Origin of the sequence: Pontibacter sp. HSC-14F20, from assembly GCF_019599265.1 — a bacterium.
Classification (GTDB): domain Bacteria; phylum Bacteroidota; class Bacteroidia; order Cytophagales; family Hymenobacteraceae; genus Pontibacter.
Window position 1 is genome coordinate 230,685 of record NZ_JAHZTC010000001.1, and the last position, 115,343, is coordinate 346,027.

Genomic DNA, 115,343 nt, shown 5'->3' on the forward strand with positions numbered 1-115,343 from the left:
AGCGCTATACCTCATACAAAAAGAAAGGCTTTTCGTAACCCGACTTCTGCAGAACCGGCTTCGAGACATTGAATACTTTTACACCAGTGCTGGTTTCGCCCTCTAGTGTCCCTACGTGCGCATGCCCATGAAAAGCAGCTAGTACGTTGCGGCGATTAAGGGGCTCTTCGAGTCGGGAGCAGCCCAAGAAGGCGTGAATAGCTTCGGGTTCGCCCTCGATGGTAGCCTGGATAGGAGCGTAGTGCAGCAGTACGATTTTTTTCATTTCGCTGTGCTGGCTGTCAATCTGCGACAGGGCAGCATCCAGTTTCAGGGCTTCCGTTACGGTTTCTTGCACAAAATCTTTATTGAGTTGCTCGCCAAACATGCCCAGCATATACCTGTCGAAGCCGCCCCCAAAACCTTTCACACCGGCAAAGCCCACATGTCCGATCACTGTAAAGTCGCCGTCGAGCAGCTGCAGGTTAGTTTTGGCAAAAATCTTGCGCAGTTTCTTTACCTGGTTCTGGTCATAGTCATGGTTTCCGAGCACGGCCAGCACAGGTATAGAGCAGGCTCTGAGTTCCTCGGCCAGCACCTCGGCTTCACTTTCGCGACCGGTATCGGTCAGGTCGCCGCACAGCAGCAGTACATCTGCCTCTTCGGATACCTGCCTGAAAAAGTCGGTCCATTTGCCGGCATCCTGTTCATGCACATGTATATCGCCCACAGCTGCTATGCGCAGCTTTTTATGTTCAGTATTTGCGTCTTGCATCGTGTTTCATTTTATTGAATGTAATACTACGTGCAGGGAACGCTTCAGGATAGGGTATAGTGCTATCCCTTGCCTTAAAAAGAAACAGCCCCCATGCTCAATGGCGCGGGGGCTGAGTAGGCTAACAAGTACTATTTACCTAATTTCCGGTTCTGTTAATCTCATCGAGATTGATGTTACGCTTCTTCGCTTCAAAGTCCTTTCCTTTGGCGAAGTTGTAGCGCAGGTTAATACGAATGCTCTGCGTGCCCTGGTACTGGTCAATAGCGTTGAGGTTACCATCCTGCATAGTTTTCACTTTCAGCATGCGGGTTTGAAAAATGTCAGTTGCGTTAAGAGCCAGTGTCAGGCGGTCGTCCATAAAAGTGCGCTTCAGACCGGCATCAAGCCACCACTGGCTGTTTATCTCGTACAGGCCATACACAGCTGGTCCCTGGAATCCGGCATTCAGCTCCATGCGGATATTTTTTGGCAGCTGAATATTCTGGTTAGACTGCACATAGAACAACACCTGGTCGTTGACAACATCCTGCGCATTCACTTCTTTGGTATAGCGCTGGTAGGCGAGGGTAGCCGTGTTGTTCATTTCCCATTTACCTGAAAGCTGCACAGGCGCTACCAACGTGGTATACAGGTTCTTGTAACTTTCAATGTTGCGCTGGCTGAACACAGTGGTGTTGTCTTCGCTGTTATAAGTCGGTACTTCGCCGATAAAGTCTGTGGTGACAGAGTAGCCGGCCATCAGGTTGTAGCGCTCCTTCAGGGTCTGCGTGATCTCAAACGAGTTGGTATACTGTGGCTTCAGGTTGGGGTAACCTTGCGACCAGGTATAAGGATCGAGGTAGAAAATGAACGGATTCAGCTGACCATAATATGGACGGTTGATGCGGCGGCTATACTTGTAGCTCACCTGGTAGTTGTCGCTCACTTTCTGCTGCAGGAACAGGCTTGGGAACAGATCCAGGTAATTTCGCTTGGTGATATCATTCAGCGTGATGGAGTTACCCTCAGAAGAAGTATGCTCAGCACGAAGACCGGCCATGATCTTCCAGGTATCGCTTAGTTTAGTAGAGTAGTTGGCGTAACCTGCAAAGATGTTCTCTGTGTACACAAAATGGCTGGTGCGGCGTGGGTCCAACACCTCTCTGCCGTCTGTTACTTCATAAAAAAGCAGCTCGTTGTCTGATACCACATGGCTGGCTTTAGCGCCCAGCTCCATTTTACCTTTCTTGCCCAGTTTCTTGCCGAAGTCCAGTTTGCCAGCCAGGATGTCGTAGCCGGTCGGGTTAAAGCTGGTAAGGTACTCCTGGCTTACCAATTCGTTGGTACCCAGCACATACTGCCTGTTCTTGAATACAAAATCTGTTTCGTCTATGATGCGGGCATAATCCACATCAGCCGAAAGGGTAGTGCCGAGCGTGTCGAGTTTGCCATTGTAGTGCAGGTTGAAAGTACCATTGCGGTAAGTGCTCTCGTGTTCGTTGGTGGCGGAAATCTGGCGGCTATCCGCTGCAACCGGGCGGCGCAGATCAGACTCTGTATTGAAGATGCCTTCGTTGGAGTTGTAGAACAGATTGCTCATAAAACCCACGCTGTGGCGCTCATTGATCTCGTAATCTGTGCCCAGGCGCAAAGTCGGGTTGATGCGCTCACGCTCCTCTATACCTACCTGATCGAAGAAGCTGCGGCCGACCGGATCATTGAAGATACGCTCCATCTCCATGTCGCGAAAGTTTCTGCGGCGTGAAAAATCCAGGCCCGCCGTTGTGTTCCACTTTCCGCTTTTGTGGTTCAGGTCAAAACCAGAGTTGTAAGAGCTCATGCGGTTGTACTGGTAGCCAACGTATACATTGCCGTTCATGCCATAAGCCTCGTTCTTTTTCAGGTTGATATTGATGATGCCGGAAGCGCCCTCCGCATCGTAGCGGGCAGAAGGGTTAGTGATAATTTCCAGATCTTTCAGGTTTTCAGCTGACATACCCTGCAGCAGGTTCTGCAACTGCTTCCCGGAAAGGTATGACTGCTTGCCATTGATCATCACCTGCACGCCTGGCTTCCCATTCAAGGTAATGTTGCCATCCTGGTCAATCCAAACGCCCGGCGATTTCTCCAGTACTTCGTAGGCTGTGCTGCCTTGTGCCAGACCGGTGCCTTCCACGCTAACCACCATCTTTTCAGCATCGTTGGTAATGGTAGGGCGCATGGTCTGGATCGTTACCTCCTTCAGGGTTTTTACATCTGGTTTTACCTGCAGTTTGCCAAAGTCGCGGCTGAATTCAGGTCCCGTTACTTCAAAGACTTCCGTGATCAATGGAAGGTAGCCCAGACCGCTCAATTTCAATTTGTAGCTTCCTTTTGCAGGTGTTTTGATGCGAAAAGAACCATCCATCTCGGCAATGGCACCTGTCACAACCGCATCAGAAGCCGATGAGAGCACAGCAACATTCACAAAGCCCAGGCCTTCACCTTTTTCATCCAGCACTTTACCAGTCAGCCAGGCTTCCTGCTGGGCTAAGGTGTTGTGAGACAGCGTAGTAAAGATTGTGAAAACAATTAAATAGAATAACTTTTTCATAGTATTATTTTGTTAGCATGTAGTGTAATAGGATGATACAAAGCTAGTGTATAGTACTTTGTTATGCAAGGTACTGTTTACAATATTATATGAATCGCCTTAAAATGTCCGTTAACAGCTTCTAAATTCCGACGAACGTAGCGCTGGATTCTGAAATTCCGATGAAAGTAGGGGGCGGGAGTCTCTGCTTCCAGAACTGCCATAGCTGATAGATGGCTGCTAGTAACCCAAGGTTGCTTTGGCTACTGTCTATTTTTGCAGAAGGGTAATAAAAAAAGCCTCCTGTCAGCCAGCGGAGGCAAACAGGAGGCGAATATGAAATAAGGACGTTATACCTTACTTGCTATACCTTAGTTGAGCTTTGGGCAGATACATTCGCATTGTTGCGGGTGTTTCCTTTTAATGAGGCGCAGCATATAGCGAAAAATAAAGTATCGTTCCCGCTTACGTTCCTCCCGACTCAGTGACTTGCGGTAATCCAATGTTTCAATAAAGCTGGCAGTATCCTGGTATAGAAGGTAACTGTATACCTTGAGGAAACATTTTTTAACGCTGCTTTCTTTCACCTCCGTGCCAGTCTCATCAATCAGAGCATTTCTTAAATTTTCCATTCCTTGCCGCCTATGTATTAAAACAATACTATTAATAACTACATGTTTTTCAGGATATAATCTTAAAGCTACCCTTTATACCTGATGTGTAAAATGATCCTTGTCACTTTTAACGTAAAGGTGCCCTGAATATTAGTGAGTATACAAATTGTAAGGTAAAACAAGGGTGGTAAGTTCCGTTAACATTGAAATACAGTTAGTTGGGATATAAAAATTATAAATTTCACTTAATACTGACAACAGCCTCCGTATTTATACGTTATATAACTATATCATTAAATAATAGACTGTTACACAGATATGAAATCACCGCCCTATTTTCAGGTAAGCTACAATCGAGAACTTGGCCTACTATCGAGCCAATGGTTGCGGGTTGGAAACAGTACGGAGTATCGCCAGGCGCTTATCAATATCTGCAGACAGTTGCAGAAGTACAACGCATGTGGCTGGCTTGTGGATTTCAGTCGCATGGCAACGCCGAACATGAGCGACCAGAACTGGACGATCGAACTACTAGGTCACAGCCTGCCACAGACCAGACTTCGTAAGCTAGCGCTGGTTTTACCCGACGATCTTTTTCTGGAGGTTGTTGTGGAGAAAGTAAGCAATAGTCTACTCAGCATGTCCGGTAACCAGGTGCAGATCGCTCAATTCGACGATCCAGACACCGCCCAGCAGTGGCTTATTTGTTGCAGTGATCCCAACGAGGGTTTATTCCGGGATGCTTCATAAGATATTCCGCCTGTCGCCTAATACGAAGGATAATACACTGGCTCTCGGAGTTTGAGGACTGCTTTGATTTATTGCAGCCGTTTTTAGCTATTTTATTAAATTATTTGAAAAAAATCAGGATAAACATGAAGAATCCCTGAACTTTTCTTTCATAGTTCATGTAATAAACTTGCTATTAATTTATAATTCTTTGCACAACACAAGACTATGAAAGAACTTGAGAGAATTCAGCAGGCGCTTCGGCACAGCAACACCCTTGTATTAAAAGATCGTGAGAAGACAGTTGAATGTTCTTTTATCCGGGAGGGCCTTGTCTACGAAAATTTTCAGCTTGAAAACAATGTGCTGGCCTCAGCACTGCAGGAAACAAGCGTGAACGGCATCGTGGAAGGTTTAAACTTTGAGCGGCTTAAAAACAGGTATGAGTGGTTTGCGCTGCGCGTTAAATCCAGAATGCTACTGGACACTTTAAAATAATCTATTCCCGTAGTTATAGAAAAAGCCCTTCGCTACTTGCAAGCGAAGGGCTTTTTTATGTTCAGGAATCTGGTAACCTATACCTGGCCGATGCAGTACGCTGCTCTATGAATCTATCGCTTGCATTTGGCGTTCACATGCTCCTGCACATAGCAGTACCGCTTGCGGTAGCAGCTTTGTTTTACAGGGAGCAATTTACAAGGGCATCCTTGCTTATACTGGCAGGCCTAATTATCGATGCAGACCACTTGCTTGTGCGACCTATACTTGATCCCATGCGCTGTAGCGTAGGTTTTCATTTATTGCATCAATACTGGCTTATACCTGTTTATGTCCTGCTCGCGCTTATACCTAAAACAAGACTGGTTGGCATCGGACTCGTCATCCATATCGCGCTCGACTGGATGCATTGTCATATTTAGTTAAGCACTTCTTCGTTGCTGCCGCACTTCAGCATGCTGCTTCCGAAGTAAGGGTTGCGGATTTCTGAGTTGGTGCTTACCCAGTACGCGCCCTGGTTGTTGTTTACCATCGGGCAATGCTGGTAGTATACCTTCTGGTCGGTGGCGTCGAATGCTTTGGTCAGCGAGAACACAGCTTCTGACAGGTCTTCCAGTTGGTTGCGCTGCTCGCCCAGGTCGTTGGTGGCGGCGATGGCTGCAGCAGACTGACGTACTTTTTCAACCTGCTCCTCGGCAAATGTCTTCTGCTCCGGTACCTGCAGGGTAGCTACAGGCATTGCGTTGGCAGAGTTGAGTACGGCACTGGCTGCTTCTTTCGCTGTTGCTGCGTCAGACTCTACCATGGCATCTTTCAAGGCGATGTACTCGTCCAGCAGCTGGGCCAGGTTACGTTTCATAGGCTCTGCTACCGAATCGAAGGAAGGTGTTTCTACTACCACGGTGCCGGCTGCCGGCATATTGTCGCCGTTTGCCATGTCGTCGTGATGTTCGTGGGCATGCTCTTCTGTGGCATCAGCATGCTGCTGTGTGTTGTCGGATGAGCAAGAAGCGAAGGCAAACATAGCCACCAGCGCTGCAAATAATGTTGTCTTTTTCATAATGTTATATCAGAAAATAGTGGGGTTGGTTTCAAACATTTAACTAATCGGATAGCCCTGTCGGGCATGTCTTTTTGCAAAGTTAAGCTTTTTGGTGAAACGACGGTAAAGCGGCCGCGCTCGCCTATTTTCTGCTTTTGCGTATCTTTGAACAAATCAAGTTTTTACTATGGTCACGATCTATCATAACAACAGATGCAGCAAGAGCCGCCAGACACTGGAGTTGCTGCGTGAAAAAGGAGTGGAGTTGCAGGTAGTGGAGTACCTGAAAGACACCCCTTCTGCACAGGAATTACAAGCCGTGCTCCAGAAGCTGGGCTTAAAACCGGAGGAGCTTTTGCGCAAAGGCGAACAGGTATACAAGGAGAATTTTGCCGGCAAAAGCTATACCGACGAAGAGTGGTTGCAGATTATGGTCGAGCATCCAGTCCTGATCGAACGCCCGATTGTGGTCAAAGGCGACAAAGCGGCCATCGGTCGTCCTCCTGAAAAAGTGCTTGATATATTGTAACTCAGGTATGAGCAGGTATAAGGTATAGACCGGTATAGCCGCTATACCTGTCTATACCTGTTTTAGAATGGATAGCCGATGGCAATGTTGAGCACCATACCTTGTTTACCCGGTTCAGGCTTGAACCTGAATTTAAAGTCGTCGAGGACGAAGCGGTCGCCTTCGGGCAGATAGGGTACGCGCACCGGTATACCTAAGTCGAAGCGAATCACGAAGAACTCAATATCTACCCGCAGGCCAAAGCCTGTACCTACTGCCAGTTCCTTAAACAGATTGCCTGCTTTAAACTTTGGCTTCTCCAATACTCCTGTGTCTGTGTAGGTCTCTTCGAGCAGCCAGATATTCCCGGCATCTACAAACAGCGCTCCTCTAAAAAACCCGAAAATAGGGAAACGATACTCTACATTGCTTTCAAGCTTGATGTCGCCTGTCTGGTCAAAAAAGGAAAAGGCCAGATCTCCTGCGTCGTACGTGCCCGGCCCTATACTGCGTGCCCGGAAAGCCCTGATGCTGTTCGGGCCGCCAATTGAGAATTGCTTCACGTAAGGCAGGGTGCGTGAGTTCCCATAAGGGAAGCCCACTCCAGCGATCAAACGGGTTGCCAGCTGGCTCTTCTCTGAAAAATTAAGGTAGTATCGGAAGTCGTTATCAATGCGGGTGTATTGCGAGTACGGCTGGTTAAAAATGGTGCGCGGTGGCACAGGCGGTTCGGAAGCATCATCGCGTTTTTCGCTGCCCAGCAGCGACTGCACCGCACTCACCAGGTTGCCCGACACATCCAGGGTAGTAGCGTTAAAAAACTGATGGGTTTTATTCTCCAGCGCCAATGTGCTCAAGGTATGCTGATAAATAGAACCGATGATGAACTGTTCTTCAAAACTGCTACGTAAAAAAGGATTTTCATCAAGTAGAGCGCTAAACTCTTCTGTCTGTTTTCCCAGGCGTACATATTGCAGGTTTATTGGTGTGAAGTCATGCGTAATCGTCTGCCTAGGTCGCCAGTTATACCCGTAGGAGGCATTAAAGGAGTTCATCTGAAAAAACTGTACCCGGTTCAGGAAATTATAGCCCAGCGCAATACGCGTTTTTGGCACAAAGGCAGACCGAAGATTGGGCAGGTTGAAAGGAGCCACCAGTCTTGGGAAGGTAAGGCTGGTCTGTACCCCAAGCTCGTAGGAGCTAAGCCCGACCGGGTTCTCATCGGGTGACTCGCCGCTGACGTTCCGCTGGCCCCCCACCTGATTTTCAAAGCGACCGGTCAGGTCCAGAGTAAACACCTCTGACCCTTTAAAAGCATTGCGGTTTCGGAATGAGACAGTAATACCGGGCCCTGCCAGGTTATTGGATTTGCTCACCATCTGCGCTTCCGCCCGAAGCGATTTTTTTAAGTCGGGTGTCATGAAGATAAACGCATCCAGCCGGTCCTCTTTCAGGGTATCCCGCTCATACTGCAGGTTCACAAACTTATAGGCACTCAAACCAGACAACCTGCTGACAGTGAGAAGGTGGTTGCGACGGCTATACACGCTGTCTTTCGCCACAAAAAGCCCCGGCACAATATGCTTCGCCCGTACATAGTTTTCGTTCGGAATGTAGTTGTAACCTTCAAAGCGCAGCGTATCACTCACGGACAAACTGTCGTTCAGCACATAGTTTGCGTTGATAAAGATGTCGTCGATTTTGTAAGGGCGCAGGGAATGGGCCGGCAAATCATGTTTCAGGCGAAGGAGTACATCCACTTCTCTATTGCCCACCGCAGTGTCGGCACTGAAAATAAGCATATTGGGCGCAAAAAAGAAGTAACCTCTGTTTTTGAGAACCTGGTCTATGCGGGCTCTCTCGGCAATCATTTTGTCCAGATCGTAAGGTTCTCCCTGCTTGAGCAGCGAGTTGGCTTGCGTCTGACTGATCTCGGTATGTATGGGCAGGGAGTCGCTGGCGGTATAGTTGATCTTGCGTATGCGGTAAGGCTCGTGCACAGTGGCAGTCCAATCGATCGTGGCTTTCTTCTTTTTGATGGTAGTATCACTCTGCACAGTATTATAGAAATAGCCCCGGTTGTGCAGGCGCGATTGCATCACTTCGTTGATGCTGGCGGTGTCCACTTCAGACAAGAGCACAGGAGGCTCACCGAGCTTACTCTGTATCCAGTTTTTGAGGCCTTTCTCTTTCTCGGTATAAAATGTATTGTAGATCCAGAGCTTGGGGCGCATACCTAATATAGAGGCGTTGGGCTTGGGGCGCACCGTGTTGCTCAGTTCGGTTTCCAGCTCGGTGCCGCGCTTGCTGCTGTCCTTCTCGTCGTTTACTTTCACATTAAAACCTGCAAACAGGGCATCGCCTTCCGGAACGGTTTTCGTGCTGCTGCAACCGGGCAGTACCCAGCTCAGCGCCAGACATAATACAAACAGGGAATAGCGTAACGCTGTGGTCATAGGGGACTTATTCTTGTTCTTCTTTTACGACTTCTTCTACTTTTTCTTCAGCTTCCTGCTCTTCCTTACGCTTTTCTTTCTGATTAAACTTGATGGCTTCCTCCAAGCGTCGCGCTTCTTTGCGGGCCTCCCGACTTTCCAGACTGCGGAACAGGTCAGAGAAATTGTCATAGTCGCGCACAAAAATCAGGGCAAGGCCGGTGGCCCGCACGTCACCTTCCAGGAAGCCCTCGTACTGGTTGCGCTGGAAGCCGCGCACACGCAGTCTGCCGTCTTTTGTTAATGAGTACTCTACCGATACGTCTCCTCCAAAACCGCTCATGTTGCGCTGCTGTTCGTTCTGTCCTTCCAGCCCAATATCGGTACCGACACGCACGGTCAGGCGATCATCCAGAAACTGCTGGCGCATGGCCACGTTCAGGTCGGTGCGTCCTTGGGCTGAGCCGGAGGAGTAATCTTCATAGGAACTCACGCCTAATTCCAGTCCGAGACCGCCGGCATAACGATTGGTCAGCTGATTAAGCTGGTCTGTCATCACCTGGCTTAAACTGTTGCGTGCCGTAGATCCCAGTCCGCCACCACCTGAGCTAGACAAAGGATCCTGTGCCAGAAAACGACCCAGTACCAGCAAAGAGAACACCTGCTTGTTGAGCTCGGAATCATCTTGGCGCAGCGCAGCCAGGCGGCTCTCTACAGTGCCATCCAATGCGCCGCGACGTTGCTCTTCCAGCTGAATATCAAATCCGATCTCCGGCTTGAGCAATTCGCCATTCAGGTTCACAAACACCTCGAAAGGCAATTGGGTACGGTAGCGGTTCAGCGCAGCCTGTTCCATATCAACCTGGTCAACCACCAGTTCCATAGGGGCTGCCTGAAGACTGTAAATAGCTGAAATCTGCATGTTGGCCTGCATCGGGTCGCCGGTCCAGTTGATGTAACTGCCTTTAGCGATGTCGAGTTGCCGTGACACCAGATCATAAAAGTCCATGCTATACCTGCCTTCCGTGATCACGTAGCGGCCACTCATGCTGATCTGTCCGCTTGGCGTGATGCCGATAAAAAGTGGCGAAGCACTACCGCGCACGACCAGGTTATCGCCCGTGGTCGGGTCTATCACAATAGTTACGGTGGTGGCATCGGTCACATTAATCTGCGCATCGACATTAGCACCCACAAAACCAGCTGACGTGCTTTCCTCCACTACTCTTGCAAGTATGGCGTTGAGCGAATCGTTGAGCGTGACATATTCCACTACCCCATCTCGCTCAGCGGCTGCCACATTATCGGCAGGTATAACGGTGGTAAAGGTGGAACCGTCCAGCACTGTTACAAATACCTCGATATTCGGTTCCAGCATACTGCCCGTTATGTTGGCTTTCATGGCCATCTGCACGGTGCCGTAAAACAGGTCGTTGTCGTTGGCGGTTGAGTTCATGGCCAGGAAGCGTTCTGTTCGGGCGCGCAGGTCGAAGGTATAGTCGGTGTAGTTCTGGGTCAGGATGTTGCCGTTGATGTCGAGTGTATTGCCCAGCGAGTCGGTGAGTGTGAAGTCTCGCATGCTGATGCCCTGCTCCGTGAACTCCATGCGTTCGTTTTGCAAGGTATAGAGTGAGTTGAGCATTGTCAGGTTAAACTGCGCCTGGTTGAAATCCAGTCCACCCCGGATGGCGGGCTGTGCAAGAGTGCCCGTGATGCGCAGTTTGCCATTGGCGTTGCCAGCCAGGTCGTCTACCATGCCTTGGGTAAAGCCGCCAAACGAGGCCAGGTTCAGGTTGGCAATGTTGGCATCGAGGTTGAGCAGGCTCGTTTCAGCCTGCATTGCATACGTACCATTCACCAGCACTTCGTTGCCATTGCCGGTAAGCGCCAGGTTCAGGTTGTAACGGTTGGCGCCTGCTGTGTTTGCTTTCAGGGCGATGTCGCCAATCGGTATACCTGTGTAGGCAAAGTCTGATAAGGTGAGGTCGGCGGTAAAAGCCGGGTTACCTGCCAGCAGGTCCGTCAAAGTAGCCGTTCCGTTCAGCACTCCTGTCATCACGCTATCCTGCTGCTGAAATGACTCCATGATATAACCGATCTCAAAGTTGCCAAACTCCACTTGCAGCGGTGCATTCGGGCTCACAGGGCCGGTGCTGTTAAGAAGCAGGTAATTGCCGTTGCGCTCCAGCCGGATATTTTGTGCATAAAGCAGATTGGTGTCGAATTGCAGATAATTGTCCTGTGGTACCGACCAGGGCTCCCCGTTGATGACGAGTTGCTCCGGATTGAAAGCAAAGCGGTATCCAGGTCCCAGACTATTGAGCATACCACCTATCACAAACTGCTCCACGCTGTCAGTATCAGCCATAGCCAGTCGCAACGACAAATCATTGTCGCGGGCTGCTCCGTTCATACTCACATTGTTGAGCAACAGGGAAGGAGAGCGAATCTCACGCACGCCCAGATTGTAAGCCATTTGCTCCCGGTTTCCGCGTACCTGCAGCGCCACATCCTGGATGTTATACTCAGTATAAGTCATCTTACCTATGTTTGCATCCATGGCAAACTCCTGCGTTTCGCCATTGTAAGAAGCCGTGATCGGACCATTTACCTGCAGTTCTCCCAAATCCGGTACAAAAGAGGCGATGATATCCGGACGGCGCACCTGCATTGTCACATCAAAGTCACCCAGGTTGAGATTAGCCGGGAAAGGCGGATCGGGTTGCAGGTCGAAATAGGCGGAGAAGTGTTTGGCCAGCGCTGTTGGTAATTCTCCCAGGTCGTTGGCAAAACGCATATCGGCATCGAGTATGCTGGAGTTGAGTGCGATGGCTGTGCCGGGCATTTTCTGGGTCAGCGTAAGCTGCAGCGAGTCGATCGGGTAGGAGACGCCTTGCAGGCGCACCCGTACATCATCGCCTTCCAAAGTACCGCTGATATCACTGGCATCCTTACCGGCAAAACGACCGCGCAGCTGACCTCTCACTCCCAGGTCCTCTTCATAAAAATTGAGTGCTTTCAGATCTACGCCTTTCAGGTCCAGGTCAAACACATATTCACCCCGCTCGGCATTGCGCATGTTGAAGTCGCCTTTGAGGTCGAAGTTCAGGTTTTCGTCGCGGGCCTTGGCTGACACAAGGTATAAGTTGCGGTCGATGCGGGCGACTACGTCCACATTGTTGTAAGCGTAGTTGTTGTAATTGGCTTCCTTAATGCGGGCCTTTACATTTGCGCGCATGGTTTCGGGACTGAGGCCTGTGCCCTGGGCTGTTGCTTCAAAAGCGACCCGGCCTACGCCATAGTCTTCCGTAAAAAGCTGCTTCAGATCAAAGCCTGATGTTCTGACTATCGCCTTGAACGGCTCAGCGCCAGCTGGTCCCTCGTCCATGTCAACCACAGCGTTCAGTGTGCCAAAGGAGCTTTTGATCGCTGCATTCAGATCGAAGTTGGTGAGGGTGCCGCTATACTTGCCTGTCATGCTCAGGTTATTCGGGATCCTGATTTCCGGAGGTATAGTACCGGGAGGAGCCAGTGCCAGTATGTCGGTGCGGGTCGTAGCCACACGGTTGAGGTTGAGGTTCATGGCCAAACGGTCAGGGTCCATGGCGTTGCGCACATTACCGCTCACGTTCACGGCAGTACCCTGCAAACCTGCCACCTGCAGCTGCAGTATATTAATGTTGTCGAGCCTACCCTGCGCACGCCCGTCGAGGCGAAGGGTGGAGTTAGCGATTTTCCGGAACGAAGGATTGTCAGCAAGGTCAGGTGCAAAATACAGAGCGTCCTTCATGCCAATGCGGCTGTTGTCGATGTCAAGGTCCAGCTGCACGGCGTCCAGGTTATCAGTCAAATCAGCCCAGGAGGTATAGCGCAGGGCCAGGTCTTTGCTGATGCGGCTGTTGCCCGTTTGCAGGTCGAGGTTGGCCAACCGGGCGTGCGTAGAGTCGAGTGTGATGTCAGATTGAAAATTGTTCACGCGGAAGCCGCTCTGCTCCTCAAGTTTGAGTTGGTTGAGTTGCATGCCCATCTGGTTCAGGCTATACCTCACATCTTCAGCATCCATCTCGATGTTGGTAAAGCGCAAGTGGTTGTAGTCCATTCCGCGAGCCTGTTGCGCCGCGTCGGCGTTGTCCATACCTGCTTCCAGTCCGCTGACGTTGAGCTTACCCAGGTTTACGACCCACTTCACCGGCTGACCCTGTGTCTTTTCTACCGATTCGTCCAGCTTACGCACAGTTTCAGCCGGGTTCACAGCCAGCGAGTCGGTCGGTTTCATTTTCTCCTGCACATAGAGTACTTTGGAATTGTGCAGATCGAAGCTGCGCAGGTCGATGCGGGCATTCGGCAGGTCAATATCATCTACGATTAGTTCTGAGTTCCCCAGCTTCAACTCGATGCGTTGGTCTGCAGGTATACTGACGTAGTTCAGCGCAAAATTCTCTACTTCCACGCCACTCATCCCGAAGTCAAAAGTAACTGGCTCAGGCTCGGTTTCTGGTGGCAGTTTGGACTGCACATAGCTTATACCTGTATTGCGCAGCTTTATTTCATCCAGCCGGTAAATTTCCTCTTCCAGGTTCAGTTCTTCCATGGTGGTGGTCAGCTGTCCCACTCTTGCCCTGATGTGGTTGCCGCCCGCCTCGTCGTTGAAGTTGACAAACACGTTTTCGAGGTTGATCAAGCCCAGATCCAGCTGCATCGCTGCAGCTGTGTCGGCAGGTTGGGCTGTTGTGGTATCGGTCGCGAAGGCCTCCGTCAGAAAATCGAAGTTGGAGGTAGAGTCAGGGCGGATGTGCAGGTTGAGGGTAGCCTGCTGCAGGTCTATTTTGCTGATATTGATGCCGCCACTGAGGAGCGACCATATACTGAGGTCCAACCCGAGGCGCTGACTATACCAGAGCGTATCCTGCTGCTGGTCCTCCATGTATACATCTTCGAGTACAATGGCATTGCGCCAGTCCGTTTTAAACCGCCCGATCTCTACCCGTGTATCGAGCATGCCGGCCAGGTATGAGGCTCCTTTCTGCGCAGCAAAATTTTGCACTTTCGGGATCTGCAGGGCTATGATAATGAGCAATAGCAGACCTACTACGATGGCAAGGAACCATAGTATTACCTTGGCAATGGTCTTTCCGATATGTTTAGCTGATGCGATAGGTGTCGTATTTATTGTTTGACTTTACGCAGGATTGCTAACAAGGATAGAATTTTTTACTATTGGAAATCGTATACCTGTTTGTTCACTGCCCTTGCTGAACTGCGCCACCCTTCTATTGTTAAGAACCCATGCGCCCTGAAACTGCAATTATTTAGTGGAGGCTAAGGTGTAATTACTTGGTTGAGGTCTACAATGTATGATGTGGGAATAAGTATGGCAGCAAGGGTGTTTACAGGAAGTTATGTGCGAGATAACTATCCAAGTAAACTGCCCCTACTGCCACAGTGTGAAAGTAGTAAAAAATGGCGTAAAGCGCACGGGCAGGCAGAACTTCCTCTGCCGGGACTGCCGAAAGCAGTTCCAGCACACGTATCAGAAAGCGGGCTGCAGGCCCGAGGCAAAGCGCCTGGTGCTGCAAATGCTTGTCAGAAACGCAGGCATCCGCGACATTGAAGAGGTAACGGGCGTGCACCGGCAGACCGTGCTCCGGTGGCTCAACCAGAAGGCCGACAGCCTGCAGGTCAGTCCCCGGCAAGGGCACTACGACTCGGTACAGGTAGACGAGGTGTGGACCTTTGTCAAAAGACGGAAGAAGTGCAAAAGGTGGCTCTTCTACGCTTACGCGCCCGAAACAGACGAGGTGCTGGCCTGGAGCTGGGGCAATCGCAGCGAGCATACGGTCCGCAGGCTCTACCGGCAGCTGGAGCAGCTTAGAATAGGCCATTTCTGCACCGACGACTGGCCTGCTTTCACCAAAGTGCTGCCTAAAGACAGGCACATGATAGGTAAAGCATACACCAAAAACATCGAGGGGGTCAACCTGTGCCTGAGAACAAGAAACAGAAGACTGAACAGAAAAACGGCCTGCTTCTCCAAAAAAGAGCAAAACCATGAAAATGCTATGAAACTAATATTCTATTACCGCAACCATCATACATTGTAGACCACGACCAATTACTTAATAGCCAAACAACTAGTGTTGCGAGGAGTACTTAAGACAGTCTTTTATTATACTTTGATCATGGCACAGGAAGCTATACCTAGGGGCTTTAAGGAAATGTTGGATTTCGGATTGGTAGAAGCTTTGTTGGGCCGACGGTCCCGCCGATTCTTCAGAGGAGCTGAGATACCGGATGGGGTTTTTGCCTACAAATCTGAACATGCCCCCATGCCCCTTTCTGAGCTGGAGAAGTTACTTGTCGTAACAGCTTGTGCCGGCAACACGGGTTGGCACAACATGATCTACCGGGCGCAGCGGTATGTACCACACCTGTCTAATTATGCCGCCGCTGCAGGAGGGCGCACTTTCCCTTCTGCAGCAGGCTTCCATACCTCCATGACCTTTTTTACAGACGATACAGGCGTGTATGTGGTCAACAACCGCGATGCGCCCGCCTCTGCTGATCGCAAAGAAGATGGCTCACTGGAGCTGGATGATGTGGTGCAGGCCATGCAGCAGCATATTACCAAATTGCAGGACGGCCGATTAAAGCTTCCCTCTGCAGTTCCATTTGTGGAGGCGCACAATACCTGGGTAAGTAACAAGCCGGGCACACTGCTGGTGATTCCGGTGGCTGATCTGGCGCAGCACGTGCTGTTAGCGCTCTGTTATATGTTGCAGAATGGCCTTGTGCTGTATGATGATATCAACAAACGCCCCATACCAGGTATAGCTCGTTTCAAGTCCCTGGTAGAGCCGGATAGTACCTGGCCGATCACTTATGTAGAGCAATTGTGCATGGCTGAGGTTACCGTGGAAATATCGACTTCCTGCTACGCGGGTTCGCTGATGTTGCAGGCTATGGGGCTAGGCGGGTGGTTATACGATGGCATCGATCCGTTTAGTGTGCTGGGGGCGAGTGGGGTAGCAGGTGCAGAAGGACTGGGGTTTCGCTACGATACAGATGAGCGTTGGCCTTATCCCAACCCGACCGGACTGGCAGGGGTGATGGAAGCTTACTGTCCGCCGCATTATCCTGATATGCGTGCTGCTGTGGAAGCAGTGTGTGAAAGAAAGTTCGGTAAGGGAGGCCCCTTTCATCCGGCAACTCCCGGCCCCTGGAAAGATGCCGCTGATGTACGGAGCGCTGCCCAGGTACATGATGCAGACTTCAGGGAGTGTGTGGCACTGCAGGCACAATACGTGTACGATACTTTCGGTAAATTCCCCGGCACGGTGCCTTCGGTCTTCATTTGTCCTTACTTACAGGCTCACCACCTCGATCTGGACTTTTATGATAAGTTTTATCAGCCGGGTGCCTATTTGTATACGCATGCCCACCATATGAAGCAGTGGCACCCGTAGCTTCTACAAAAAATTAGCTATATAAGCTTTGATCAGGCCATCATCACGTTGTAGCGGCTATACACGCCCATCAGTTCGCCCATTGCTAGCACATGCGGGCCCATTACGCGGAGCAAGGCCTGCCGGCCGGTACCCTCTTTTATATTGAGCATCACATCCAGCGCGTATACCCTGAAGTAATAATGATGCAAACCCTGGGGCGGGCAGGGGCCACCGTAATGCAGTTTTCCAAAATCGTTGGTTCCCTGTATACCTGGCACAACGCCTTCATCGATCAGATTAGTGGGAGGGATGTTCCAGACCAGCCAGTGTGTCCAGATGCCCCGCGGCGCATCCGGATCCTCTATGATCACCACCACACTTTCTGTATACTTAGGCAGGTTTCTGATTTCCAGCGGTGGACTGATGTTCTCGCCATCACAGGTATAGCGGTTCGGAATCCGCTCACCCTGCGAAAAGGCGGGACTTGTAAGGTATAGCTTTCCTTGTGTTCTCGGCTGCATAACGTTTCAATTCCAGTGTAGTGTAAGTATGACTGTCATTCAGGTGGGTGGAAAGGAAAAAGGTAGCACAAATGTGGGTTTTATATTTATATAATAACTTTGTTTTTTTATAAAGGTTGAGTTTTTAAATAAATAAAAGTATATATTTACTAATAATCTTATTAATTGTAGATGTTTATACCGTAAAAGCCTCTTAAAACAATGTGAATAAATATTTTTTACATCTTTTTTCTATAAATAATTGATTATTAGCCGGAACCTATTAACTTTCGTATATAAGGCAATCCGGATAAAAAAGCATGAGGTTATGGAGATATTTATCATCTTAACAGTACTGTCGATTTATGCAGTAGGCTACCTGTTGTACTACATGTATGGCAAAGAGGAGCAGAAATACCGAAAGTACGACCGCTATCAAAAGTATGACCGCTATCAGGTATAGGGTCAACCAATACTGTTTGTGTTTTCAGTTCGCGGGCGCTGACCGCGAACTGTTACGCCATGAAAAAAGGTGCTGAACTATATTCAGCACCTTTTTTCATGGCGTAAATCAAATGGGAAATTTTGAGCTTATCTGGCAGTGCTCAACTGCAGGTAATTAACCAGGTCATCTATTGAGTAAACCGGTACTTCGTCCGGAATCACGACATTATACCTCTTCTCTACTGCCAGTATAATATCTACCACATCAACTATATCCAATCCATTTTCCCAAAGGCCTTTGGGACCGGAAAGTTTATGGGGGGCGATTGTTTTTAATCTGCTTACCAGATTAAGTACCTCACTGTACAAGGTAGTTCTAGGATCTGCCATATGCTTAAAATAAAAGGTAGTGTTTCCTGTTCTCCTCCTGCCTTTAGTTCTGGCAGGAGGAGAGAGGATTTTAAATTAGATCTTAGTGCGCATACTCGTGCGCCATTTTCCTTTCTTCGAGTGCTTTGGTTTCGTGCTCCAGTTCTTCCAATATTTTCTCTTCCAGCACGATCACAGTTTTCTTGTCCCAGCCGAACTTTGCCAGGATGCGGTCAAAACCGTAGTAGATGATCGGCACCACGATCAGAGTCAGGAACATAGATGAGCTCAGACCACCGATCAAAGCCCAGGCCAGACCGTTCTTGGTCGCGGCCACGGAGCCACCTGCCAGTGCGATCGGCAACATACCAATCACCATCGCAAGCGTCGTCATCAGGATCGGACGGAAACGGATACGAACTGCTTCGGTCAGGGCTGCTTTCACCTCCACGCCTTCATCTTTCAGCTTGTTGGTAAAGTCAACCACCATAATCGCGTTTTTCGCTACCAGACCAATCATCATAATGATACCCAGGATCGAGAAGATACTCAGTGCCTGTTGTGCCAGCGCAAGTGCCAGTAAGGCACCAATGATCGCCAGCGGTATAGAGAACAGTACTACCAGTGGGTATACATAAGAGTCGTACAGGGCCACCATGATCAGGTATACAAAGATGATAGAGGCCAGCAAGGCGATACCCAGCGTACCAAAACCTTCGCTCTGGTTTTTCATGTCGCCACCAAACTCGTAGCTCACACCTTTTGGCGCTTCTACTGCCGCGAGTTTCTCCTGAATCTCTGCACCGATCGAACCAGACGGACGACCGATTACCTGCGAGTTCACGTTCACGGAAGTTACACGGTTGTAGCGCTCCAGCTGCGAAGGACCTGTTGACTGACGGATATCAGCAAACTGACCCAGACGCACCAGTTGGCCCGTATTGTTCACAAAAGACAGGTTAGCAATATCTGTCACGCTGCGGCGGTCAAACTCGTCGAGGCGGATGTTGATGTCATAGTCTTCAGTACCGGAGCGGAATGTCACGTCGGAGTTACCACTAAAGGCCAGCTGCATGCTTGCACCTACGTTCTCCAGCGACAGGCCTACGTTGGCCATCTTATCACGGTCCACAACTACTTCAATTTCCGGGTTACCACCTTCCACTGACATCTCGACGTCGGCCGTACCAGACACACCTTCTACCACGCGCATTACCTGCTGCGAGAAATTCATCACACTGTCCAGGTTAGAACCTGAAATAATCAGCTGGATTGGCGCTTGTGAGTTACCAACCAGACCTACCGGCACCGGTGTCACTTCCACGTTCGGAAGTTTGCTCTCGATGTCAGCTTTGGCCTGACGGCTAAACTGGTCGGTGCTGAACGTACGCTCCTTCACGTCAATCAACGTCACTGATACTTCCGATTTATAAGCTGTGTTCTGACCCTGCTGTGCTGAAGAAGTAGTACCAACTGTGGTAAACACTTTCGATACTTCCGGGAAAGACTCCAGGTATTGCTCTACCTGGCGTGTTGCAAAGTTGGTCTGCTCTACGGTTGAGTTCTTTGGTAACTCCAGCTGCAAGCTTACTTCACCACGGTCACCGGCAGGTATAAAGGCCGAACCGATAAAGCCGAGTGGCACGAGTGCAAACGAAGCAACCAGCAAGATTATGGTTACGGACAGCGTAATAAACTTGTGGTTAAAAGCCCACTGCAGTGCTGACGTAAAGCCGTCAATAATGCGGTCCAGCACGCGCTCAAAAGCCAGAATGAAGCGACCGAAAATGTTTTTATCAGAAATATGCTCTAAACGTGAGAAACGGCTGGCCAATAGCGGAATCAGGGTGAAGGCTACGAACAATGAGATCATCGTTGAAACGGCCACTACCACGGCAAATTGACGCAGAATGTCTGATACCAGACCCGAAGAAAGGGCGATAGGTATAAACACCACCGAAATTACGAGCGTGATAGATGTAACAGTCGCCATGATTTCACGAATACCGTCGTAAGCAGCTTGTGCCGGCTTTTTGCCCATTTCCATGTGGCGGTGAATGTTCTCAATTACCACAATGGCGTCATCCACCAGGATACCTACTACAAGCGAAAGCGCCAGCAGCGACATCAGGTTAAGCGAATAACCAAACAGGTACATGAAAATAAAGGTTGCCACCAGGGAGGCAGGTATAGAGATCATTACGATCACCGCATTTCGGAACGAGTGCAGGAACAGCAACATCACAACTGCCACCAGGATCACCGCAATCATCAAGTCATGGAGTACCGAGTCGGCTGCCTCCAGTGTAAAGTCAGAGGAGTCGTTGGCGATGTTGAAGTTCAATCCTACATCAGCGTATGAGAGCTCCAGATCAGCCAAGGCTTCTTTTGTCAGACGGCTTACCTCTACAGCGTTGGCATCTGACTGCTTCTGAATCGTGATACCCACGGAAGGGTTGCTGTTTACGCGGGTTAATACTTCAATATCTTTCTGCGTATCCTGTACTTCTGCTACGTCGCCCAGGCGCACAATACCGTTCGCATCTTCACGCACGATTAGGCTTCGCAGTTGGTCCAGCGACTCGAACTTACCAGCCAGACGAATCTGGGTTTGTCCGCTTTCCTGCTTGATCTTACCCGTAGGGAAGTCGAGGTTGGAGTTGCGGATCTTCTGCTGTACCTGCAGGATAGAGAGGTTATAAGCCTCCAGTTTGTTGGCGTCGATGTTCACTTTGATCTCGCGCTCCTGGCCACCCAGAATTTTGATGGCAGCCATACCTGGTATGCGCGATAGCTCTGGCTTGATCTTTTTATCGATCAGGTCATAGAACTCGGTTGGCGACATATTGGCCGTGGCACCCATCTTGATGATCGGGAGGTCGTCGAGGTCAAACTTGTTAAGCGTGGGCGACTCGGCATCATCCGGCAGATTGGCCAGAATGGTGTTGATCTTTCGCTGCGCATCCTGCAGGGCCAGGTCCACGTTGGTGCCCTGGTTCAGTTCCACTACAATAATAGAGAAACTCTCCAGAGAAGTACTACGCATTGTCTTCACGTTCTCGAGTGCCGATAAGGCCTCCTCGATCTCTTTGGTCACCGAGTTCTCTACCTCGTTAGGAGAGGCACCCGGATAAATGGTAGAGATGGTCAGTACCGGTGGGTTGAACTTCGGAAGAAGCTCGTAGTTCAGCGACATGTAGCTCGCAACACCCAGCAGTGTGAGGACCGTGAAGACCACCACCACCAGGGTTGAGCGCTGTATGGATATTTTGGTTATGTTCATTTCTTAATATTCTTGAGAAAGAAGATTTTCTGTTATTTCAGCACGTTAACTTTCATGCCTTCACGCAGGTTGATCTGGCCGCTGCGAACTACCTGCTCGCCTGGCTTCACACCATCCAGAATTTCTACCTGGTCCTGCGTTACCACGCCTACACGTACCGGGCGCTGGCTGGCCTGTCCGTCTTTCACCACATACACAATTGGGTTCTGGATGCTACCCACTATCGCTTCACGTGGCAACAGCATGGCGTCACGCTGGTCGGCTACGTCGAAGAAAGCGGTGCCATACATACCGGCACGCAGGTTGTTGTTAGCGGCATTTTTCACTTCCACTTCCACATCAAACTTCAGGGTAGGGTCAGCCTGGGCGGCAATAGCCGTTACCACGCCTTCATACTCCTGGCCTGAACCTGCATCGGCTTTCACTTTCACTTTGTCGCCTTTGTTGATCAGCAGTACTTCGCTTTCAGAAGCTTTCACTTTCAGTTTCAGCTTGTCCACGTTCACAATGTCGTACAGCTTCGTGCCTGCATTCAGGTATGAGCCTATTTCTACATAGATTTCGTTTATCTCGCCACTGATAGGGGCTGTGATACGTGTTTTGGTCAGGCGCTGACGGGCAGCTACCAATTGGCCTGCCGTAGCTTTTGCATTCAGGCGGGCATCTTCCAGCTGACGCTTGGTGATGGCATCTCCTGCAGCCAGGTTCTCGAAACGCTCAAGGTCACGCTTGGCTTTTTCGGCATTGGTTTGGGCTGTAGCAAGGTCGGCAGCCATGGTGTTGCTTTCTACCTGTACCAGCAGTTCGCCCGCTTTCACTTTATCGCCTTTGCGCTTGAGCACGCTTTTGATCTGACCTTGTGTTTCAGATAGCAGCGTTAGGCTCTGGATCGGAGCGAAGTTGCCTTGCGCCGTAAAAGACTTGTCGAGTTTGGCGGAAGCTACTTCGGTAATGGTGACAGGTATAGCATCGCTCTTGATGGAGGCTACGGCAGCGTTGGCAGCCATTTGCTCTTTGTTGCTCATCAGCTTAAAGCCTATAGCGCCCAAAATCACGATTACGACTACGATATAAATCAGCTTTTTCATTTTGTTCTTTGTGATGCTTATTTAATTAATGTGTTTAGGTCGCCGGTAGCTTTCAGGTAGCCAAGTTGGGCCAGCTGGTACTTCAGCATTTCGTTATTCAGATTTGTTTTGGCTTCGCGCAGACTCACTTCAGCTTCCAGTAGGTCAGTCAGCGGAGAGATGCCTTCTTTGTACAGGTCATTCGTGGTGTCGTATACCTCCTGGGCCAGGGCCACATTCTGCTCCTGCGCCGCTATGGACGACGAGCTGTTCTGCAGCTGGCTGATCGAGTTCTCAAGCGCCACTTCCAGGTTCTTGGTCAGTTTCTGGCGATCCGCCTCCAGCGACTTTAGGGTATATTCGGTCTGCTTGATCTGGGAATGTTTTTTCAATCCATCAAAGATCGGGATGTTGAGCTGCAAACCGACGATACCAGTACTAAACCAGGGCTGACTAGAGTCAAAGAAGTTAAACTCTTTGCGCATGGCATTGTACTGGAGGGTTCCGGTAGCAGACAGGGTAGGGTAGTAGCCGGACTTGATGTTCTGCATTTGCAAATCTGTCAGTTCGGTCTGCTTGTTGAGTAACTCCAGTTGCGTTTGTCCCTGCACCAGGTCTTTGCTACTGTTAAATGCGGCAGCACCTGTATCGAGCGTAATGGTAGCGTCTGTCAGGGCTATACCTTCTTCCAGTGGCATACCCATAAAGAACTTCAGCACGTTCATTTGCTGGTCAAGCGCGCTGGTTAGCGTTTGTAGCTGTGTCTCGAGGTTTGTTTTGTTTACCTTGATGCGGTTCACGTCCACTTTTCGGGCCAGGTCGTTTTCGTACTGCAACTGCAGGATCTTGCCTAATTGGTCCAGTCGGGCCAGGTTAGCGTTGATGATCTCGAACTGCTCTTTTGTCTGCAAAATCTGGAAATAAGAAGAGCTCACGTTGTACATTACTTCTTCTTCGGTCATGACCTTGCGCAGGCGGTAGAGGTCCTCGCTGCTTTTGGCTGCCTTAAGTCCTACAAAATAAGACTGGTTAAACAGCAATTGCGACAGCTGTATACCTGCTGAAGCATTGTATTTGGTACCGAACTGCACCGGGATCATCTCGTCTGGCTTGCCCTCAAATACGTTCGGGATCACCTGCACCGGGATGGCCGGATACATATTAAAGTTACCGAAGCCATTTACCTGCGGCAAACCAGTGCTCTTGGCCTCTTTTACCATGTATTTGGCGCTCAGTTGGTCATACGAAGCCTTTTGCATGTCTTCGTTATGCTCCAGCGCGTACGTGATGGCCTCCTGCAGACTCAGCGTCTGTACATCGGGCTTTTCCTGCGCCACAACCGGCTTCACGAAAAGCATGGCCAATCCGACTACTAAATATTTGATTTTCACGTTTTTAGTTTATTGTGTTTAGATATAATTAGTAAGTTCTGAAAATAATGAACTGTAAGAATAAAAAAATTATTTCCGGGTCATCTCCCACTCATCAATCAGGTCGGGCAACTTGTTTTTCATATAATCCAAGAAGCTGATGAAGTCATTCAGCTTAGTGTCGTAGATTGGGTTTTCGCGCTTTCTGACTTCCATTACACGTTTCAGTAATCCGTTCAGGTGGCTCAGATCTTCCATTTTCTTTGAAAACAGGTCACGCCAGTTAGATGACTTGATGCGGAAGTAGCGCTTACGGTCGCCCGGGAATGTGGTATACTCGATGTGCCCGGTGTTGAGCAGCATGTTCAAGGCGTTGCTGGTAGCGCTTTTGCTGATGTTTAGTGTTTCACTAATATCATCAAAAGTGAGTTCCGCGCGGTCAGAAACAAGCAGCAGCCCCATTACCCGTGCCACAGCAGGCTGAAAGCCGTTGTTCTCCTGATAAATGCCAAATTCCTCGATCAGGCTAAGCTGTTGTTCGCTAAGAGTCATATTATACCTTTCTTTTAAAGAATTAACGATACAAAGGTAATAGTTAGTTTCATTAGTTCATAATTTGCAGAACTAAATTTTTGCTATAATCTGAACATTCAGTTTGCTCCTTATTCCAGCATGCGTCTCAAATAGTTGATTTGGCCGAGGTGATAGTTTAAATGACCGTAAAGGTGTATCATGAAAAAGCTGACGGTCATTTCATAACCAAGCACCTGCTGCGGATAGGTTTCCTGTAGTTCGTTTTCGGTGAGGCGCCCGAATGTATGGGAGACAATGCGCTTTACCTCGGCAATTTTTTCAAGCAATTCCTTCCTGGCAATATTCCGGAGGTTAAATTCTGCATCCCGGTTCCGGACATAGCCACTCTGGCCCAGTATAGCTCCGATATAGGTATTAAGATTCCCCACCAGGTGCAGGCAGAGGTTTCCGGCAGAATTACTTATTTGCCCTTTCGTTTTCCATAAGTTTTCCTCCTCTTCGAATGCCAGAATCTCGTTTGAGAGCCTTTCCAGTTCCCGATCAAACAAATGGCGTAGTTCAGTTGACATTTGCTGCATGTTCAATTTCTTTATACTTTTTCATTTATCACAACTCCAGCCTGCCTTCATAAACCAGCACAGTCAGTGGGGGCAGTTGCAACGAGTGGTTTGCCTTTGCTTTCCCAGGTATAACCTCTTTGCGGTTCTTTTTCCGGACCTGCCATTCGGTCGCTGTAGAGTCAAGTATGAGCTGCCAGTCAGGAGACCAATCGGGTAAGGGACAGGGCAGGGAGGTTTCGGAGAAGTTGAAGAGACAAATAAGGTGCTGCAGGCCGTCTTCGGTTTGGCGGTGCAGCAGCAGTCCCTGAGAACCCATTACGTGTGCCCGTGTGCAGTTTTTGCTGAACTCCTGCAGTACAGGATGTGAGCGTCGCAGGCTTATGAGTGTGCGGTGCCAGTCCAGCAGCAGCCGGTTTTTGCCTTCCCGTCGCTTTTCCCAGCTTAATTTTGAATTCTCAAAGGTCTCCTCTGCCTGCGGATCGGGCGGTTGCACTTCCCATTTGTAACTGGCGAACTCTTTTCTTCGGCCTTCGCGCACAGCGTGTATCAGCTCTTTGTCTGAATGGCTCACGAAATAGAAGAAAGGACTTTCCTCTGCGTACTCTTCACCCATGAAAAGTAAGGGCACGTAAGGTGATAGTAGTAGGGCAGCGGCGGCCAGTTTCAGCCTGTCAGTATTTATCAGCACCGAAAGTCGTTCTCCTTTGGCCCGGTTGCCCGCCTGATCGTGATTGAGGTTAAATACGATGAACTGATCGCCGGCTATACCTGCAGAGGAGGCACCATGCCGTCTTTTCCGGAAACTAACGTACTCGCCGCTGTGCACGAAACCATCGTTATAGGCCTTGGCCAGTTGTTCCATCTTTCCGAAATCAACATAACGTTCCTGTCCTTTACTGTCGAGCAGCACATACAGGGCATGGTGAAAATCATCAAGCCATTGTGCTTCGAAGCCGTAGCCGCCAACTTCCGGGTTCTTGACAACTCGTGGACTGTTGTAGTCACTTTCGGCTGTCAGGTATAGCCGGCGGCCCAGGCGCTGTTCCAGTTTTCTTACTTTCCGGTGGATCAGTTCCCAGATGTGTACTGCTCCGTTGTCGATCACGGCATGAATGGCGTCGAAGCGCAATCCGTCCAGGTGATAGTGCTCAAACCAATAAAGTGGGTTATCCGAGATATAGGCTCGCACCCCATCCGACCAGGCTCCGTCAAAATTAATGGCATCTCCCCAGGGCGAGTTGTACTGATCTGTAAAATAAGGCCCGAACTGTGACAGGTAATTTCCTTCCGGCCCCAAATGGTTATACACCACATCCAGAAAAACAGCGATTCCTCTGGCGTGGCAGGCATTGACCAGAAGTTTCAGGCCCTCCGGACCACCGTAAGAGTTTTGTACAGCGTACGGGTATACGCCGTCGTAACCCCAGTTGCGATGGCCCGGAAAAGCGGCCACCGGCATCAACTCAATGGCATTTAAACCTGTCTCGACCAGTTCTTCCAGACGCGGAATGATAGCCGCAAAAGTGCCTTCGGGTGTGAAGGTACCGACATGCAGTTCGTACAGAACAAGGTCCTGAAAGGGGAGACCGCGCCAGCTGCCGTCCTGCCAGGTATAGGCGGCATGGTCGATTACTGCGGACGATTCGTGTACGCCATCAGGCTGGTGAAAGGAGGCAGGGTCAGGATAATCCTGCTCTCCGTCGGGCATATAAAAGTAGCGGGTGCCGGGGTAAGTAGTCTCAACTTCCAGGGTATAGAAACCTTCGCTATCTGACTGCATTTGTAGTTTGCGCTCCTCAGGGTATATCAGGTGCAGCACCATCTGCTTCTTCTCAGGAGCCCACACTGTGAAGCGACACCTGCCATTGCCCAGGTAAAAGGCACCCGCTTTTTTCATAGCTTCAGCTGTAGGTATAAGATTTTATTTCAAGGCGTCCACAGTTGGTTCAGGCAGTCTGCTATACCTGACTTAGGCTTGATTTAGCCGGATGATCATCCCTTCGTCCCCGCTCAGGCTGACGTGCTTGCCAACCACTCCGCCTTCACGTTCCGGCAGTGTGTCGATTACGATGGTACCCTCGAAACTGAAATGCTCTGGCGCAAAATGACAGGGTCTGTGGCTCAGGTTGAGCAGAATCAGAAAGCGTTGATCCGGGGTATAGCGTAGGTAGGCCAAAAGCGGACCATTCGCTACCACAGGTCTGTAGTCCCCGATGTGCAGGGCCGGCTCTTCCTGACGCAGTTTGATCAGGCGTTTGTAAAGTGCGTAGATCGAGAATTCGTCTTCCTGCTGCGCTTTCACATTTACACGGCGATAGTCTTCGGGCAGTCGCAACCAGGGTTTGCTTTGGCTGAAGCCTGCGTATTCGCTTTTGTCCCACTGCATGGGGGTGCGTTGCGGGTCACGGCTCAGGTTAAGGCCGGGCATGTTGAGCCCCTGCGGATCCTGAATTTCGTCCGGAGGTATAGGCACGTCGCGCATCCCGATCTCATCGCCATAATAGATGGTAGGTGTTCCGCGCAGCGTGAGCAACAGCATGGCCGCCACCCTGGCCTGCGCCTTGCCCACCCGACTCGTGATCCGGGGCTGATCATGGTTGCCCAGCACCCAGTTCGGCCAGCCGCCATCTGGCAAAGCACCTTCGTATTGATTTATGTTAGAGGAAATCTCCGAGGCATCCCAGTCAATGGAGAGCAGCAGAAAGTTGAAAGGCAGGTGCGCCCCGTTCTTGTCCGAGCCGTAATACGTCATCAGTTTGTGGATAGGCAGGTATATCTCGCCGATCATCATGCGTTCGTCGTAGTTGTCGAGTACCTGGCGCATTTTGTGCACAATATCGTGTACCTCAGGCTGGTCGGTGGAGTAGGCCGGAATCAGTTTTTCGTAAGTGGCCTGGTGCGGTTTGTAATTCGGATTAACGGGATTATCACGCAGCTGGTCGTCTTTGATCATGTGCCACATCACGTCTACCCTGAAACCGTCTACGCCTTTGTCGAGCCAGAAGCGCATCACATCCAGCATGGCCTTTTGCACCTCCGGGTTGCGCCAGTTCAGGTCGGGCTGCTCTTTCAGGAAAGCGTGGTAATAATACTGTTGCGTGTTTTCGTCCCACTCCCAGGCGCTGCCGCCGAACACGCTGAGCCAGTTATTTGGCTCGGAGCCGTCTTCATGGGCATCTTTCCAGATGTACCAGTCCCGCTTCGGACTGTCTTTGGATGAGCCCGATTCTTTAAACCAGGGGTGCTCGTCGGAGGTATGGTTGGGCACCAGGTCCAGGATCAGCTTCATGCCCCGGTCGTGCACGGCCTGCAGCAGTTTATCAAAATCGGCCATGGTGCCAAACAGCGGATGAATGTCGCAGTAATCGGAAATGTCGTAGCCAAAATCGGCCATGGGAGAGGAGAAGATAGGAGAGATCCAGATCGCCTTTATACCTAGTGTTTTGATGTGGTCGAGTCGTTGGATGATGCCCTGCAGGTCACCCACGCCATCGCAGTTACTGTCCTTGTAAGAGCGTGGATAGATCTGGTAAATAACTCCTTCCTGCCACCACAGGTATTTTTGCTGCGCGTCTTTCATAGTCTGTTGGTTTGGTCTGCAAATCGGCCTCGGGCCGGTCGTGTTTTAATGACTCATGTACGGGAAATTCTGGGGAGGGTATGGTTTAGCCGGCTCACTTACCCGTCATTATAAAAAAGACACAGGAATTATTCCTGTGCCAGAAGGGGGGCAGCTTTTACCGGGAATGTAGGAGAAGCATCTAACGTCCTTCCGGTATCTAGCCACAAGCAAGGATGGACAAATCATCTTTTAAGTATACTTGTAAACTCAACCACACCTTTGTGGCTGCGTTATAAATAGCTCATAAAGATAGGTATGGAGCGCAGCTTTTCATCGTTCTTCACGGGGCTTGGTCTGATCGGTATCCTGACAGGTATGGTGCTGTTGGTGTTCGTTGTGTGGAGCGTGATCTGGGCCTTTCATGATGCCCGGCGCCGGGGAAAGTCTCCCTGGCTGGTGGCGCTGATGGTTTTACTCATGGTGTGGCCGGTTGGTTTGGTACTGTGGTTAATGCTCCGGCCACTAAAAAAAGAGCAGCAGGTATAAGCTACTCCCAGCGCACGATGTGGTCGTATTCTTTGTGGCGCTTTACAAAAGCTTCCACCACTGGGCAGGAAGGTACAATCTGGCATTTGCAAGCCACGGCGTGCTCCAGTCCTTCTTTAACCAGTCTGTCGGCTATACCCTGGCCACGGTGTTGCTCAGGTACATAGGTATGGTCAAAGTCCATGTGGCCGTTATTGGTGATGGTATAGGTGAGCTCGGCCTCACCGCCTTCAAGCGTAATATAAAACCGGGTGTCTTCTTCGTCGTGAATGATTTCCATGGGAATAGGTAAGTGGTTCGAAACAGGTATATGGCTCCAGGGTGGAAGGCGTTAAACACGACACCTCAGTGTAAAGCTTTATGCTATAATTTGCAAATAAATTTCAGGAACTGCAAGTAGCAGAAAGCAATCAACGACTCATCATAATTTATCCTCCTTAAAATAAGGTCACTGATTTCTGCAGGTATACCTGTACTTAAGCAGCAAAGCCGCTCTGTCGCAGGACAAAACGACTTTGCTGTTTACAATTATATAGGTTTCAAGCTTATAAGACAGTCAATTTTTTGGTGATCATTCCCCGTTCTGTCTGAATCTGCAGGAAGTACAGACCGGCTTTTGCAGTCGGCAGGTTAATCTCCACAGCTTCCGGTCTCGGTCCGGTGATGTGCGTCTGGTACAGGCGCTTGCCAGGCGCATCGTATACCTCCAACCTATGCACATCGAAATCGGCATGGCGCAGGCTAACAGTAAATTGACCATTGTTCGGATTCGGGTAGACGGTGATCGCTTCGGCCGGCCCCAGTTCCTCTATCACAAAGTCGGAAGAACTCTTTGCCAGGCCGCCATAGCCGGTTATGGTCACTTTGCCGGTGCTGGCCCCACGCGGCACACGTACCTTATACCTGTTCTCAGCGCTCTCCAGTACCAATGCCTCCTGCCCGTTAAATGTGATTATATCTTGCTGTCCCATGACGCCGAAGTGTTCACCTGTGATCTCCACTACGGTGCCCACCGCGCCTTTGGCAGGCTGCATGGCCGTGAATTTCGGACCCGGAATCACTTCGAACGTACTCACAGAGAGCGTCTTTCCGCCGGGTGTTTCCACTAATATAAAACCTGACTCGGCCTGCTCCGGCACACGCACCACGAGCTGCTGGGGACCAGCCTCCATTACCCCGGCCTGCACTGTACCGAAGTATACCTGGTTGCGTGATTTGTCTGTGGCAAAATTCTCGCCGGTGATGGTGATGCTCGCGCCCACTATGTCGGTCTGCTTGCTCTGGCCCGTGATAACCGGAGTATACCACACGGTATAGGCTGAACTGCTCAGGGCCTCGCCACCCTTGGTACTGATCTGGAATATACCTGTCGTGGCATCTGCCGGCACGCGCACTGTTAGGGTGCTGCCGGTATGGCTTAAGATCTCGCAGGTAAGGCTGCCGAGTTTTATATTCTCGATCAAATCGGTCTGCAGGTGCTCGCCCGTAAGCGTTACTGTTTGGCCCACCCTACCTTCCAGCGGACTAAAAGAGCTCAGCAGCGGGGGCTGGTATACCTGGAATTTATCCGTGGAGGTCACACCCCCGTCAGGTGTAATGACCTTGATTTTGTCTGTGAAGGCCCCTTTTGGAACGATCACTTTCAGCTCGGTGGTTGAGGCGCTTACCACGGTGGCCGCCTTGCCGTTCAGGTATACCTTATTGTCAGCCGGCGTAGAAGCAAATCGCTGTCCGCTGATGATGATCTCAGCTCCCTGCTTGCCAGCAGCCGGGGAAAAGCCCGCTATACCTGGCGTGGCCAGCACATCCTCCAAATTCACCCGCACGCTTTCGTTGATCACCGGCGGCATGTCGTAAATGCGGTTTTGGGTGACGTTGGTGCGGATCGGGGAGTTGAAATCAAAGAAGATATCGGCAAAGTTCTCCACCAGCGCCTTTTCCGGCAGGTCGGCTTTTGGCTTAATGCTGAACTGGATATAACCGTGACTGCCAGGCTCATCAGCGGTAGAGTCAGGCAGCATGATGTTGTCGAAGGTCCAGGTGAGGACGGGACGGCCTTTGCCGCTTACTTCCAGACGGCCCGGGTGGGAGGTAGCACCTACTTGCAGTGTGCTCAAATCCAACTGCTCGGAGAGGGTGTCCACCACCACGATGCGGTAGGCTACGGCGGTACCTGTATTCTGGAAGCGTATTTTGTACTTGAGGGCGGAGCCAGTTGGGGTGTAGTGCTCTTCTGTGCGGCCTACCGGTGTCACCAGCTTGTCGTTCGGGTCATAGGAATCGGTGATCAGCATGCATTCCATAGCCTTCTCCGACTCTTCATCATCTGTGGGCAGCAGGTTCACCTTGCCAGTGCTCACGGAGCTAGCCTCATCGCCCGGACAACCCTCGATGGTGACGCTAACAGCCGTGTTGTCGCCGTTGCCGGCGGGCTGTTTTGTCTCCAGTCGCCAGGTATAGCCCATGGAGGGCACCCAGAGTACCAAGCTGTCACCGGAGGCCAGCCGGAACTGCTCCTGCGAAGCCAGCAGACCGTCGGCATACTTGCGGAATAGCTGCGGTGCATCCATGTCAGCAGTGCCGGTATTACGCACCACGAAGCGGATCATACCTGTCTCGGCGTTGCAGCGGCCGGTGATAGAAACCGTCGGTGTTGGCTTCGCAGGCTTGTTATTGGAGGGCGTGATCCAGGCACGGGTGCAGACGGTGAGGCCGCGCACCGATTCGTCGCCGCAGGTCACGATGTCCTGAATGGTGATAGTGCTGCTTTGGCCGGCTGCGAGATCGCCAATAGAAAATTCGTACGTGCCGTCCGGCAGGCGGGTGTAAGGCTTATCGGCTGAGAGCAGCTCTACCTCCTTGGGCAGCTGCAGGTATACCTTGGCGTCTTCGGCAGGAGCGAACCCGGAGTTAGTATACTTAACGGTTGTGGTGCTTTCAAAGCAGCGACGACGATGGTCTGAAGAAACGCTGACGGAGAGGTAAGGGGTGAGGGTGACGCGGTTGCCAAGGTGTAGCATTTGGGTTTGCCCAAGGGATGCAAAGCTCACTTGTTGGGCATCGGCCTGGCAGGCCGTAATATTTCTAGATGCTTGCTCTGCAGGCAAAATTTCTTTTACATGATATTTTCCGGCGCCAACAGGTAAAGTATAGTAGCCATTCTGGTCTGAAATCGAATAGTATGGGCCAGGAGTGGCTTCCACTAAAATTCCAGGAAGCGGGCTGTCGTCTTCGTCGAAAATGCAGTTACTGTTCCTGTCGTTAAATACAATACCAGTTATATTATTCGTTTCAGGCAAGGTAATTGGCTCATTATTCGTAAAGCTCGCCACCGTATTGTTTGGGCTTAGAACGATGATACGGGAACCTGATTTGTTTACCGAAAAAGAATTTTGGAGAATGTGAAAGATATAGGAGTAGTTTCTTGAACTCGCAACCAAGGCTTTTGTTAGGGCGTCGTATTTATAAATGTGTCCCCATTCAGAAAGATACATGTTGTTTTGCCCGTCAAAATCCATATCAAAGGCTGTAAATCCATTCGGGTAAGCGTTTGGAGGGAGAAAATCCCCCAAGAACTCACCAGTAAGCGTAAATTTCTTGGACTTCCGGATAAATAAAATGTATAGGGCCCCCTCTTTATCAATACTGAATTTAAGCCGGCTGTTAAATACCCCTTCCTTAAAGCTAATAGGTGCGCCAGTTTCGTTGTTGATGTATGATTGCCTTTTTATAAAACGTCCCTCAGGACTGTACTGGTACAGATAAATTTCATCAGAAACATAGACATTACCCTGAGGATCCATTTTAAGATACATAGGATTTGCTAAAGCTGTAGGGCTCCCTGTGCCTGTACCGGAAGCAGGCGCAAACCTGGAGATAAACACACCGTTTGGAGTAAACTTTTGAACGCTTCCTGCAATATCTTTCGAAAGGACATAAAGGTTGCCCGCCTGGTCAAGTTCCATACTTGTAATTTGGCTTGTAAACTTTCCATTGCCAGAGCCCTTGCCTCCAAACGAGAACAATAGGTTGCCTTCCGGGTCATACTTCTGGATGATACTATTGCTGAATGCAACAAAGTAATTGCCGACCTGGTCAGATTTGATGGCGTATGGGTATAGTTTATCGGCGCTATTGCTTCTAAAATTTCCAAAGTCTAATAGGAATTCGCCTTCCGGGGAAAACTTTTGAACACGGCTATCATTATCCCTGTCGGCTACATAGATATTGCCTTCCTTGTCTAGCGTCAGGCTCAATCTGGAGCCGGTAAACTGACCGTTCCCGGTTCCTTTTGACCCGAAGTTCATATGCCAATACCCGGTAGTATCTAACTTGATAACCTGGTGAGAAGAAAGCTCGGTTATATAGACATACCCTTCCGCATCCAAGGCGATATCATCAGGATAAATTGCCCAGCCACTACCGAAATCACTGAGGTAATTGCCGGACTTATCAAATATCTGAATGCGAGCATTATAAGGATCAGTTACGTACAGATTTTCTTCCTTATCGAGGGCAAGGCCGCCAGGCATGTTAAATTGACCGGGCAGTTCTCCAAAACTACCGATCACGGAAAGCAAATTTCCTTGCTGATCGAATTTTTGAATACGATGGTTTTCAGTGTCCGCTACGATGATCGTGCCATCTTTAGCTACGACTAAGGAAGTTGGATTATTTAATTGGCCAGGTAGGCTGCCCTCTTCTCCAAAGCTGAGCAGTATCTCGTTGTCAGGACTGATCTTATGGATGCGGCTGCCAAAACTGATCGTGTACATATTTCCTTCGCTGTCCAGGCTGGTTGCCATGTGCGAGTTAGTGTCATGATACCGGCCAGTCAGATGGTACTCATTCAGCATTGTGCCGGAGAGGTTGAAAACACGTGTGCTATAATTATCAGCAAGGTATAATTTATTGTCTGGCCCTAAAGCGATATCGTAGGGAAAGGAAACAGTGTTTCCAATTACGGAACCAAGCTTATAATCCTGAGAGAGTGCAGTCGATATAGAAAAAAACAGAAAAGTTAGTAAAAGTAAAGTTGTTCTCATAGGCAAAAGTGGAAAATCGTATGGTGCTGTAAATGTAAAGATTAAAGTACAATTATATACCTGTTGAAACACTATCACAACAGGATTTTAGTAAAAAACAACCTATGTTATACCAGCAAGGCTTAACTTTGCGATCCTATTATCGTTATCACACTGATCCAATAAAACATGCCCCATACCTACACCGGAAAAGTAATGTGGTCGCACCTGGATGCGAACATGCACATGCGCCATTCTGCCTATGCTGATTTTGCGGCCCAGGCCCGTATCGAAGCGCTTGACGAACTCGGACTGGATCTCAAAACTTTCCAGCGCCTGCACCTCGGCCCAATTTTGTTTAAAGAGGAAACTACTTACCTGCGGGAGATTGGCATAAATGAGAAAATCACTATCCTGACAGAACTGACTGCGGGGCGCAAAGACGGCTCGCGCTGGGCACTCCAGCACGAGATCTACAAAGCCAATGGTGTAAAAGCGGCCGTGATTAAAGTGGAAGGTGCCTGGATTGATGTTTTGAAAAGAAAGCTGGCAGCACTGCCGGAGGAACTGGCGCAGCATTTCATGGAGCTGCCGCGCAGTGCCGATTATGTAGAACTGGAAGGCTAAGGCCTATACCTGATCGTGCTCAACTACAGGTATAGCAGAGGAGCCCTTATGCAGTTCTAGTTTATTGTCAAAGTCTTCTCTGTCATTCCGACGAAAGGTGAAATCTGTTTCTCTAATGGGTATACCGCAGAGTTCTCCCGCTGGTCGGAATGACAGCGGATGGCCCAGGTATTTAGCACCAGATATCAGGGCTTGTCAGTTGATTCGTCCATTTTCTTCTTCGCCTCCACGCACCAGAGCAGTTCGCGCAGGAAGTGGTTGGCTCGTTTGTCGGTGGCTTCTTTGTCAGCGGCGTCGCCTTCTTCGTCGTAGTTGTCCTGCACCTTGGGTACGGGAAACATGGCGGGCACGGTCCAGGCGCGCATTTTCCAGAGCGAGAATTGCAGCGACGTGATGACCTGTGTACCACCAAATGCTCCTCCTGAAACAGTTGAGATAGCCACTGGCTTGCGGTGCCACTCGTCGTAGAGCAGGTCCACCACGTTTTTGAGACTAGCCGGATAGCCGCCGTTATACTCCGGTGTCACAATAACAACACCATCTGCTTTCACAATCTTTTCCCGGAAATCCTGCATGGCCGCCGTGGGCTCCTCCAGCCGACTGTAGCGCTCATGAAACAAAGGAAAGTCATAAGCCTTTAGATCCACGATTTCGGTTGTGGCCAATTGGTGCGCTTCGAGATACTTTTGCAGGTATAGCGCTACGCGGTGACTCTTGCGGCCGGTGCGCACACTCGAAGAAATAAGGGTGATGTGGGGCATGGGGTGGTTTTTTGGGTTTGGGCCTGACTACCCGACAATAAGCTAGCTGTCAAAGGTATATTTATTTTATGTGATCCGCTACTACGTCGTCTTTACCGGAAGTTCTTTGTATTGAAGGTATAGAATCCTTCGTCAGGAAAACTTATTTTTCCAATTCGTTTAGCAGGTCCTGCAGGTCGAGCGGCTGGGTATACATGGTCGTGTTGCCTTCCTCATCGCGCGGCCAGTTTTCCCGTGGCCGGTCCCAGTACAGCTCAACGCCATTGCCGTCTGGGTCCGATAGGTATAGCGCTTCCGAAACGCCGTGATCGGATGCACCGTCGAGACGATAGTTGGCCTCTCTGATACGCTTCAGGATAGCAGCCAGGTCTTTACGGCTAGGGTAGAGGATGGCGGTATGGAAGAGGCCGGTGCTGCGTGGCGGGGGCGGGGTGCCTCCTTTGCTGTACCAGGTGTTCAGCCCGATGTGATGGTGATAGCCGCCCGCTGAGACAAATGCTGCCTCCGGACCGTACATCATCACTAGTTCAAAGCCCAGCAGGTCGCGGTAAAAAGCCAGCGCACGATCCAGGTCGGCTACTTTCAGGTGCACGTGCCCAATGCGGGTCTGTGCCGGTACGGTATATTTTTCTGTTGCCATGCGATGAACGTTCTATACCTGTACTTTACAGGTATAGTAGCGCTTACGTATACAATTCTTATTTGTGTTTAAACCAGCAGGGGCGGCTATGCAAATAATGCGTGCCGCCCCTGCTGAGCTGAAATTGTAATGGCTCTAGCAGCAGCCGCTACCCGGCGCGCAACAGGCCAGATTTTCGATTGGTTTGCTTCCGTATACCGTGATGCTGTAGATACCGGTGCTGCTCTCTCTGAAAGCCTTTATACCTGGGGCATCCAGGTATTCCTGCAGAATTTCGTCCGGCACATGAATCGCCTTCTCTTTCTGCACAGTAATGTTTTCAAAACCAAGGTCCCGGATGATCTGCAGATAGACGTCTTTCTGGATCGCGCCTGACACGCAGCCGGCGTACATCTCGCTGGCCTGCACAATGCCCTCCGGCAGTTCGCCTACCAGCACCACATCCGAAATACTGAAGTGTCCGCCCGGTTTTAGCACGCGGAAAGTTTCGGCAAAAGCTTTACGCTTGTCCGGCACTAGGTTGAGCACACAGTTACTGATCACCACATCAGCACGATTCGCTGCAATCGGGAGGTCTTCGATCTCACCCTGGCGAAATTCCACGTTATTGAAGCTTAACTTTTCGGCATTTTCGCGGGCTTTGGCGATCATGGCCTCCGTCATATCCACGCCAATCACCTTGCCGCTTTCACCTGCCAGCGCACGGGCCACAAAGCAATCGTTACCGGCGCCGGAGCCCAGGTCCACAACTGTATCACCTTTCCTGATCTGGGCAAACTCGGTAGGTACGCCGCAGCCCAAACCAAGGTCTGCATCCGGGTTGTAACCTTCCAGTTCAGTGTAGTTATCTGCAAATATGGCATAGTCAACAGTTCCACAGCCGGTAGCCCCGCAACAGGAGGCTTCGTTCTGCTCTTTGCTCTGCAACGCGATCTCGCTATACTTGTCGCGCACTATTTTCTTGAGTTCTTCTGCCTTGTTCATCTTTCTGTTTTTCTTAATTTATCGGTAAATTACGATCAATTCAGTTAAATTTTTTTAGCAGCAACTACTATCGCAGGAGGTATAGCTTTGAAACAAGAAGCCCAGCGTTTCCTGTGCCTGTTTCCATACCTGTTCGTTGATGCAGTAGCATACTTTTTTGCCGTCAATGTCCCCCTGAATCAGGCCTGCTTCTTTCAGTTCTTTCAGGTGCTGCGACACCGTAGACTGCGACAGGGGAAGCTCATCCACGATGTCACCACAAATGCAGGCTTTGCGCTCCAGCAATACACGCAAGATAGCAATGCGTGCCGGATGTCCCAAAGCTTTGGCAAAGCGGGCGATCAGGATTTCTTCTTCTGCAAATTGGGCTGTCTTGGATTGTCCCATGGTTAGATTTTATAATCGTAAAATTACGATTAAAGGTTGCGATTTCAAATGGAAAGAGCAGATTTTTTTTGCTGATACAGCCTATACCGGATTCGGACGATAAATGGCTTTCCACTGCCAGCCATCCTGGTAGAGGAGGTAGGTCAATGTTTCGCGTCGCTTTTTGTAGGTTTCGGTGGAATTAAATTCGTTTAAGCGGTCTGTTTTAAGTGGTATTCCCGCTTCGATCAGGGCATCCCAATTTATTTCCGGAAAAGAATATGGCTCCTGCTCTTCGTTTTTGTGGTGCCGCTCCAGCACATACAGGTAGTAATCCTGTGCTCCCCTGATGGTGAGCAAATCAGCATCGGAAGGCCTGGCCTCGTCCTGCACACCAAACTTTAGAAAGTTGATGGCCTCGTCGAAGATCGTCAGGTTTAGGATGACCGACTGCCGCTGTTCAACGCTGTGGAAGTAATGGATGATCGGGTAGGCTTTGTGGTTCTGGCTGTGCTGTGTGATCATGTCGGCTAGGTCTGCATCATGCTTAAGCAGCCGGTCAAAGTTCTCGCCGTTCCAACTATTCAGCAGCACCTGCTGGGGCGAGTTGCCGAGGCTGTTCAGGAACACGCTCAGTTTCACCTGCAGGATAACCGCCGACAGCACCGGCATAATATAAGTGATGGAAATAGTAATGAAAGCAAGTCCGCTGAAGGCAAGCAGGTTGGCAACGATGTCCCATACATAAGAGCCAGGCTTGTAGTCGCCGTTACCCATGGTGGATAAGGTATAGCCCGCGAAGTAGAGCTTTTCCCAGGCGGTGGCGATCTGGTCCGTGTTGCTGTTTAGGATGGAGGCTGGGTCGGAGAGGAGGAGCAGAAAAGACCCCAGCCACATACCCGCCACCCAGCTGAGGATGATAAGGACCAGCAGCATGTGACCGACCCGTTCGAGCATTTTCTTTTTACCATCATAGCCTGCCAGTTTCAGACAAAGATGCCAGATGGTTTCCGAAACAAAATTGGTCAGCCGTCCGCCCCCCTCAAAGGACAGGGTGGTGGTGATCAGGTCTCGCATGACAAACAGGATGATGGCTATACCTGCAAGTGCGTAGAGTATCTGCATAAATATAAGAGAGGATGCGCAAAAATTACCTGTTTGTACTTTCTAAGGCACCACAGGGTTCTGTAAAATGCGCAAGCTGTACGGCTGATTCAGAAGGCAGACCTAGCGGTTCATTTCCTCTCGCATCCGGTTCATGTGCGTGGAATCGATCATGCCCTGTCGTTGCATGCGTTGCATCATACTGCTCATCATACCTGGATGCTGGAGCATCAGGCGTGTCATTTCGTTGCAGGCAACAGTGTCGGAGTCACACAGGGTCATCATCTGTTTCATGTGCTGCTGCATTTGCTGACGGTGAAGCGATACCATACCAGACGTGTCACCGATGTTGCCCTGCATCATACCTCCGCGCATCATGCCGGCGCCCATGTTCTGGTCCCGCATCTGGGCCATCAGCTCGTTGCGCATCTGCTCATCTTCCAAAATAGTGCTGTATACCTGTTGGCGTTCACTTTCGTCGCGGAGCATCTCCTGCACATTTTCTGACTGCTGGCAGCTGCTTGTGACCAGCAGCAGGATGGCCAGGAGGGGGAGGAAAAAGTGTTTGCTGATTTTCATGTCTCGTTGATTATGCACTATGGACTGGCTGGATTAAGCTCGCAGCTTTTTCGCCATTTCTGGTGTAATTGCTTCTGAGTAGGCTCCGTAGGCATCTAATAATACGCCTTTTACACCGTAGGTCGAAGAGATGGCATATACCACCGAGTTATCATCCGGATTGCTCATACCCTCAAAGCGGTGTACTTCATCAATATTAAACTCCTCGGGCTTCAGTTGCATCGGTTTAGTGGTACAGACAATGCAGTTTTCTTTCAGATTGAAATCCTCGGTATAGCCTCTTTGCTTGAGTCCGTTCAAGGCACCGGATAGTGTATCGTAGCTGTAATGGGTCATGGCGTTTTTCCTTTTAAGGTGCTGGTGTATTGCTTTCTACTGTATGTGCTGTGTTTTCGTTTTATGTGAGCTGTTTCCAGAACTGCGGTGGTGCTGGCGTGGCCAAGATACACTGCTCAACTGGAATAGAAAAAGGACAGGCTTATACCTGTCCTTTTTCGTGACTGAGTTTTTAGGTAGTCTTTACTGCCGCGGGGTAATCTTCCAGAGTTCGCCGTTTTCCTGGTCCGTCACCAGGTATAGCGCTCCGTCAGGTCCCTGGCGTACGTCACGTACACGCTGTTTGCGGTCGCCGAGCAGGTGCTCCTCGCCCGTTACGCGGTTGTTTTCGATGCGCAGGCGCACCAGTACCTGCGAACGGAGGCCTCCTACAAACAGGTTATCCTTCCACTCCGGAAAGGCGCTGCCTGTATAGAACTGCGCACCGGACGGGGCAATCACCGGATCCCAGTAGTAAACCGGGTCTTCAAAGCCTTCTTTGGTGGTAACGGCGTTGGGAACAGGAGCACCCGAGTATTCCTCCCCGAAGGTGACCGTAGGCCAGCCGTAGTTTTTGCCTTTTTCAATGAGGTTCAGTTCGTCACCACCCTGCGGACCCATCTCCACGATCCAGAGCTGGCCCTTGCTGTTGAAGGCAGCAGCCTGCACGTTGCGGTGGCCGGTTGTCCAGATCTCAGGCAGGTGGTTTTCCTTCTTCATGAAAGGGTTGTCGTTTGGTACTTTGCCGTCTGGCACGATACGGATGATTTTGCCCATGTGGCTGTTCATTTGCTGCGCCTGCGGACGAATCTCTATATCGGATCGTTCACCCAGCGTGATGTACAGCATACCATCCGGCCCGAAAGCCAGGCGCGAGCCGTAGTGCATCGTACCATCGTAAGTAGGTTGGGCCTGGAAGATCACCTGCACATTGTCCACACGTGAACGGTCTTCTGACAGCACCCCGCGGGCCACACTGGTAGCATTCCCTCCCTGGCGCGGTTCGGTGTAGCTCCAGTAGATCATGCGGTCAGAGCCAAAGTCAGGTCCTAGGGCCACGTCCAGCAAGCCACCCTGTCCGCGGGCATCTACTTTAGGTATACCGGTTATCGGGTTGCCGATCTGGCCTGAGGCCGATACTACACGCATTTGGCCGGGCTTTTCAGTTACCAACAGATTGCCATCGGGCAGGGGTTCAATGGCCCAGGGCTTTTCAAGGTTTTTGGTGAGCACCTGCACATCATAAGCTGTTTCAGATTTAATTTCGCAGGCACGGGTCTGCCCCTCGAAGGCTGGTTTCTGCTCCGGAGCATTGGCAGTGCCCATATCAATCGGCTGGCATTCTTCCTGGGTGGCAACGGGCTCCTGCTGGTCTTTGTCCTGCTGGGTAGCAGTTTCTTCGCTGCAGGAAGCGCCCATCGTGGCCATGCCGAGGGCAGACATGAGGATGAGTCGGGATAGTTTCATAGTGTTCTGTTTTTTTATTGGTTGGTATACAGCATATAATCATTTGTTGTACTCCATTGTTTCCGATTTGTTCGCAGCGGCCCGTAAACCACAAAGCCGCACGGTTGCTGGTGCGGCTTTGCAGGTATAGCAGACAGGTTGTACTGACCTAAGAATCCAGCGCTCTTTTCTTGAGCAGAATAAATTCTTCCTCTGTAATGGAGCCACGTTCGCGCAGATTTTCCAGTCGCTCAATAGTGGTGATGGAGTCTTCTACGGACTTGCCGCGGTAGTCTTTGCTATCGCTGTGGTCGGTTACGCGCCGCGTGTGTGCATCGCGGTCGTAACCCGGATCTCCCGCTGTATAGAAGCGCTCTTCGTTGAAGGACTCATCATTGTAAAAATCCGGGTTGATGCGGCGTGTGTTGTCCGTTTCAGTGTGCAGGGCATCATCAAACTCAGACTTGTACTCGGTCTTATCTTCGAAAGTATCGCGGTGGGCACGCCGGAAGTTGTCGCGCACGGCATACTCATAATCCGGCGTGATAGCTCCGCCCGGATAAGCCGGGTATTGGGAAATACTCTTCCCGTCGACAGAGGCTACGAAGATGTTCTTGCCTTTGCGGTCGAGGGCGGCTGCCCCGATCGGTATGAGCAGGTAGGTATCGCGGTCGCGTTCGAAGAAGCGGTTGTCGCCCAGCACCGAGAGGTAGCGCACTTTCATGGCTTCCATGTCGACCACCAGGTCTTTCACATCGCCCAGTTTTTCGCCGTCGGCACCTACCACGCGCCAGCCTGTTACGTTGATATTGTCTTTGGCCACCTCGTAGTCTTTTAACTGACTCAACAGCACCAGTCTTTCGTTTCTCAATTCGTTATCGTTCATAATTTTAATTTAAGTGCGTATCATATCGGGCATCAGGTCCGGGTATAGTGCAGGTAGCTGCATACTGACAGCAGCAAGCGCCTGGGCCTGTCCGTCTTTCAGAAATAATTCATAAACAGCCCATCCCAGCAGGAGCAGTATCAGGACCAGCAGGATCCAGGGCCACACGGGCTTTTTCTTTTTTTCAATTCGTATCTCAGCCATTTCGCTTTGTTCTTTTTTTCATAGGTTTATCTGATCACCGGTCCCCGCCATCGGAGCGGCGGGTGGTGTTGTGCTTAATACGCTGTTGCACAGATGATTGTTGAAATGGCGTGATTTCGGCCTGCCGATAAGGCGAATTCAGTTCAGATTTTGATTGTTAAGCCACTCGACAGCATCCATTTTATGGGTGAAAAATCTTACCTCAGGAGAATCGCTGCTTTCCTTTCTCGACTCTGGCATAGGCGCTTCGGGGTGCAGCACGTGTGCGATGCAACTTACCTCCGAAGTGTCCCGCACTTTCTTGTCCCATTCTGTCCATGTCAGGTAGGCAAGGTAGGTCGTGGGGGCTTCAAAAAAATCCTGTACATCGTTTATAATCGAGCGGCAGGGGTATTGCCGGATCATCTCCAGCATTCCTTTTTCCACTTCATCGATGTGCTCTTGGGTTGCGGTTCCTTTCCAGATAATGCTGAGCATCTGCCGTTCATCCAGGTAGCGTAAGGTGCAGTACCGCTGGCCAAGACCGTTCAGGTAGTGTCTGTATGTTTTTTTCATGTGTACCTTTCCCGCAATTGGTGAAGTGAGGCATCGCTTCTTCTTTGATTAGCTTCCTGCTGTTACGCTCCTCTTTCTCAAGCGATTTCCGGACAAGCCCTTATTCCCTTATCGGATTCTTTCTGGCAGAAGTTTCATTGTATTTTGTCTGTGAGCTTCCTATGGACCGGAATTCAGTAGATGAATGCGGTGCTCAGTGCCGTTGCTGGAGAGAGGCGCACTTACTGGAAATTATTTGAGGTTGCCGTGGAACGCGCCTTGTTTAATAATGTTATATTGCATCGTGCATTACGCTGTCAAAAATATTCTACTCGCGCTCTCTATCTTTTTTGCATTCTACGGATTGCAGACAAAGGCAGCGAAGGAGTTACAGGCGCAGTCGGTTCAGGTACATACTGAGCAAGGCGAACTGTCATTTTCTGACAAGAGCACACTCGGCCAGGCGACAAGCCTGCTTCAGCCGGAAGAGCAGCTGCGGGTATGGCAGCACCGGCCCTCTGCACCGCTCAAGCAGGTATCTTCGGGTTCGGCAGCGCTTGTGTGGGCGCAGGAATTCCGGCTACAGTTACAGGTGGTACATTACCTGCAGCGGGCCAGACATTTCAGCCCCGGTCTTTCCATCCGCGATATCATTTTCCCCTTTCACTACTTCTGGTAATTTCTTTTCTTTTTTAGCAGCAGGCAGGGTATAGGCCCACTTGCTTTCACCATCAGGTATGAGCCGGCCGGAGCACCGACCGCTTTACCTGCGAGATTATTTTATAATTATTAAAAAAGAAAAGAAAATGGATATTTCCACTATCATAATGGGCATACTGGCTGTGGCCCTGTTCATAATTCCTATTTATTATATACAGCATAAACAGAAGTCGAACGTTAGCAAAGCCAAACAACCTTTCCTGGACGCGGCAAACCAGCAGGGACTGCAACTCGGTCAGCATGATTTTTGGAACGAGCAGTACGGTATCGGGCTCGACCAGTCGGGTAACCGACTTTTTTACTGGCACCACGACGGGCAAAAGCCTCAGGAAACGATCATAGACCTGGGTGCTGTGAAACAGAGCGTAGTAGAAAATATGCACCGCGAAGTAAACAGCAATCGCATCATCGATACGATCGGCTTGCGGTTGTCGGTAAGCGGCACCAAATCACCTAACCTATACCTGCCGTTCTACGACAAGGAGGGCAGCATGATGCTGAGCGGCGAGTTGCAACTGGCTGAGAAATGGAATGCGATCATTCAGAGTAAAATGGCGAGTAGGCAGGCTGTACAGGTATAGAACTGTATCATCCAATTTAATAGGGCAAGTCTGCATGCCCGAAATGATTCAGGATACCTTTGTTAGTTTTAAAAGGGGCCATAGGCCCCTTTTATTATGAGTAAATTTTCTTTTGCTGTGTAGCGGGGGGGGGGCAGGTATAGCACCCTAACCTGTTTCATAGTTTGCCCTGGCCGGGCGTGCCTCACTTTTTTCCTTGATGAAAATAGAGGGCCCCTACCCACTACTGTTCGAAACCTTTTTTGGTACGTATTCTATGATAGGAATTGTATGGGGAAGGAGGCTGATATGAAGGCGAAGGATTTACTGGCATTTATCCCTGACCAGGACCTTGCTCAGCTGGCGGCCCGGACGCGGGTGGACCACCAGGTCAAGAAGCTCAGCGGGCGGGTGATGTTTCAACTGCTGCTGCTCTCGCTGTTGGAGGGGGGCAAAGCAAGCCTTCGGGTGATGGAGGAGCTGCTGGCCGTGGGGCAGCAGCCCGAGGGGATGACCCTCACCGTGCTGAGCGATGCCTGGGTGAGCTTCCGGGAAAAGCCCGGAAGCTACCTCGAAAAGCCCCTGCGCCTGGTCAAGGCCACCCTGGAATCGGGGGAGCAGATCTGCTTTGTCACCAACATCGCCTGGCTGGATGCCTACCAGGTAGCGGCTATCTACAGGGAGCGCTGGCAGATCGAGGTGCTCATCAAGTTCCTCAAGCAGCACCTGCAGCTCGAGCACCTGCTCACCCGGGAGGAGAACGGCATCCAGGTCATGCGCTACATGACCCTGATCGTGGCCCTGCTGCTCATCGTCTACCGCAAGCTCAACAAGCTCGACAGCGACCGCCGCGCCAGGCTGCGCTTTGCCCAGGAATTGGACGTGGAAATAGTCAGACAGATCGTGCTGCTCTGCGGAGGGGACCCTGCCAAAATGGAAAAATTCGTCACTTGACAAGGTTTCGAACAGTAGTGGGTAGGGGCCCTCGACAAAAGGGGAAGGCTGAGATGGGGTGAAAGGGGGTAGGAGAGGTAATTCCCTGTGCAGTGCTAGGGTCGATAGCCACCAACCCTACACACCAAACTGGTTCAGGTGATGGTCGAGGTGCTTGTAGAACATGTGGTTCCACTCCTGGCTGGTGAGGGGGCCGAATGAGTGGGAGTCAAGACCTTCAAAATGGGCGGCTCCTAAGGTTTCTGTTTGGCAGATGTAATGCAGGAGACGGTTTTTCTCGGATGCAAAGTCTTTGTCGCTCTTCATCTTGAGTTGGGGAGCTGTGGCGCTGTTTTGTTTGTAGGGCGTTTCGTTCACCACCGTGTTTTTCAGCAGCAGTCGCAGCACAAAGCGCTTGAAGGCGTTGGGCTTTGGGTGCTTGTCCTCATAAGCCATTTCGTAGATAACATTACAGTGGGCAAGCATCTGGGCCGCATTCATTTTTCCCCAAAGCTGTTTTGTATCGGGTTGTAAGTTGTTGATGCGCTGCGTAAGTTCTGCCGTTGTGTCGGGCGTGAAAAGGTTTTTCATTTTTAGAGGGATCAGGTGATAACGAAAGATTTTCTGATGCTTGAAGTTAGACTTTGGGAGCAGGTATAGCAGTCCAGATGTGACGAAGCTATACCTTGCTCTGCTCAGCAGGTAGCGGATGCTGGAAGAGCGTGAGGCCGTACCAGGCGGCGAGCCCGGCATACACCGCGCACAGGCCCCAAAGCATAAATGGCTGCTCCGGGTACCGGAACAAAAACTTGAGAAGTCCCATCCCAGCGATGAAAAAATGGGTGAAGTTGGCGATGCAGATCGGGCGGTTATAAATGCCGCCGATCAAACTGCCTTTGGCCATCCAGTTGAGCATGGCAAAACCCAGGTATAGCGCGCCCGTCACTTGCAATAGCAGCACATCCACCGGACCCGGCTCCGAGCCCAGGTATACCGCCAGTTCTTCGGGCAGAAAGGTGAGGGCTATACCTAATACTGCCAGCACTGCAGCGCTCAGGGTCATCATGATTTTGGTTTGCATCGGTTTTGTTTTAAGGGTATATTCAGGTCTTGATTAATTTACCAATTCATGAGGTAAAAAACTGATTGCCTCCCCATTCAGCTTCATCGTTTCTCCTGGCTTTAGCGCTTCTTTCGGAAACTGAATCTATATGTCAGTATTCTCCTTCCATGCAAGAGCCAGAAAGGTTCGGAGAATACCGGTAAGCTAAGCAAAAAAATTGATCTGGAGCAGTCGCTTAATCGGAGTCTTGCTCCTTTTTTTCTTTTTTATAATAACCTGTTGCCTTGCCGTAGAGGCGGCTTAAAGGGGTGGCGCTTAAGCCATGTACCAAAACAGAAGCGAAGATAACGAGGCTGACCACGTCCCAAACCAGGGGCTCTTTTAAGCGATGCTCTGCCATCGATCCATAGTAGATGGCTGCTACGGCAACTGGCCCGAACCAACCCAGGAACAGTGCATCTTTTTTGCTTTGTAGCGCAGGCAAAAATGGCTTCAGGAGCAACAGCACCGGTGGGCGACGAAGCAGCAGGATAAGTATGACTAGCAGTATACCAGTCCAACCCAGGTCTGCCCACCCCGACCAGGGTATGGCTATACCAAGTAACGTAAAAATAGGGTAGGAGAAGAAGCGGTTAACTGCCTCCTGGCCTTTCTCTTCCTCACCCCGGTCATTCTCGCCTACGAACTGTACAAAAGCTGCCGCAGCGGCAAACACGATCAGCAACTCGTCGCTCTTGATCAGTTTACCGCCTCCGACTGCAAGCAGCGAGAGCGCCACCGTATACACCAGGCGCCAGTCTTCTTGTATCAGATCACGCTTTTCGGCTGCCTTAAGCAGCTTGCCGGCTAAAAAGCCCAGTAGCAGACCAAAACCAGTTGCTGCCAGCACTTCCCATAGCAGTGTGGTGGTGAGCCAGTGTGAGATAGCTTTATCGGTTACCATGGTTAGCATGAGCAGCGGCAGCAGTACTAGCAGGTAGCTGAGGCCGTCGTTGGCACCGGATTCAAAAGAAATTGCATGCCGGAGACGGTCTGGAAGGTTCTTTTCGGCCACAGGCCCCGTTACAATCGGGCTGGCCGCAATAGGATCTGTAGGGGCTATAATGGCGCCGATCAGGGCTGACAGCCAAAAGGGCAAGCCAAGTATAAAGTAAACAAGGGCTGTGCTGATCGCCCACATCAGCAGCATGCCTCCTGAGATCAGGATGAACAGTTGCCGCCAGTTTTCTTGTGGGAATTGTTTCGGGATACGGAGCGCTACGCCCATAAGCCCAATGCCAAGCGTAACGCGCGCAGAGACCTCTAAAATAGTGGACTTTTCACCGTATTCAGTTATATCTATAATATCCAATACCTCGGGACCAAGCAAGATGCCTATGATCAGAGCGAGGAGCGTAGCTGGTATAGGGCTTTTCTCCAGCCACTTAGAGCCAAGGCCGATCAGCAGGACCATTGCTCCCAGAATAGTAAGGATGATATTCAGATCCTCTTTTCCCATCATGCTTTTGGTATAGTTTGCGCTAAAATTCCAGCATACGGCAGCAGCAGAAAAGAGATAATGGAAGCGTAATCTTATAAAAACCGTTGTGTGTCTGGCTGGTTAAATCTGCTTTATAGGTCGCTATTACTGTTGTATGTATGAAGCCGCGTGCGCCTGGTGCTTGGTGGTGTGGTTGCTGCAGGTTAGTGTGGTATCTTAGCACTGAAATTTACCTTACACGAATGAAGAAATTACTTTATGTAGCGATCGTTTTAAGCGTTACATCCTGCTCCTCTGAAAATAATCTGGAAGACACCCTCTACAATATAGCGGAATCAGGCGCCACCATGGTGATTGACTCACTGCACCACACCGCCAATAAAGAGCTGGAACGATACACCGGCATCGACTCGCTGGCTAACAGGATCGGTGCGGCTGATACTATAAACGTGGAGCGCGAAATAGAGCGCGGAATTAAGCGCAGGCTCATTGAAGAACTCTCCAAATAACAATGCTATAAGCAGCGGGTTGAAACGCCTTTTTGCTACAGAGGGGGCTGAAATAGGCAGATATTCAAGCTGCTGTACCATATAATCCAAATCCTACTTCATTTGCTAGTGCGAGCTTGTAGCTCGTACTAGTACTTGGCAAGGTATAGGTACAGTACAATTAAAGATTGTGCTGTAAGTTTGCACCACCCAGGGTATACGCTCACTACAAACGCAATTGCTGGAATTACTGCCGTAGATGATAATTAAATAACTATAGTAATTAGAGCACCCAATCAATTAGATAATAAGCATTTTGAATTAGTACTGTATAAATAATTTATTTTTACATACCAATAGCGTCAATCTGCCTCTCCTTTTTATACCCTTTACAAATATTATACTTTCAACGGTAGGTCGGAGGCCTGCTTTACACCTCTGAAAACGTACTGTAAATGTTAAGTAAATGCTTAACAAGATAGGATAAGCAGTCTGGCTTTTCCTTTTCATATGTTCTGGCATCCCGTTGCAGGCTCATTAATTGGCTGTTATTCCTAGTGCCCCTCAACTCCCTCGCAATTTCACCTTTCCCAAAAAGGTAAGTGCCCGTAAAGCATTTCCTGAAGAAGTGTTTCGATTATTCTAACCCGCCGGGCAGGGCCTAGAAAGTAACAGGTAATCGGTAGTTTACAGCTTTCTAGTATATTGGTGCCTTTTCCCCAAAGCAACTCATCCCTACTTGCTTTTGTAATCGCTGGCTAAATCCTGGTAGCAGGTGCCCTGCTGCGATTGCTCTTTTATAGCTATTTGTTAGGTCTCAGGCATTGCCCGCTTCTGACAAATAATCTCTTTTTTACTGTGCCTCATATAATAAACTAATACAATCTAAAACATGAAAACTGTATACAGAATTATTGGAGGGCTTCTAATTGTTGTCTTTTTGGGGGCCTGTGAAAAGGATGAGATAGGATCTCTGAACCCTGCTGCTACAATTGCTTCCGATGCGAAGGGTGTAGATAACTTCAACAACGGCATGATCAACTCTTATAGTAGCAATGTTGTGCTGCAGTGGAATGTATTGTTAGGTCAAAACATAGACGGACTTATTCCACAGCCTGCAGAAGTTAAGATTTATGCTATGGTTACGCTGGCTATGCACGATGCCCTGAACAATGTTCTTCCAAAATATGAGACCTACGCCCTGAATAATCTGAATGTGGATGTAAGCGGTATCTCCAGAAAGAACATTCATGCTGTTGCCGACGCTGCAGTTTCACAGGCCGCCCATGATATGATTGTACAGCTCCGATCGCAAGCTACTTCAGATGCCGATGCACTATTGGGTACGATCCTTTCAGACATTGATGACGAAACCATGAGAGCTAGGGGCATTGACATTGGCAGGAGAGCCGCTGCTGCCGTACTTGCTAAAAGGGCTGCTGATTTCCCTTTAACATTTGCATCCTCTGTCTTAGGCACATCGCCAGGTGAGCACAAAGGAAATTATGAGCCGTGGGTTATGAGATTTCCAATGTTTCAGAATCCGGTATACGCTCCCAACCTGGGTAGGCTGACTCCGTTTGGTATCGAATCCGGTGATCAGTTTAGAGACGAAGCGCCATACCCTCTGAATTCAGCTGAATATATAGCGGACTATAATGAAGTGAAAGCACTTGGCTGCACCGAATGCCCTTTAAGAACGGCAGAGCAAACCGAGATAGGTGCGTTTTGGGTGGAAAACACGTCCAGTTCAATGAACAGGCTGGCCAGAGTGTTGATTGTTCAGCGGAAACTGGATGGCTGGGAAGCTGCCCGGCTGATAGCACTTATCGAAATGTCGCAGATTGATGCTTACATCGCCTCGTTCGAGGGTAAATACCAGTTCAATTTCTGGAGACCAATTACAGCCGTGAGAGAGGGTGATCAGGATGGGGTAGATGCTACGACAGGAGATGTTGATTGGACACCGACTTTTGACACACCGCCCACGCCCGATTTTCCTTCTACGCACGCCTACAATGGTGCTGCTGCCTCCGCAGTTTTTAAATCCTTTTTCCATTCAGATCAAATTAACCTCAATCTCATAAGCCCATACAATGTGGTTGGAGTTGAGCGCCATTATAGAAGTTTCTCGCAGATTGCCTATGAAAACGCTGTGTCCAGGATTTATATAGGTTACCATTTCAGGTACGCGGTTGAAGTTGGTTTAAGGCAGGGAACAGAACTTGGGTACTATGTTTATGAAAACAACCTGAGAGAACTCAAAAAGGTCCTTTAGTTTTCTTGCTCAAAGTAGCTCCGCACTTTCGGAATTGCAATCCTAAAACAGAGTAAGTGCAGATCTATCATCCTTAAGAGTAATGGCAGCAGCTACCGGCAAACAGACGGATTGAAAATCCACAGTTAACAGGTTTCGGATTGCAAATCCGGAACCTGTTAACCGACCTCGTGGTGTCTTCTAGACACGCCAGTGTCTGACAGATCGGCCGTCGCCTAACAGGTATAGGTATAGCAGAGGCTGTTGGTTGAGACACTCGCGATACCTTCTGACGCCGCGAGTGCTTTACTTCACATACTGCTCCTGCTCCGTTTTCCGCAACAGGCCCAGGCTATGAAGCGTTTGCAGCAGACTATCGATTTGTTGGAGGCGCTGGACTCAAATTGTTGCAGCAGGTCATGTGTGGTGGCTGGCCACTCGTGCAGCTGTAAGGCTATCAAAACAACAGGCCCTCCTCCGCAACCGGAAGAGGGCCTGTTGTTTTGATAGCGATTATACCTACTCCTGACTAATCAGCAGCCCGAGGTAGCCCACATACAGCAGCAGGAAAACCATACCTTCCCAGCGGGCGAGTTGCCGGCCGCGACCCGTAAAGATGAAAATGAACAGCAACAGACCAGCGGCGATGTTCATGATGATGTCCGTAAAGGCAGCCGGGGCCACCTGTAGCGGCGTTACGATAGTAGATACCCCCAGTATCAGGAAAATGTTGAAGATGTTGGAGCCCACTACGTTACCAATCGCGATGTCCACGTTCCGTTTGCGTACCGCCATCACCGAAGTTGCCAGTTCGGGCAGTGAAGTGCCCACCGAAACGATCGTGAGTCCGATGATTCGCTCAGAAAGGCCAAAAGCCTGCGCAATGCCCACGGCGCTGTCCACAATCAGTTTGCCACCCAAAACTAAGCCAGCCAGCCCCAGCACGATGAACAGGATAGACTTGAGGTAAGTATAGTCTTTAGCTTCCGATTCTTCTTCGTCGTTGCCGCCTTTCGCGATCATTAGGTTATAAACCAGGAAAATACAGAAGAACAGAAGCAGAAGAAGGCCATCAGATCTGGAAATGATATTGGAGCCTGTACCGTCCAGTATAACATCGCTGGCAACGAAGAAAACCGCTACCGCGGCCAGCAGACTGAGTGGTATTTCGAGCCAGGTGGTGTTTGATTTTACAGCCAGCGGATAGATAACCGCGCAGACACCCAGAATACCCAGCACGTTGAAGATATTACTACCCATGATGTTACCCAGCACGATTTCGGTGTTGTTATTGATGGCCGCGAATACGTTCACCACCAACTCCGGCGCCGAGGTGCCAAAGGCCACAATGGTTAGACCGATCACGATGTTAGGTATACCCAATTTTTTAGCCAGTGAAGAGGCAGCATCGACCAGTTTGTCGGCGCCGAAAATAAGGGCGACGAAGCCAACCAGGAGCAGGAAAATATTTAGCATGTCAGTTGAATTTTGGCAGAGCCAATTGCAAAATTTTATGTAGATATAGAGGTAATGTCTTTTTACGGAAGGGTTTTCAGTCCCATGTTTCCAAGGTATGAGCCGGCAGCCATGAGCAGGCACGAAATAATCACCCCGATGCTCACCGCCATGAACGCCTTGTAGCGCTCTATCTTTAGAAAATAGGCCGCCAGCGTACCCATATAAGCGCCGGTCCCGGGCAGCGGAATCATCACAAAAACCATCAGGCCCCAGAAGCCATACTTCTGTATGTCAGCACCTACGCCTTTTTTGGCTCTTCTGCCCAGCTTGATCACGCCTTTCTTATAGGTCCGGTTAGGCCAAAGTTTTTTGCTGAACGACTCGATCAGCCAGGCCAGCAAAGGGAAAATAAGCAGGTTGCCGATAAGTCCTACCGCAAAAGCCCAGAAAACAGGCATATCATTCAGCACGGCGTACGGAATGCCCGCCCGCGCCTCCCCAAAAGGGGAGATGCTAAGCAGGAAAGTATACATCAGTATTTCAAACATAAAAAGAGACGGGAGAGAATATCTCCGGTAAAAATGTAAAGGTAAGTAATACACCGTCAATTTTGTTTCAGGACCTGGCGTGTATTTGCAATCGGGCAGCTTTTTCAGCTAACATTTTGCTATACCCATCAAAATAACCCTTCCAAAAACAGGCTTTAAACGGCAACAGGTTTTTCTTCTTCCTGCAGCAACTCAGGGTTTGTTGTTTCTACCAGGCCAGTTTCCGGGTGCGGATCGAACTCGCCTTCCCAGCGTGCCACTACGGCGGTGGCCAGGCAATTGCCGGTTACATTAATGGAAGTGCGGGCCATGTCCATGAGTTCGTCTATACCTAAAATGGCGAACAGCGGCCACACCGGCAGATTAAAGGAAGCGACCGTGCCCAGTAGGATCACAAGCGAGGCACGCGGCACACCGGCTACGCCTTTGCTGGTGAGCATCAGCGTGAACACCATCAGCAATTGTTGTTCCCAGGTTAGATCGATACCGGCAGCCTGCGCCACAAACACGGCGGCCAGCGCCAGGTATAGCGTCGTGCCGTCGAGGTTAAAACTGTAGCCGGTCGGCATTACAAAAGCTACTATACGGCGCGGTACACCCAGCTTCTCCATCTCCTCCATAGCACGCGGCAAGGCCGCCTCCGAACTGGTAGTGGCAAAAGCAATGGACACCGGACCCGAAATAGCTTTCAGGAAACGCACGATCGGAACGCGGGCGATGAGCGCAATCGGCAGGAGCACCAGCAGCAAAAAGGCCAGCAGCGCCACGTAGAGCGTGGCCAGCAACTGAAACAAATTCACCAGTATGCCAAAGCCCATGTGGCCCACCGTGTAAGCAATGGCCGCACCCACACCTATCGGCGCAAAGTACATAATGATGTTTGTGAACTTGAACATCGTCTCAGAAAGGCTCTCGCAGAAGTCGATCATCGGCTTGCGCATTTTCTCCGTTACCATGGCCAGACCAATGGCAAAGATCACGCTGAACACCACGATCTGCAGTACCTGCCCCTCGGCTACTGACTTGGCAATGTTCTCAGGAAATACGTGTAGGATGATGTCGGACCAGGTTTGTTTAACCGGCGCCTGAATCTCCTCCGTCTCCGCAATACTTGTCATATCGATGCCTTCGCCGGCTTTGCTGATGTTAATGGCAGCCAGACCAATGAAAAGGGCAAGGGTGGTCACTACCTCAAAGTATAGCAAGGCTTTCCAGCCCATGCTACCGATCTGCTTCAGGTTGGCATGCCCGGCTATACCTACCACCAGCGTGGCAAAGATGAGCGGCGCGATGATCGTTTTGATCAGCTTCAGGAACACCTTACTCAGTACGTTGAGGTTTTGAGCGAACTGCGGAAAATCGTAACCAATCTGGGCACCGACCACCATGCTGATTAGGATCCAGGTGGTGAGGGAGCGCTTCTGTAGTCCGTAAAGCAGCAGCACGCCGGTACCTCCCCAACGGATCGCAGTGAGGACTTCGGTTGGCAGCGCAATAATTTCATACTGCTGGAGCACCGTGAGGAGAGCGGCAATGCTGATACAGATCAGGGTTGCCAGTGGCAAAAAGGCCTTCTTCATATAGCTAGCGAAAAGGGTTGTACTAGTTAGAAGAAGGGTTTTTGCCCGGTCCGTCCTTGTCGTTTACAGACTTGTCGAGCTCACTTTTGATCTCGTTTGTAGCGTCTTTGAACTCGCGGATGCCACGACCCAGGCCGCGGGCCAGTTCAGGTATGCGTTTGGCACCAAATAATAGCAGGATAGCAAATATGATAATGGTTACTTCGGCGCCTCCCAGGCTTCCTATGAAGGCAAAAATTCCAATGCTGTTCATTTGTGATATGTAAATGAGTTTTGAGTAGAGTTGATTGATTCAATTACTCCCTGTTGGCAGAAGTGCTACGACAGCAGATAGGGGCCGCCATACAAAAAGTATAGGGCTGCAAAAGCTGCTTGGTAAACACGTGCAGACAACAGGTACAGGAAAAGAAGGATGTAGCAGGCTGTGAAACAGCACCGGCTATACCTGCGGGTACCAGGCGATGCTGGTAAATTGACGCAGGTTTATTCTGAAAAGGGAATACAGGAGGGACCTAGGGAGCCTGGGGCTGACTGGAAGTATAGAAAAACTGACAGAAGAAATTATCGCCAGGGGCCCGGGCCGCATAGGGAGGGACCGCTTTCTGGCGTGTGAACCGGATCAGTTGTGTCCGGAAAACAGTGGCCGCAGGCTGTAAATTGAATGTAAGGGTGGCGGCTGTTCCTTCCTCGGCCAGGTATAGCATACCCGACTGCAGCCCGGTGACGCTGTTGTCGCTGCTTACCGTTTCGTCCTGTGCTATACCTGCTTGGTTGTGCTGAACCAGCTGTGTTGTATCAAAGGCATACGTTTGTGTGCTCTGGAGCAGAACGACCCAGAGCAGAGCAATCGACATCATGAAATGCCTCAAAAAGCGGTATTCAGGCAGAAACAGGGCCATAAGCAACCGCAAATATACTATTATTTGCAAGGAAGTCAGTGAACCTGAAGTATATATTTAGCCTCCGGAAGTGATTAATAATGATAGGAGCAGCCACCTGTTTAAAGAAAAGGCCTGCTCCGGTTAGGCAGGCCTTTTAGTTTTATCGGAAAGTATAGTCCACGTTTGGCAGCTGCGACAGTACCGGAGCTTCCAGGTCGAGCGCTTTGGCGCGCCCGTCAATCTTCGGGGCCACGGTGCCATGGTGCTTCAGGTATTCCTCCAGCACATCATGCACTGTATAGTCGAGCACTTTTGGGTCTTTAGCGTTGGGCATGCGGCAGAGCATGTGCTCGGACTCACCTCTACGTAAACAGGCCGCCAGGGTATACACTTTGTTCAGATCCAGTGGCTTTCCAACTACCGTAATCGACTGTACCCGTTGCCCTTTCGGAGCATTGGCGTTGAAGTTCATTTCCATACCTGAGAAACGAACCACCCAGCCTCCGAAGCGCTCCAGTGGATTTTCAGCAAACACGTTGTGCAGCTCTTTTTCCATCCAGTCATGTATCTGCTGGCCGGTCGCCTTGCCTACTTTGGCGTTCTCGTTCACAGGCAGCATATTCCATACATCACTTACAGTTATCGGGGCTTTGCCGTCGGCACCGGGCACGATCGGTGTGCTGAACCGGAAACCATTGGAGAAGGCAATGTCAGCACCGGTTTTCCAGCGTAGAGCATCGGTGATCATATTGTCCATGGCATTTTCGACTACCAGGTAGCGGTAAAGCGGTTCGGAGGTATAGCCCAGCACCCGATCCATCTCCTGCTTGTAAGGGGCCATTTGCGCCTCCACTATACCTTGTACCACCGGGTCGGCAGGGTATACGGCCGGGTCCACATCAATCAGTTCGTAACGCTGCCCCACAATCTTGCCGTCTTTTACCTCCAGGTCGAGGCGGCCAACAAACGAGGCGAAAGCGCCCGGCTCCACTACCTGCGCATATTTGCGCTGCAGCGGCTTCCGGATTCTTTCATGGGTATCGTTGCCCAGCACAAAGTCCACGCCCTCAATTTCAGGCTGGTCGGCCAGGTAAATCTGCTTCGAAATGCCCAGGTGCGTAACTAGAAAGAGGATGTCTACACCTTGTTCTTCTTTCAGCTCTTTGATCAAAGGCTGCAGGTTATCTTCCAGCCCTGTAAACACAAGGCCCTTGCTAAAGGATGGGTTCTGACGGATGGGCACTTCCGGGTCGTTATAAGAAATAAATCCAAGCTTGACGCCTTTCACTTCCTTCACCATATAAGGCGGGTATAAAAGTTCGTTGGTTTGCTCGTCCCAGATGTTGGCGCACACGACCGGTTTGCCATAGGAATTGAGCACGTCGCGCATTTTTTGGCTGCCGAAGATCACCTCCCAGTTGCCCGGAATGAGAAAGTCGTAGTCCATGGCGCTGATAACGGGGCCAAAAACGGCTCCTTCAGAAAGCGCCGCCACGGCACTGCCCTGTATCAGATCACCGCCATCCACGATTACGGTGCCGCCTGGGTTTTCGGCTTTCATCTGCTTGAAAATTGTTTGGATATTGGCTACGCCGCCGCGCTCTTTAAATACGAACTTACCGTTTTCGACGAACATTTCCTGATGAGGCAAAAGTTGTCCGTGAATGTCGGCTGTCTGCAGGATGGTAATGGTTTCGACGCCTTCTTCTTTTTGCGTCTGTGTTTCTTCGGTAGAGGCGGACTGGCAGGAGGTAAAGCCAAGTGCCAGGATAGGTAGAGCAGCGAGGAGAAGCTGAAGGTTTCTTTTCATGGTGAGGTTGAATGTTGAGAGGCAAGCCCGATTTTCAGGCTTTCCTACAAATATGACCTAAAGAAAACCGACCGGGTGTGACTATTGTCACAGGCATGGATTTACATAAACACGCTTTCCAGCACATCGCCTACAAAATAGGCCAGCGAGGCAGCCAAACCGCCCAGCAAAAGTGTCTCCGCTATACCTGCCAGCACGTTGCGCTCGGTCACAATACTTTTCAGAACTCCCACAATGGTCAGGGCTATACCTGTCAGCACACTCGAATAGAGGAACAGCTCGGTGCTGTCCATACCTGAATCGAGACCGGCGAAAATGTAGGCCAGCAGTGGGATAGAACCTACCAGGATGAAGCTGAGAAAAGTAACCGAGGCAGTTTTGACGGGCGTTTTGCCGTCTTTGGTCATTTCGAGTTCTTCTTTCATCATGGTGTCCACCCACACATCTTTGTCAGAAGTGATCACTTTTACAACCTGGTCGAGGAGTTCGCCTTTAAAACCTTTGGCCGCGTAGATTTCCCGGATTTCCTGTTTTTCCATTTCGACCGAGTGCTCGACCTCCCAGTACTCGCGGGTCTTATGCCGGTCGAAATTATCGCGTGTGGCTTTGGTGGAGAAGAAGTTACCCACCGACATGGAAAAGCCGTCCGCGATCAGGTTAGCCATCCCCAGGATGATCACGACGGATGTGCCCAGGCTGGCGCCTTCCGCGCCCGCCACCACAGCAAAGGTGGTAATGGCGCCGTCGACACCCCCATACACAAACTCAGAAATGTATTCTTTCTTGAAAAAGAGAATTTTATCATCCGCCTGTTTTTCGAGGTGTTGCATGGTGCGGGCTTTTAGGTTGAAGTGTAGCTAAATTACAGGTAAAAAAGAAAGTACTCGAGCCAGGCGTGAGATGGTTGTAATAAAAGCTTAATTCAGCTGACTAACCTCTTCTGCAGGTATAGCCTCATCCGCTTTCTCTGAACTAACCAGTTGCTCAGGTATAGCCGAACGCTCTCTGAAAGGATAAATCTGTTGCGTTACAAAAGACGTCGGATAAGCTTCCACATCTTCAAAACCGAGTTCAATATCACGGCCGTCTGCGGGCATATAAACTGTTCCGAACAGATAATCCCACACACTCAGGCTAATGCCGTAATTGGCGCCGTAACGATGAGGGATGTGCCTGGCGTGGTGCCAGATGTGCATCTGCGGATTGTTGAGCAGATAGCGCAGCGGACCCAACGGAATGTGCAGGTTGGAATGATTGAAATGGCCTATGGTAGTGGCGAAAATATGCACCAGGAAAAAATCCTGGATACCAAAGCCGATCATGGCCAGCGGTATGTACTCGATGGTGCGGTATACTACAGTTTCGCCCCAGTGAAAGCGCAGGTGCGCCGCAAAACCCATCTGCTGCACCGAGTGATGTACCTTGTGAAAGCGCCACAGAAAATCGGAGCGGTGCAGGAGGCGGTGCACGTTCCATTGTATGAAATCGCGCAGCACAAAAAGTGTAAGCAACTGTGCCCACACCGGCGACGACTGTATCTCAAAAGCCACCAGATTCTGTATGCCGAACAGGCCCAGGAAATCGTTGAAAGCCTCTACGCCAATATTGGAAATGGCATTGAAACCGACCAGCGAGAACAGGAAAAAGTTAAAAAACATGTAGAAGCCGTCGAGCCAGAAATCCTGCCGGATTTTGGCCTGGGTTTTCCGCCACGGCACCACAATTTCAAGCAGCCAGAAAACTAGCGACAGCCCCATCAGCCAGTAAAAATAATTGCCCCAGCTTGGGTGCAGCATCTCCTGCCACAGGTAGTTCCCGTAGTCTGAAAACGAACGCGTGAAGATGTGCCAGTATTTTTCCATTCGGCTATACCTGAACCAGCAATTTAAAACTTAATGTAGCCCCAGCCATCGTCCTGCTTCATAATGATTTCGCCTATACCCATTGGTACTGTCGGCACACCGGGTGATAGCTGATTTTTAGAGACTTTTTGCACTTGCATGGTGTTTTCGCAGGCTACAAACTGAACGCCTTTTTCCTGCAAAGCTTTAATGGCAGCAGCCTGTTTGGTTTTGTCTGTCACCAACAAATGTAGTGCTTTGCCATGTACTACTACCTCGATCTGCGCATCAGGCCAGCCACGCTTGATGTTGTTAAGTTGCCGCATCAAACTGGTATAGCGGGCCGTGTCGCCTTCGGCCAAATCATATACTATGCGGCGGTGCGTAGCTTGCTCTGCTTTTGTGGTAGCTGAACTTTTATCAGATTTCTTTTGCGCGAAGGCAGCAGGAGCGGTCATCATGGCGATTAAGATAACAAAGATCAGCTTCAGTTTCATAAAAAGCAGCTAAAGGGGATGATTAAATTCTATGACCGTGATGCAGGCTTGTGCTGTTTAAACTAGATTTGGGAAGAGCTTTATTTTGCTAATCCCAGCAAAAACTCGCGCACTTCCTTGGTATCGTATTCGGCCATACCTTCCTGCTTCGCCACAATTTTTCCTTCGGGCGAGATAATGAACGTGGTAGGTATAGCGGTGCTGTAAAACTCCTGCGGAAACTGGCTGCCCGGGATATAAACCGGGAAGGTATAGCCTTTCTTGTCGATAAACTTCTTCACCTTCGCCATACCGCCTTCGTCAACCGACAACATCACAAATGCCACTTTGTTTGGGTCCATTTTCTTGTACAGGCTATGGATATTGGGCATCTCCGCAATGCAAGGCGGACACCAGGTTGCCCAGATGTTGAGGAAAATCACCTTGCCCTTCAGGCTTTCGAAAGCAACAGTTTTGCCATCCAAGTCTACCATTTTAAATCCGGCACCTGCCATGGACGCGTTGGCACTTGCAAACGAAGTTGTTTCTGATGTAGCAGTCACTTCATCGATGCTCGGCACATCGGCGTTTTTTATACCTGTGGCCAGCAAAATGCGCTGCACCTGCCCGATGGCTTCGGTGTGTAAGCCTGTCAGGTATAGGATGCCGAAAATACCAAGTGTGATCGCCCAACCGGGTATATTTTTGATTGAAAATTTATTCATGCTCAAGGTATATAAATACTAAAGGGTGAATGCTGCTAGGGTATTTGGTAAAGAAGCTACTCTGTTAGCTAACCAATACCCTATACCGCAGGTTCAGAATGCTGCGGAATTGATTTAAATTAATGCGGCAGTCTGTCTTTTACAATGCCATAAAAAAAGGTACCTGCCAGGGCGCCACCAATCGCGATCAGAATTACCCAGTAGCTGTAACCTATGTTCACAAACATCGGGCCCGGACAAGCGCCTGTCAGGGCCCAGCCCAAGCCGAATATGCTGCCGCCAATGAGGTAGCGAGGAACCGACTTTTCTTTGGGTGTGAACACGATCGGGTTGCCCTGGTAGTCGCGCATTTTAAATTTTTTGATCAGGAAAGTGGCCAGTGTGCCCAGTACCACCGCCGTACCGATGATGCCATACATGTGGAAGTCCTGGAAACGGAACATCTCCTGAATACGGAACCACGAAATCGCCTCTGACTTACTCATCACGATGCCGAACACGATGCCGGCTATTATAAATTTAATACTTTTCACGATTTATAGTTTAGATTAGTGACGACTTAGAAAATTAAAGGCATCAACATAAAAGTGGTGATCAGACCACCGATGAAAAAGCCGATTACAGCGATAAGAGAGGGTAGCTGCAAATCCGAAATACCACTGATGGCATGACCCGAGGTGCAGCCTCCTGCGTAGCGCGAGCCAAACCCGATCGCAAAACCGCCCAGTAGCAAAATCAGGAATCCTTTAAGTGTAAATGCAGCGCTCAGACTGAAAATTTCCTCCGGCTGCATACCGTCCGGCGATGTTATTCCCAGTTGCTGCAGATCCTCAACAGTGGACTGCGAGATCTGAACTGCTTCCCCGTTCGATAGGAATTCTGCCGAAATAAAACCACCGATGATGGCACCAACCAGGAACAACAGGTTCCAGGTCTGGGCGCGCCAGTCGAAGTCAAAAAACTTAACTTTTTTGCCGGCACCGCAGGCCGAACAGATGGTGCGCAGGTTGGAAGAAAAACCAAACGACTTGCCGAAAAACAACAGCATCACCATGATAGAAGCGATCACGATACCCGAGGTATACCAAGGCCATGGTTGTCTTATAAGCTCTAACATAACTTTTTAAAAATTTAATTACCGTTTTTGATTGGGAGAGAAGAGCAGGAAAAGAGCGAGGTCGCATGCCCCTTCCGTATCTGCTCCAGTTTTTATTTAGTTGTTTGGCCAGGAGCCTACACCTCCCGCAAGGTTGTAGCACTTGAAGCCCTGTGCGCTCATCAACTCGCAGGCAGAGGCGCTGCGGCTGCCGCTGCGGCAGAATACAAAGTAGAATGTGTCCTTGTTCAGCGAGCCCAGTGCGTTCTGGAACTGCCCGGTGGTTACGTCCAGGTTCTTTGCTCCTTTGATCGTGCCGGAAGCAAATTCGCCGGCTGTTCTTACGTCCAGCAGTTGTGCTTTCGGAGCGTTCAGGTAATTGGCCTTGAATGTTTTCCCGTCCAGATTTTCGTAGTTCTTGGGAGCGGATCTAAAGATATGGAACATGGCTTACGGGCTTTAATTATTGACTTATTTTGATGACAATACAAAGTTACAGGTATAGCCGGAGCGGTACAGTGACTTTGGTCACGCAGCCTGTTATGAAATAAAAGCGGGGACAATTAATACCGTCCCCGCTTCCATTTTTAACTATACTAAACTATTTTACTTCAGTGTAGAAGGACAAACGTAAGCCGTTCTGGGAATCTCCGTTTCTGAGATAGCCTTATAACCGCCTTCCACGTTGATCACATTGTCAAAACCTCTTGCCTTGAGGATAGATGCCGCGATCATGGAGCGATAGCCACCGGCGCAGTGGATGTACATATCTTCCTCCTTCGGCAGCTCGGCCAGGTGGTCGTTCAGGTAATCGAGCGGGGCATGTAGTGCCGTCTCCACGTGCTCTGCCTGATACTCGCCCGGCTTGCGCACGTCTACTATTTTTATATTGTTGTCTTTTGCATAATCAGCAGCAAATGTAGCGGCAGTGATAGACTTGATCGTGTCCACTTCTTTGCCAGCCTCTTTCCAGGCCGCAAAGCTTCCCTGCAGATAGCCCAGGGTATTGTCGTAGCCGACACGGGCCAGTCTGGTCACTACTTCTTCTTCACGGCCTTCATCGGCAATGTACAGAATCGGCTGCTGCACATCCGGTATAAGGGCACCTACCCACGGAGCGAAATTGCCGTCAATACCGATGTTAATTGAGTTCGGAATCAAGCCGGCTGCAAACGTTTCCGGTTTACGGGTGTCCAGCACCAGAGCACCTGTTTCGTTCACGGCTGCCTCAAAAGCCTCCGGCGACAGTGCCTGCTGGCCTTGCGTGAGCACGTCCGCAATATTGGCGTAGCCTTCTCTGTTCATTTTCACGTTCATCGGGAAGTAACCCGGAGGAGGAAGCAATCCGTCGGTCACTTCTTTTACAAACTCTTCTTTGGTCATGTCGGCACGCAGGGCATAGTTCACCTTTTTCTGATTGCCGAGCAGGTCGGTCGTTTCTTTGCTCATGTTTTTGCCACAGGCCGAGCCCGCACCGTGCGCCGGGTATACGACCACATCATCGGGCAATGTCATGATCTTGTTGCGCAGCGAGTCGTACAGGTGTGCGGCCAGTTGCTCTTCCGTCAGATCAGATTTTACTGCCAGGTCAGGACGGCCTACGTCGCCGATGAACAGCGTGTCGCCGGAAAAAATCGCTGTTTCCTTACCGTTTTCGTCGAGCAGCAAGTAGGTAGTCGATTCCATGGTGTGACCCGGTGTGTGCAGCACCCTGATGATTACGTTGCCTAACTTCAGCTCTTCGCCATCGGTGGCGGTGTAGGCATCAAAAGTAGGGTAAGCATTTGGGCCGAAAACGATCTGTGCACCAGTAGCTTTGGCCAGATCCACGTGCCCCGAAACGAAATCGGCGTGGAAGTGTGTTTCCAGCACATATTTTATTTTGGCATTGGCTTTTTCGGCCTTCTCCAAGTATGGGTTTATCTCGCGAAGCGGGTCGATAATGGCCACTTCACCGTTGCTTTCGATATAGTAAGCGCCCTGTGCCAGGCAGCCGGTATAGATCTGTTCTACTTTCATGGGTATAGGGTTTTGAGTCATTTAATTAATCGTTGAGGCTGTCTGAAGTACTTGCAATGACAATACAAATATCTGAATATAATCGGTGTGGTACAGTGACTTTGGTCACGCTGTGTGTTTTTTTAGAAGAAAAGCTCTTTTCCGATGATATACATACCCATCACCAGGACAAACCAACCAAAAGCAGTCTTGAGTTTGTCGGCATGGATTTTAGCGGAAAGGAAGGTGCCAATGAAAATACCAGCGATCGAAATACTTGAGAAGATAGCCAGGAACATCCAGTCGATTTCGTAGTTGAAGATGTCGCCGATAAAACCGAAAAGGGACTTGGCCGCGATGATCAGCAGGGAAGTGCCTACCGCCATTTTCATGTCGAGTTTACTGAAAAGCACCAGCGCAGGTATAATCAGGAAGCCACCGCCCGCACCGACTAATCCGGTAAGTGTGCCCACTACCAGACCCTCGGCCAGAATGCCGCCGTAGTTGAATTTCGGTTTCGGATGTTTTTCTGCCGGATCGGTATGCTCCACATCCAGCGCAGTGTCAATGTTCTCGTCAACCGGATCAGCAGCGTCAGCCGGTAGCGTTTTTTTCTTCCTGATCATGCTGATCGAAGCGAACACCATCAGGCCGGCGAACAAGAGCATGAGCAGGATTCCTTTGGTCACCAGAAAATCACCTACCGAAAAGATTTCTTCAGGTATAGCCGGCACCAGGTAGCGGCGCGTCAGGTATACCGCCACAATAGAGGGCAGACCAAATACCACGGCCGTCTTCATGCTCACCAGTCCATTTTTGTAGAATTTGTAAGAACCCACCAGACTGGTAAGGCCCACGATAAAAAGTGAGTAAGCAGTTGAGATAACCGGACTTAGCCCGATCAGGTATACCAAAACCGGCACCGTCAGAATAGAACCACCGCCCCCGATCAGTCCAAGTGAAAGTCCGATCAGCAGGGCTGCGAAATAACCTAGTATTTCCATTGATTATGTTGTTTGTTTTGTAATCTAGTACAAAGGTATAGCGGCTGAAAAGGATGTTCAGTGACTAGTATCACAAAGTAGTTTAGGAGTTAAGGGATTTCAGAGTTTGTGAGGTAAGAATAGTAGGGAAGGTAGCAAAGGCTTGCTGCCAACATAAGCGTTCTATTGTCATTTCGAACAAAGTGAGAAATCTGAAATCGTACGGTAAACCTGAAATAAATCAAATCTCCCCCGTAGGTCGAAATGACAGATTGGGTGCGGCTTTCCTTAAGTTGAGAGCTTTGGGTCACTACCTGTCTCTATATACCTAAACTACCTCCAGATCATGTACTTCAATGTAATTTCGTTGCAATGAGATGGCACCGGTTTGTTCCAGTTTTTTGAGGAGGCGGGAAATGACTTCGCGGGAACTATTGAGCTCGAGGGCGATTTGCTGGTGGGAAAGGCGGATTTCTTTGCCGCTCACTTTTACGTGGCGCTTGAGGTAGAAAACCAGGCGCTCGTCGAGGCCTTTAAAGGCGATGCTGTCGAGTGTTAGCAGCAATTCTTCGAAACGCTGGCGGTAGGAGGCGATCACAAAGTTGTGCCAGCTCTTGTATTTGGCCAGCCATTGCTCGGAAAGGTGGGAAGGTATCAGGATCACTTCTGCATCGGTTACGGCTTTGGCCATGATCTGGCTTTGCTCGTCGCGGGCGGTGCACATCATGGACATAGCGCAGGCGCTGCCTGGCTCCAGGTAGTACATCAGGAACTCGTTTCCTTCATCGTCCTCGCGGTATACCTTGAGCAGTCCGCTCAGGAGCAGCACCGTGGAGCGGATGTACTGCCCGGTGCGCATCACCTCTTCGCCTTCCTCTACCTGCCGGATGGTGCTGTGCGCCATTATCTCAACGAGAAGGGGTTGCTCAAACTGCGGGAATTTATTCAGGATGTCTTCTTTCTGCGTTATTTCCATGGTTAGGTATACGTGTCGTGCTGGTTTGGATAGATGTTAAGGTATAGCAAGTAAATGCAAAAAACCAGTGCTGGCACTAAATGCGCCCGCACTGGTCAATATTAATTTTGTATGATGCTTATTTAAAGTCGTTTATAGCTTCACTTAGGTCGAGTACCCTGGCTTCAGGAAGTGCGGCTTCCACAATGCTGCTGCCTGCAGCAGAGCGGTAACCTGCCGCACAATGCACCACTACTGGCTTGTCCGTCGGAATTTCTTGTGCCCGTTCACGCAACTCCGGTAGTGGAATGCTGATGGCATTAGCAAAATACTTACCGCCTTTTACCTCAGAAGTGTTGCGCACATCCACAATGGTATACTCATCCTGATTGGCTTTAAATTTGGCCACATCCAGTTCAGGTGATGTCTCTTCAGCTGCTTCGGTCTGCACAAAGGCCCCTTCAATCAGCAATTCATACCCGATCTTGGAAGACTTGCGGATCAGGTCGTCCAGTTCTGCTTCAGTTTCAGCGATCAGGTAGAAGCGCTCATTCGGGCCAATAATGCTACCCAGCCAGGTTTCAAACTTGCCGCCATTCTGAATGTTGATGGCCCCTTCGAGGTGTCCTTTCTTAAAGACTTTCTCGCTTCGAGCATCGACAATGACAGCGCCTTTACAAGGCTTGAAATTTTTCTCTTGTTTTTTTACGCCTGCTATACCTGGCTGTAGGGCAGGAGCGCCTTTTTTGTTCAAACCCACATCGTAACCAAAGTATTTTGGTATAAACGGCTGGTCTTCTGTCAGCACTTTCACGAAAGCTTCTTCGCTCATGTCCTGCAGGGCGTAGTTGCTCAATTTCTCTGCACCGATTGTGCTGCTGTTGGCACTGCTCAGGCCTTTGCCGCAAAGCGAACCGGCACCGTGCGTCGGGTACACCAGCACGTCATCGTTTAATTTCATCAGCTTATCGCGGGTGCTCTTATACATTTGGCGGGCCAGTTCTTCGCGCTTGGCTGTTACGTTACCGGCACTCTCACGCAGGTCCGGACGACCCACATCACCGATGAACAATGTATCGCCTGTAAACACGGCAATGTCTTTGCCCTCGTGCTCCAGCACAATGCTGATGCCGTCAGGGGAATGGCCCGGTGTGTGCAGCGATTTCAGTTTGATGTCGCCAATTTCGAGCACCTCACCTTCATCAAAAGTTTTGTGTGGATAGTCGGCGCCAACTAAGCTGTGGGCATAAATTGTGGCGCCCGTTTTCTGATGTATTTCAAGGTGAGAGCTCACAAAGTCGGCATGCGGATGCGTCTCGATCACGCCCACGATTCTGGCATTGTTATTCGCTGCGAAGTCGTAGTAGGGCTGAGGGTCGCGGGCCGGGTCTACCAGAACCACTTTGCCGATTTTTTCACTCAAAATGGCATAAGCGTAATGTGCCAGGCCTTTGTCTTCAAACTGTTTTATTTTCATGTCTATCGCGGTTAATGTGTAGGATTAGCTGGTTTTTGCTTTTTTTATGATGTTGCAAATTTAAGGTATACGCAAGCAACACAAAGTGATAGAAGTCACATAGCGCTTATCAGTGTAAATATATTATTATTTTAAGTGATAGGTGAGCAGTGGGCGGATGCAGCGGTTGACCATTGTCTCAGCGATGCTGCCATAGAAAATGTGGCCGAACCCATTACGTCCATGCGTACCGATAAGCACCAGGTCCATCTCTGTTTCACGGTTGAAATTGCGCATGCCGGCCGGTACTTTCGCAGCACTCTTAAAATGAATTTCAAAGTTCTGTAGCTGCAATCTTGAAGCAAATCGCAGCATCTGTTGTATCGTCGCTTCTAGTTTCTGATCGTCATCTTTCTGAATGATCTGCAGCAGGTGCAATTGCGCGCCGAACAGCTGGAGCAAAGTCTTGATGGTATTAACAGTCTGCTGCGGTTGTTTCTCAGCAGCAAAGTCTGCGACCCACAAAATGTTCTGGATCGGCGTGATAGAAGCATCTTTCTGGATCGTAATGACAGGTATAGGCGTATGCCGCACCACATGCTGTGCTTCAGAACCGGATAAGCGCTCGAACCAGCCATCGGCTTCCTCGGTACCCATGATGATCAGGTCGGTCTGTTGCTGTTCGGCATACCCAGTCAGGCTGGTGGTAAGGCCCCCGTATACCACGGCACTGGTAAATTCAATATTAGCCTGTTTCCTGAGCTCCTCGAATTGTTGTTGCGCTTTCTGTTCCCGGGCATACAACTCTGCTCTGTCTATACCTTCTGAAGAGTCGGTAGTGCCAGCCCATTCGGCAGCGTTCACCTGAATCACGTGCACCAGATGGAGATTAGCGGAAGCTTTTTCAAGCAGCAGGTTCAGAAATTGCAGTGCTTTAAAGGATACCGGCGTGAAGTCCACGGGTACCATAATGTTGAGTGTCTTTTTCATTGTCAATTGCTTGATGAACACCTATTTAGCTGTTCTATGTTATATCTGATTTGTGCTTTCGGTTTTGTAGCTACAAACCGGATCACGAATCCGGGGCCACTATGGTATGCGCCTTCACGCAGGATAATTTCCTTTTCCTCCAGCACCTTCACTGCCATACCTGCGAAGTCTTGTTGCAGCATGTCAGCGGTATAGAGCATGGACTCGTCTTTAGGCCCGCCCGAGGTATAGCCTAGTTGCTTAGGATGAAAAGCCTCCAGTATAACTGTGCCGCCTGGCTGGAGCCATTGCTTTACTTTGTAGTGCAACCTTTGGCGCAGGACCGGCTGGAAGTGCGCATAAATCAGTGCCACGGCATTTATACTTTCGGACTCAATTGTAAAGCTGTCAGCATTAGCCAGGTGGTAATTTATACTTACGCCTTGCTTATCAGCCAGCCTCAGCGCTTTCTCCTGGCCAGCCACGCTGTGCTGTAATCAAAGGCCAGCACATCCCAGCCTTGCGAGGCAGCATATACCGCATTCCGGCCTTCGCCCGCTGCAGGCAACAGGATCTTACCGGGGGCCAGACCCTGTAATTGTTCTTTAAAAAAGACGTTCGGCTCACTCCCGTATACCATCTCCTGTTGGCGATAACGCTCTTTCCAGAATTGCTGCATCATGGTTTTCGTTAATGGACAGTACAATGGTCGTCCCTTTATTTGTGGCGTTCAGTGACAATGGTTACACACGATGTAATACTGAGAACATACTACTAAACCCTGAACCTGAGCACAGTGAATGGGCATGAAAAGCAACTAAAGCGCTCGAAGGCAGGTATAGGAGTGCAGAGAATCGATGTGGATTTTACAGGTATAGCACATGGTGAAAAGCTCTTATTTACTACTCTGTCTTGCATTGCCATTAGCACTGATTCTACTTGTCAGCTTGCCAGCCCTGGCCTGTACCACCTGTAACCGTCCCTTGCAGGCGGCCATCTTCGACGAAAGCTTTCTGAAACTATTCTTTTACATGCTGTTGCCTTTTCTCTTCATCTGGGCGGCGGTATACCGACTGCACAAACTCAAATAGCGCGCTATGAAAAGACAAATACCCCTTGAGGAAGTGACGCCTGTCCGCACGGGTCCGCTGATTGCAGCGGCCACGCTCATAGGTATAGGTATGGGTGGTTTTGTAGACGGCATCGTGCTGCACCAGATTCTGCAGTGGCACCAGATGATATCTGCCAAACTGCCGCCTGACACGCTCCTGAACAAAGAGACTAACATGTTCTGGGATGGTATCTTTCATGCCTTCACCTGGCTCACTACCGCGCTAGGCATTTACCTGCTCTGGCGGGTGGCGCGTGAGCGTAAAGCGGTGTTGTCGAATCGTATTTTCGGGGGCAGCCTGCTGTTTGGTTTCGGTTTGTTCAATGTAGTGGAAGGCATCATCGACCACCATATACTTGTGCTTCACAATGTGCGCGAGATCAGCGCCAGCCCCTCGGCCTGGAACTTCGGCTTTCTGGGTATATCGCTGGTGATGCTGGCAGTTGGGTGGATGCTGGTGCAAAAGGGCAGGAGAGAGGCGCAGCCGTGAACGTCAACAGTAAAATAAGTCCGGCTGATAAGCAATTGAACGGCTTAACCCAAAGGTTTACCCTGCCCCTGATGTTTCCGTCTGCAATGCTATACCTGTGGACTTAATTTCCCTCAGTTACCAGAGCAGCATGTGCTTTCTTTCTCCGCGAACGCAGGTATATTTTGCCCAGTTCGTTTACCAGTAGCGGGACTAAACCCAGGACGATCACCATCAGCCAGCCTTCCAGGTCAAGCATTGTCAGGTTGAAAGCTTCGCGCATAAAAGGGATGCCTATGACAACCAGTTGCAGCGCCAGCCCCAGCACAATGGCTCCTATCAGATACCTATTTGTGAAAAGACCAATCTGGAAAATGGATTTCGTATGATGCCGCATGGCCAATGCATAAAAAAGTTGACAGGCCACCAGCGTCATAAAAGCAAGTGTTCTGGCATTCTCCAGCGTTATGGCAGGAACCTCATCGTCGAAGGGACTGTAGCCGTGCTCGTTGTAGCCGAACCAGAAAGCAAAAATCGTGAGGGCACCAATCAGGATACCGCCACCCAGCACACGCCAGCCAGCAATGCCGGTAAAGAAACTTTCGTTCGGGTCGCGTGGCTTTTCCTGCATCACATCCGGGTCGCCGGGATCCATACCTAGCGCAACAGCCGGCATGGAGTCGGTCAGCAGGTTAATCCAAAGCAGCTGCGTCGCAATCAGGGGTGCTTCCCAGCCGATCATGAGCGTGATGAACATAGCCACCACTTCGCCCAGGTTACAGCTCAGCAGAAAAAGAACGGATTTCCGGATATTATTGTAAATGTTCCGGCCCTGCTCAATGGCCGACACAATGGTGGCAAAATTATCGTCTGTCAGAATCATATCCGAGGCACCCTTGGCTACGTCAGTGCCCGTAATGCCCATGGCCACGCCAATATCAGCGGCGTTAAGTGAAGGTGCATCGTTCACGCCATCTCCGGTCATCGACACCACATTGCCCTGTGCTTTCAGGGCGCGTACGATCCGTACCTTGTGTTCCGGGGAAACCCGTGCGAAAATGCGGTAGTCGCGGATCCTTTTGCTGAACTCGCTTTCACTCAGCCTCTCTATTTCCTGCCCCGTAATGGCCTGGTCCAGGTTGTCGGCTATACCTAGCTGATGAGCAATGGCAAAGGCAGTGATTTTATGATCGCCTGTGATCATGATGGTGGTGATGCCCGCCTCTTTTGCCTTGCTTACCGAGCCCTGCACCTCAGTTCTCGGTGGGTCCATCATCCCGACAAGCCCCAGGAGAATCAGGTCCTGCTCCATTTCAGAAGCTGTAATAATATGGTCTACAGGTTTATAGGCCACGCCCAGAGTACGGAGCGCCTGTTCCGACATACGTGCTGTCGCTTCCTGAAACTGTTGTTTGTGTTCTTCTGTGAAGGGTACCACTTGTCCATTTTCCTGCACATGGGTAGCAAGTTTCAGGAGGTTGTCGATGGCGCCTTTGGTGTATACCGTATACCTGCCGTTCTCCTCATTCAGGGTCGACATTAATTTGCGGTCTGAATCAAACGAAAACTCGTCGATGCGTTTGCATTGCCTGTTCAACGCTTCGCGGTCTATACCTAAATCGTCTGCCAGAAGCAGCAATGCTATTTCGGTGGGGTCGCCTGTGCCTTCGCCGTGCTCGTAAGTGGCGTCGGAGCAAAGCACCATGGCTTTTGCTAACAGGTTGGCATTATTGGTAGACGAATTTTCTTTCTTCCGGGCCACGGTCACTTCCCCCTCCAGACTGTAGTATTGGAGGACGGTCATCTTGTTCTGCGTCAGGGTACCTGTTTTGTCGGAGCAGATGATGTTGACAGAGCCCAGCGTTTCCACTGCCGGCAGTCGCCTGATGATGGCGTTGCGTTTGGACATGCTCATAACGCCAATGGAAAGCACGATGGCCACGATGGCGGCCAGCCCTTCAGGTATAGAGGCCACGGCCAGCGAAACTGAGATCAGGAACATTTCGGTCAGGTCTCTGTCCTGCAGCAGGGACACCACGAAAATCAAGACGCAGATGCCGATGGCGAATTTACCGAGCGATTTGCCGAGTTTGTTCAGCCGGATTTCCAGCGGTGTTTTAGAGTCCTCTTCTGTTTCGAGGATGTTGGCAATTTTACCCACTTCGGTCTGCATGCCCGTACCAACGGCTACGCCCACACCTCTGCCTGCCGTCACCAACGTGGACATAAATGCGGCATTGTCCCGGTCGCCGAGTGGAGTTTGCGGGGATTCCAGCACAAACGTGGCATCTTTTGGGGAAGGTACCGACTCGCCGGTCAAGGCTGATTCCTCTATCTGCAGGTTAGCCGATTCAAGCAGCCGCAGGTCAGCAGCAATATACCTGCCGGCGTCCAGGAGCAGAATATCGCCGGGCACTACTTTTTCAGAATCAATTTCTTTCACGACACCGGCCCGGCGCACAAGCGCTTTGGGGGAGGCTATTTTTTGGAGCGCTTCGATGGCATTTCCCGCTTTCACTTCCTGCACCACACCCAGCACAGCATTCAGGATAATAACAGCCAGGATGATAATGGAATCGATGTATTCCCCCATGAACATGGTAATGACCACCGCTGCGAACAGCACATAGATCAGCCAATCCTGCAGCTGCGCCAGAAAAAGCTGGAAGATACTTTTCTTCTTTTTTGTTGTCAGTTTGTTGGGGCCATACTTTTCCAGACGAGCCTGTGCCTGTGCTTCAGAAAGTCCTTGAGCAGGGTCTACTTCCAGTTCAGTCAGAACCGCCTCTATTGATTTGGAAAACCACATGTCGCAACATCATTAGGTTACATCAAAAAAAGCAAGCCGAATGAAAGTGGGAATGAAAGCAGCTAATGCTATGAAATTCGGCTCACTTGAAAACGACTGTAAGGTATAGAATTACAAGCAGTACAGCTAAACTTCTTTATTCGATGTGTATACCTGTTCAGGTAAAGCGTTTTGATCTGTTACAGCAATCCTACATTTAGTGCCCCATCCTTTGGAAATATTTTTTAAGCAGCTGCTTGTATGTTTGAAATACCATGCCTGATAGGAAATAAAATCTTGTATTTCATTGCTAATTTTTAGTGTAATACGTATCTAATGTTTCTATAATGATTGTTAAGGTTTGTATTCATAGGTAGTTAAAAATAACTATGGGGAAGAAAACACGGATCTTGGTGACGGGCAGCGCCGGATTCATTGGCCACCACGTGGTAATGGCGCTGCAGGATGCGCAATTTGATGTGGTGGGGCTTGATATAATCAATCAATATTACGACCCGGCACTGAAATACGACCGTCTGAAAGTGCAGGGCTTTGAGAAATCACAGATCGCGTACAATACCTGCGTCTGTAGTGCAGATACCCCTTCCAGGAAGTTTATTCAACTTGATTTATCAGATAAAGGTGGATTAGAAGAACTGTTTGCGGAAAAGCAATTTGATCTGGTTGTGCACCTTGCCGCACAAGCCGGGGTGTTGTATAGCCTGGATAACCCGATGGCTTATGTGGAGAGTAACCTGGTCGGATTTGCCAACATGCTGGAAGCCTGCCGAAAATATCCGGTGAAGCACTTTTTATTTGCTTCCTCCAGTTCAGTCTATGGTCTGAATGTAGAGATTCCCTTTTCCACCAACCACCAAACTGACCGACCGATTTCTTTCTATGCTGCCACCAAAAAAGCAAACGAAGTAATGGCGCACAGTTACGCACATCTGTATGATATACCTGCCACAGGTATGCGCTTTTTTACGGTTTATGGTCCCTGGGGCAGACCGGATATGGCATGCTTTCGGTTTGCAAAATACATTGCCGAGGGACGCACCATACAACTCTACAACCAAGGTAACATGTGGCGCGATTTTACTTATATAGACGATGTCGTGGCTGCTGTGATGAAACTGTTGCGACGCGCTCCGAAGGTGACCAAAAAGAAGCGAGCCCACGAAGCTCCCTATCGCTTGTACAACATTGGTAATAACCAGCCTGAGCAGTTGCTCGAAATGGTGGCGTTGCTGGAGCGGGGCCTGCACAAAAAGGCCAGCATCGACCTGCTGCCCATGCAACCGGGCGATGTACCTGTGACCTATGCCGACGTGGACGCGTTAGTGGCTGCCACCGGGTATAGGCCACACACCAGTCTGGCTGTAGGTATAAGAAAATTCCTGGACTGGTTTGAGGCCTATTATGCGGCGCAACCAATTGAAAAAGCTGCCTGAAAAGGTATATGCATTCACCTGAATTAATGAAAACAAGGTATGGTAAATGAACTCTACAGTGAGGAGCCTGCAAAACCTTCCCTCACGATTCTAGTGCCCGTTTTTAACGAGGCGGAATGCCTGGTGCGGTTAAGCGAAGCCCTGGATGCCTTTCTTCAGCAGTCTCCTATTCCAACGCAGGTCTTGTATGTGAACGACGGGTCAACAGATGGGAGCCTGGCCCTGATGCGGGAAATATGCCAGCGTCGAAGCCAGTACCACTATATTTCGCTGAGCCATAACAGTGGTCTGAGCACGGCCATTAAAGCAGGTATAGATCATTGCCAGAGCACCTACATTGGCTACATCGATGCCGACCTGCAAACTTCGCCACTGGATTTCCTTTTGTTTTTTGAGCATCTGCCGGAGCACCAGATGGTATGCGGTATCCGGATGAAGCGAAAGGACACTTTTGTAAAGAAGATCTCCTCCAGAATTGCTAACGGCTTCCGGCGGCGTATGATAAACGATGGCATTGTCGATACCGGTTGTCCGCTAAAGATCGTGGACGCAGCATTTGCCAAACGCGTCCCTTTTTTCGATGGCATGCACCGCTTTCTACCCGCGCTTATTCAGTTGCAGGGCGGAAAAATAAAGCAAATTCCTGTGCAGCATTTTGAACGCTATGCGGGCACGTCCAAATATCATTTATTTAACCGCCTCTGGGGTCCCCTTAACGATACCTTCGCATTCCGGTGGATGCGCAAACGCTATATCCGGTATACCATAGCCGAGCAATTCATCAACAAGACGGCGGTACGGCATGAGCAGGTCTGAGATTGGCATACTGAGTCTGGGTTTTATGGCGCAGGCGCTTTTTTCTGCCCGCATACTGGTGCAGTGGATTAAGTCAGAACGGGCCGGCCGAGTGCTGTCGCCTACTTCATTCTGGACTTTCAGTCTGCTGGCATCTTTCCTGCTGATGCTCTACGGTATGTTTCGTCAGGACCTGGTGATCATCGGCGGACAGGCTGTCTCTTACGTGATATACCTGCGCAACCTGCAATTTAAAGGTGTCTGGCATGAGTTGCCTGTCTGGGTGCGTTGGCCGGCGGTGCTCTTTCCGGTCGGGATGTGCGCCTGGCTTCTTTTCGGGGATGCTTATAGCCTGGAGTATATCTGGGAACATGGCAAGGTATCAGGATTACTGATCGCCTGGGGTGGGGCAGGGCAGGTCATTTTCACGCTCCGCTTTGTGTACCAATGGTATTATTCTGAATTGGCCCAGGAATCAATCTTACCGAACGGTTTCTGGGTGATTAGCCTTGTTGGCAGTTTAATGATTGTCACCTACGCCGTATTGCGCCTCGATCCGGTTTTGCTGCTGGGGCAGGTGGTCGGCGTGGTGGCCTATACCCGAAACCTATACCTGGGGCTGCAGAAACAGTCAACCAGCCAACGAACCGTTTCCTGATCTGATATGAATCGAGCTTTCGCTGGTCTGCGTCACCACACCCTGGTGGCAGCATTGCTTTTCGTATTTTTGCTGATCCTGCTTTATAACCTGGGAGGCTGGGGCGTTATAGAAACCAGCGAAGCCCGTTATGCAGAAATCAGCCGGGAAATGTTGTGGAGCGGCGACTGGTTACATCCCCGTCTGCTCGGTATACAGCACTTTCACAAGCCACCCATTACCTACATCATTTCTGCCGCAGGTATGGGGCTATTTGGTGTAAATGAATTTGGGGTGCGCTTTTTTCTGCAGATCTCTTTGGTGGCGCAGGCCCTGCTGGTATACCTCATTGCGGTTGAGTTGTTTAAGTCTCGCAAAATAGCTTTAACGGCTCTGATCGTTTACATCACCATTCCCGCCGTTTTAATAGCTGCCCGAAACCTGACTACAGACTCATTTCTGGCAGCTTTTGAGTTGCTGGCTATCTGGGCCTGGCTCAGGTATAAACCCGCCAAAAAGCCGGCCTGGTTATACCTGTTTTATCTGGCGCTCGCCCTCGCATTTCTCACCAAAGGCCCGGTAGGTTTAATTTTTCCTGTGCTCGTCGTCATCGGGTATCGGGTGAAGCAACCAATCGGTCAGGCCAGCCTCCCACATCACCTGCTGGCCTTCCTGCTGTTTTTGGTAGTAAGCGCTTCTTGGTATGTATACCTGATGTGGCAGGACAGGCAGTTTATCGATTACTTTATTTTGAACCACATTGTGAAGCGCTATACCAGTCCCGATACGTTCGGGCGCTCCGAGCCCTGGTGGTTTTATGTCGTGTTTATACCTGTTTTGAGTTTGCCCTGGTCTGCCATGTTACTACTGCATTTCCAGAAACTCCGAACGCTCATACCTGCTCATAAGCGCCTGTTTTTGCTGTGGCTGCTCGTGCCGCTGCTGTTTTTCTCTGCCTCAGGTTCCAAGCTGATTCTGTACGTCTTGCCAATGCTGGCAGGTATAGCTCTGCTGGTGAGCTGGCTACTTTATCAACTGACTGCAAAAGATATCAGAAGCATTTCTGTGGTCACTTTTCTTTACCTCGGCCTGATAGGTATGAGTCTGGTTTTGCTTCCATTTCTGCCGCTTGGTTTAACCGTGCCTCAGACACTGGTCGTATTTGCCGTCCTTATGCTGGTAGTGCTATACCTGATCTGGCGATTCATGAAGCAAGGTATACAGCAGGTTGTGGCGGCTGTTTTGGCGTTTATCCTGTTCCTGATTCCTTTTTCAACGCACCTGCTGGGGGCCAATGCAGAACAGGTAAACTCGAGTAAAGCGTTGGCTAATCTGATCAGGCAGGAGAATTTGCAGGATCGGACCATTGTGGTATATGACCGCTTGCTTCCGTCCCTTGCCTTTGAGTTAAACAAAGATATCGTGTCGGTAAGTGATCAACACCACAGCCTGAACCGCGAAACACAGTTTGAAACAAGCGACGCGTGGCGCAACCATTTATTCCATATAAATGACAGTCAGGACTCCACCAGACTTCGGTCATTACTAGATAGCCGGACGGTCCTGATCTCCAAAAGAGAATTGCCGCGTAACAGAAATTGGTTGAGAAGGCAGTTTGCTCATACCCGGCAGGTGGGTGTCTGGATAATTTACTACTGAAACGTAAAGCTTAGCGGCTGCAAGAAATTTACCACCGGTTAAGCCTCTTTTAGCAAAGTTGCAGCCAAAGCCTTCTGGCAGGTCTCGCGGCCCAGTTCGATCTGACTTTTAGCTTTGTAGAATTCGAAAATGGAGCAGGAATTCACTGGTATTTCTACCAGCACATCGGGCGGGTGTACCTGCAGCATCAGGTAGGTCAGGCGGTCCTGTGTCATTTGGTAGGCCAGCAATAAAAGTTCTCTCAGGGAGTAATCCGAGAGCGGCGATATATCGTCGGAAGAGTTCTCGGTATCCTGGCCCGTCAGGTGCAGCCATTTCCAGAGGGCCGACACCGCCTCCGGGTTTTTATTTACTTTTTGTATCGGCTTTTCCTCCGTAGCCGGGCCATTCAGGTTAACTGCCACTACCAGTTCGTTTTCTTTTTTGTGCACCAGGTTAAGAGGGAGCGGATTGAGAACGCCGCCATCCACCAGAAACTGGCCATTTTCGAGCACGGGCGTAAACACGCCAGGTATAGCAATTGAGGCGCGCAGTGCTTTGTAAAGATCACCGGAGGTATAATTGACTTCTTCGTTTCGGAGCATATCGGTGGCCACAGCTGTAAAAGGCACCTTCAGGTTTTCGATTTCCTGCGGTCCTGTTACCTCCCGTAAATAATTGAATACTTTTTCGCCTTTTATAAAGCCTTGCCGGGTGAAGGTAAAGTCGAGCAGGTTAAAGACCATGCTTCTGGTCAGGGTGAGCATCCACTCTTTATACACCTGGTTGAAACCTGCTGCGTACAATCCGCCCACAACAGCTCCCATGGAGCAACCCACCACGCTGGCAATCTCAAAACCTTGTTCTTCCAGCACTTCGATGACGCCGATATGGGCTAATCCGCGTGCACCGCCGCTTCCGAGCACCAGATGTACTTTCCTGTGTTTCATGTAGCACCAAGATATGTTTTTTTGAGCCAACAACGTATTAACAGATACCAACTTGTCCAAAAATTACCTTGGCATAAGTTGTGTTTACACAAAGTTTAGAGGTTCGCTAACTCAGCCAAAAGGTAGTATTACTATATATTCTGGTCCAATTACTCAACCCATCCGGTCATTTTTCGTTTAGCCCTCTGAACCTTCATAACATTAGCTCAGCAAGGTACTTTCATTCGACTCTTTTAGTATATATGGATAAGAATTACTCTTTCGTCTATAGAGAACAAACCAGACTAACCGTTTTTATAGTACTCTTTCTAGTAGCTGCATTTTCAGGAATCAGGAGTATAGCCGCCTCTAGTGATTTTGCCGTTTTTGCCACCGCACCCGCCGCAGTTAAAGCGCAGCCTTCGCTGGTTGGCGCTATCACCATACAATGGAACTCCGTAACAGGTACCACTCAGTATGTAGTGGAACGGTCTCTGCTTGCAGACAAAGGCTTTCAGGCGCACGCCACCGTGGCTGTCGTAAGTGGCAAAACGCTCTATACCTACCGCGACACCGGACTGGGCTATGGCGAACGGTATTTCTACCGCGTGAAGGCCGTGACAGGATCCGGTGACTCACCCTGGAGCAGTACGGTGAGTGCTACAACCCACGCTCAGAACAAAACCTTTAACATCATGCCGCTCGGCGACTCCAACACGCACGGCACCAAATTCAGCGACACCCGCCCGGATGCGCAGCGCATCGCTTACCGCAAGCAGCTTTATGACTTACTGATGGGTACTAACGCCAAGTTCACTTACGTGGGCAGTGAGCGCTCGGGTAGTGCCACACTGGCAAACGACCAGCACGCAGGTTTTTCAGGATCTCGCACCGGCGACATTGTGAGTTTGCTGCGCACCGGCAGTTATCGCAACCAGGCTAACGAACTGATATCCTCAGGAGCTTCTGGCCTATACCTGGACCGCTTTAACCCGGATGTGGTGTTGCTGCACCTGGGCACTAACGGCGGGCAGTGGGGCGTAACCGACGACGATCAGGCTATTGCTGAAATGGCCACTATACTCGACGAGGTAGATGCCTACGAAGCCAGAGCCAACAAAGAGGTAACCGTCGTGCTGGGCCTGATCATTAACCGCGTTCCTCAGGAGAATGACCCGGCTGCCATTGAATTTACCTCCCGTTTTAACATGAAGCTGGCTGCCATGGCCGAGAACCGCATCCGGACCAAAAGCGACCGGCTGCTGGTGGTAGACATGGAAAAAGCGGCCGGCCTCGTCTATAGATTAGCTGGCAGCGGCGGCGACATGGACGATGCCCTGCACCCTTCTCCCTCAGGTTATCAGAAAATGGCCAATCAGTGGTTTAAGGCGCTGCAGCCCTTGCTCAAACCTTCCACCGTAAGCTCGAGCGCGCCCGAAACAACCATAACCCGAAAACCGACTGAGATATCAAAAGAGAAATCGCCTGAATTTGCCTTTTCGAGCAATAAAAGCCCGGTATACTTCGAGGTGAGTTTGAACGGAGCGGATGATGAAGTAGTAAGCAGTCCCTATACCTTGAGCAACCTGAAGGACGGACGCTATACCTTTTCGGTGCGGGCCGTGGATGCTGCCGGCCGGAAAGACGCCACACCAGCCACCCATACCTGGACCATCATCACCGAGCCTCCTACACCACCTGTTTTCACAGCTGTTACCGAGGACCGGGGTCCGGTTAACAATGATCGTGTAACTTCCGATAACACCATCCGTCTGTCGGGCAAAGCCCAGAATGGGGTAGAGGTAACCGTGAGCGAGGCTGAAAAGGGTGTGCTGGGCAAAGTAACACCCAACGACAGCGGCGACTGGACTTTCAATTATGAAGACACTGCTCTGCCAGCGAGCGTTTACAGTTTCTCCGCTATCGCAACAGACATAGCCGAAAATGTGAGCAAGGTGAGCAACACTTTTACCGTCACCATCGACCTGACCCGTCCGGATGCAGCCATCAGTACCGAGGCGAAAGCACCGGTAAAAGAACCTTTCCAGGTACAGCTCAAATTTACCGAAGCGGTATACGGACTGGCTGCTGCGGATATTTCCGTAAGCGGTGCGACCCTGAGTGATCTGAATGAAGTAAATAAGTCTACTTATACCGTTACCATCACTCCTCCTGCCAACGGGCAGGGCACCGTAGCCATCAGCCTGGCAGCCAGTAAAGCGACTGATTTGGCCGGAAATGGAAACATGGCTTCCAATAAACTGGAGATCGCTTATGACCTGAAACGCCCGAAAGTTGTGCTGAACTCTGATGCATCTCAGATCGTAAAAGCTCCTTTCTCAGTCAGGTTCACCTTCGACGAGGCCGTATCCGGATTTGCAGCTGCTGATATCAGTGTACAAAATGGTACAGCAGGAAATTTTAAAGCAGAAAGTGCATCGGTTTACACGGCAACTATCAGCCCTGCTTCCGATGGCGAAGTAGTAGTAAGTCTGGCAGCTAACAAAGCTACTGATGAAGCTGGCAATGGCAACGAAGCTTCTGCTGAGTTGAAGCGACTTTATGACGTGGCTCCTCCCACCGTCACACTGGCCACCACGGCAACTGAACTGACTAATGCGGCTATACCTGTCACAGTAACTTTCAGCGAGCCGATTACCGGACTCGCCCTGACATCATTCAGCGCGACTAACGGGAAACTGAGCAATCTGCAGAAAACCAACAACACCACTTATACCTTGCTGCTAACACCTGACAAAGACGGGGAAGTAAGCCTGCAGCTGGCCGCTGACAAAATAGAAGACCAGGCCGGAAATGGGAATACCTCCTCAAATGTGCTCAAACGTCAGTTCGACGCTACAGCACCTACTGTGGTACTCAGCACAGATGCCCCTGAACTAACCAACGAGTCTTTTACAGTAAACTTCCGATTTAGCGAAGCGGTAGAAGGTTTTGCGATAGGGGATATCATGGTAGCCAATGGCGCAGCCAGCGAGTTTAAGAAGACTGACGACCGAACTTATAGCGCCGTGATCAAACCAGCAACTGATGGCCAAGTGACCGTGCGTTTGGCAGCAGGTATAGCAAAGGACGCAGCGGGCAACCCCAATACCGCATCCAATACCTTAGGTATAGCATTTGACGGCACCGCGCCATACGGTTACGCAGTCGCATTTGGAACTGAAAAAGTAGATCACAACAATCAAAAGCAGGTCTCGTTCAGTGTGAAAGGGGCAGAGCAGGGCGCTACTTATTTCTATACCATCAGCAGCGACAAAGGCGGCTCCGAAGTGTCCGGCACTGCTAACGCAACTGCTACTTCTTTCAGCATTGATCAACTTGATTTGAGCAGTCTGAACGACGGCATGCTAACACTCACTTTTTACCAGGTGGATGCCACTGGTAACCGTGGTGCTGATGCCACAACACAGGTCGTGAAGATGACCAAGAACATTGTAACCGTGAGTAGTCTGGAGGCGATCAGCGCACCGTTCCGGACCAGCTTCGAGGATCTGCCACTGCCTGCTCAGGTAAGGGTGCGCTATACCAATGGCGAGGAAGATGACCTGGAAGTGAAGTGGCAAAAGGGCACCTACAAGGGATTGGAAGCCGGCACCTATACCTTGAGCGGAGAATTGGTACTGAAGCCAAATTCTACCAACCAGGACAACCTAATGGCCAGCATCACCGTGACAGTGGAGCCGAACCAACCACCTACTTCTATCGCTATCAGCCAGAACTCTTTTAAGCCAAACGCAAGCCCAGATGAAGTGCTGCTGACTTTCAGTACCACCGATCCGGATGATGAGACCCATACCTATACCTTGGTGAACGGACAGGGCGCAGAACACAATTCATTCTTTGAACTCCGTGAAGACAAGCTATACCTAAAATCCAATGAGGGTCTGTCTGGCACACGTAATTTCCAGATCCGGGTGCGCACCACAGATCCTTACCAGAATAGTTTTGAGCAGATTTTTACCTTGAACAAGGAGGTATACCAGCCGGCCAATCCAATCAAACTGGTGAACGCCTTCTCGCCGGACGGTGACGGAGTGAATGATACCTGGACGGTGCCGGAACTCAAATTTTATGACGAGGTCAGCATTCAGGTTTTTGACCGGGCAGGCCGAAGGTTGTTTCATACTACTAACCCGGAGCAGGGCTGGGACGGCCGTAGTCAGGATGGGCAGGTGAAGGATGGATCTTATTTCTACATCATTGAGGTGAAGGAGATTAACCTGGTGCAGAAGGGTGTATTAACAGTACTTAAGTAAGCGTACATGAACAGATTATTTTTATCAGCTCTATTTATCTTGACCATATCGGGCCTGCAGGCGCAGAACCGCAAGTATATCAGCAATTTTGCAGCATATCAGCATTCCTATAACCCTGCGCTCACGGGCAATGAGGGCTCTATGCTCCGGACCTATTACCGCAACCAGTGGACGGGATTCGAAGATGCTCCCAAGACGCTTTTCTTCTCGGGGGAGCTGGATATGGCGGATATGAACAAATCAGATGACCGCACCCGCCATTACCAGTACCGCGACTCACGTAGCGGTTACATGGGCGCCCAGCATGCCTTTGGCCTAATTGCGCTGCAGGAGCGCTTCGGCCCGACAAGAGAAACCCAACTGGGGCTGAACTACGGTACCGGTGTGCGGCTTTCGCAGTCGCTCAGCCTTCGGTTTGGTACATCACTTACTTTCAATAACTTCCGGCTCGACGGCAACAGGCTGGTAGTGGACAACACAGGCGATCCGCGCTACCAGCATGTATTGGGTGATCAGAACAGCATGAGTAAGTTTGATTTGAACCTGGGCTTTGCTTTAGCGTCGGCAAATTATTATCTGGGCTACGCGATGCAGGACATCACCAAAGGGCACTTTTTGAAAAGCGGTGATAATTTCATGAAAGACGTTTATACCCGCAAGCACATCGCACAGGCCGGTTTCCGGACCGCTTTGGCGGAACCATTCGGGCTGATCGTAAATGGCCTCTACCAGTACGACGAACAACTGAAGGGAACCGTAGAAGGGCAGGTAAAGCTGGTATACGACGAGCTGCTGTGGGCTGGAGGTGGCTACCGCAACGACCAGGCTTTTCATGTGGCAGCCGGTCTGCATTACCGCCAGTTCCGCATCACCTACGCCTACGAGAGCCCTATCAAAGAAGCTCGCTCAATCAGCCGGTCTACAAACGAAATCGGATTAGCCTATACCTTGCGGCAGCTTGCACCAGAGCGCACGAGCGGACGTGGCGTGTTGTTCTGGTAGGCGTTATTCCAAATGCGCTACCCTACCAATCGGGATGGACAGTTCAAACGATGTTCCCTGGCCTGGCGTGCTTTGTAGCTGCATCGTACCGTGCAGGCTCTCGAGCAGATGGCGCACCAATTGTAAGCCCATGCCATAGCCGATTTCTCCCTGCGTGCCGGAAGTGCTTGGCGCCTGTCCTCTGACAATGGCATCCACCTGCTCCTGGCTCAACCCTATACCTGTATCCTGCACCAAAATGTTCACTATCCGATGATTTTGCGATAAGGTAAGATCCAGACTGACAGAAACTTCACCCAAAGGTGGCGTGAACTTAAGCGCATTCGATACCAGATTAACCACGATCTGCATCAGCTTGGTTTTGGTGAAGGTAATGTTACCGAGTTTTTCGTTGATGTGCACCCCGAAGCTAATTGCTTTCCCGGATGCCTGAGGCAGAAACAGCTGCTCCAGCGTTTGTTTAAAATTAAACAGCGTAATGCCATCCTCCATCTCGGGCTGTGCGTGAGATAGTTGACCCGGTCGCATGATCTCATCAGCCAAAGCCAGCAGCGATGAACCACTTTTGTGCATCATCTGGCTGATTTTAAGCACTTCCACAGGGCTGCTCTTGCCTTCTTTCCGGATTAGCCTTTGGGCCAATCCTATTATTCCGCCAATCGGACCGCGCACATCATGCGCTACCCTTTTGTTGACAGCCCTGGCCTCGGCCAATTGGGTACGTAACGTGCGCACCTCCTTTAGCAGAACCAGACGCTTCTCAATTTCACCAGCCAGGGTTTTGAGCAGGTTTATTCTGTCGGAAGAAAGTGTGACTTCGCTGCGGTCCATCACACAAAGCGCACCAATGTTGTTACCGTCCGGACTACGCAAGGGTATGCCAAAGTAATAGCGCAGCATCGGTCCGTCATTTATGCCCGCCAGGTTTTTGAAACGCTCGTCCTCCAGCAGATTCTTTACTTCAAAATGATCATCTTCCAGAATGGTATACTGGCAAATTGAGTTTTCGCGGGGTATCTGTCCCTTCGGGAATCCATGGCCGGCAACCGTCCACTGGGTATAAAGATCGATCAGGTTGAGCAGGGAGATTTCAGTGCCAGCCACATGGGCGGCCAACGTGGTCAGGTCCTTGAATTCTTTTTCCAGGACACTGTAGTCTAAGTCAAAAGACAGCAGGTCAAAAACCCTTGTACTTTCATTATGAGCGTAAGACGCTTGTGAATAGTCATTTTCGGGAAAAAGGGGAGCTGGCATGGGTATTGATAGACTAAACGTATTGAAAAGAGGAAGTGGTTGTAAAATCGGCCTTCACCGGTGCTCGCTGACGTAACTGATGCACTGTCAGCACGGCAAGGGAAAACAGGACAACTGCCACCAATTGATGCAGCACGCCCAGGCTGATCGGCACGACCAGCACGAGTGTCAGAATACCCAGTAGGACTTGCGTTATACCTGTCAGCAGCAATAAGTTGACAAGCTGTTTTGTGCGGCCCCTCCATACCTGTTGCTTCACTTTGTACCCTAGTAGCAGGATGCCGGCAAGCGCTACGAAAGCAAACCAACGGTGCATGAACTGTACGGCCACACCATTGTCAAAATAGGCAAGAAACGTGAAGCTGCTGAGATAACTCGGAAAAAACTCGCCCTGCATCAGCGGCCATGTGTTATAGGAGAAACCAGACTTGAGGCCCGCCACAAAAGCGCCCAGCACAATCTGTACCATTACAGCCCCCAGCACCAGCCACGACAAGGTATAAGCAGGCCGCTTGGCTGTAGATTTTTGCTCAACTGGAGCAACCAGATCGGCTACCGTCCAGAGGATGACCCCAACTAACGATAATGCCAGTATAAGATGCGCCGCCAGCCGGTAATGGCTCACGTGTGGGTTCTCGCTAAGTCCGCTCATTACCATCACCCAACCCATCAGGCCCTGCAACATACCTAGCAGCAGGATGAAGACAAGTCGCTTTACCAGCCAGGGTGCCAGCATTTTGCGGAACAAAAAATAAAGGAAAGGTACCATGAAAACGATGCCAATGATGCGGCCGAGCAGGCGATGCAGGTACTCCCACATAAAGATCTGCTTAAAGCCCGGGAGCGTCATGCCAAAGTTGAGCTTCTGGTATTCCGGAAACTGCTTGTATTTCTCAAACATCACCAACCACTCAGACTCGGAAAGCGGAGGCAGGGTACCTGAGATCAGGTTCCACTCCGTAATGGAAAGGCCGGAACCGGTAAGGCGGGTAATTCCCCCGATGATGACCATGGCCACCACTAGCACAATGCCGCTGATGAGCCAGATAACGATAGGTATAGAAAAAGATTTTTGACACATAACATGGGAAAAAACAAATATCCATGTTTTTAACCTGTCAGAAGATGATGATTGTCATTTTTTCAGATTATTTCCTATGTATTCCGGACTGAGTCCAGAATTTCGGATGGTGAATTTTTAGGTGAGATCTTATCGAAATCACCACGCAGCGCCTTGAGGGCGTAGCGTTCCTCGTCAATCTCACGGCGACTACGGATACCGAGCGACCGCATAACTGTTAGGGGAGGACACCACCCCTGCAGGCCATACTGCAGCAAAAACGTACTCACAATTCCCGGCAAAATGAACCAGCGCTTGTTTATAAAGGCACCCAGCAAGGTGCCTGTCAGGGCAAGTGTCGAAGCGTTTACTTCTAAAGTCCTTTCAATGCTCCATTCTTGGTCGAGTTCCCGTATGCGCTCCGAAATTTCGCCGTAACTCCGACCTTTGTAACGGGCAATGCTCTGCCGGATACTGCTGTCGATCCGCTCGTTTATACTCTCCGGTGTATTTTCGCGCACACGTCCCTGTTCTTCCTGTTCTGTATTTGTCATCTTCTTGTTGTCGAGGTTATCTTACTATAGTGCTATACGTCGTTGTGTAAATATTAAGTTGTGCGGGAATTGAATCATGTCAGGACTTTGGCGCTTTTTAGCGTAAATCGGAGACATTCTGTCGTTTTTTGTAAGTTTTCGTGCAAAATCTATAAGCACCGGCGCCTTTTCCTGTATACCTTTGCAAAAGAAACTGTATCTTCGTTTGAACGGACGCACCTAAAATTTGAAGCTGATTCGCACCATACTAACCCTGACACTGGCTTTGCTGGTTGTTTTCTCCTCGCTGGGGATGACGATTACGCAGCATTTGTGTGCAGGTGAAGTTATGTCGACGGCTTTCTTTTCGCATAGTGCCGAATGCGACATGGAGAAACAGCGCGATAGTCTGCCCGACTGCCATAAGCCGGCCATGGACGACGATTGCTGCCAGGATCAGACCATTGTGCTGGAAGTAGAAGACGAGCAAACGCTAAGTCCGACTTTTAACCTGCCCGTTCCGGATATGACTTTTATTGCTGCTTTCACGGCGGTATGGTCATCCCTTTTCGACCTTTATGAACCGGTATTCACCCATGTGCCGGACTACGCACCGCCATACCTGGCGCAGGACATCCCCGTCCTTGTGCAATCCTTCCTGCTATAAACCTGCTTTTTCGATGATGCCCGGCCTTTCTGGTCAGGTATAGCTATAGGCTTTCCTAATGGGAAGCGCCATTTCTTCTTGCATTCAATCGAACTGAGCATGTTAAACAGCATTATAAAATTCTTTCTGGAACAGAAGCTGGTGACCGTCCTGCTGCTGCTGCTTATTGTGGGCTGGGGCATTATCGTGGCGCCCTTCAACTGGAACGTGAACTTCCTGCCCCGCGACCCGGTGCCGGTCGACGCCATACCTGACATCGGCGAAAACCAGCAAATTATTTTCACTGAGTGGATGGGCCGCTCGCCGCAGGACGTGGAGGACCAGATCACATATCCTTTGACGACTTCCCTGCTAGGTATGCCCGGTGTGAAGACCATCCGCTCCACGTCCATGTTCGGCTTCTCGAGCATCTATGTCATTTTTGATGATGAAGTAGAGTACTACTGGAGCCGCTCCCGCATCCTGGAGAAATTGAGTTCTCTTCCCTCAGGACTCCTGCCTGCTGATGTTACCCCCAAACTAGGACCTGACGCCACGGCACTCGGGCAGGTATACTGGTATACCCTGGAGGGCCGAGACGAGGAGGGCAATCCGGCAGGCGGCTGGGACCTGCACGAACTGCGCAGCATTCAGGACTTTTATGTGAAGTATGCCTTGTCCGGAGCGCAGGGTGTAGCCGAAGTGGCCTCGGTAGGTGGCTACATCAAGGAATACCAGGTTGACCTCGACCCTGTGGCGATGAAGGCCAATAACGTCTCCATGATGGAGGTGATGAATGCGCTCAAAAACAGTAACCAGGAAGTAGGTGCCAGCACCCTTGAGATAAATCAAATCGAATATTTGGTGCGCGGATTGGGCTATGTAAAGGAAATCAGTGACATCGAAGACGCGACGGTACGAGTAGCTAACAACGTGCCGATCCGCATCCGGGACATTGGTCGGGTGAATATTGGTCCTGCTGACCGCTCTATGCTGGGCGTGCTTGACAAAGGCGGTGCTGAGGCAGTGGGTGGTGTTGTGATTGCCCGGTATGGTGACAATCCTCTGGCCGTGATCAACAACGTAAAAGTCAAACTCGACAATATCGCTGCGGGTCTGCCTTCCAAAAAACTGGCTGACGGGCGAACCTCTAAAGTAACCGTGGTGCCTTTCTATGACCGCACACAGCTTATCAACGAAACACTCGGCACACTCAATTCGGCCATTATCCTGCAAATCCTGATCACCATTATTGTGATCATTGTGATGGTCTACAACCTGCGGGCCTCGCTTATGATTTCGGCACTTTTACCGTTGGCGGTGCTGATGACCTTCATCCTGATGAAATACTTTGATGTGGATGCCAACATCGTGGCCCTGTCAGGTATAGCCATTGCCATCGGGACCATGGTCGATCTGGGCATTATTCTCAATGAGAACATCCTGCGACACATGGAGGAGGCACCGCCGGGTCAGTCGCTTGGCAAAACGGTTTACAAAGCCACCACCGAAGTAGCTACCGCCATTCTGACGGCCGTTTCCACCACCGTGGTTTCGTTTCTGCCTGTGTTTACGCTGGAGGCGGCGGAGGGCAAGTTGTTTGGTCCGCTTGCCTATACCAAGACCTTCGCGCTGGTGGCCTCGCTTGTTTTCACGATCGTGTTCATGCCTGCATTTGCGCATGTGGTTTTCGGTCTGAAGTCACGTAACGTGGCCTGGAGCAAAATCCTGAACTGGGCCCTGGTAGGTATAGGTATAGCCGGCTTGTTTATCTTACCGCTGGCAGGTATAACTTTAATCCTGATTGCGGCCAATAACCTGCTTAACATCTACCAGCCGGAGCGTTTCAGTCGATACCACAGTTTGGTGACGGTTGCCATTGCCGTGCTGGCTGTGTCGTGGCTGCTGGCTACGGAGTGGGTGCCGCTGGGCGTGTCGGTTAGTTATTTTGTCAACTTCCTGTTCATCCTGCTGGTCATCGGCCTGGTGCTGGGTCTATTCTCGTTCTTCATCCGGGTATACCCGCGTGTGCTGGGCTGGTGTCTGGCCAATAAAGGGACTTTCTTGCTGATTCCGGCCTTCATTATGCTGCTAGGGCTGAACATCTGGATCGGTTTCAACGGCGTATTCGGTTGGGTGGCGACAGGCTTCGATAAAGTGGGTGTAAACGTGCGCACTTCATTGCCTTGGAGTAGTATGGTGCATACCTTTCCGGGTATGGGCAAAGAGTTCATGCCTTCGCTCGACGAGGGCGCTTTTCTACTGATGCCGACTTCTATGCCGCACACAGGCGTGGAGGCAAACAAGCGCTACCTGCAGCAACTCGACATGCTGATCACGGCTATACCTGAAGTGGAGATGGTGGTGGGCAAAGCAGGTCGTGCTGAAACGGCGCTGGACCCTGCGCCTATGTCAATGTACGAGAATGTCATTCAATACAAATCAGAATATATTACGGATGCCAACGGGTATAAAGTGCGCTTTAAGGTGGATGACGAAGGCAATTTTTTGCGTGACGAAAATGGAAAACTGATCGAGGATAAACGGGGTAAGTATTTCCGTCAGTGGCGCGACCACATCCGCACGCCGGACGATATCTGGAACGAAATTGTGGCCGCGGCCGAACTGCCGGGTGTAACATCTGCTCCCAAGCTGCAACCAATCGAAACGCGCCTGGTAATGCTGCAGACCGGTATGCGCGCGCCCATGGGTGTGAAGGTATACGGACCTGATCTGCAGACCATCGAGGACTTCAGCATGCAAATGGAGCGCCTGCTCAAAGAGGTGCCTTCCGTAAAGCCGGAGGCTGTATTTGCTGACCGTTCGCTGGGCAAACCTTATATGGAAATAGACCTGGACCGCCGCGCCATGGGCCGCTACGGTCTCAATGTGACCGATGTGCAGGAATACATCGAAGTAGCAATGGGCGGAATGGCGCTGACAACCACAGTCGAGGGGCGTGAGCGCTATTCTATCAGAGCGCGTTATGCCCGGGAGTACCGCTCCGACCCGGAAGCTGTGAACCGCATCATGATTGCCACACCGCAGGGCGGACAGATTCCGCTGATAAGCATTGCCAAAGTGGAGTTCCGTCCGGGACCGATGATGATTCGCGGGGAAGACTCCTTCCTGACCGGCTACGTGCTGCTCGATAAGCGCGAGGGCTTTGCCGAAGTAACGGTGGTAGAAGATGCGCAGCGCTACTTACAACAAAAGATCGCTTCCGGCGAACTGGTGGTGCCAGCAGGGGTGAGCTATAAGTTCTCGGGAAACTACGAAAACCAGGTGCGTGCCGAGGAACGACTTGCCTTTATCGTACCGCTCAGTTTACTGATCATCTTCCTTATCCTGTATTTCCAGTTCCGGTCGGTGAGCACATCCCTCTTCATTTTCACCTCCATTGCGATGGCTTTTGCCGGGGGCTTTATGATGCTGTGGCTCTACAGCCAGGGCTGGTTTATGAATTTCTCTTTCGGCGAGACCAACATGCGGGAGCTTTTCCAGATGCGCACCTTTAACCTGAGTGTTGCCGTCTGGGTTGGCTTTATTGCCCTGTTCGGTATAGCAACCGACGATGGCGTCGTGATGGGCACTTACCTGAAACAAAGCTTCGAGCACAACACACCGCAAACGCGGGCCGAAGTGCGCAAAGCCGTGCTGGAGGCAGGTAGGCGCCGCGTGCGTCCCTGCCTGATGACCACTGCCACCACCTTACTGGCACTGCTGCCGGTGCTCACCTCCTCAGGTCGCGGCTCTGACATCATGATTCCGATGGCTATACCTTCGTTCGGCGGAATGTTCGTCGCCCTGATCACATTGCTGATTGTGCCGGTACTGTACAGCTGGCGCGAAGAACTCAAAATCAAAAAAGAAACTGTATGAAAAAGATACTGGCTATAATCATCCTGTTGCTGTGGGCGATACCTCTGGTGCAGGCGCAAACGCTGGAAGAATACCTGGTGGAGGCAGGCGAAAACAGCCCGACACTGAAGGCGCGCTACGCCGAGTACCAGGCGGCACTGCAACGTGCCCCGCAGGTAGGCGCATTGCCTGATCCGGAAGCGAGCTTTAATTTCTTCTTGCAGCCAATGGATCGCTACATGGGAAGTCAGGTAGGTGATATTTCGGTGATGCAGATGTTCCCTTGGTTTGGCTCCAATAAGGCAGCCAGAGACGAGGCCAATAACATGGCGCAAATGAAATTTGCTTCTTTTATAGAGGCTAAAATCAACCTTTACCACGACGTGCGCACCGTTTGGTACCAACTATACCTCAACGATCAGGAAGCGGTTCTGATGGAGAAGGAAGTAGAGATCATGAAGGCGCTCGAACGGCTGGCGCTGGCCAAATATACCTCAGCACCGGCAGGCGGAACTTCAGGTGCTGCTGCGCCTGCTCGCAGCACATCGGGTAGTTCAGGTAGCACTTCCGGCGCTGCTGCAAGTGGTGGCTCCGGAATGGCAGGTATGAGTAGCTCCGGGAGCGGTGCCGCAAGCGGAACTGGCAGTAGTATGGCATCAGGAGGCAGCATGTCGAGTATGGGTAGCTCCGGCGGGTCTTCTATGGTGGATGTCATGTTCATTCGCCTGCAGCTGAAAGAACTTGAAAACCAGGTGTACATTCACCACGAAGCCCGTCGCCCGCTACAGGTAAAGTTCAACCAGTTGCTGCGGCGCCGACCGAGCATGACGGTGCTATCAATCGATACGCTACTGCCCGTGTCGCTGCCGGCTACCTTGTCATTAATCGAAGACTCTATCCGCAGCAACCACCCGATGCTCAAAATGTATGACTGGGACGAAAAGGCGCGCGAATCGCAGTTGCGCATGGCGCAGCTGATGGGTCGGCCGATGTTCGGGGTAGGACTAAACTACATGATTTTTAAACCTCGGACGGATGATGGTATGCGAATGGGTGGTGAAAATATGATCATGCCGATGGTGAGCGTGACCCTGCCAATTTATCGTAAAAAATACAATGCGGCTAAAAAGGAAGCAGAGTTTTCGCAGCAAGCGGCAATCTATCAAAAAGAAGCAACAGAGCGGGAGTTGTTCACAGAGCTTGAGAATCTGCTCTACCAGTACCAAAGCGCCGTAAGCCGGACCAACCTGCTCAAAGATCAGGTGACACTGACAGAGCAAACCATTCGTCTGCTTACGACCAACTACTCTGTTTCAGGCACAGGTATAGACGACATCATCCGCCAGCGCCGGTCTCTGCTCAGCTATAGGCAACAGCAGCTGCAGGCCATCACAGACCAGCACATTGCCGTCTCGGGGATCAACCGCATGATGCAGGGGGATAATTAGGGATGATAGGTATAGCAGCTTTTGTCTGTCATCCTGAAAAGAACCCGGAGGAAGGGAAATTAAGCCTTGGCTATACACACAAGCCTGTAAGCGAGCAAAATATAAGAACAACAGTCATTAAGATAAAGATCATGACAGCTAGAAATAAAAGAATCGGAACCTACCTACTCGTGGCCCTGGGCGGATTGCTGCTGGGCTGGCTGCTATTTGGCGGCAGGGGTTCAGAGCAGGGGCACGACCATACCGGAGAGGTAGCCGGAGCTACGGAGTATACCTGTTCCATGCACCCGCAAATCAGGCAGGACGGGCCAGGCAAGTGCCCGCTTTGCGGCATGGATCTGATACCGGTGAGTAACGGAAGAAGTGGCGGCAAGACGAGTCGCTATGTGCTGGAGATGACGCCGGAGGCAATTGCGCTATCGAACATCCAGACGACTAAACTGGAGATGGTGAATCAGCAGAACGAACTGACACTTTCAGGAAAAATAGCGCTAAACGAACAGCAGGTTTCTTCCATCACGGCCAAGTTTCCGGGTCGCATCGAGCGGCTTTATGTGAACTTCACGGGTCAGGAAGTGCGCCGCGGTGATCGGCTGGCTTCGTTATATTCTCCGGAATTGATCACTGCCCAGCGCGAACTGCAGGAGGCCGTACGCGCCAAAGATCTGATGCCGGAACTGTATGAAGCTGCCCGCGCCAAACTCAAGCTCTGGAAACTGACCGACGCACAGATCAAACGCATTGAAAACACTTCGGACATCATCACTAATTTCGACATCTACTCTGACGCAGCTGGCGTGGTGACGGAGCGTCTGGTGAGTACCGGAGATTACGTGAGCACAGGCTCCGCGCTTTTCCTAGTAGCCAACCTGTCTTCGGTGTGGGTGGTGCTGGATGCCTACGAGGCGGATCTGGCCTGGATAAAGCAAGGCGGCAACATTACTTTCACGGTGCCAGGTATACCTGGTAAAGAATTTACGGCCAAGGTAGCGTTCATCACGCCTGTTTTGGATGCCACGACACGCGCCATCGAAGTGCGAGCCGAGGTGCTGAATCCGGGTAAGCAGCTGAAGCCAGGCATGTTTGTTGATGCTCGCATTAAGACTTCGGCAGGCGCTAAAGAACAGTCGCTGTCTGTGCCGAGTAGCGCCGTGCTATGGACGGGCAAGCGTTCTGTGGTGTACGTGAAAGTGACAGGGCAGGAGATGCCGGCTTTTGAGATGCGCGAAGTAACGCTCGGTCCGCGCATGGGTGAGAAGTATGTGGTGGAGTCTGGTTTACAGGCAGGAGAGGAAGTAGTGAGCAATGGCGTATTTGCCGTTGACGGCGCAGCCCAACTGCGTGGCAACCACAGCATGATGTCGCCGCCACCGGCCGGTGGACCGAAGGCGCCAGAGGCTTTCCAAAAGCATTTGACCCAGCTAGTTGACCAGTACTATACCTTAAAAAATGCACTGGTAGCATCGGATATACCTGCGGCGCGTCAGGCGGCGGGTACCTTTATGATGAAACTGGGCGAAGTCGATATGAAAGAACTCGATGGCGAACTCCACGATCAATGGATGGTCCTGCTACCAATCCTGAAATCGAATGCTGAGGTCATTCAGAAAAGTCGCGATCTGGAAAAACAACGGGCCGCCTTCTCGCCTTTATCCGACCACATCATCGAAGCAGTTAAGGTGTTTGGTATACAGCATGAAGTAGCTTATATCCAGTCCTGCCCGATGGCGCTCGGGGACAAAGGTGCTTTCTGGCTGAGTGAGTTGAAAGACATCCGCAACCCATATTTCGGAGAGGCCATGCTGGCTTGCGGAGAGACGGAGGAGACGTATAGGAGAGAGCAGATTGCAGGAAGTGATGCGGCAGAAACAGCTAAGTCAGCGACGGGTCATCAGCATTGATTCTTATTTGTCATTTCGAGTGATGCGGGAAATCTGAATTGCTGCTACACTCTTTCGGACATCGATGTCCGAAGAAAGCAAACTGTTGGGGATATCAGCATCCCTGTTTATGGGTTTCATTTACAGGTATATGGGAAGAATGTTTGCTGACAAGATCATGCTTGGTGAGTCTTACCAGAAGTTTCATTTACAGGTATATGGGAAGAATGTCTTAAGCAGAAATACGTTCCGGCCTGGAAGTCCGAAAGGGCGTTTATCAGTTAACACCGGTTCGCGCGGGTATGGAGACCCATAACAGCTTGAGGTTGGGGCCTCTAATAGATTCGGATTGATAAACTCGAATAAGCTTTATGTCAGTTTTGAGCAGTAGCTTAGTTGTAATTATGTCATTTCTCACTAGGGTTCGAAATGACATTTTTTATTATTTTGGTTCTCAGCTATACCTGATTTCCATTACCTCCACTTCTTCTTCCACACGACCTAATTTGAGCTGCAGTTTCTGACCAACTTTAGCGCCGGTTACAGCCTGTGCTATTGGAGCTACAAAGCCAATCATACCCTGCATCACATCGGCTTCATCCACCCCCACAATTGTGAATTTTCGGATGGTGCCGGACTTGCCGCCGCTAACGGTACGCAGCTTGACTGTGGCCCCAAAGCGTACTTCATCGGTGACCTGCTCTTGCGGGTCGATGACTCTGGCGCTTGCGATTCTTCCGTTGAGGGCATTGAGTTTTCCGTTGAGGATGGTGAGCTGGCGGGTACGGTCGGCTTCGTTTTCGCGATTTGCTTCAACCTGGCTTCGTTCGGCTTCCAGTTCCTCCAATTCAGCACGCAGTTTTTCCAGTCCCTGCGGACGAACGTAATTGGGCACTCCTGCAGGCAATGCCGCCCGGGGCGGAATGATTGGCGCTTCGCCTGCGTCGTCTTCTTTTACAAATGCTCGGCTCATGCCCCGTTATACAGCAAGGGAGCGACAGATGTTTCCGTCGCTCCCTTTTGCTCGCTTCAGGTATAGCAACCATTACTATACCTATCCGAAAATATGAAATATAAACGAAGCAATTTTTTTTGAAAAAAGACTGATAGAAGTATAGTTGTTTGCCGTGATTTTTAAATCCTTTGTCTTCTGTCAGATAAATCTTTTATTGCTGAAAGTGTAATTTCCTAAAACTTACATCGGCAGCTGCAGTATGTACTCCCTGCCTTCCGGTACTGTCAGTTTGTAGCTTCTGATCCAGGGGTTGTAAAGGCGCAGTGTCTTGTAATTGATGCCTTGCTCCAAGGCAAAAGCGGGCAGGTCGGTGATGGTGTTGCTTACAATGAGTGGCTTGCTTGGCAGCGGATTGTAACCATGCTCCTCTGCCAGATCAAAACCGTATTTTTGCGGGTTGCCCAGGATTTCTTTTAGCGCTAGAATCCGGAACATGTAACGAGACGTTTCGTCGTTCAGGTATAGGTCGTAGTAATCCGTTACGCCTTGCTGTTTCATGGCGCGCTCTATACCTGCCATACCGCGGTTGTAGGAGGCTGCGGCATTGGTCCAGTTGCCGAATTTGGCTTTGGCGGTTTTGAGGTAGCGGCAGGCTGCCAGCGTGGACTTCTGAATATGGTAGCGCTCGTCAATTTCACCGTTCACCACCATGCCATAGCCTCGTGCTGTGTCGGGCATCAACTGCCAGAAACCGGAGGCTCCGGCCGAAGAGGTCACATGGCTCAGCAAACTTTCGGCGAGGGCCAGGTATACAAAGTCTTCGGGCACATCATTGTCCTTTAGCATTTGCCTGATTTCAGGAACATAGCGCTGCATGCGTTTTAGGGCAAGCAGGGTGCTGGTATGCAGGTATGAGTTGGCCAGCAATTCGCGGTCGAGTCGCTCGGCTACATCAGGCACGTGCAGTGGCACGGGTTCGCCTGCAAAAGTAATGGCGTCGGGCAGGGCAGGGGACGTGAAAATCTGCCTGTTCGTTTCAAAAGCCCGGTCGTTGCGCGCGTTTGGTGTAGCGTTCAGCTTCAGACTGTTCTCGCCGGTGAGTTGTAAAATCAACAGTGGGGCAACCAATACCCATCCATACTTGATAAATTGCTGTTTCATAGCGTGCTCCTTTCTTGTACCTATCCTTATAACCTGAAAACCGAGGGTGAATTGTGTTTCAAGGTAAGGAAAAATGCAATAGCAAGCCAGTTGCCGCGCGAGTTTTTGGACTGACAAATTGACTTATTCGAAAATTGTTAGGCCCTATAATCGCCCTCTCAGTACAGTGAAATGATGATTCAAAGGTGTAGGAGCATTAGATTTAATTTAAACCATGACTTTCAAATATGTAGGTTTTGCAATATTTATGCTTTTCTCCAATCTTAAATATCGTTGACTTAATTAGAGACAAAGCATTCGGGCATGTACATCATATCTATACCTGACTTCAGCCTTGTTTTGAGTTTGATGCAACACAAATAACTCATGACAGTCAGGCGAGTGCTGAGCATTACGAATAAGGGCAAAAGCAGGAGCGTTTCACAGGTATAGGGCAAGTGTATCTGTGGGAAATATTACAGACAGCGGACGTCGAGTGTCAACGGTTCGTCTCGATTCAGTTGTTCCGTGCTCACGATGTAATGGCTGAAAGCATTGAGCGCACTTTTCTGAAGGGCATGGTATACTGCATCACTGGGCTGACAGCAAATCTGCATGTAATTAATACCCTGTTTATACAATTGCAGCGACACCTCAGGCAAGGTATGGATATTGTCTGGTGTCAGGTTATAGATCGTCGTCGTCTTCAGCATAGACCCGACCAGAGGCACATACTTGTTCGTCCGGACAAAGCGGTTTCCGAGCCAGAGGCCACCGCTTAGCACCGGGTTCACCGACTTCACCTTGAGCTGGTATACCTGATGCGTGTGCCACAAGCCAAGCCCGCTGTCCATCACCTCATGGTAGTCGCTCAGTTTGTCGCTTTTCGAGAGAAGAGAAACCCCAAAAGTTGGCTCTCCGATAGCAGTATTTTCGACCCGGATGGTGCGGGCTGTCGGAAAGGTCAGGTATAGAAATTCGTACAGGAAAGTGTTGCGGTAAGATTTGGAGAGCAGGTTGAGCATGGTCAGGTTGCCCGCCCGTAGTGTGGTGAACTGGCGCGTCAATTCCTTAGGTTCAAAAAAACGTTTCCGCACACAGGTCGCCAGCTCACGCCCGATGCCCCTGTTCCGGACAGTCGGATCGACCAGCACATCAAAACCGAAGCCTGTCGCTTGCTTTTCACCATTGAGGAGCATGGGAACCTGCGCGGCAGTAACTCCTGCCAGTACCTTTCCATCCGGGTCAATTGCCGAGAAGGCGGTATAGTCTTCGAAAAGGGCCGCCCGGCTCAGAAAACCGGAACGCACCGTTTCCAGCTTCACCATAAAACCCTGTGGAGACAACCGCTCGATTTCCAAGAGGGCCTGCTCATGCTCAGGACGATAGGGCACTATTTTGAAACCCTTTTTTTTCTTGGCCATCATGGCGTGTAGTTGCTGCCTTTTTATCGCTTCGTGTGCCTGTGCGGGTAGGGCAAGTGGGAAATATGACTCATTAGCGGTCTTTAATGTACGAATTATTTTGTGAATAAGTGAATATTAAATTTAATTATATTAAGTATAATTAAACATTGTTATGAGTACTAAATCACGGAGAAAGCTGGCTGGACGGTGATGGTATAGTTGCATATCAATTTCTGACAGTGATTGGCAACTACTTCGGCCTAAATAGTCTAAATGCAAAAAGCCCTTCGGGTTAGAAGGGCTTAAGCTCATGAAGTGGAGAAAACTTAGGGAGTAGCTGTTGCCAGCATACTTTGAATTATCTGTAAAAGTCCCGACGGGTATATACCAATATAAACCAGCAGCAACGCCAGCACAGCGAGTGTACCCACGCTGGCCACATAGATGGAAGGCCGTAACCTGCCACGCGGGTCAGCTTCAGCCTCCCCCTCTGGTTGCTGGAACATGACGGCCACAATACGGATGTAGTAGAACAGACCGATCACACTGTTCAGCGCCAGCATCACTACCAGTAGCCAAAGCTGTGTATTGATACCCGCTGCCAGTAGGTAGAATTTACCAACAAAGCCCGCTGTAAGTGGTATGCCTGCCAGCGAAAGCAGCATGGCCGTGAATACCGCCGCCGTCCATGGTCGCCGCCAGAGCAGGGCACGGTAATCTTCCAGCTGCTCTGCATCGCGATCCATATCCGAGAGCATGGCCACGACCCCAAAAGCCCCGACTGTTGTGATAAAATAAGCCACCAGGTAAAAAGTCACTGCCTGCACGCCCATTTGGTTGCCAGCCAGAAACGCCACCAACAGATAGCCCAGGTGGGCAATAGAGGAGTAGGCGAGTATGCGTTTGACGTTGCGCTGCAGCAGGGCCAGCAGGTTACCGGCCAGCATAGAGGCAATGGCTACAATGGTAAATATCAGCACAAGCGTCGGGTAGCGGAAACCGTCGACTTCCATAAAAAAGCGAATCAGCACGCCCAGCACAGCGCCCTTGGAAACCGTGGCTATAAAAGCTGTGACGGGGGCTGGGGCTCCTTCATAAACATCGGGTGCCCACATATGGAAGGGCACGACGCTCAGCTTAAAACCTATACCTACAATCATCAACCCGAAGCCGGTCAGGAGCAAATGAGGCAATTCTGTAAAATTGGCAATGGCAGTCGCTATACCTGCAAACTCCATCGTTCCCGTACTGGCGTAAACCAAGGCCATTCCGAAAAGCAAAAAAGCCGAAGAAAAGGCAGCTAGAATGAGGTATTTTATACCTGCCTCGTCGGACCGCTCCCGCTTGCGCAGATAAGCGATAAGCGCGTAAAGCGCGACACTCAGAATTTCCAGGCCCAGGAAAAGAGAAGCGAAATGCTTACTGATGACGAGCACGCAGGCCCCGATGGTTGCAAGCAGCAGCAGGATGTAAAACTCTTCTTTACGCTCTTCCCGTTGCTCAAAATAAGCATATGAGAGCATGCTGATGAGCAGCGCCGTGAGCAGCATCATGCCGATGTAAAATACGCCAAAACCGTCTACCACCAGCAGCGGCTCGATGGTATAACGCCCTACATTTCGCAGCTCATACAACGAGGCGAAAGCTGCCATGAAAGAGAGTGCTGTAATCACGTACATGATTTTGTGGTTGCGCCCCACGGCAATGACCAGCATGGACACCAGCACCGCAAAGGTGAGGATGAGCAACGGCATGAGGTGTTGAAAATCAGTCAGTGTCATGGTGTCTTAATTTGAAGATTTGGAAATGGCTTAACGTCCTCCGGTTTAGCTGGGCTTGCCTCGGTTTTGGACTCTAGTACATGCGCCATATTTTCTGGTTTTAGAGGGAGTTCTTCCCGCTCAGAAACAGGTTTGGTATAAGCCTGCAGTTGCTCCTGTATGCTCGGCCGGGCAGTTTCGAGGAATGGTTGCGGGTATAGTCCGAGCCAGAGAATCATGGCAACCATAGGTATAGTAATCAGCATTTCGCGCGCGTTCAGGTCGGGAAAGGATACCTCCAGTTGATAGCTTTCAAAGAAGATTTTCTGCATGATGCGCAGTGAATAAATGGTAGCCATCACCAGGCCAATGGTTGCGAAAACTGTCAGCCAGTTGTTTGCCTGCCAGGAGCCGACCAGGGTCAGGAATTCAGCGATGAAATTGCCAAGTCCGGGGAGGCCGAGCGAGGCCATGACAAAGACAAGTGCAATGACGCCCATTTTTGGGGCCGTGGTCCAGAAGCCGCCCATCTGCCGGAGGTCTCGGGTGTGGAGGCGCTCGTAGAGGAAGCCCGCTATAATGAAAAGCGCACCAGTGCTTAGACCGTGCGTAATCATCTGCATGACCACGCCCTGTAGCGCCCACTCGTTGAAGGCGAACACACCCAGTATCACAAAGCCCATGTGGCTCACGCTGGTATAGGCAACTAATCTTTTAAGGTCCGTTTGTGAGAAGGCCAGTATCGCGCCGTAGATAATGCCAATTACCCCGAGCAACATGGCCCAAGGCGCAAACTCAACGGTGGCAGTCGGGAAGAGCGGCAACACGAAACGCAGTAAACCATACGCCCCGGTTTTGAGTAATAATCCCGCCAGAATCACGCTACCTGCGGTTGGAGCTTCGGAGTGCGCGTCAGGTAGCCACGAGTGGAAAGGCACCACGGGCAACTTGACCAAGAAGGCGGCTAAGAAACCGAACATGAGCAACCGTGCCGCTTCCGGAGCTAACGTGGTGTTCAGCAACTCAAAATAGCTGAAGGTATAGACACCCGTTTGACTGCCGTGGATGAAGTATAACCCGAGAATGGCTAGCAACATCAGCAAGCCCGAAGCCTGTGTGAAGAGGAAGAATTTGTAGGCGGCGTAGCGTCGATTTTCGTGGCCCCAGATGCCAATGATGAAATACATCGGGATAAGCATGACTTCCCAGAAAAAGTAGAACAGGAAGAGGTCCATGGTGAGGAACACGCCCGTTATACCGGCTAGCACCCACAGCAAATTGAAGTGGAAGAAGGCCACCTTATTCTGAATCTCCCGCCACGAAATAAGCACAGCCAGCAAACCCAGAAAAAAGGTGAGCAGCAGCATGAGCAGACTCAAACCGTCGAGCGCCAGACTAAAGCTGATGCCCCACTGCGGAATCCAAGGCTGGTCAAACTGAATCAGCCAAGCCGAACCCAGAACAGGTATAGGATTGCTCAGCCACAGGTATAGCATCATCCCGAAAACGGCCAGTACCGCGGCCAGTGCTATCCAGCGCGGGAGCGTGCGGTTTACTTTTCCGGAAATCCAAGCCAGCACGCCGCCGGCCATGAGTATTGCAATTAGCCAGACCAGTATCATAGCAGTAGACTTATGGTTAGAATCATAATCGCGCCGACTACCACGCCCGCCACATAGTTGCGCATCACACCGGTTTGGGTTCGGGCAAACAATTGGTGCAGCCCCTGGGTAGCATTGGCAATGAAGGTGTAGATGGAATCGATAAAGTCGCTCTTATTCACCTTCGACAGGTAGACGTAAGGCCGCACAAAGAGCGTGTCGTAGAGCTGGTCGAAGCCCCAGCCCGAGTGCCAGAAACGGTGGATGGCCATGGTCGTTTCGGAGCGGTGGATGCTGTCGATAAGCTCCGGCTTTTTATAGTAAAAGAGGTAGGCGATGAAAATACCTCCCAGCGATATCACTGCGGCGAGCAATTGCAGCATCCACTCATACTGATTGAAATCCGGTACCATTGTGACGGCAGGCAGGATTGGCGCCAGGAAGTCGGAGAAGAGCACAACGTGCCCGAAGTTGTGTGGCAGCTCGATGAAACCACCGGCAAAGGACAGCACGGCCAGAATAACCAGTGGAACCGTTATCGCTAAAGTTGGTTTGTGTCCGACGTGGGTTTTTTCTTCTCCATAAAAGGTGAGGAAGACCATCCGGAAGGTATAGATGGAGGTGATAAATGCGCCCAGCAGACCGGCTAGGTATAGCCAGATATTACCGTTCTCACCGGCCAGCTGCAGCCACAGAATCTGGTCTTTGCTGTAGAAGCCTGCTGACACCAGCGGGAAGGCAGCGAGCGAGGCAGCGCCAATCAGGAAGGTATAGAATACGACCGGAAGTTTCTTGCTCAGGCCACCCATTTTGCGCATGTCCTGTTCGTGGTGCAGCGCCAGAATGATGGCTCCGGCACAGAGGAAAAGCAGCGCCTTGAAGAAGCCGTGTATCATGAAGTGAAATACACCCGATGACCAAGCGCCCACACCCAAAGCCAGAAACATGTAGCCTACCTGACTGATGGTGGAGTAGGCGAGCACGCGTTTGATATCATACTGCGTGAGCGCCGCAAAGCCGGCTATCAGCAAGGTTACAGCGCCAATCACGGCCACCGCCATCATGGCCGCAGGAGCCAGTTCGAACACCACGTGCATGCGGGCAATCAGGTATACGCCGGCTGTCACCATGGTTGCGGCGTGTATGAGCGCACTCACCGGTGTCGGGCCCGCCATCGCGTCGGGTAGCCACGTCTGCAGCGGCAACTGACCCGACTTGCCGACCGCACCGCCCAGCAAAAGCAGCGCAATAATCAGTGCTGTTTCGTTTCCGATGCTCCATACCTGAGCCGCTTCCGTGGAGATGCTCTGGATGTGCAAGGTGCCGAAATGCTGGAAGAGCATGAACAAACCAATCGCCATGGCCGTGTCGCCGACGCGGGTGATGATGAAGGCTTTGCGGGCGGCATAGCCGTTGGCGGGCTCCTTGTACCAGAAACCGATAAGCAGGTAGGAGCAGAGCCCCACGCCTTCCCAACCCAGGTATAGCAAGAGTAAATTATCGGCCATCACGAGCATCAGCATGGAGCCTACGAAGAGGTTCATGCAGGCGAAGAAGCGGGCGTAATCCTTGTCTTCGGCCATGTACTCGGTGGAGTAGATGTGAATCAGAAAGCCTACGAAGGTGATGACGAAAATGAAGACCATCGAAAGCGCATCGAGATGGAAAGCGATGGAGGGACTGAAGCCCGCCACATCAAACCACTGCCATACTTCCTGCCTGATAAAAGCCGGTCGAGAGCTGAGATATTGTATACCCAGCACCAGCGTAACAGCTGCCGAAATACCGACACTCCCGACCCCGATAGCTGAAACCAGCGCACGCGAAACGCGGTTGCCGAAGAGCACCAGCAACAGAGCGCCGGCAAAGGGCAGGGCGGGGATTAACCAGAGTAATTCTCCCATCGTTTTTATCCTTTCATAAAGTTAGCCGCGTCGCTGTTGAGCGTCTTCAGCTGGTGATGAATCTGCAGTATCAGGGCCAGACCAACCGACACTTCGGCGGCGGCCATCGTGAGGATGAAGATGAACATAATCTGTCCGTCCGGCTGCGCCCAGTGATTACCCGCCACGATAAAGGCCAGCCCGGCAGCATTCAGCATTATCTCCACCGAAATGAGCATGAAAATGATATTGCGGCGAATCATCACACTGATAAGCCCGAGCATGAACAGCACGCCCGCCAGCAACAAACCGGTTTCCATTGGTATAGTGGTCATATAGCAGCGCTCCTTTCTTTTTGCGGTTCCTTTTCCTGCAAGAAGCGGTGAATGACTTTCTTCTTCTGGCGGCCCAAGTGGTACGCGCCCACTATACCTGCCATCAACAGAATACCGGATAGCTGCACGCCCAGCACATAAGGTCCATACAAGGCCAAGCCGACAGCGCGGGCATCGACGTAGCTGGCGGCGGCAGGAGCGGCGGGCATTTCGGCGATGACCAAAAGGTATACCAGCTCAGCCAGCAAGGCAAAAGAGAGCAGGGCAGGCCCTAGCCAGAGTTTGGGTTGCAGCCAAGCCTTTTCCTGTTCCACATCTTCGCGGGTGAGGCTGAGCATCATGATGACAAAAATGATAAGCACCACGATGGCCCCGGCATAGACGATGACTTCAAGGGCGGCCATAAAGGGGGCTCCCAAGGTCAGGAACACCACCGCGACGGCTAGAAAAGACACCACGAGGTAAAGCAGGGCATGAATCATGTTAAAGCGCGTGATGACCATGATGGTTGCCAGCACGGCGACGGCTGCAGCTATATAAAATGTGAGTTCCATAGGTTAGGGGATTAAACTTCTGATGTCAACCGGAGGTGCTTCGTTCTCGGCTTCGCCTTTGCCTTTCCCGCCGATGGCCAAGCCCGCTACCTTGTAGTAGTTGTAGCCGTGGTACTTGCCTTGTCCGTTGATGAGGAGGTCCTTCTTCTCGTAGACGAGGTTCTGTCGGTTATATTCCCCCATCTCAAAATCAGGTATTAATTGGATGGCATAAGTCGGGCAGGCGTCTTCGCAGAAACCGCAGAAGATGCAGCGCGAAAAGTTAATGCGGAAGAACTCGGGATAGCGTCGGCCGGTCGGGTCTTCGGTGGCCTGCAGGGCAATGCAATCCACGGGGCAGGCGGCGGCGCAGAGGTTGCAGGCCACGCAGCGTTCGCCCCCATCCGGGTCGCGCGACAATACTATTCGGCCACGCCAGCGGGTCGGGAGAATGGCCTTTTGCTCCGGATACTGGATGGTTTCCCGCTTGTGAAACACATGCAGAAACGTGAGCCACATACTGCGCAATAAACTAAACATAAGTGCTCCTTTCGTTTATCGTTTATTGTCATTTCGAGCAAAGCAGGAAATCTGGATTATTGGTCTCTTCAGATTTCTCACTTCCGTTCGAAATGACATTTTTATTATTACCTATACCCATCATTCAGCCACAGCAAAACCCCCGCCGTCACCACCAAATTCAACAGCGTTAGCGGCAACAAATATTTCCAGCCATACTCCATCAATTGGTCGTATCTCGGTCTTGGCATGGAGGCTCTTAACAGGATAAAAATGCCAAGGAAGAAAGCAGTTTTCAAAATAAACCATACGATGGGCGGCAGGAAATCCGGGCCGAGCCAGCCGCCGAAAAACAGCACCACCATCATACATGAAATCAGGGTGATGCCCATGTACTCGCCAATGAAGAACATGCCGAATTTCATACCCGAGTACTCCGAGTGGAAACCGGCCACGAGCTCACTTTCGGCTTCCGGCACGTCGAAAGGCAGGCGGTGTGTTTCGGCTATACCTGCAATGAAGAAGATGACGAACCCTATGATTTGCGGCACCACGAACCACAGACCCCGCTGCGCTTCCACAATCTCGCTCAGGCTGAACGAACCTGCCATCAGCACCACGCCCATCAGCGAGAGACCCATGAACACTTCGTAGGAAATCATCTGCGCCGCCCCGCGCATGGCACCGAGTAAGCTATACTTGTTGTTAGAGGCCCAGCCACCCAAAATAATGCTGTAAGCGCCCATCGAGGACATCGCCAGAAAGAACAGCAAACCGATATTCAGGTCGGCCACGACGATGCCCGGCGCAAAGGGAATCACGACGAAGGACATCAGTACCGTGACCACCACAATGACTGGGGCCAGAATGAACACCGGCTTGTCAGCGAAGGGTGGAATCCAGTCCTGTTTGAAAAACAGTTTGATGGAGTCAGCTGCCACGATCAGCAGGCCGAAGGGGCCGGCGCGGTTGGGTCCATAGCGGTCCTGCAATAAAGCCAGACCGCGTCGCTCGACCCAGATCAGCAATGCCGCTACGTTGAGCATGACGAAGAGCACGCCGCCGATAATCAGTAAGTAGTTTGGGGTTGCTGTTTCCATTTGAGTTCTCGGTTAAGTATGGCCCACGCAGGCAATTCGGCATAAGGTATACCCGGCAATCCGGCGGGCATACCTGCAGTGCCGCTGCGGATAATCGGACTTATTTTCACAGGCAGTTGGTATACCTGCCCTTCGATGGTGAAGCTCAGGCTCTGGCCTTCCTGCAGTTTCATCTGGATGGCGTCTTCTTCGTTAAGTAAGACATAAGGCTCCGGCGCCCGCTCCACGATGGGCGGGGAGTGCATGCTGAGCTCTTCAGAACCGAAAATGTGGTGGAGCTGCAGCATGTACAGGTGACCTTCCAGCGGCTGGAATTTCTGCGGTACCGTTTGGGTAAATGGTGCCGTTTTGGATGTATCCGGTTTGATTAAGCGCAGACCCGGGTCTCCGCCTTTCAGGTGGCCGCCTACTTCCTGTTGGTACTTATTGGTGGCCTGTGACGAGTTCCAGCCCGGTGCCCAGAAAAACGGAATGATAGATGAAGGCGGTTGGCCGCGGTAGCCTTCCATGGTATAGGAAAGTGGCGCGTCGGGGTCAACCGGCGGTTTGGGCTCGTTCACGTTGATGTTGGCCAGCATGGCGGTGCGGCCGCTGAAACGGTGCGGTGCCCGTGGTATTTTCTGACCGGCAATGCGGAAGTCAGTACCCGGCGCCACTGCGTCTATCCCTTTGAACTCCGGCATTTCTTTCACCATGGCTTGCAGCACGTCGTCGAAGCCGTGCCAGTGACTGATGCGGTCGTGGTGCAGCAAAGTGCCTAATTCCCCGAGCCAGCGCCAGCTTTCCTGCAGGTCTTCACCAGTTGGGTATACCTGAAAGAAGCGCTGTGCCCGCCCTTCGTTGTTAATCAGCGTGCCATCGGCTTCTGCGAAGGTGCCGGCTGCGAGTAAAATCTGCGCTACTTCGGTGGTAGCGTTGTGCAGGTGGTCGAGCACAATCACGTTCTTGGCGGTCTTCAGAAAATTGGTCACCATACCTTCATTGGCTCTGCGGTAAAGGTCGTTTTCCAATATGATGACGGTATCGGCGTAGCCATTGAGTATCGCTCCGAAAGCTGACTCCAGTCTGTGACCGCCCAGCATCGCGAGGCCCATGCTGTTGCATTCGGGCAGGGTAAGCACAATGCCCGCTTCCTTTTCTTTCGCCACCAGCGCATTGGCAATATTTGCCGTAGCCATTAGTACTCGTTCGCTACCGCAGTGCGTGCCGGAAATCAACAGCGGTTTTTTCGCTGCCATCAGCGTGTCAGCAATTTGCCGTGCCAGCTGAATTTCGTCTTCGTTTAGTCCGGGCACTTCCGGAAAATCGACTTGAATAAAGTTGGCTACCGCAAAACCCAGTCGCGCGATGGCATCCGGTGAGTCGTGGTAGGTATGGGTGGCGATTTCTTCGAATTTGGTGTCGTGGAGGGTGGCGATGAAGAGGGGTCCCATTTCGTCCTGCATTAGCTCCCGTACTGCTGCATCCTGCCAAACCGGTATGTTGGCTTTAGAGATATGTTCGAGCGATGGTTGCTTGCGTACCGATTGCCGCACAGCCAACGCCAGCATGGGAGCAGTGTTGAGTAGGTCTTCACCCAGAATGAATACGGCGTCGGCTTGCTCCACTTCCCACAAGGATGGCGTGCGGGCAGCACCTTCTTTCAATATCTTGAGCGCCAGACAAACTAAATCGTGCTCGTTATCAGATACTCCGTCATGGAAATTGTCATCGCCAACCAAAGTTTTCAGCATGAAATTCGACTCCAGCGAAGCCCGTGGCGAACCAATGCCAATCACACTGCCGGTACGGAATGCCGCTGCGGCTGCCTGTAGGGCGGTATACTTGTCAGTGGCTTCAGGCAGTTGTGCACGCACCAGCGGCTTTCGGATTCGGCCTACGTGGTTCACGTGCTCGTAGCCGAAACGGCCGCGGTCGCAGAGGAAGTAGCCGTTCACTTCGCCGTTGTACCTGTTGGTGATGTTGCGCAAAGTGCCGTAGCGCTCACCTGCCGAAATGTTGCAACCAAGGCTGCAGTGGTGGCACACGGATGGCGCCATGGTAAGGTCCCATTTGCGGGTATAGTGCTGTTTCAGGGTTTTGTCTGTGAACACGCCGGTCGGACAGACTTCCACGAGATTGCCGCTGAACTCGCTCTCCAGAACACCGTCTTCATGACGACCAAAATACAGGTGGTTGTGCGCAGCGAACACATCGAGGTCTTTGCCGCCTGCATAGTCCTTATAGTAGCGCACACAGCGGTAGCACTGTATACAGCGGTTCATTTCGTGGTTGATGAAGGGGCCAAGGTACTGGTTGATATAGGTGCGCTTGTCGAAGCGGTAGGCGCGGTAATTGTGGCCCGTCATCACGGTCATGTCCTGCAGGTGACAGGCACCGCCTTCGTCGCACACAGCGCAGTCGTGCGGGTGGTTCGTCATCAGCCAGCCGATGACGTGCGCCCGGAATTCTTTGGCTTCCATATCTGCGATGGAGATGCGCATGCCGTCGCGCACCTGTTCCATACACGACATAAAGAGCTTGCCCTTGGTGTCGTTATCGTCCTTGTATACCTTCACGGCGCACTGGCGGCAAGCGCCGATAGAGCCCATAGCCGGATGCCAGCAAAAGTAGGGAAGGTCCTTGCCAAGGGTGAGGCAGGCTTCCAACAGATTTTTGCCGGTGGGTACTTCGTAGGATTTGTCGTCTATATAGATGGTTGCCATACTTTCGCTTTGCTCCAGGGACAGTGGTGTTCGTGAATGTGTCGTTCAAAATCTTCTCTGAAGTATTTCAGAGCGCTCTGCAGGGGTTCCATGGCGCCGGGGGCAAGGGCACAAAACGTGTTGCCGGGGCCGAGGTATTTGGTATGAAAGTCTAATGTGAGGAGGTGCTCGGGTTTGCCTTCACCCCGGTCGATAGCCAAGAGTATTTTCTCTACCCAAGGCAAGCCTTCACGGCAAGGGGTACAAAAACCGCAGGATTCCTGCGCAAAGAAATGCTGCAGGTTGTGCACAAAACCCACCGGGCAGGTCTGGTCATCCAGAATTATCATCGTGCCCGTACCCATGCGACTACCGGCTGCCTGAATGGCGGTATAATCCATAGGAAGGTCGAGGTGCTCTTCCACCAGAAAATCCGTGGAAGCACCGCCCGGCAAAAGGCCTTTGAACAAGTACCCATCCTGCATGCCGCCGCCGTGTTCTTCAATGAGCTCGCGGATAGTGGTGCCCATCGGCAGCTCCCAGCAACCGGGGGTTTTCACACGGCCGCTGATGCCGTAGAGTTTCGTGCCGGCATCTCCGGTTTTGCTCAGGCCTTTAAACCACTCCGCTCCGTTGTTGATGATGTGCGGCAGACAGCAAAGCGTCTCCACGTTGTTCACGATAGTAGGTTTGCCAAACAGACCGCTCACTTGCGGAAATGGTGGTTTTGCCCGCGGGTTTGCCCGTTTGCCTTCAAGGGCGTTAAGCAAAGCCGTTTCCTCCCCGCACATATACCTGCCCACGCCGGTGTGCAGGTATATGTCCAGACTAAAGCCCGAGCCCAAAATGTTTTCCCCGAGATAACCCGCTTCGTAGGCTTCGTCGAGCGCTTTGATGATTTCCCTAGCCGCTACTTTGTAGGCCCAGCGCAGGAAGATGTAGGAAATGCTCGCGTCGATGGCGTAGGCCGCGACTATCATCCCTTCTATCAGCTGGTGCGGATTGCCTTCCAGAAGCACGCGGTCCTTGAAGGTGCCGGGCTCCATTTCGTCGGCATTGGCCACGAGGTATTTCGGCTTGGCCGCTTCGGGTCCCATCGGCACGAAGCTCCATTTGAGGCCGGTGTTAAAGCCCGCCCCGCCGCGACCCCGCAGGTCAGATGCTTTGACTAAATCCTGTACATCGGCAGGAGCCATCTCTTTGAGGATTTTGCGCACCGACTGGTAGCCGCCCACTTGCTCGTACTCTTTGAGTGAGAGCGGGGCGCGTCCGGGGACAATGTGTTGGGTCAGGGGCTTCTCCATGGGTATGCCCGCTTGGGTTTTAGGTATACTTTTCCAGAATCTCGTCCAGTTGTTCCACCGTCAAGTCACGGTACAAATCGTTGTCAATCATAAGGGCAGGCGCCCGGTCACAAGTGCCGAGGCAGCAATTGGGTAGCAAAGTAAAGCGGCCGTCTTCGGTGGTCTGGCCGTATTGGATATTGAGTTTTTCGTAAAGACGGTCGCGTATACCTTCATATCCCATCACCCAGCAACTGATGCTGTCGCACAACAGAATCACATGACGCCCCACCGGTCTGCGGAAAATCAGGTTGTAGAAAGTGGCCACGCTGTCGAGCTCCGCCGATGACATCCCTACATAATCTGCCACATCCTTCAGGCTCTCGTCCGACACCCAACCATGGCTTTGCTGCACGATTTTCAGCGCTTCGATACAGGCGTTCTTCGGCGAAGGCACTAAGCTGATTTCGTGGTCGATTTTGTGTTTTTCTTCGGTTGTGAGCATGGGTGTTAAATTTTTGAATTATCTATCAATATCTGCCAATACATAATCCATCGCGCCAAGTATGGAGAGCAAATCCGCTACGGTATAGCCGCGGGTGATATAGGGGAGCATTTGCATGTGGGGGAAAGAGGGAGTGCGGATGCGTACCCGGTAAGGGGAGGTGTTCCCGTCACTGGTTAAGTAGTAGCCGTTGGCTCCTTTGGTCGCTTCGATGCAACTCATCGCTTCACCCGGCGGTATCACTGGTCCCCATGTCACACCCAAAAAGTGCGTAATCAGTGTCTCGATATCGTGCATGGTGTTTTGCTTGACGGGTGGCGTGGTGATAGGGTGCTCGGACTTGTAAGGACCTTCCGGCATGTTCTTCACGCATTGTTCGATGATGCGCAGGCTCTGCCGCATTTCCGCTACCCGTACCACAGCACGATCGTAACAGTCGCCGTTTGTGGCGGTGGGTACTTCGAAATCGAATAACTCGTAGCCGGAGTAGGGGCGCATTTTGCGGAAATCCCACTCGAAGCCGCAGGCGCGCAGGTTTGGTCCGGTCACGCCCCATTCTATCGCTTCTTCTTTGGTGAAAATGCCAATGCCGACGGTGCGGGCTTTGAAGAGGCTGTTCTTCATTACCATCGCATCATACTCTTTCAACCGTTTCGGGAAGTAATCAATAAACCTTTGAACCAGCTGTTCCCAGCCTTTGGGCAGGTCCTGCGCCACGCCGCCGATGCGGAACCAGTTGGGGTGCATGCGGCCGCCGCAAATGCCTTCAATTATGTCGAATATCTTTTCGCGGTCGGTGAACATGTAGAACACCGGCGAGAGTTGGCCCACGTCCTGTGCAAATGTGCCGTACCAAACCAGATGACTGGCAATGCGGAAGAGCTCGCACAACATTACCCGGATATACTTCACCCGTTCCGGCACTTCTATACCTGCCAGTTGCTCCACGGCCTGCAGGTAGGCTAGGTTGTTCATTACACCGCCGAGGTAATCCACGCGGTCGGTGTAGGGGATGTAGGTATGCCAGGACTGACGCTCGCCCATTTTCTCAGCGCCCCGGTGGTGGAAGCCGATGTCAGGTATAGCGTCCACGATGTCTTCGCCGTCGAGCTGCAGAATGATGCGCAGTACGCCGTGTGTGCCCGGGTGTTGCGGACCGATGTTCAGGAACATGAAATCGCTGTCGTCGCTCTGCCGTGCTAATCCCCATTCGTCAGGTTTGAACTGCAAGGCCGATTGCTCCAGGTCTATTTTATCATCATACAGCTGAAAAGGACCCATCTCGGTGGCGCGAGCCGGGTGCTCTTTACGAAGCGGGTGACCCACCCACGTGCGCGGCATCAGGATGCGGGAAAGGTGCGGATGGCCTTCAAAGCGAATGCCGAACATGTCGTATACTTCGCGCTCGTACCAGTTGGCGTTTTGCCAGAGCCCGCTGATGCTCGGTGCTTTCGGGAAGTCTTCCCGGAGTCCTGCTTTCAGTCTGATGAAGGTGTTACGCTCAAAAGAGAAGAGGTGGTAGATGAGCGTGAAGCTGTAAGGTATATGGCCGTTCTCGGGTTTACGGGTGCGTTCGTCAATGGCCGTCAGGTCGAATAGTAGGAGGAAAGGCTGCGGCAGGTCGTGCTTCAGGAATTTCAGCACTTCCGGCACATGGTCCACAGGGAGCCAGAGGGTGAGAATGTCATCCTTGGTGGTCTGAGGCTTGAACGTTTCTTCGCCGTACCGCGACTTGAGTTGCTCCAGTATGCCGCTGTTGTTGTTCATGGGAGGAGGCCGTTAAATTTGATGTATGCTTAACTCATGTACTCTCTTTCTTTTTATGCTAAGTTTATACCTATACCTTGCTAGTGTAGCAACTGCTGTAGCTTGCTAACTTATTTCATAGTTTCGCCTGTGCGGCGGGCACTTACTTTTTGTCTTGATGAAAAATAGAGGGCCCCTACCCCCAGTAAGCAAAAGAGTCAAGACTCCCCAAACTCGCTGACCGCTCAAACACAAAATCGTCAGTTGTGCACCTAATTAAAGCGATTTGTTCTATAGTCTAAGGGGCAAGTTACTCTTGATATACCTGCCAGTGGTATTCGCTATGAAGCCTATACCTGTCAAAAGATAGCGGCCAAAACTACCCCTTTGAGGGGGGCAGGGGGATGTTAATCGTGATCGAGCATCCTGTCAATCTTTAAATCCTGTACATCCAGATTCAGACAAACAAGCCCTGTGCACGATTCTGACAGGTCGCGACCTATCCATACAAGCACTAAAATCCTTAAAGCTCATCCGGTGACTTAAACTCATTCATTTGACTCCAGCGTTCTTTCTTACCTGCTTTCACTTCTATTTTTTCCGGTCTGATTACTCCTTGTTCGCCAATGGTCCAACTCAAGGGGCGGCGTTCTTTTCCTACCCGGTCAGCTAGTAACATCAGGCCTTCCATGAAGGCATCTGGTCGGGGAGGACAGCCGGGGACGTATACATCCACTGGCAGGAATTTGTCCACGCCCTGCACTACGCTGTAAATGTCGTACATGCCGCCTGAGTTGGCGCAGGAACCCATCGAAATCACCCATTTCGGTTCCATCATCTGCTCGTGCAGTCGTTTGATAATCGGGGCCATTTTGATGAAGACCGTACCGGCAATAATCATCACGTCGGCTTCCCTTGGTGTGCCCCGTATAACTTCCGCACCGAAACGGGCCACGTCATACTTGGGCGTCATGCTGGTGGCCATCTCCACAAAACAGCAGGAGAGGCCAAAGTGAAAAGGCCACATGGAATTTTTGCGACCCCAGCCTATCAGGTCCTGCAGCGTGGTAAGCATGATGCTTTGCTGCACAGTCTCTTCGTAAGAGCTGGTGCCCGTCAGGGCATTGGCCGGCGCCTCGGGTTTGCTTAACCACCATTTCATAGTGTAGGGTGTTTTGTTATATCTTTCAGACTTAAGTATTAACTGACAGTCTTATACCTTTGGTCAAACAATCTTTAGTCTTTCAATTGTCTACTATTTTTCGCTGTCTATATTCTCAGTTAAGGTTTGGCTTCTGCAGCAACAATCGTTTGTAAGCGGCCAGTATTTTCTTGCCATCCGGACCGAAGTCCAGGGCACCGTTGCGCCACTCGTATACCAGCACCACCACCAACATCACAATAAAGACAAGCACGCCGAAATAGCCATACCAGCCCAGTTCAGGGAAAGCAATGGCCCAGGCAAAAATAAAGATGGTCTCTACGTCGAAAATCACGAACAGCATAGCTACCATGTAAAACTGGGAGGAGAATCGGATACGGGCACCACCTGCGCTTACAATGCCGCCCTCGTAGGGCTCACCGGTAGCACGGGCATTTCCCCGCTGGCCCAGCACGTATGAAAGGCCCAGTATAAGTAGCACCAGGCTAAGCACAATGGCGCCATACACTGCCAGGGGCCACAGTAAGGTTGTTGTTTCGGCTGTTTCCTGCATGGTTTCTCCTAATCAATGATATCCGGGCTACTACTCGTGGTGCCCGGTTATATAGTGCTCAAGGTCTTCAATAATGCATTTTTGCTCGTCAATCATGCACTTCACGATGTCACCGATAGACACCAAACCTACGAGTTGTTGATTCTCCATAACAGGCAGATGGCGGATGTACTTTTCAGTCATCAGGGCCATGCATTGGTCTATGGTCGTGTCGGGTGTCACCACCACCGGATGCGCACTCATAATTTCACGCACCAGTGTATCGCGCGACGCCTTGCCTTTCAGGATAACCTTACGGGCGTAGTCACGCTCGGTGAAAATACCTGAAAACTTGCCTTGATCCATCACAATGAGCGCGCCTACGTTCTGTGCCACCATGGTTTCGAGCGCACTGTAAACAGTGCTTTCTGGTGAAATAGAGATGACTCTGTTCCCCTTTTTTTGGAGTATGTGCCTGACAGTTCCCATAAAACCTCCTGTAATCTTGTAATATATGCTTGAATGTTAGGGTGTTATACGAGTGCTTTTCAAAACAGGGCGAAGAATTATTTAAATATTACTTAAAAATATTATAAATAAGTTCGTTTATTCAAAACAGGTCATTCCCTTGAACTGATGTTATGACTCAAAGCAGTTAATTTCTTCGTCCGAATGTACTGGTATTAAGGTAAGATCGAATTGCATATAAGTCAAAACCATGTAGATGAGCTTGCGTTAGGGGAAGGGATGGCAAAATTGTGTTTTCTCCTGATTCCAGCAAACCTTATACCTAATCAGCCAACCATAGAACCGTTCATCAAGCACTTTAAAGACATCAGTTACAAAGATGTAAGTAAAGTAGGGGGAAAGAATGCCTCGCTCGGGGAAATGTACAATCAACTTAATCTGGATGCTTTTTTCAGGGGACTGAAAAATATGCTGGGGCGGAAAAGAGAAAGGGTTGACAGGCAGTGCTATACCTGTGGGATAGGCTCTAGCAAGTGCCGCTATATATTGCGATAATTACCTCTTGTACATGTTGTTGCAAAGAGCCTCTACTTCCTTCAACACGCGTTTGGAGCGGTCATTACGCAGGCCAATCTGTTGCAAGAATTCTTCTTGGTGGAGCAACTCACTACACATCACAATTTTCAAGTCGAGCAATCGCTGCTTTTCTGCGTTGGTAAGGGTAGTCAGGCAGGTGAGCGGGTAGAGACGAAAAGAATCAACTATGTCTTTGAGCCCCCCTTTGTGCGGGTAATCCCAACCGATCAGTTTCATTTGCATACAGGAAGCAAAGCGTATAGCATCTTCGGTAAAGCGGGTGTTGGTCATCACCCACACTTCGTGGAAGCGTATTTCGAACTCATTTTCTGATGGCCATATCTTCTCCACGTCTTTGAATCGGGAAAGTATGTACATCGGGATTTTTACGTCCGACTTGTTGCGGTGCAGGTTGTGGTATTTGCACTCGATCATAACGCGCTTGCCATTCTTTACTGCTAGCACGTCTATTTCGTGGCGCACGCAATGGCCGTCTACAAAGACACCAATTTCTGTCATGTAACCCTGTGCCCGCAGTAATTCGGCCACAAACTTTTCGAAAGGATAGCCGGAAGGCCCCAGTTGCATGATGCCTTGCTTCAAGCTATAGCGGGCAGCGGCCGTATTGGAGAGCCGCTTCAGGATGCCAAAAGCTTTCCGGTATATCTTTTTGGTAGAAATGCCCTGGGTGAGTTCGGGACCTAACTGGCGGATTACCTCGTCGGCCAGTTGTTCGTCTGCCCCGGATTTGAGGAGGGAGAGCCGGAGTTTGCCTACAGAGAAAAGTACTTTCTCGCCTGAAGCTTTTGTCACGACCAAATGGTCCAGTGTGTCCTTCATAGTGGGGTGCAAATTTACGGAATCAATTTCAGGAAAGGCTGGCAGATATCCAACTTATACCTGCCATACCTGCCCGGAATTAATCTTTCGAGATGCGGGACCAGATCTCGTTTACCTGGGTGCCGGTGCTGCTTTGGCCGGAGTGGTGCCAGTTACCGTCTTTCACTTCGAAATTAAAGCTGAGCGACATACCCACCCGGCTATTGTCTCGTGAAAAGAATTCGATATTCTCGGTATACCTGCCATTTTCAGCGGAATAGGCTCCTCCGCCTGTACCAGAAAACTGGCCTGTCTCGGAGTTAAAAGCGATCCACTGAAACCGGGTGCCAGAAAGTACTTTCAGTGTCTTGCGCGCACCGGGGCGCATGGTGTTCATCTGACCGTCGCGCTCGCGCCCGGTAATGCGCCAGGTACCTGCCAGCGGAGACTTGCTATTGCTTTCGTTTATGCGGTTCCAGGTATCGGTTACCCCATCTTTGCCCATTATCCATTGATCTTTTTCCAGTTTGTAGTCAGCTGATCTTGTCGTACCGACCTGCGTTGAGTCCAGGGTGTTGAATTCGTATTTGATTTCAAACTTGCCGTTAGACGCGGTATAGGTGCCACCATTTGTGTCCAGGAACAGTTTGTTTTGCTGGTTGAAACGAGCTATTGTAAAGAAGCCATCCTGCAAGAGCATCACCACTTCATTGCCATGTCCATCTGTTGTTCGCCAGGCGCCTTCCAGTTCGGATGCTTGCTGCGTATTATTGGCGGACTGATTTGAAGCGGTAACAGTTGCTGTGGCGCTGGTCTCATTGGGAACAGCGCTCATGCCAGACGAAACAGTTAGGTCACCTGATGAAGTAGAGGATGCGTCAGTGCCGGCGCAGCTCATCAGCATTAAAAAGGAGAGTCCGACAGCAAAAGTGTTTTTCAGTAGTTTTATCATGGATGCATTGCTTTAGAGGTATGACAAAAAAAGCCGCGCTATACCAGGTATAGGCGGCTTTCGGAATAAGGTTATTTTATCTTTACAGGCAGCTCCAGGTTTTCCCAGCGCATCAGGATGCCATTACGGGCCACATGATAGCTAAGTCGCTCGTGCATTTTACCGGCACTGCGCGGCTTCACATTTACCCGGAGGGCGTCTTGCCGCTCGTCGTACTCGGTGCCCCATTGTCCGGTGGCTTTGTTGAAAATCACGGTCCAGTTGCTTTCGCCAGGTATAGTATAGAGGCTGTACTTTCCTTTGGCCAGGTGACGTCCTTCGATCTGCACATCCTGGCTGAATTCGACGGTTGTTGCCTCATTGGCTCCGGCGCGCCAGACTTTGCCGTAAGGTACCAGTTCACCCCATATGTTACGGTTTTTAACTGCCGGGCTACTGTATTCAATGATTACCTGGGTTTCGCCAATTTTACCGGAGGCAGTCGCCGGCGGGCTCGGGCGACTATTTCTGTTGCCGTTTTGCGCAATCGTGAGCAAGGGCGCCAGTATCAGGATGAAGAGCAGTAGGTGACGTAAATAAAATGAAGTTTTCATAAAGCAATGAAGATTTACCTGAATAGTTAGGCTAAGATAGTCAAAAGTATAGACTGGTTTGCAAAAAAATAGTTTAATGCTGGCGTTGGGTTTATGGGACTAGAGCCAATCGTGCTGACTGAACGAAAACAGCTTGGGCTTCTGTTAAAGGTATAACTTCAGGCGTCAATGGCCATTTTCTGAACATGAATTTATGTCAATAAAACTTTATACCAGCTTGTCTGGCATGCTGCTACTGCTGGCTTTTTTCTACACTCAGGCCGCAGGTATAGATCGTAACACCGAGCCTCTTGGGCTGCGTGCCGAGAAGCTCCCTTTTACGCCCCGGGAGTTTTACATCGCTGACCTGATCGACGACCGAACTGACCGCAATGCGGTAGCCTACCTCTTGCCGGTTGGCGGAGCGGGAAAGGTACAAGCTGTCGATTTTCAGGGCGGGGGGCATGCT

General features: G+C 50.7%; 103 protein-coding genes (1 of these 103 only partly in view). 27 read left to right on the top strand and 76 right to left on the bottom strand.

What is annotated here, in order from left to right:
• Positions 1–4: 4 nt before the first annotated feature.
• From K3G39_RS01050 to K3G39_RS01060, 3 genes are all read right to left on the bottom strand, one after another.
• A complete protein-coding gene (locus K3G39_RS01050) occupies positions 5–754 on the bottom strand; it encodes a metallophosphoesterase (RefSeq protein ID WP_220624304.1) in 750 nt (249 codons plus the stop codon).
• A gap of 139 nt (positions 755–893) precedes the next feature.
• Positions 894–3,329, bottom strand: coding sequence for an outer membrane beta-barrel family protein (locus tag K3G39_RS01055; RefSeq protein WP_220624305.1), 2,436 nt, complete (start codon positions 3,327–3,329; stop codon positions 894–896).
• Positions 3,330–3,679: 350 nt separating this feature from the next.
• On the bottom strand, positions 3,680–3,940 hold the full coding sequence (locus K3G39_RS01060; RefSeq protein WP_220624306.1) for a hypothetical protein: 261 nt from the start codon (positions 3,938–3,940) through the stop codon (positions 3,680–3,682).
• A gap of 300 nt (positions 3,941–4,240) precedes the next feature.
• On the opposite strand from K3G39_RS01060, the gene K3G39_RS01065 reads away from it, so the two are divergent.
• The 3 genes from K3G39_RS01065 to K3G39_RS01075 all read left to right on the top strand — a co-directional run bounded on the left by K3G39_RS01065 (position 4,241) and on the right by K3G39_RS01075 (position 5,571).
• Entirely contained in the window at positions 4,241–4,672 is a 432-nt protein-coding gene (locus K3G39_RS01065) for an STAS/SEC14 domain-containing protein (RefSeq protein ID WP_220624307.1), read from the top strand.
• 207 nt (positions 4,673–4,879) lie between these two features.
• Positions 4,880–5,149, top strand: a complete 270-nt coding sequence (locus K3G39_RS01070; protein ID WP_220624308.1) for a hypothetical protein — start codon at positions 4,880–4,882, stop codon at positions 5,147–5,149.
• 137 nt (positions 5,150–5,286) lie between these two features.
• The gene (locus K3G39_RS01075) at positions 5,287–5,571 is read left to right on the top strand and encodes a DUF6122 family protein (RefSeq protein WP_255593817.1); all 285 of its coding nucleotides are present in this window, start codon (positions 5,287–5,289) and stop codon (positions 5,569–5,571) included.
• On the opposite strand, the gene K3G39_RS01080 is transcribed toward K3G39_RS01075, so the two are convergent.
• The gene (locus K3G39_RS01080; RefSeq protein ID WP_220624310.1) at positions 5,568–6,209 is read right to left on the bottom strand and encodes a DUF3347 domain-containing protein; all 642 of its coding nucleotides are present in this window, start codon (positions 6,207–6,209) and stop codon (positions 5,568–5,570) included. The two genes, K3G39_RS01075 and K3G39_RS01080, sit on opposite strands and share 4 nt — an antisense overlap.
• A gap of 169 nt (positions 6,210–6,378) precedes the next feature.
• Between K3G39_RS01080 and arsC the strand changes: the two genes are divergently transcribed.
• Positions 6,379–6,720 carry an arsenate reductase (glutaredoxin) gene (arsC, locus tag K3G39_RS01085; RefSeq protein ID WP_220624311.1) on the top strand — a complete coding sequence of 114 codons (342 nt, stop codon included), beginning with the start codon at positions 6,379–6,381 and terminating at the stop codon, positions 6,718–6,720.
• A gap of 62 nt (positions 6,721–6,782) precedes the next feature.
• On the opposite strand, the gene K3G39_RS01090 is transcribed toward arsC, so the two are convergent.
• Complete coding sequence (locus tag K3G39_RS01090) at positions 6,783–9,155, bottom strand: BamA/TamA family outer membrane protein (RefSeq protein WP_220624312.1); 2,373 nt, start codon at positions 9,153–9,155, stop codon at positions 6,783–6,785.
• A 7-nt stretch (positions 9,156–9,162) separates the two neighbouring features.
• A complete protein-coding gene (locus K3G39_RS21110) occupies positions 9,163–14,304 on the bottom strand; it encodes a translocation/assembly module TamB domain-containing protein (RefSeq protein ID WP_370627177.1) in 5,142 nt (1,713 codons plus the stop codon).
• A gap of 229 nt (positions 14,305–14,533) precedes the next feature.
• On the opposite strand from K3G39_RS21110, the gene K3G39_RS01100 reads away from it, so the two are divergent.
• Together K3G39_RS01100 and K3G39_RS01105 are read left to right on the top strand one after the other, a co-directional pair.
• Entirely contained in the window at positions 14,534–15,235 is a 702-nt protein-coding gene (locus tag K3G39_RS01100; protein ID WP_255593711.1) for an IS1 family transposase, read from the top strand.
• 78 nt (positions 15,236–15,313) lie between these two features.
• On the top strand, positions 15,314–16,597 hold the full coding sequence (locus tag K3G39_RS01105; RefSeq protein ID WP_255593712.1) for a hypothetical protein: 1,284 nt from the start codon (positions 15,314–15,316) through the stop codon (positions 16,595–16,597).
• A 32-nt stretch (positions 16,598–16,629) separates the two neighbouring features.
• Here K3G39_RS01105 and K3G39_RS01110 read toward each other — a convergent pair whose 3' ends face one another.
• Positions 16,630–17,100 carry a YbhB/YbcL family Raf kinase inhibitor-like protein gene (locus tag K3G39_RS01110; protein ID WP_220624316.1) on the bottom strand — a complete coding sequence of 157 codons (471 nt, stop codon included), beginning with the start codon at positions 17,098–17,100 and terminating at the stop codon, positions 16,630–16,632.
• Between the two features lie 307 nt (positions 17,101–17,407).
• Here K3G39_RS01110 and K3G39_RS20695 point away from each other — a divergent pair, with 307 nt between their 5' ends.
• Positions 17,408–17,542 (top strand): hypothetical protein, encoded by a 135-nt coding sequence (locus tag K3G39_RS20695; protein ID WP_255593713.1) that lies wholly within the window; start codon positions 17,408–17,410, stop codon positions 17,540–17,542.
• 128 nt (positions 17,543–17,670) lie between these two features.
• Here the strand turns inward: K3G39_RS20695 and K3G39_RS01115 are convergent, their stop codons facing one another.
• The 8 genes from K3G39_RS01115 to K3G39_RS01150 all read right to left on the bottom strand — a co-directional run bounded on the left by K3G39_RS01115 (position 17,671) and on the right by K3G39_RS01150 (position 28,286).
• On the bottom strand, positions 17,671–17,913 hold the full coding sequence (locus K3G39_RS01115; protein WP_220624317.1) for an acyl carrier protein: 243 nt from the start codon (positions 17,911–17,913) through the stop codon (positions 17,671–17,673).
• Positions 17,914–17,995: 82 nt separating this feature from the next.
• Positions 17,996–21,175, bottom strand: coding sequence for an efflux RND transporter permease subunit (locus K3G39_RS01120; RefSeq protein ID WP_220624318.1), 3,180 nt, complete (start codon positions 21,173–21,175; stop codon positions 17,996–17,998).
• Positions 21,176–21,207: 32 nt separating this feature from the next.
• Positions 21,208–22,263, bottom strand: a complete 1,056-nt coding sequence (locus K3G39_RS01125) for an efflux RND transporter periplasmic adaptor subunit (RefSeq protein WP_220624319.1) — start codon at positions 22,261–22,263, stop codon at positions 21,208–21,210.
• 17 nt (positions 22,264–22,280) lie between these two features.
• Positions 22,281–23,633: a TolC family protein gene (locus tag K3G39_RS01130; protein ID WP_370627170.1), complete on the bottom strand. Its 1,353-nt coding sequence runs from the start codon at positions 23,631–23,633 to the stop codon at positions 22,281–22,283.
• A 69-nt stretch (positions 23,634–23,702) separates the two neighbouring features.
• Positions 23,703–24,164 carry a GbsR/MarR family transcriptional regulator gene (locus K3G39_RS01135; RefSeq protein ID WP_220624320.1) on the bottom strand — a complete coding sequence of 154 codons (462 nt, stop codon included), beginning with the start codon at positions 24,162–24,164 and terminating at the stop codon, positions 23,703–23,705.
• Between the two features lie 110 nt (positions 24,165–24,274).
• Positions 24,275–24,715, bottom strand: a complete 441-nt coding sequence (locus tag K3G39_RS01140; protein WP_220624321.1) for a DinB family protein — start codon at positions 24,713–24,715, stop codon at positions 24,275–24,277.
• Positions 24,716–24,752: 37 nt separating this feature from the next.
• Complete coding sequence (treZ, locus tag K3G39_RS01145; protein WP_220624322.1) at positions 24,753–26,603, bottom strand: malto-oligosyltrehalose trehalohydrolase; 1,851 nt, start codon at positions 26,601–26,603, stop codon at positions 24,753–24,755.
• A 72-nt stretch (positions 26,604–26,675) separates the two neighbouring features.
• Positions 26,676–28,286, bottom strand: a complete 1,611-nt coding sequence (locus K3G39_RS01150) for an alpha-amylase family glycosyl hydrolase (RefSeq protein ID WP_220624323.1) — start codon at positions 28,284–28,286, stop codon at positions 26,676–26,678.
• Between the two features lie 297 nt (positions 28,287–28,583).
• Here K3G39_RS01150 and K3G39_RS01155 point away from each other — a divergent pair, with 297 nt between their 5' ends.
• Positions 28,584–28,814, top strand: coding sequence for a hypothetical protein (locus K3G39_RS01155; RefSeq protein ID WP_220624324.1), 231 nt, complete (start codon positions 28,584–28,586; stop codon positions 28,812–28,814).
• Position 28,815: 1 nt separating this feature from the next.
• On the opposite strand, the gene K3G39_RS01160 is transcribed toward K3G39_RS01155, so the two are convergent.
• A complete protein-coding gene (locus tag K3G39_RS01160) occupies positions 28,816–29,094 on the bottom strand; it encodes a GNAT family N-acetyltransferase (protein ID WP_220624325.1) in 279 nt (92 codons plus the stop codon).
• A 265-nt stretch (positions 29,095–29,359) separates the two neighbouring features.
• The gene (locus tag K3G39_RS01165; RefSeq protein ID WP_220624326.1) at positions 29,360–33,619 is read right to left on the bottom strand and encodes an IPT/TIG domain-containing protein; all 4,260 of its coding nucleotides are present in this window, start codon (positions 33,617–33,619) and stop codon (positions 29,360–29,362) included.
• A gap of 408 nt (positions 33,620–34,027) precedes the next feature.
• On the opposite strand from K3G39_RS01165, the gene K3G39_RS01170 reads away from it, so the two are divergent.
• A complete protein-coding gene (locus tag K3G39_RS01170) occupies positions 34,028–34,465 on the top strand; it encodes a thioesterase family protein (protein ID WP_220624327.1) in 438 nt (145 codons plus the stop codon).
• 185 nt (positions 34,466–34,650) lie between these two features.
• Here the strand turns inward: K3G39_RS01170 and K3G39_RS01175 are convergent, their stop codons facing one another.
• The 11 genes from K3G39_RS01175 to K3G39_RS01225 form a co-directional block, all read right to left on the bottom strand.
• Positions 34,651–35,226 (bottom strand): NADPH-dependent FMN reductase, encoded by a 576-nt coding sequence (locus tag K3G39_RS01175; RefSeq protein ID WP_220624328.1) that lies wholly within the window; start codon positions 35,224–35,226, stop codon positions 34,651–34,653.
• Positions 35,227–35,368: 142 nt separating this feature from the next.
• Complete coding sequence (locus K3G39_RS01180; protein WP_220624329.1) at positions 35,369–35,866, bottom strand: VOC family protein; 498 nt, start codon at positions 35,864–35,866, stop codon at positions 35,369–35,371.
• Between the two features lie 135 nt (positions 35,867–36,001).
• Positions 36,002–36,850 carry an arsenite methyltransferase gene (locus tag K3G39_RS01185; protein WP_220624330.1) on the bottom strand — a complete coding sequence of 283 codons (849 nt, stop codon included), beginning with the start codon at positions 36,848–36,850 and terminating at the stop codon, positions 36,002–36,004.
• 54 nt (positions 36,851–36,904) lie between these two features.
• Positions 36,905–37,237: a helix-turn-helix transcriptional regulator gene (locus K3G39_RS01190; protein ID WP_220624331.1), complete on the bottom strand. Its 333-nt coding sequence runs from the start codon at positions 37,235–37,237 to the stop codon at positions 36,905–36,907.
• 81 nt (positions 37,238–37,318) lie between these two features.
• The gene (locus K3G39_RS01195; RefSeq protein ID WP_220624332.1) at positions 37,319–38,341 is read right to left on the bottom strand and encodes a potassium channel family protein; all 1,023 of its coding nucleotides are present in this window, start codon (positions 38,339–38,341) and stop codon (positions 37,319–37,321) included.
• A 102-nt stretch (positions 38,342–38,443) separates the two neighbouring features.
• Positions 38,444–38,899 carry a hypothetical protein gene (locus tag K3G39_RS01200; protein WP_220624333.1) on the bottom strand — a complete coding sequence of 152 codons (456 nt, stop codon included), beginning with the start codon at positions 38,897–38,899 and terminating at the stop codon, positions 38,444–38,446.
• A gap of 33 nt (positions 38,900–38,932) precedes the next feature.
• Complete coding sequence (locus tag K3G39_RS01205; protein WP_220624334.1) at positions 38,933–39,235, bottom strand: phosphoribosylpyrophosphate synthetase; 303 nt, start codon at positions 39,233–39,235, stop codon at positions 38,933–38,935.
• A gap of 183 nt (positions 39,236–39,418) precedes the next feature.
• Positions 39,419–40,681, bottom strand: coding sequence for a PQQ-dependent sugar dehydrogenase (locus K3G39_RS01210; protein ID WP_220624335.1), 1,263 nt, complete (start codon positions 40,679–40,681; stop codon positions 39,419–39,421).
• Between the two features lie 148 nt (positions 40,682–40,829).
• The gene (locus tag K3G39_RS01215) at positions 40,830–41,546 is read right to left on the bottom strand and encodes a PRC-barrel domain-containing protein (RefSeq protein WP_220624336.1); all 717 of its coding nucleotides are present in this window, start codon (positions 41,544–41,546) and stop codon (positions 40,830–40,832) included.
• 9 nt (positions 41,547–41,555) lie between these two features.
• Positions 41,556–41,750: a hypothetical protein gene (locus K3G39_RS01220; RefSeq protein ID WP_220624337.1), complete on the bottom strand. Its 195-nt coding sequence runs from the start codon at positions 41,748–41,750 to the stop codon at positions 41,556–41,558.
• 138 nt (positions 41,751–41,888) lie between these two features.
• Positions 41,889–42,305 (bottom strand): hypothetical protein, encoded by a 417-nt coding sequence (locus K3G39_RS01225; RefSeq protein ID WP_220624338.1) that lies wholly within the window; start codon positions 42,303–42,305, stop codon positions 41,889–41,891.
• A gap of 268 nt (positions 42,306–42,573) precedes the next feature.
• Between K3G39_RS01225 and K3G39_RS01230 the strand changes: the two genes are divergently transcribed.
• From K3G39_RS01230 to K3G39_RS01240, 3 genes are all read left to right on the top strand, one after another.
• Positions 42,574–42,963, top strand: coding sequence for a hypothetical protein (locus tag K3G39_RS01230; protein WP_220624339.1), 390 nt, complete (start codon positions 42,574–42,576; stop codon positions 42,961–42,963).
• Positions 42,964–43,090: 127 nt separating this feature from the next.
• Positions 43,091–43,585 carry a hypothetical protein gene (locus K3G39_RS01235; RefSeq protein WP_220624340.1) on the top strand — a complete coding sequence of 165 codons (495 nt, stop codon included), beginning with the start codon at positions 43,091–43,093 and terminating at the stop codon, positions 43,583–43,585.
• 288 nt (positions 43,586–43,873) lie between these two features.
• The gene (locus K3G39_RS01240) at positions 43,874–44,518 is read left to right on the top strand and encodes a transposase (RefSeq protein WP_220624341.1); all 645 of its coding nucleotides are present in this window, start codon (positions 43,874–43,876) and stop codon (positions 44,516–44,518) included.
• Between the two features lie 117 nt (positions 44,519–44,635).
• Here the strand turns inward: K3G39_RS01240 and K3G39_RS01245 are convergent, their stop codons facing one another.
• The 3 genes from K3G39_RS01245 to K3G39_RS01255 all read right to left on the bottom strand — a co-directional run bounded on the left by K3G39_RS01245 (position 44,636) and on the right by K3G39_RS01255 (position 47,061).
• Positions 44,636–45,088 (bottom strand): DUF1569 domain-containing protein, encoded by a 453-nt coding sequence (locus K3G39_RS01245; RefSeq protein ID WP_220624342.1) that lies wholly within the window; start codon positions 45,086–45,088, stop codon positions 44,636–44,638.
• A gap of 88 nt (positions 45,089–45,176) precedes the next feature.
• Positions 45,177–45,578, bottom strand: a complete 402-nt coding sequence (locus K3G39_RS01250) for a hypothetical protein (RefSeq protein ID WP_220624343.1) — start codon at positions 45,576–45,578, stop codon at positions 45,177–45,179.
• A gap of 217 nt (positions 45,579–45,795) precedes the next feature.
• Entirely contained in the window at positions 45,796–47,061 is a 1,266-nt protein-coding gene (locus K3G39_RS01255; RefSeq protein ID WP_220624344.1) for a cation:proton antiporter, read from the bottom strand.
• A 221-nt stretch (positions 47,062–47,282) separates the two neighbouring features.
• Between K3G39_RS01255 and K3G39_RS01260 the strand changes: the two genes are divergently transcribed.
• The gene (locus K3G39_RS01260) at positions 47,283–47,549 is read left to right on the top strand and encodes a hypothetical protein (protein WP_220624345.1); all 267 of its coding nucleotides are present in this window, start codon (positions 47,283–47,285) and stop codon (positions 47,547–47,549) included.
• Positions 47,550–48,420: 871 nt separating this feature from the next.
• A complete protein-coding gene (locus tag K3G39_RS01265; RefSeq protein ID WP_220624346.1) occupies positions 48,421–49,806 on the top strand; it encodes a vanadium-dependent haloperoxidase in 1,386 nt (461 codons plus the stop codon).
• A gap of 498 nt (positions 49,807–50,304) precedes the next feature.
• On the opposite strand, the gene K3G39_RS01270 is transcribed toward K3G39_RS01265, so the two are convergent.
• The 20 genes from K3G39_RS01270 to K3G39_RS01365 form a co-directional block, all read right to left on the bottom strand.
• Complete coding sequence (locus K3G39_RS01270; RefSeq protein ID WP_220624347.1) at positions 50,305–51,261, bottom strand: calcium/sodium antiporter; 957 nt, start codon at positions 51,259–51,261, stop codon at positions 50,305–50,307.
• 62 nt (positions 51,262–51,323) lie between these two features.
• Positions 51,324–51,791 carry a small multi-drug export protein gene (locus K3G39_RS01275; RefSeq protein WP_220624348.1) on the bottom strand — a complete coding sequence of 156 codons (468 nt, stop codon included), beginning with the start codon at positions 51,789–51,791 and terminating at the stop codon, positions 51,324–51,326.
• Positions 51,792–51,946: 155 nt separating this feature from the next.
• Positions 51,947–53,371, bottom strand: coding sequence for a dicarboxylate/amino acid:cation symporter (locus tag K3G39_RS01280; RefSeq protein ID WP_220624349.1), 1,425 nt, complete (start codon positions 53,369–53,371; stop codon positions 51,947–51,949).
• A 22-nt stretch (positions 53,372–53,393) separates the two neighbouring features.
• On the bottom strand, positions 53,394–53,624 hold the full coding sequence (locus tag K3G39_RS01285) for a twin-arginine translocase TatA/TatE family subunit (protein WP_220624350.1): 231 nt from the start codon (positions 53,622–53,624) through the stop codon (positions 53,394–53,396).
• A gap of 259 nt (positions 53,625–53,883) precedes the next feature.
• Positions 53,884–54,228 (bottom strand): hypothetical protein, encoded by a 345-nt coding sequence (locus K3G39_RS01290; protein WP_220624351.1) that lies wholly within the window; start codon positions 54,226–54,228, stop codon positions 53,884–53,886.
• Positions 54,229–54,412: 184 nt separating this feature from the next.
• Positions 54,413–56,062 (bottom strand): bifunctional UDP-sugar hydrolase/5'-nucleotidase, encoded by a 1,650-nt coding sequence (locus K3G39_RS01295; protein WP_220624352.1) that lies wholly within the window; start codon positions 56,060–56,062, stop codon positions 54,413–54,415.
• Positions 56,063–56,163: 101 nt separating this feature from the next.
• Positions 56,164–56,892, bottom strand: a complete 729-nt coding sequence (locus tag K3G39_RS01300; protein WP_220624353.1) for a VIT1/CCC1 transporter family protein — start codon at positions 56,890–56,892, stop codon at positions 56,164–56,166.
• A gap of 87 nt (positions 56,893–56,979) precedes the next feature.
• The gene (locus tag K3G39_RS01305; protein WP_220624354.1) at positions 56,980–57,924 is read right to left on the bottom strand and encodes a sterol desaturase family protein; all 945 of its coding nucleotides are present in this window, start codon (positions 57,922–57,924) and stop codon (positions 56,980–56,982) included.
• 23 nt (positions 57,925–57,947) lie between these two features.
• Positions 57,948–58,400 carry a DsrE family protein gene (locus tag K3G39_RS01310; RefSeq protein ID WP_220624355.1) on the bottom strand — a complete coding sequence of 151 codons (453 nt, stop codon included), beginning with the start codon at positions 58,398–58,400 and terminating at the stop codon, positions 57,948–57,950.
• A gap of 80 nt (positions 58,401–58,480) precedes the next feature.
• Entirely contained in the window at positions 58,481–59,104 is a 624-nt protein-coding gene (locus K3G39_RS01315) for a TlpA disulfide reductase family protein (protein WP_255593716.1), read from the bottom strand.
• Between the two features lie 119 nt (positions 59,105–59,223).
• Positions 59,224–59,637: a DUF6691 family protein gene (locus K3G39_RS01320; protein WP_220624356.1), complete on the bottom strand. Its 414-nt coding sequence runs from the start codon at positions 59,635–59,637 to the stop codon at positions 59,224–59,226.
• Positions 59,638–59,663: 26 nt separating this feature from the next.
• Entirely contained in the window at positions 59,664–60,221 is a 558-nt protein-coding gene (locus K3G39_RS01325) for a YeeE/YedE family protein (protein ID WP_220624357.1), read from the bottom strand.
• Positions 60,222–60,317: 96 nt separating this feature from the next.
• A complete protein-coding gene (locus tag K3G39_RS01330; protein WP_220624358.1) occupies positions 60,318–60,647 on the bottom strand; it encodes a rhodanese-like domain-containing protein in 330 nt (109 codons plus the stop codon).
• A 159-nt stretch (positions 60,648–60,806) separates the two neighbouring features.
• On the bottom strand, positions 60,807–62,219 hold the full coding sequence (locus K3G39_RS01335) for a rhodanese-like domain-containing protein (protein WP_220624359.1): 1,413 nt from the start codon (positions 62,217–62,219) through the stop codon (positions 60,807–60,809).
• A gap of 122 nt (positions 62,220–62,341) precedes the next feature.
• Complete coding sequence (locus K3G39_RS01340) at positions 62,342–63,202, bottom strand: sulfite exporter TauE/SafE family protein (RefSeq protein ID WP_220624360.1); 861 nt, start codon at positions 63,200–63,202, stop codon at positions 62,342–62,344.
• Positions 63,203–63,509: 307 nt separating this feature from the next.
• Positions 63,510–64,157 (bottom strand): Crp/Fnr family transcriptional regulator, encoded by a 648-nt coding sequence (locus tag K3G39_RS01345; RefSeq protein WP_220624361.1) that lies wholly within the window; start codon positions 64,155–64,157, stop codon positions 63,510–63,512.
• A gap of 118 nt (positions 64,158–64,275) precedes the next feature.
• Entirely contained in the window at positions 64,276–65,613 is a 1,338-nt protein-coding gene (locus tag K3G39_RS01350) for a rhodanese-like domain-containing protein (protein WP_220624362.1), read from the bottom strand.
• Positions 65,614–65,739: 126 nt separating this feature from the next.
• Positions 65,740–66,582 (bottom strand): universal stress protein, encoded by an 843-nt coding sequence (locus tag K3G39_RS01355; RefSeq protein WP_220624363.1) that lies wholly within the window; start codon positions 66,580–66,582, stop codon positions 65,740–65,742.
• A gap of 2 nt (positions 66,583–66,584) precedes the next feature.
• The gene (locus tag K3G39_RS01360) at positions 66,585–67,046 is read right to left on the bottom strand and encodes a class I SAM-dependent methyltransferase (protein WP_220624364.1); all 462 of its coding nucleotides are present in this window, start codon (positions 67,044–67,046) and stop codon (positions 66,585–66,587) included.
• On the bottom strand, positions 67,022–67,243 hold the full coding sequence (locus tag K3G39_RS01365) for a hypothetical protein (protein ID WP_220624365.1): 222 nt from the start codon (positions 67,241–67,243) through the stop codon (positions 67,022–67,024). The genes K3G39_RS01360 and K3G39_RS01365 overlap by 25 nt, the downstream gene beginning before the upstream one ends.
• 235 nt (positions 67,244–67,478) lie before the next feature.
• On the opposite strand from K3G39_RS01365, the gene K3G39_RS01370 reads away from it, so the two are divergent.
• Both K3G39_RS01370 and K3G39_RS01375 read left to right on the top strand, forming a co-directional pair.
• Complete coding sequence (locus tag K3G39_RS01370; protein WP_255593720.1) at positions 67,479–67,652, top strand: hypothetical protein; 174 nt, start codon at positions 67,479–67,481, stop codon at positions 67,650–67,652.
• Between the two features lie 6 nt (positions 67,653–67,658).
• Positions 67,659–68,162, top strand: a complete 504-nt coding sequence (locus K3G39_RS01375; protein ID WP_220624367.1) for a DUF2243 domain-containing protein — start codon at positions 67,659–67,661, stop codon at positions 68,160–68,162.
• A gap of 103 nt (positions 68,163–68,265) precedes the next feature.
• Here the strand turns inward: K3G39_RS01375 and K3G39_RS01380 are convergent, their stop codons facing one another.
• Positions 68,266–70,950 carry a cation-translocating P-type ATPase gene (locus K3G39_RS01380; protein WP_220624368.1) on the bottom strand — a complete coding sequence of 895 codons (2,685 nt, stop codon included), beginning with the start codon at positions 70,948–70,950 and terminating at the stop codon, positions 68,266–68,268.
• A 368-nt stretch (positions 70,951–71,318) separates the two neighbouring features.
• On the opposite strand from K3G39_RS01380, the gene K3G39_RS01385 reads away from it, so the two are divergent.
• Genes K3G39_RS01385 through K3G39_RS01400 form a run of 4 tightly spaced genes read left to right on the top strand, consistent with a single transcriptional unit; the run spans position 71,319 to position 75,474 of the window.
• Positions 71,319–72,383, top strand: coding sequence for an NAD-dependent epimerase/dehydratase family protein (locus K3G39_RS01385; RefSeq protein ID WP_220624369.1), 1,065 nt, complete (start codon positions 71,319–71,321; stop codon positions 72,381–72,383).
• A gap of 39 nt (positions 72,384–72,422) precedes the next feature.
• Positions 72,423–73,199, top strand: coding sequence for a glycosyltransferase family 2 protein (locus K3G39_RS01390; protein WP_220624370.1), 777 nt, complete (start codon positions 72,423–72,425; stop codon positions 73,197–73,199).
• Positions 73,186–73,836, top strand: a complete 651-nt coding sequence (locus K3G39_RS01395; protein WP_255593723.1) for a lipid-A-disaccharide synthase N-terminal domain-containing protein — start codon at positions 73,186–73,188, stop codon at positions 73,834–73,836. The genes K3G39_RS01390 and K3G39_RS01395 overlap by 14 nt, the downstream gene beginning before the upstream one ends.
• Positions 73,837–73,842: 6 nt before the next feature.
• Positions 73,843–75,474, top strand: a complete 1,632-nt coding sequence (locus K3G39_RS01400; RefSeq protein WP_220624371.1) for a glycosyltransferase family 39 protein — start codon at positions 73,843–73,845, stop codon at positions 75,472–75,474.
• A gap of 38 nt (positions 75,475–75,512) precedes the next feature.
• Here K3G39_RS01400 and K3G39_RS01405 read toward each other — a convergent pair whose 3' ends face one another.
• Entirely contained in the window at positions 75,513–76,403 is an 891-nt protein-coding gene (locus tag K3G39_RS01405) for a patatin-like phospholipase family protein (protein WP_220624372.1), read from the bottom strand.
• A gap of 242 nt (positions 76,404–76,645) precedes the next feature.
• On the opposite strand from K3G39_RS01405, the gene K3G39_RS01410 reads away from it, so the two are divergent.
• Together K3G39_RS01410 and K3G39_RS01415 are read left to right on the top strand one after the other, a co-directional pair.
• A complete protein-coding gene (locus K3G39_RS01410; protein ID WP_220624373.1) occupies positions 76,646–80,659 on the top strand; it encodes an Ig-like domain-containing protein in 4,014 nt (1,337 codons plus the stop codon).
• A gap of 6 nt (positions 80,660–80,665) precedes the next feature.
• Positions 80,666–81,661 carry a type IX secretion system membrane protein PorP/SprF gene (locus K3G39_RS01415; RefSeq protein WP_220624374.1) on the top strand — a complete coding sequence of 332 codons (996 nt, stop codon included), beginning with the start codon at positions 80,666–80,668 and terminating at the stop codon, positions 81,659–81,661.
• A gap of 3 nt (positions 81,662–81,664) precedes the next feature.
• Here K3G39_RS01415 and K3G39_RS01420 read toward each other — a convergent pair whose 3' ends face one another.
• From K3G39_RS01420 to K3G39_RS01430, 3 genes are all read right to left on the bottom strand, one after another.
• Positions 81,665–82,915 (bottom strand): GAF domain-containing sensor histidine kinase, encoded by a 1,251-nt coding sequence (locus K3G39_RS01420; protein WP_220624375.1) that lies wholly within the window; start codon positions 82,913–82,915, stop codon positions 81,665–81,667.
• Positions 82,916–82,928: 13 nt separating this feature from the next.
• Positions 82,929–83,996, bottom strand: coding sequence for a COX15/CtaA family protein (locus K3G39_RS01425; RefSeq protein WP_220624376.1), 1,068 nt, complete (start codon positions 83,994–83,996; stop codon positions 82,929–82,931).
• A gap of 74 nt (positions 83,997–84,070) precedes the next feature.
• Positions 84,071–84,529 carry a DUF2892 domain-containing protein gene (locus tag K3G39_RS01430; protein WP_220624377.1) on the bottom strand — a complete coding sequence of 153 codons (459 nt, stop codon included), beginning with the start codon at positions 84,527–84,529 and terminating at the stop codon, positions 84,071–84,073.
• A gap of 226 nt (positions 84,530–84,755) precedes the next feature.
• On the opposite strand from K3G39_RS01430, the gene K3G39_RS01435 reads away from it, so the two are divergent.
• The 4 genes from K3G39_RS01435 to K3G39_RS01450 all read left to right on the top strand — a co-directional run bounded on the left by K3G39_RS01435 (position 84,756) and on the right by K3G39_RS01450 (position 92,364).
• Positions 84,756–85,175 carry a hypothetical protein gene (locus tag K3G39_RS01435; protein WP_220624378.1) on the top strand — a complete coding sequence of 140 codons (420 nt, stop codon included), beginning with the start codon at positions 84,756–84,758 and terminating at the stop codon, positions 85,173–85,175.
• A gap of 99 nt (positions 85,176–85,274) precedes the next feature.
• The gene (locus K3G39_RS01440; RefSeq protein ID WP_220624379.1) at positions 85,275–89,036 is read left to right on the top strand and encodes an efflux RND transporter permease subunit; all 3,762 of its coding nucleotides are present in this window, start codon (positions 85,275–85,277) and stop codon (positions 89,034–89,036) included.
• Positions 89,033–90,463 (top strand): TolC family protein, encoded by a 1,431-nt coding sequence (locus K3G39_RS01445; RefSeq protein WP_220624380.1) that lies wholly within the window; start codon positions 89,033–89,035, stop codon positions 90,461–90,463. The genes K3G39_RS01440 and K3G39_RS01445 overlap by 4 nt, the downstream gene beginning before the upstream one ends.
• A 131-nt stretch (positions 90,464–90,594) precedes the next feature.
• Positions 90,595–92,364, top strand: a complete 1,770-nt coding sequence (locus K3G39_RS01450; RefSeq protein ID WP_220624381.1) for an efflux RND transporter periplasmic adaptor subunit — start codon at positions 90,595–90,597, stop codon at positions 92,362–92,364.
• 433 nt (positions 92,365–92,797) lie between these two features.
• Here the strand turns inward: K3G39_RS01450 and K3G39_RS01455 are convergent, their stop codons facing one another.
• From K3G39_RS01455 to K3G39_RS01550, 20 genes are all read right to left on the bottom strand, one after another.
• Positions 92,798–93,316 (bottom strand): GreA/GreB family elongation factor, encoded by a 519-nt coding sequence (locus K3G39_RS01455; RefSeq protein WP_220624382.1) that lies wholly within the window; start codon positions 93,314–93,316, stop codon positions 92,798–92,800.
• Between the two features lie 222 nt (positions 93,317–93,538).
• Positions 93,539–94,459 carry a lytic transglycosylase domain-containing protein gene (locus K3G39_RS01460; RefSeq protein ID WP_220624383.1) on the bottom strand — a complete coding sequence of 307 codons (921 nt, stop codon included), beginning with the start codon at positions 94,457–94,459 and terminating at the stop codon, positions 93,539–93,541.
• A gap of 455 nt (positions 94,460–94,914) precedes the next feature.
• The gene (locus K3G39_RS01465; protein WP_220624384.1) at positions 94,915–95,865 is read right to left on the bottom strand and encodes a GNAT family N-acetyltransferase; all 951 of its coding nucleotides are present in this window, start codon (positions 95,863–95,865) and stop codon (positions 94,915–94,917) included.
• 305 nt (positions 95,866–96,170) lie between these two features.
• On the bottom strand, positions 96,171–97,625 hold the full coding sequence (locus tag K3G39_RS01470; RefSeq protein WP_220624385.1) for an NADH-quinone oxidoreductase subunit N: 1,455 nt from the start codon (positions 97,623–97,625) through the stop codon (positions 96,171–96,173).
• The gene (gene nuoM / locus K3G39_RS01475; RefSeq protein WP_255593725.1) at positions 97,622–99,226 is read right to left on the bottom strand and encodes an NADH-quinone oxidoreductase subunit M; all 1,605 of its coding nucleotides are present in this window, start codon (positions 99,224–99,226) and stop codon (positions 97,622–97,624) included. The genes K3G39_RS01470 and nuoM overlap by 4 nt, the downstream gene beginning before the upstream one ends.
• Positions 99,223–101,109 (bottom strand): NADH-quinone oxidoreductase subunit L, encoded by a 1,887-nt coding sequence (gene nuoL, locus K3G39_RS01480; RefSeq protein WP_220624386.1) that lies wholly within the window; start codon positions 101,107–101,109, stop codon positions 99,223–99,225. Before nuoL ends, nuoM begins: the two co-directional genes overlap by 4 nt.
• A gap of 5 nt (positions 101,110–101,114) precedes the next feature.
• A complete protein-coding gene (gene nuoK, locus K3G39_RS01485) occupies positions 101,115–101,423 on the bottom strand; it encodes an NADH-quinone oxidoreductase subunit NuoK (RefSeq protein ID WP_220624387.1) in 309 nt (102 codons plus the stop codon).
• The gene (nuoJ, locus tag K3G39_RS01490; RefSeq protein ID WP_220624388.1) at positions 101,420–101,977 is read right to left on the bottom strand and encodes an NADH-quinone oxidoreductase subunit J; all 558 of its coding nucleotides are present in this window, start codon (positions 101,975–101,977) and stop codon (positions 101,420–101,422) included. Before nuoJ ends, nuoK begins: the two co-directional genes overlap by 4 nt.
• 3 nt (positions 101,978–101,980) lie before the next feature.
• Complete coding sequence (nuoI, locus tag K3G39_RS01495; protein ID WP_220624389.1) at positions 101,981–102,496, bottom strand: NADH-quinone oxidoreductase subunit NuoI; 516 nt, start codon at positions 102,494–102,496, stop codon at positions 101,981–101,983.
• 107 nt (positions 102,497–102,603) lie between these two features.
• A complete protein-coding gene (gene nuoH, locus K3G39_RS01500; protein ID WP_220624390.1) occupies positions 102,604–103,575 on the bottom strand; it encodes an NADH-quinone oxidoreductase subunit NuoH in 972 nt (323 codons plus the stop codon).
• Positions 103,545–106,280, bottom strand: a complete 2,736-nt coding sequence (nuoG, locus tag K3G39_RS01505) for an NADH-quinone oxidoreductase subunit NuoG (RefSeq protein WP_220624391.1) — start codon at positions 106,278–106,280, stop codon at positions 103,545–103,547. Before nuoG ends, nuoH begins: the two co-directional genes overlap by 31 nt.
• Positions 106,262–107,563: an NADH-quinone oxidoreductase subunit NuoF gene (nuoF, locus tag K3G39_RS01510; RefSeq protein WP_220624392.1), complete on the bottom strand. Its 1,302-nt coding sequence runs from the start codon at positions 107,561–107,563 to the stop codon at positions 106,262–106,264. The genes nuoG and nuoF overlap by 19 nt, the downstream gene beginning before the upstream one ends.
• Before the next feature lie 19 nt (positions 107,564–107,582).
• Positions 107,583–108,047 carry an NADH-quinone oxidoreductase subunit NuoE gene (nuoE, locus tag K3G39_RS01515; RefSeq protein ID WP_220624393.1) on the bottom strand — a complete coding sequence of 155 codons (465 nt, stop codon included), beginning with the start codon at positions 108,045–108,047 and terminating at the stop codon, positions 107,583–107,585.
• 18 nt (positions 108,048–108,065) lie between these two features.
• Positions 108,066–109,814, bottom strand: a complete 1,749-nt coding sequence (gene nuoC / locus K3G39_RS01520) for an NADH-quinone oxidoreductase subunit C/D (protein WP_220624394.1) — start codon at positions 109,812–109,814, stop codon at positions 108,066–108,068.
• 502 nt (positions 109,815–110,316) lie between these two features.
• A complete protein-coding gene (locus K3G39_RS01525) occupies positions 110,317–110,955 on the bottom strand; it encodes an NADH-quinone oxidoreductase subunit B (RefSeq protein WP_220624395.1) in 639 nt (212 codons plus the stop codon).
• A 115-nt stretch (positions 110,956–111,070) separates the two neighbouring features.
• Positions 111,071–111,508 (bottom strand): NADH-quinone oxidoreductase subunit A, encoded by a 438-nt coding sequence (locus K3G39_RS01530; RefSeq protein ID WP_220624396.1) that lies wholly within the window; start codon positions 111,506–111,508, stop codon positions 111,071–111,073.
• Between the two features lie 30 nt (positions 111,509–111,538).
• Positions 111,539–111,976 (bottom strand): CBS domain-containing protein, encoded by a 438-nt coding sequence (locus K3G39_RS01535; protein WP_220624397.1) that lies wholly within the window; start codon positions 111,974–111,976, stop codon positions 111,539–111,541.
• A gap of 534 nt (positions 111,977–112,510) precedes the next feature.
• On the bottom strand, positions 112,511–113,371 hold the full coding sequence (locus tag K3G39_RS01540; RefSeq protein ID WP_220624398.1) for a restriction endonuclease: 861 nt from the start codon (positions 113,369–113,371) through the stop codon (positions 112,511–112,513).
• A 79-nt stretch (positions 113,372–113,450) separates the two neighbouring features.
• The gene (locus K3G39_RS01545; protein WP_220624399.1) at positions 113,451–114,302 is read right to left on the bottom strand and encodes a membrane or secreted protein; all 852 of its coding nucleotides are present in this window, start codon (positions 114,300–114,302) and stop codon (positions 113,451–113,453) included.
• A gap of 71 nt (positions 114,303–114,373) precedes the next feature.
• Positions 114,374–114,895: a DUF2911 domain-containing protein gene (locus K3G39_RS01550; protein WP_220624400.1), complete on the bottom strand. Its 522-nt coding sequence runs from the start codon at positions 114,893–114,895 to the stop codon at positions 114,374–114,376.
• Between the two features lie 193 nt (positions 114,896–115,088).
• On the opposite strand from K3G39_RS01550, the gene K3G39_RS01555 reads away from it, so the two are divergent.
• Positions 115,089–115,343: the 5' portion of a hypothetical protein gene (locus K3G39_RS01555; protein WP_220624401.1), read on the top strand. Its footprint extends 846 nt past the window's final position; only the first 255 of its 1,101 coding nucleotides appear in the window; the start codon lies at positions 115,089–115,091; its stop codon lies off the right edge, out of view.

Coding starts and splice junctions, on each gene's coding strand:
- nuoE (WP_220624393.1), bottom strand. CDS start 108,047: ATGCTCACAACCGAAGAAAAACACAAAATCGACCACGAAATCAGCTTA.
- K3G39_RS01310 (WP_220624355.1), bottom strand. CDS start 58,400: ATGAAACTGAAGCTGATCTTTGTTATCTTAATCGCCATGATGACCGCT.
- K3G39_RS01300 (WP_220624353.1), bottom strand. CDS start 56,892: ATGCAACACCTCGAAAAACAGGCGGATGATAAAATTCTCTTTTTCAAG.
- K3G39_RS01470 (WP_220624385.1), bottom strand. CDS start 97,625: ATGACACTGACTGATTTTCAACACCTCATGCCGTTGCTCATCCTCACC.
- K3G39_RS01540 (WP_220624398.1), bottom strand. CDS start 113,371: ATGAAGGACACACTGGACCATTTGGTCGTGACAAAAGCTTCAGGCGAG.
- K3G39_RS01315 (WP_255593716.1), bottom strand. CDS start 59,104: ATGAATAAATTTTCAATCAAAAATATACCCGGTTGGGCGATCACACTT.
- K3G39_RS20695 (WP_255593713.1), top strand. CDS start 17,408: ATGGAGATATTTATCATCTTAACAGTACTGTCGATTTATGCAGTAGGC.
- K3G39_RS01550 (WP_220624400.1), bottom strand. CDS start 114,895: ATGAAAACTTCATTTTATTTACGTCACCTACTGCTCTTCATCCTGATA.
- K3G39_RS01185 (WP_220624330.1), bottom strand. CDS start 36,850: ATGAACAAGGCAGAAGAACTCAAGAAAATAGTGCGCGACAAGTATAGC.
- K3G39_RS01275 (WP_220624348.1), bottom strand. CDS start 51,791: ATGTTTGAAATACTGATGTATACTTTCCTGCTTAGCATCTCCCCTTTT.
- K3G39_RS01545 (WP_220624399.1), bottom strand. CDS start 114,302: ATGATAAAACTACTGAAAAACACTTTTGCTGTCGGACTCTCCTTTTTA.
- K3G39_RS01110 (WP_220624316.1), bottom strand. CDS start 17,100: ATGCAGCCGAGAACACAAGGAAAGCTATACCTTACAAGTCCCGCCTTT.
- K3G39_RS01430 (WP_220624377.1), bottom strand. CDS start 84,529: ATGACAAATACAGAACAGGAAGAACAGGGACGTGTGCGCGAAAATACA.
- K3G39_RS01530 (WP_220624396.1), bottom strand. CDS start 111,508: ATGCAGGAAACAGCCGAAACAACAACCTTACTGTGGCCCCTGGCAGTG.
- K3G39_RS01150 (WP_220624323.1), bottom strand. CDS start 28,286: ATGAAAGACGCGCAGCAAAAATACCTGTGGTGGCAGGAAGGAGTTATT.
- K3G39_RS01080 (WP_220624310.1), bottom strand. CDS start 6,209: ATGAAAAAGACAACATTATTTGCAGCGCTGGTGGCTATGTTTGCCTTC.
- K3G39_RS01260 (WP_220624345.1), top strand. CDS start 47,283: ATGAAGAAATTACTTTATGTAGCGATCGTTTTAAGCGTTACATCCTGC.
- K3G39_RS01460 (WP_220624383.1), bottom strand. CDS start 94,459: ATGAAACAGCAATTTATCAAGTATGGATGGGTATTGGTTGCCCCACTG.
- nuoI (WP_220624389.1), bottom strand. CDS start 102,496: ATGTTTAGTTTATTGCGCAGTATGTGGCTCACGTTTCTGCATGTGTTT.
- K3G39_RS01340 (WP_220624360.1), bottom strand. CDS start 63,202: ATGGAAATACTAGGTTATTTCGCAGCCCTGCTGATCGGACTTTCACTT.
- K3G39_RS01270 (WP_220624347.1), bottom strand. CDS start 51,261: ATGCTAAATATTTTCCTGCTCCTGGTTGGCTTCGTCGCCCTTATTTTC.
- nuoL (WP_220624386.1), bottom strand. CDS start 101,109: ATGGGAGAATTACTCTGGTTAATCCCCGCCCTGCCCTTTGCCGGCGCT.
- K3G39_RS01345 (WP_220624361.1), bottom strand. CDS start 64,157: ATGGAAATAACGCAGAAAGAAGACATCCTGAATAAATTCCCGCAGTTT.
- K3G39_RS01070 (WP_220624308.1), top strand. CDS start 4,880: ATGAAAGAACTTGAGAGAATTCAGCAGGCGCTTCGGCACAGCAACACC.
- K3G39_RS01305 (WP_220624354.1), bottom strand. CDS start 57,924: ATGGAAAAATACTGGCACATCTTCACGCGTTCGTTTTCAGACTACGGG.
- K3G39_RS01240 (WP_220624341.1), top strand. CDS start 43,874: ATGAAGGCGAAGGATTTACTGGCATTTATCCCTGACCAGGACCTTGCT.
- K3G39_RS01175 (WP_220624328.1), bottom strand. CDS start 35,226: ATGCCCCACATCACCCTTATTTCTTCGAGTGTGCGCACCGGCCGCAAG.
- K3G39_RS01335 (WP_220624359.1), bottom strand. CDS start 62,219: ATGAAAGTAGAACAGATCTATACCGGCTGCCTGGCACAGGGCGCTTAC.
- K3G39_RS01215 (WP_220624336.1), bottom strand. CDS start 41,546: ATGAACGATAACGAATTGAGAAACGAAAGACTGGTGCTGTTGAGTCAG.
- K3G39_RS01445 (WP_220624380.1), top strand. CDS start 89,033: ATGAAAAAGATACTGGCTATAATCATCCTGTTGCTGTGGGCGATACCT.
- K3G39_RS01415 (WP_220624374.1), top strand. CDS start 80,666: ATGAACAGATTATTTTTATCAGCTCTATTTATCTTGACCATATCGGGC.
- K3G39_RS01220 (WP_220624337.1), bottom strand. CDS start 41,750: ATGGCTGAGATACGAATTGAAAAAAAGAAAAAGCCCGTGTGGCCCTGG.
- K3G39_RS01120 (WP_220624318.1), bottom strand. CDS start 21,175: ATGAACATAACCAAAATATCCATACAGCGCTCAACCCTGGTGGTGGTG.
- K3G39_RS01115 (WP_220624317.1), bottom strand. CDS start 17,913: ATGGCAGATCCTAGAACTACCTTGTACAGTGAGGTACTTAATCTGGTA.
- treZ (WP_220624322.1), bottom strand. CDS start 26,603: ATGAAAAAAGCGGGTGCCTTTTACCTGGGCAATGGCAGGTGTCGCTTC.
- nuoJ (WP_220624388.1), bottom strand. CDS start 101,977: ATGGAACTCACATTTTATATAGCTGCAGCCGTCGCCGTGCTGGCAACC.
- nuoM (WP_255593725.1), bottom strand. CDS start 99,226: ATGATACTGGTCTGGCTAATTGCAATACTCATGGCCGGCGGCGTGCTG.
- K3G39_RS01225 (WP_220624338.1), bottom strand. CDS start 42,305: ATGAAAAAAACATACAGACACTACCTGAACGGTCTTGGCCAGCGGTAC.
- K3G39_RS01135 (WP_220624320.1), bottom strand. CDS start 24,164: ATGACTCTTAGCGAACAACAGCTTAGCCTGATCGAGGAATTTGGCATT.
- K3G39_RS01255 (WP_220624344.1), bottom strand. CDS start 47,061: ATGATGGGAAAAGAGGATCTGAATATCATCCTTACTATTCTGGGAGCA.
- K3G39_RS01075 (WP_255593817.1), top strand. CDS start 5,287: ATGCTCCTGCACATAGCAGTACCGCTTGCGGTAGCAGCTTTGTTTTAC.
- K3G39_RS01230 (WP_220624339.1), top strand. CDS start 42,574: ATGTTATATTGCATCGTGCATTACGCTGTCAAAAATATTCTACTCGCG.
- K3G39_RS01290 (WP_220624351.1), bottom strand. CDS start 54,228: ATGATGTCGATTGCTCTGCTCTGGGTCGTTCTGCTCCAGAGCACACAA.
- K3G39_RS01365 (WP_220624365.1), bottom strand. CDS start 67,243: ATGATGCAGCAATTCTGGAAAGAGCGTTATCGCCAACAGGAGATGGTA.
- nuoG (WP_220624391.1), bottom strand. CDS start 106,280: ATGGCAACCATCTATATAGACGACAAATCCTACGAAGTACCCACCGGC.
- K3G39_RS01295 (WP_220624352.1), bottom strand. CDS start 56,062: ATGAAAAGAAACCTTCAGCTTCTCCTCGCTGCTCTACCTATCCTGGCA.
- K3G39_RS01400 (WP_220624371.1), top strand. CDS start 73,843: ATGAATCGAGCTTTCGCTGGTCTGCGTCACCACACCCTGGTGGCAGCA.
- K3G39_RS01420 (WP_220624375.1), bottom strand. CDS start 82,915: ATGCCAGCTCCCCTTTTTCCCGAAAATGACTATTCACAAGCGTCTTAC.
- K3G39_RS01250 (WP_220624343.1), bottom strand. CDS start 45,578: ATGCAAACCAAAATCATGATGACCCTGAGCGCTGCAGTGCTGGCAGTA.
- K3G39_RS01425 (WP_220624376.1), bottom strand. CDS start 83,996: ATGTGTCAAAAATCTTTTTCTATACCTATCGTTATCTGGCTCATCAGC.
- K3G39_RS01200 (WP_220624333.1), bottom strand. CDS start 38,899: ATGAAAATCAGCAAACACTTTTTCCTCCCCCTCCTGGCCATCCTGCTG.
- K3G39_RS01090 (WP_220624312.1), bottom strand. CDS start 9,155: ATGACCACAGCGTTACGCTATTCCCTGTTTGTATTATGTCTGGCGCTG.
- arsC (WP_220624311.1), top strand. CDS start 6,379: ATGGTCACGATCTATCATAACAACAGATGCAGCAAGAGCCGCCAGACA.
- K3G39_RS01170 (WP_220624327.1), top strand. CDS start 34,028: ATGCCCCATACCTACACCGGAAAAGTAATGTGGTCGCACCTGGATGCG.
- K3G39_RS01455 (WP_220624382.1), bottom strand. CDS start 93,316: ATGAGCCGAGCATTTGTAAAAGAAGACGACGCAGGCGAAGCGCCAATC.
- K3G39_RS01055 (WP_220624305.1), bottom strand. CDS start 3,329: ATGAAAAAGTTATTCTATTTAATTGTTTTCACAATCTTTACTACGCTG.
- K3G39_RS01265 (WP_220624346.1), top strand. CDS start 48,421: ATGAAAACTGTATACAGAATTATTGGAGGGCTTCTAATTGTTGTCTTT.
- K3G39_RS01375 (WP_220624367.1), top strand. CDS start 67,659: ATGAAAAGACAAATACCCCTTGAGGAAGTGACGCCTGTCCGCACGGGT.
- K3G39_RS01190 (WP_220624331.1), bottom strand. CDS start 37,237: ATGGGACAATCCAAGACAGCCCAATTTGCAGAAGAAGAAATCCTGATC.
- K3G39_RS01180 (WP_220624329.1), bottom strand. CDS start 35,866: ATGGCAACAGAAAAATATACCGTACCGGCACAGACCCGCATTGGGCAC.
- K3G39_RS01465 (WP_220624384.1), bottom strand. CDS start 95,865: ATGATGGCCAAGAAAAAAAAGGGTTTCAAAATAGTGCCCTATCGTCCT.
- K3G39_RS01450 (WP_220624381.1), top strand. CDS start 90,595: ATGACAGCTAGAAATAAAAGAATCGGAACCTACCTACTCGTGGCCCTG.
- K3G39_RS01535 (WP_220624397.1), bottom strand. CDS start 111,976: ATGGGAACTGTCAGGCACATACTCCAAAAAAAGGGGAACAGAGTCATC.
- K3G39_RS01285 (WP_220624350.1), bottom strand. CDS start 53,624: ATGAACAGCATTGGAATTTTTGCCTTCATAGGAAGCCTGGGAGGCGCC.
- K3G39_RS01235 (WP_220624340.1), top strand. CDS start 43,091: ATGGATATTTCCACTATCATAATGGGCATACTGGCTGTGGCCCTGTTC.
- K3G39_RS01205 (WP_220624334.1), bottom strand. CDS start 39,235: ATGACCCATTACAGCTACGATACACTATCCGGTGCCTTGAACGGACTC.
- nuoC (WP_220624394.1), bottom strand. CDS start 109,814: ATGAACAACAACAGCGGCATACTGGAGCAACTCAAGTCGCGGTACGGC.
- K3G39_RS01330 (WP_220624358.1), bottom strand. CDS start 60,647: ATGTTCCATATCTTTAGATCCGCTCCCAAGAACTACGAAAATCTGGAC.
- K3G39_RS01155 (WP_220624324.1), top strand. CDS start 28,584: ATGGAGCGCAGCTTTTCATCGTTCTTCACGGGGCTTGGTCTGATCGGT.
- K3G39_RS01390 (WP_220624370.1), top strand. CDS start 72,423: ATGGTAAATGAACTCTACAGTGAGGAGCCTGCAAAACCTTCCCTCACG.
- K3G39_RS01165 (WP_220624326.1), bottom strand. CDS start 33,619: ATGGCAACCAGCCTGGACAGCGAAGGAAATATGTACACGATCAGTTTT.
- K3G39_RS01060 (WP_220624306.1), bottom strand. CDS start 3,940: ATGGAAAATTTAAGAAATGCTCTGATTGATGAGACTGGCACGGAGGTG.
- K3G39_RS01525 (WP_220624395.1), bottom strand. CDS start 110,955: ATGAAATGGTGGTTAAGCAAACCCGAGGCGCCGGCCAATGCCCTGACG.
- K3G39_RS01105 (WP_255593712.1), top strand. CDS start 15,314: ATGGCACAGGAAGCTATACCTAGGGGCTTTAAGGAAATGTTGGATTTC.
- nuoK (WP_220624387.1), bottom strand. CDS start 101,423: ATGACCACTATACCAATGGAAACCGGTTTGTTGCTGGCGGGCGTGCTG.
- nuoF (WP_220624392.1), bottom strand. CDS start 107,563: ATGGAGAAGCCCCTGACCCAACACATTGTCCCCGGACGCGCCCCGCTC.
- K3G39_RS01440 (WP_220624379.1), top strand. CDS start 85,275: ATGTTAAACAGCATTATAAAATTCTTTCTGGAACAGAAGCTGGTGACC.
- K3G39_RS01195 (WP_220624332.1), bottom strand. CDS start 38,341: ATGCAGATACTCTACGCACTTGCAGGTATAGCCATCATCCTGTTTGTC.
- K3G39_RS01405 (WP_220624372.1), bottom strand. CDS start 76,403: ATGAAACACAGGAAAGTACATCTGGTGCTCGGAAGCGGCGGTGCACGC.
- K3G39_RS01160 (WP_220624325.1), bottom strand. CDS start 29,094: ATGGAAATCATTCACGACGAAGAAGACACCCGGTTTTATATTACGCTT.
- K3G39_RS01410 (WP_220624373.1), top strand. CDS start 76,646: ATGGATAAGAATTACTCTTTCGTCTATAGAGAACAAACCAGACTAACC.
- K3G39_RS01280 (WP_220624349.1), bottom strand. CDS start 53,371: ATGAAGAAGGCCTTTTTGCCACTGGCAACCCTGATCTGTATCAGCATT.
- K3G39_RS01395 (WP_255593723.1), top strand. CDS start 73,186: ATGAGCAGGTCTGAGATTGGCATACTGAGTCTGGGTTTTATGGCGCAG.
- K3G39_RS01210 (WP_220624335.1), bottom strand. CDS start 40,681: ATGAAACTATCCCGACTCATCCTCATGTCTGCCCTCGGCATGGCCACG.
- nuoH (WP_220624390.1), bottom strand. CDS start 103,575: ATGGAAACAGCAACCCCAAACTACTTACTGATTATCGGCGGCGTGCTC.
- K3G39_RS01125 (WP_220624319.1), bottom strand. CDS start 22,263: ATGAAAAAGCTGATTTATATCGTAGTCGTAATCGTGATTTTGGGCGCT.
- K3G39_RS01355 (WP_220624363.1), bottom strand. CDS start 66,582: ATGAAAAAGACACTCAACATTATGGTACCCGTGGACTTCACGCCGGTA.
- K3G39_RS01100 (WP_255593711.1), top strand. CDS start 14,534: ATGTGCGAGATAACTATCCAAGTAAACTGCCCCTACTGCCACAGTGTG.
- K3G39_RS01140 (WP_220624321.1), bottom strand. CDS start 24,715: ATGTCAACTGAACTACGCCATTTGTTTGATCGGGAACTGGAAAGGCTC.
- K3G39_RS01245 (WP_220624342.1), bottom strand. CDS start 45,088: ATGAAAAACCTTTTCACGCCCGACACAACGGCAGAACTTACGCAGCGC.
- K3G39_RS01050 (WP_220624304.1), bottom strand. CDS start 754: ATGCAAGACGCAAATACTGAACATAAAAAGCTGCGCATAGCAGCTGTG.
- K3G39_RS01385 (WP_220624369.1), top strand. CDS start 71,319: ATGGGGAAGAAAACACGGATCTTGGTGACGGGCAGCGCCGGATTCATT.
- K3G39_RS01350 (WP_220624362.1), bottom strand. CDS start 65,613: ATGAAAATAAAACAGTTTGAAGACAAAGGCCTGGCACATTACGCTTAT.
- K3G39_RS01380 (WP_220624368.1), bottom strand. CDS start 70,950: ATGTGGTTTTCCAAATCAATAGAGGCGGTTCTGACTGAACTGGAAGTA.
- K3G39_RS01325 (WP_220624357.1), bottom strand. CDS start 60,221: ATGTTAGAGCTTATAAGACAACCATGGCCTTGGTATACCTCGGGTATC.
- K3G39_RS01065 (WP_220624307.1), top strand. CDS start 4,241: ATGAAATCACCGCCCTATTTTCAGGTAAGCTACAATCGAGAACTTGGC.